The following is a 113,014-nucleotide window of genomic DNA, read 5'->3' as shown; positions in this document are numbered from 1 at the left end:
TGGGGCCATGCCCCACCTGTGAATTGGAGTGCAGTGGGACAAGACCCTTTGATTCAAAGCGTAGGGTGGGGCCATGCCCCACCTGTGAATTGGAGTGCAGTGGGACAAGACCCTTTGATTCAAAGCGTAGGGTGGGGCCATGCCCCACCAAAAAACTGCTAAGTAAGTACCCTCTCTCTCCCTCACCCGATTTCTCTTAAAATGCAACTTGTTATTCAGCTCAGTTGCTGACCTCTACTCAATTCTATTTCAACCCATTGGTCACTCCCCTTTCGACCCACACGCCTCTCATCTATCTGCACCTCAATGCGGGATATCACCCATCCCTTAAGTTATATGACCTTATATTTAAGCTGTAGGAAAAATCATCTCTATAACAATCAATCAATTACAAATGGCATGTTTCTTGAGCAGTGTAATAGCAGCTGAAGTAGTTCTCGTGACTGAAATCAGCATCTTAATCTAAGGAGAGATAACCCAGACAGATTACTTCTAAGTAGAAAAAAGTGACGCCAAGTTAACTCAATATGATGTAGAAAAAGCAGAGTGTAGATACGCTTGCGCACTTCCTCATACTCGGTACCTATACCCGTTACCCAAAATGTGATTTTTAAAATGACCCCGGTCATCCGCTTTGGCGTACGTGGTGAGTTTGCTTGATGGAAAATTTCAAACTGAGTGCTGACTTCAGATAACAAAATCACACCCAGGTAACAGGGGAATCTCTGAACAAGTCATTGATAGCCAATCTGCATGGCACAGGCTTAATCAGTGCTTTCTGATAGTAGAACAGTAGTAAGGAGAGAATAGTGGAATTATGTTTCGATCATCGCCTTCGTTCCAGGCAAGGTTTTAAACGCACTGCCCTGGTGATAGGTATGTTCATCTCCCTGGGGGCCCAAGCTGAGCAGCCTCTCGATGATGAGTCTGATGAAGAAGGGGTGCCTTCCATATCGGTTACCGCAACAAGATTCGAATCTGAAGTGCAAGACACTACAGCTGCCATCACTGTGATCGAAAAGGAGGAGCTGGATAGGATTAAATACACCGATGCCCGCGAAGAGTTGATGAAACGCATCCCCGGCTACAGTATGTCGCGCAACCTTCGAATCCCCATGGGTGGCAAAAACTACACTATCAATCTGATCGACGGACTCTCTATTGGATCAACTTTCGGTAGTGGCACTATCGGTTTTGGAGACAGTACCAACACCTTCGATATCGAACGCGTTGAAGTAATCAGAGGGCCAGCCTCAGCACTCTATGGTAGTAATGCCTTGGGTGGGGTTATCAACATCATCACTCGTGAACCGCCTCTTGAACCGGAATACCGGGTCTGGGCTGAGGGCGGGCAATACAACCGTCAGCGAGCTGGCGTTTCTGCGGCAGGAACTGCCAACTCTGTTGGTTATTTTTTGGATGCCAACAGCCTGAACTTCGAAGGCTCACAAGACCGCACCGAGAACGAGCGCAAACAGGTCAGTGGCAAACTCCTATTTGAAACCAGTGACTACTCGTTACTCACGATGCGGGCCGAATACCTTGACACTTACCTTGAGGATCCGAGCAATCTAACCCAAGCCCAATACGAAGAAGATTGGATGCAAGCGGCTGTCGAAGACGCCTATACCGATACACAGGCTAAATCTTTCTCCACCAAGTATGAGCACGATCTCAGTGAGCAATCAGGCGTCGAGATCTCCTATGGCGTTAGGAACACTGAGAGTGAAGGTCCTCCCTCATACAACGCGACCGGCGGTTTCTCCAGTAGCGATGTTACCAACCACAATGTAGTTGCTCTCTATCGCCATAGTCTTGAAACATTGGATTCTCTTTTCATTGTCGGTACTGACCTGGTACGTAGCTCATCGGACTCAGATACCTATACTGAGCGCACCACCTCCAGCAGCATTGCCCAGCACTGGGATGTGGTAGCCAACAATACCTCGCCATTTGCCCAGTACGAATTTACACCAATTGACAAAGTCCGCGTCTCCCTGGGCGCACGCTATGACCGTATCCGCTACTCAGCTGAGGGCTACACAATTTCACGTGGCACGACCACTGAGTATGACGAATCAACTACTTTCAGCAATACCAGCCCCAAAGCCGGCATTACTTACAAACTGGACAAAGAGAACAGTCTCTGGTTCGGTTATGGACAAGGTTTCGTTGCCCCAAGCCGCACCAATCTATTTGTCGGCAGCCGGGGTACAGCCCCCAATCCCGACCTTGATCCCGAGAAGGCGGAAAACTACGAGTTAGGCTTCCGAGGTCAATATCGTCCAGCAAAATTGAGTTACGATTTTGCCCTCTACCACACCAACATTAAAGATATGCTGGTGACAGAGGACGAACTCGAAATGTACGTCAATGCCGGTGAGGTACGTGTCCAAGGTTTGGAGACCATGCTCGGCTGGAAGCCATTCAAGAGCTTGCGCTTCGACGTGACCCATACCTATGCCGACAATGAGTATGTCGACTTCGTCGACGGCACCAATGACTATAGTGGCAACACTCTAGCCTACTCGCCCAAGCATCATATCGACTTACGCACTATCTGGATGCCAGTTCAGGGGCTCAAAGCCGAGTTGGAGTGGAATCGCACCTCCGACTACTACACCTCAACTGATAACAGCGATCCGCAAGGCAAGGCGTACCGCCCCAGTATTTTCAATCTTCGTGTTTCATACGAGCGTGGTTCCTGGTCCTATTGGGGACACGTATTGAACCTGGCTGATAAAAAATATGCAGAGCGGATCTCCTATAGCTCCCGTAGCGGTCGTAAGTATGAGTCCGGTAAACCAAGAACCCTCTATGCCGGTATCGCTTATAACTGGTAGGCAACATTTGGCAATCCTGAATCCACGGATTCAGGTTGAATCTGGACGCCGCAGTGAATTGCGGCGTCTTCCAGGAGAGCATCAATCATGAAGAGAAAGATCTGGCAAGGAACATTTTTCCTCCTGGCACTGTGTAGTCAGAGCATCCATGCAAACGTACCACTGTGGTTATCAGATGCTCCGCCAGATGAAGAGTCGGCAAGTCTTCAACGCCGATCTCATGGTGGGCCGATAGAGCGAGGGCCACGTGGTGTATCGCGAAAACGACTATGGATACGCAGCGGGGAGAGACTGGCTGAAGCTGCCTATGTTGCACCCGAAGGTAAACTGTCTGCGGAGTTGATCACGCCTGATAAAAAGCAAGGCAAACTGAAACAACCGGTAAAGGATCAACAGGCACAACTGCTCTTCAACATGCCTGATGAGGGCTTCTACAACGCCTACCTGACCCAACGCCTGGTAGAGAACAACCGATTAGAAATAACTACTGCAAAAGCAGAGGTACTCAAACACAGCTGTCGAGAAGGCCACGACCACGTCAAAGACTTGATGCCACCAAACCATCTATCTGTTATCCCGTTAGAGATCGTGCGCGAGCGTCTGCCAGATGAGAATTTTCATGGCCGGGTTGCCTATGGTGATCTCATCTCCTTGCTGGTGTTGGCCTACGGAGAACCCGTATCAGGTGCCGAGGTAACACTCCACACCGGCTCGGGCTGGCAGAACAGTTCAACCAGCGATGAGCAGGGACGGGTTAAATTCACCATTATTCGTGACTATTTCCCCAGTTGGGAGCTGTTCAAGTCGCGTCATCGGCAGGAGTTCCTGGCAGTCGCCAGACTGCAGAGCGATGAAACAGGTAGCTACCAGGGAGAGGATTACAAAGAGGTGAGTTATATAGCAACCCTGCCTGGCGCCTATTTCCCCTCCAGCCGCGACTATCAATCCTATGGCTACGGCTTAACGTTCGGTCTGTTCGGGCTTACTTTCAGCGGGCTCTCCATCTATCTCTATCGTCGTCGTCGGGTGCGGCCATACAAAGAGGTTCGGTTCGATGACTAAATGGAACCACAGGCTCAGCCATAGAGGGTTTAATCATGCTGGCTAACATTCGACAGCGTGTTTATAACGCTGATCTCAAGCGATTCCGTTTCTGGCTGCAGCTCGGCTTCTTCGTACTGTTTGTCTATGGTGGATATCTGGCGATCAACCTGGGTAACAGCCTGCCCACCTTCGCCTGCGGATTTAACGACCAGGGACGTGGTGGTGTCTGTTATCTGCTGCCCTTGCAGCATCAACTCAGTGGCTCCTGGGAACGACTCTTCAGCTGGGCCGGTATCGCGGTCTTGCAGGGCTTTCTCTATTTCACCCTCTGGTTCATTGTGCTCAACAAGGCCTGGTGTGGTTACGCCTGTCCTCTCGGCACCCTGCAGGATTGGCTCAGCAGCCTGCGCCGTGCCCTGGGTATACACTTCGCCCGCTATAGCGAACGCTCATTCCGCACTCTGACCTGGGTCAAATATGGATTGCTGGCGCTTACCATTCTGATCCCTTTGGCGATCGGTGGCGGTTTATTGCCTCACAGCATGGGCACACCTTTCTGCGACATCTGTCCAGGACGCATGATTATCCCTCTGTTCACCGGAGACTACTCACAGTTCACCATCGACTTCTCCAGCAAGACCAGCATGGTTCTGACCGGCCTTGGGATGTTGATCACTGGACTCTTTTTCGCAGGTGCCTTTATAAAAAAACGTTTCTTCTGCTTCTTCTGCCCGATGGCTGCACTCCACTATCTGGTAAGCAAGCCCGCGTTTCTGAAATTGAAAAAAGATGGCAGCAAGTGCACCCGCTGTGGCGACTGCTACCGGGTATGCGATATGGAGATCCCGGAAATTGCTGATCAGGTGGATGATCCACGCATCATGAAGGATGACTGCATCATGTGTCTGAAGTGTGTCGCTGCCTGCCCGGAAGAAGATGCACTCAAAGCCACCTTCGTTGGTATTCCGATCTTTAAAGCGACCGAAGAGGGATTCATCAAACGCATGAATAAAGGAGCAGATAGTGACCCGTCCTGAACAACCAGCCTTTCACCAGAGCCGACAGGCCAGAGAGGCGGAGAGTGTGATCGATCAGATCACCGATCGTTTCGATGATAACCCGCAAAGCATGGCATATTTCTATGACCTGTTCCGCTCTGTCTACTGTCGTGGTGAAGCGCTGCCACGAAAGGGCATGCAAATCGGCACCACCTGCATCCAGGCGCCGGAGGAGCTGATCTATGCGGTAGGTGCAACGCCGATACGACTCTGTAACGGCTCCTATCACTATGATCAAATCGGCGGTGACTTCATGCCCGCCAAATCCTGCTCTCTGGTCAAAGCGACCTTAGGCATGCTCAACAGTGAGAATCCAGTCCCCCGCATAGGAGAGCTCGACCTGGTGGTCAACCCAACCACCTGTGACCAGAAAAAGAAAGCGAGCGCGATGATCGAGGGAATGGGCTACCAGGTCCACGACCTGGAGCTGCCATCCGCCAAGGAGAGCGAGGAGTCGCGACTCTACTGGCAACGGACAGTACGGCGATTTGCAGTTCAGCTGAGTAAGGTCACCGGGAATAAGATGACCCGCAAAGCGCTCAAAGCAGCGATGGCGCGCACTGCCCGTGCTCAGGCGGCATTTCGCACCCTGCACAATCTGCGCAAGAGCAGTCCGACCCTATTCCTTGGAAAGGATGCTTTCCTGGTTACCAATGCTTTCTTCTTCGATGATATAGAGCGCTGGACAGAGGCGGTAGAGACACTCAATGCTGAACTTCAACAGCGCCAGCAGGAGGGCTTTCAAGCTGCTCAGCGCAAAGCACCCCGCATTCTCTTTACCGGTTCACCACCGATCTTTCCCAACCTCAAGCTACCGCTACTGATCGAGGAGTCAGGTGGTGTGGTGGTGGCTGACGAGACCTGTTCGGCCAACCGTATGCTGTATGACATGAGTGCAGTGGACGAATGGCGGCTGAATGATATGGTCGATGCCCTTGCGGATCGCTATCTCAAACCCTGTACCTGTCCCATCTTTACCCGTAATGACGATCGACAACGCCGCCTGCTCGAACTGGCGGAGGGCTTTGCCGCTGATGGCGTGGTCTATCAGGCCTTCTCGGGTTGCCAGGTCTACGAGATGGAGCAACGCAGTATCGCCGATGCACTCAGCGCCAAAAACATTCCCATGCTCTATGTGGAGACCGACTATAGCCCGGATGATATGGGCCAACTCTCCACCCGCATTGAAGCCTTTCTTGAATCGATCAAGACACGCAAGAGAAAAAAACGATCATGAACTATTTCGCAGGTATCGATATTGGATCAACCGCCATCAAGGTTGCTCTGGTGGACGAGAGTGGCACTATCGCAGGCGTCCAGGTCACTGCCTCTGGCAGTCTGTTCCACAAAAACGCTAAGGAGGCGCTGGCACGACTGCTCACCGAACAGGAGATACACCAGGATGATGTAAGCTACCTCATTGCAACCGGCTACGGCCGTAAGCTGTTCAAGGAGGCGGATGACTCGATCAGTGAGATCACGGCAAATGCCATCGGCGCACACGAGGCCGGTAAGGCATTCGGTGGCGTACGCACCATCATCAACATTGGCGGCCAGGACTCCAAAGCGATTCAGATTGATGACGACGGCCATGTGGCCAACTTCGCCATGAATGACAAATGCGCCGCCGGCACCGGACGCTTCCTAGACGTGGCTGCACGCAACCTGGAGATCGATCTGGAAGAGCTTGGTGACTACCACTTCAACAGCACAGCTGCGCCAATGACCATCAATAGCACCTGTACCGTATTTGCTGAGTCCGAGATCATCGGCCTGCTGGCGAATGGTCATCAAAAAGGGAGCATCATCGCCGGAATCCACTACTCCATTGCTAAACGCACTGTGCGCCTGGCGAAGCGGGTCGGTATTGAGGATCGGGTCTACTTCGATGGCGGTCCTGCCCTCAACAAAGGTCTGGTGGCCGCCATTGAAGATGAACTGCAACGGGAGTTGGTTGTCCCTGAACACCCCCAGACCACAACTGCTTTCGGTGCGGCCACTCTGGCCCGCAGTGAATACTATGCGGAGCAGGAGGGGTGATCCTGGGATGATTCCGATTGAACAAACACTGGTGACCTTCCCCATGGCTTTGGCGCTTGGTCTGGTATTCGGTATGGGTGCCTGCACCATCGCCTGTCTGCCCTACCTGGGGCCTGTATTCCTTGCAAGCGATGGTGGTATCCGCCGATCCTGGCGCATCCTGCTGCCTTTTTCAGTTGGGCGTTTGAGCGGTTACGCCAGCCTGGCTACTTTGGCAGGAATTGCCGGCCACTACCTTGAGGGAGCCATCACCGACGATACCCAGGTGCGCGCCATCGTGGGGGGGGCAACGATATTGATCGGTATCGCACTGTGGCTGCGTGGCCCAGGCGTCACAGCTTGCAGTAAAGATAGTAGATCATCGATTGCCACGGTTCCGGTTGAGCAGATTGGCACGCCTGCCTCTCAAGACAACGTACCCCGTCCGCTGCTCCCAGGTGGTCTTTTTCTGCTTGGTATAGGCATGACGCTAACCCCATGTGCACCACTCGGGGCGGTACTCTTCTCCGCTGCAGCCGTTGCCAGCCCCTGGCATGGTCTGATGCTCGGCCTGGGTTTCGGTGTCGGTGCCATTATCATCCCTTCTCTTATCTACGGCATTGGAGCTGCCTATCTCGGTAGCCGTCTGCGAGAGCAGCTTCAGCATAGACAGTTGATCATCATTCGACTGAGTGCCGGCCTTCTTATACTGAGTGGGATTGGTAATCTGTGGCGATAATCACTAATAGAGAGACCTGGCATGCAATAACTTTTGCATCCCTTCGAGGATAGTACTTCTTTCCACTTAACCAAAAAAATCAGACGAAGTGTTTTTTATGACATTTCGGCACACTTGGTGGGGCATGGCCCCACCCTACGATTACTCTAAAAGCCCCTCTCCCTTGACGGGAGAGGGGTTGGGGAGAGGGTGTACGCGAAGCGCTTCATGTGGTTAAAAGATAAAACCGCATTGATCGTTCATATTTTTCTTGCTAATTGTTGGGGAATATAGGGTGTTTATTCGCCCCCTCACCCGCAAGGGGAGAGGGGAGTTTCTTTAAGATAATGGTGCGGCAGGGCCGAACCCTTGATCAATTTATTTCGGAAGACATCTCGATTCAGTTTTGCTCACCCCGGCGAGTCACTTTCCTCGTTGAATGCGGCAACCCGTAGCCTGGATGAAGTGCAATGGAATCCGGGGGGAACAGTGCACCAATCATCCCGGATTCCGCTGCGCTCCATCCAGGCTACCTAGCTGAGATATTCATGAAACTGTGAAGGTTGTATGTGGTTTTTGGCATTTTCGGCAAGCTTTTGGTGGGGCATGGCCCCACCCTACGACTTTTTAAGGTGGGGAGAGGGGCTTTATTTGTTTCGAACTTCTGAATTACCTTGTTCTACCAACCACTGCCATGCTGGATCGAAGTCAGTAAATATTTCGACCTGGACTCGCCTGCGGGAGTCAACGCCATCTGTTATACGATTCATATTGATTTTCCCCCGTGTTTTGATTGGTGGCAATACAGCCCAATATCTCCATCCCGCAGCAATCGCGAGTGGCTCCCAGTAGACTACTGACCAGTCGTAATCTTCGGGGGGGAGAACCGAATTCAATCGATCATCAGAGAGCCATTTCTGAGCCCCATGTTTTTTCATCAGCTCTAATCCTGTCATGAGTACAGACTGGAATTCATGACTTGAGATAGGTTTCAAGAACTGATGGTGGATGATACCGGTCTCAGGGTAGTACCAAAGGTTGGCATACTCATTCTCTATTTGTGTGATTCTTTTTTTCATCGTCACCGTCAAACTTTTTGTCGAGTACTAACCAGAACTGAAGCTCTAAATTATATTACCTTTATATCTTTATGGTAGTCACTCCACTCCTTATAGTCATTTTATATTCCACTAATTATATCACTCCTCCTTTTGTTCCATCGCCAAGTGGGCGAGTTGCTCATAGAGTTGATAACGTGTCTTGATCTGTGACTGGGCCTGGCGCATAAATTTCTCGGAGGCCTCAGGCTGGGTTCTCTGCAATACACTGAATCGAGCTTCACTATTGGCGAAGTCTCTGTAGGAGATGGAGGGTTGCTTGGAGTCCATCTTCAATGGATTTTCACCTTTGTCGCTGCGACGGGGGTCGTAGCGAAATAGTGGCCAGTGTCCTGAATCGACGGCTAACTCCTGTTGACGGATGTTGTTCGAAAGATCAATGCCCTGGGCGATACAAGGTGAGTAGCAGATGATCAGTGAGGGGCCGTCATAAGATTCTGCTTCGAGAAAGGTGCGTAGAGTTTGAACATCCTTTGCGCCGAAGGCGACCTGGGCTACATAGACATTGCTATAGGACATGGCCATCAGCGCTATATCTTTTTTGGACGTTGCTTTGCCCCCTGCGGAGAATTTAGCCACTGCGCCTAATGGGGTGGCTTTGGAGGTTTGTCCACCTGTGTTTGAGTAGGTCTCGGTATCGAGTAGCAGGATGTTGACGTTACGACCTGAGGCCAAGACGTGATCGACACCGCCATAACCGATGTCATAGGCCCAGCCGTCGCCACCAACCAGCCAGACACTCTTGCGTGCCAGGGTGTCAGATAGGGAGATTAGAGTCTCTGCTTCAGGTGTGTGGATCTGATGGCACTTCTGTTTCAATGTCTCGATGCGTTGACGCTGTTCAAAGATAGCTGCTTCGCTATGTTGATCTGCATTTAACAGGGCATCCGTCAGCGCTTCGCCAATCTGATCACGCAGAGTGAGCAGCAGCTCTCTGGCATGTTCGTTCTGTTTGTCGATAGCGATACGCATGCCGAGGCCGAATTCTGCATTGTCTTCGAACAGTGAGTTGGACCAGGCTGGTCCCCGGCCTTCCGGGTTGGTGGTATAGGGGGTGGTGGGTAGATTGCCGCCGTAGATGGAGGAGCAGCCGGTCGCGTTGGCAATTAACATACGATCACCGAACAGTTGTGTTGCCAGCTTAATGTAAGGCGTTTCACCGCAGCCGACACAAGCACCGGAAAACTCGAACAGGGGTTGCATGATCATCGCCCCTTTGAGGGTGGTCTCTTTAAGATGGGTGCGGTCATACTCCGGCAGGCTTAGGAAGAAGTCCCAGTTGATGCGCTCCTGCTCATGGTAGGTTGGGTCATCAACCATGTTGAGTGCTTTTCGCTGTGGATTTTTCTTATCCCTGATTGGGCAGATCTCGACACAAAGACCACAACCGGTGCAGTCGTCAGGGGCAACCTGGTAGCTGATCTGGGTGCCAGGTTCGAAATCTTTTCCGCCTTTGACCTGAGTGTGCAGGAAGCTCTCTGGTGCATCTTCAGTCAGGGTTTGTGGAAAGAGCTTGGAGCGGATCGCAGCATGGGGACAGACCAATGGACATTTACCACAGTGGGTACAGAGATCCATCTCCCATTTTGGCAGTTGCAGTGCGATGTTGCGCTTCTCATAAGCGGTGGTACCAAGGGGCCAGGTACCATCTGCCGGCATCAGGCTGACCGGAATGGTATCGCCTTTGCCTGCGATGATGGGTGCCGTGACTTGCTGCACGAAGGTTGGAGCGTCAATGGCTACAGTCGGTTTGCGTGACTCCTTTGAATCGGCTTTGCCGGAGATGTCTACCTGGTGCAGGTTTGACAGCGCTGCATCGATGGCGTCGTAGTTGCGTTGCAGCAGTCTTGCACCTTTTTTTCCATAGCTCTTTTTTACTGCATCTTTGATGAGTTCGATTGCCTTACCTTGATCGAGCAGGCCGGAGATGGCGAAGAAGCAGGTCTGCATAATGGTATTGATGCGGCGCCCCATGCCGGTTTCAGCCGCGATTTTATATGCGTCGATGACATAGAAGCTCAAGCCCTTGTCGATTATCTGCCGCTGCATATGTGCTGGGAGACTTTGACAAGCCTGTTCGGGGCTGGCGGTGGTGTTGAGTAGAAAAACTGCGCCAGGGGCTGCTTTATCGAGCATGTCGTAACGGTCGAGAAAGAGGGGCTGATGGCAGGCTACAAAGCTGGCCTCATCATCATTGATCAGATAGGTGGCATTGATCGGCTGTGGTCCAAAACGCAAATGAGAGACGGTGATTGCGCCCGACTTCTTGGAGTCATATTGAAAATAGCCCTGGGCATAGTTGTCTGTCTGTTCACCAATGATCTTAATTGAGTTTTTGTTTGCTGAGACGGTGCCGTCGGCGCCCAGGCCATAAAAAATACAGGCAGTGACGCCCTTGCTCGCCATTGCACGAAATGTCGGCTCCCATTCAAGGCTGGTTTGACTGACATCGTCAATAATACCTACAGTGAAACCGTTTTTTGGTTGTTTCTTATTCAGTTCATCGAAGATCCCTTTGACCATTGCCGGGGTGAACTCTTTAGATGAGAGTCCATAGCGACCACCGACAATACGTGGCAGGGCGCTTCGGCGTCCATCGCTGTAAGCTTGGGCAAAGGCGCCCAGAACATCTTTGTAGAGTGGTTCTCCGTCGGCTCCCGGCTCTTTGGTTCGGTCGAGTACGGCTATCTTTTTAACGCTTTCGGGTATTGCCGCCAAGAGTTGTTCTGCGGCAAAGGGGCGATAGAGGCGGGCTTTGATCATGCCGATCCTCTCCCCCTGTTGGTTCAGGTGATCGACAGTTTCCTGGGCGGCGCCTATGCCTGAACCCATTAATATGATTACCCGTTCAGGTTGATCTGCGCCATGGTATTCAAACAGGGCGTAGTGGCGTCCAGTGAGTTGGCCAAAACGGGTCATCACAGCCTCTAATTTTTGAGGAACCTCACTGTAGAAGGGATTTACAGTCTCACGTCCCTGAAAGTAGACATCTGGATTTTGCGAAGTGCCGCGAATCACTGGATGATCCGGGGAAAGGGCACGTGCACGATGGGCATTCACCAGTTCATTGTCGATCATTGCCTGGACTGTCTCTGACTCTGGCAATGAGATCTTATTGACTTCGTGAGAGGTTCTGAATCCATCGAAAAAATGTAGAAACGGTATGCGTGTCTCCAGTGTTGCGGATTGGGCAATGAGTGCGAAGTCTGCGACTTCCTGAACGCTGGCAGAGCAGAGCATGGCATAACCGGTTGTGCGGCAGGCCATGACATCACTGTGATCGCCAAAAATTGATAGCGCCTGTGCTGCCAATGAGCGAGCTGAAACATGCAACACGGTGGGGGTCAATTCACCGGCAATCTTGAACATGTTTGGGATCATCAACAACAATCCCTGGGAAGCTGTAAAGGAGGTTGAAAGGGAACCTGCCTGAAGTGCACCGTGAATCGCACCTGCAGCGCCCGCTTCACTCTGCATTTCGATGACGTCGGGTACTGTTCCCCAGATGTTTTTTATCCCTTTTGCTGTCCATTCGTCTGACCATTCCCCCATTGGTGAGGCGGGGGTAATGGGGTAGATGGCAATAACCTCGTTGGTCATATGGGCGATGTGTGCGGCGGCCTCATTGCCGTCAATGGTAACCATCTTATCGGGCATATCCTTGGTTCCTGTGATGTTGTCTGATTATTAAGATGTTCTCACTACTGGCTGCCAGCTGCATTGATTAATGCCAGTATAATCTTGATCCGATGAATCAATGACCTTAGTAAAATAAAATATCATTTTTACCCATTGTCTCTTCAGTTTTATGCTAGTTTTTAAAGAGTGACATGACGTTTTTTTAGGGTTTTTCATAGGCTCCTAATCCATATTTCACCATTATCGAATTGTTTGCTCTATTTTGATGCATAGCCTTATCTCTCTTATGGATAAGTACAACGGAATTCGTTGATCAAAGTGATACATGAGTTGAGAGATTATTGAGCAGTGCAAACAGTAGCAGAGTGGTTGGATGTAATTCATGGTAGAGGGGCTGTTTCAATTTCTTTGTATTGAATAGTGCAATTTTTTTGCTTATTGATTTTTTATATATGAAAGGTTACAGGCAACGGAAATAACAACGTATGAGTGCGCTGTTATTCCTGTACCGCAACGGTGAGGCCGTGAAAGTGCAACAGAGCGTTAGCGTTAATCGACATCCCGGATTTCTGCCCCGTGCCAGACTGCAAGCGCTATTGGATGTGCTCCAGCAATCCGGTTATCAGATCCTTGGCCCTGCAGTTGAGGAGGGGGCTATACAGTTCAAGCAGATCGAGAATGCAGATCAGCTTGTTACAGGTTTGACCAATCTCCAGAAGCCGGGTCACTATCGCCTGCAACAGACTGAAAGTCAGCGGTTGTTTGATTGGAATCATGGGCCTCAGGGGCTCAAGCCCCTCTGTTTTGCCCCGAGAGAGGTTTTGTGGGTTGAACAGCAGGATCCTTTAGCTTTTAAAACCAGCCAGCCCGATGTGAGGCCGACTGCAGTGTTAGGTGTCAGGGCCTGTGACCTCTCTGCGCTGGCCATCCAGGATAGACATTTTCTTCATGCTGATGCACCTGACCCACACTATCGTCAACGCCGAGAGCAGTTGTTGTTGATCGGGATCGACTGTGCCCACTCTGCAGAGAGCTGTTTTTGTCACTCCACAGGGGATGGGCCTGCTGTGAAGCAGGGCTATGATATTGGGTTGTCTGAACTGGATGAGGGGTTTCTGCTATGGCATGGCAATGAGAAGGGCAAGGCTCTATTGGAGAAACTTTCATTAGAATCAGCGGAGGCGCGTCAGCTGCAAAGGATGACAGCTCAAACCGATCAGGCTGCAGGTGAGCAAACAAGGCATCTGGCAAAGCCTGAGGATCTGATGCGTCTCTATCAACGGCTGCAACACACCCATTGGAGTGATGTCGCTGAAAGATGTCTGGGTTGTGGCAACTGTACTGCAGTCTGTCCCACCTGTTTCTGTTATGACGTACATCATGAAGTGTCGCTGGATGGGAAATCGGCTCAGAATGTGCGCCAGTGGGACTCCTGCTTCAGTGCCAATCACAGCAGCATGGGTCATTTTAAAGTGCGAGGGGATATCCTCTCCAGATATCGGCAGTGGTTGACCCACAAATTGGCCGGTTGGCAGCAGCAACAGGGGCGCATCGGATGTACCGGTTGCGGTCGCTGCATCACCTGGTGCCCTGTCGGTATAGATCTGATTAAAGAAACTGACACGATTTTGTGGGAGGGGAGTCTAGATGAGTGAAACCCACATTCCGCGTAGTGCGATTATCGACCAGCGCATCCAGGAGTCTCCAACAATTTTCACCTTAAGGATGCAGTTTGAGGATGCGAGTGCCCAGGAGGTATTCGAGTTCTCGCCTGGCCAGTTCAATATGGTGACACTTTATGGGGCGGGAGAGATCCCTATCTCCATCGTCAATGATCCTGAGGATAGCCACTATTTTGACCATACGATCAGGGTGGTTGGCCGGGTCTCTGAGGCGATGTCTAAACTGCAGCCTGGGGATAGGGTGGGTATTCGCGGCCCCTTCGGCAGAGGTTGGCCCATAGCGGAAGCTGAGGGTCGAGATGTTCTGCTGGTAACAGGTGGCTTAGGGTGCGCCCCCCTGGTTTCTGTAATCCGATATCTGATAAAGCGACGTGATCAATTTGGCCATCTGAATATTCTACAAGGGGTCAAACACTCAAGCGACCTGATATGGCGGGAACAGTATGATGCCTGGGCGAGTGAACCGGATGTCAAAGTGTTACTTGCGGCCGATGTTGCAAGCCGTGAATGGCATGGCCAGCAAGGCATGGTCACTGAGTTGATCGAACAGCTCAATCTGCGTCAGGGACGTACCATCGCGATGCTCTGTGGCCCTGAATTGATGATGTTGGCAGCGATAGCCAATCTGCGTTCCATGGAGATCCCGGATCAACATATCTGGTTCAGCATGGAGAGAAATATGCAGTGTGGTATTGGTCAGTGCGGACACTGTCAAATCGGATCAAAATTTGTCTGTCGTGACGGCCCGGTTTTCTGTTATTCCGAATTGGCAGACTTTTTAGGAACCAAGGGCTTCTGAGAGTGCGCAATGTGAGTTCAATTGTTTGCATGCTCACAACAGTTAATTAGACCAGGATATCCATATGGCCACTCAAAAACCGAAACTAGCGGTGCATAAATTCAGCTCCTGTGATGGCTGTCAGCTGGCTCTGTTGAATCTGGGTGAACCCCTGCTGCAGTTGCCGGAACTGGTGGAGATTGTCCATTTTGCCGAAGCAGGCCCAAATGCACCTGATGAGCCAGTGGATATCTCTCTGGTTGAGGGCAGTGTATCGACACCAGAGGATATCAAGCGGATTCAGCAGGTCAGAGAGAACAGTAAATTACTGGTGACCATCGGCGCTTGTGCAACCAGTGGTGGCTTACAGGCACTGGCCAACTTCGCAGATCGGGATGGCTGGATGGGGTCTGTATATTCCCATCCAGAACATATCGATACCCTGACTACATCAGATCCAATTTCACAGCATATAAAAGTTGATTTTCAGATTCAGGGTTGTCCTGTTAATTCAACTCAAGTGCTTGGGGCGTTGCGTGATCTGTTGTCTGGGATCACTCCTAGACCTGAACAGCATTCGGTGTGTATGGAGTGTAAACGTAAGGGATTGATCTGCACCATGGTCAGCAAGGGAGAGGCTTGCATGGGAGCTGTCACTTTAGCAGGCTGTGGCGCGCTTTGCCCCGCGACAGGGCGGGGTTGTTATGGTTGTTATGGACCGGCGGAGCTGGTCAATGACCGTTCCATCACAAACAGATTTGAACAACTGGGTCTGGATGCAGAGGGGGTGCTTAGGCGCTTTCGTTTTATAGCCAATAGTGCACCACTATTTAAAGCTGCCAGCGAAGGAGTGAAAGGTGATACCGATGGCTGAGCATCGCGATATACATATCAATGTACCGGTATTGACCCGTGTAGAGGGTGAAGGCGCACTTGAACTCGATGTGGTAGGCGGAGAGATCGAGCGCATCAATTTACGTATTTTCGAGCCACCCAGACTGTTCGAAAAGTTTGTTGAGGGGTATGAGCGTAATCAAGTCATCGATATGGTGGCCAGGATCTGCGGGATATGTCCTGTCGCCTATCAGATGAGCGCGGTTCAGGCATTCGAGAGGTTGGCAGACTTCACCCCTGATCCCTGGGTGACAGAGATGCGTCGAGTGATGTATTGCGGAGAGTGGATACAGAGCCACGCCCTGCATGTCCATTTGTTGGCTGCGCCCGATTTTCTCGGTTTTGAATCAGCCATCGCCATGGCCGCTGATTATCCGGATGCCGTGCGGCGTGGGCTCGAGTTGCAAACCCTGGGCAACGACCTGATCGCCATGTTTGGTGGTCGCTCGGTTCACCCGGTTGGTGTCAGGGTGGGTGGATTCTATCGGGCTCCCGATCTCTCTGCAGTAGAGACCATGTTGCAACGTCTGCAATCTGCTTTACCTCATGCAGAGGCGTTAATCGAATGGACAGCAGGTTTGACCTTTGCTGATGATAATCAGTCTTTTATCAGTGTGGCGTTGAGTGATCAGGAAGAGTACGCCATGGGTAAGGGACGACTGATATCCGGTCAGGGATTGGATATCGATATCTGTTATTTCGATAGCCATTTTACAGAGATTCAATCACCCCACTCAACTGCACTGCATTGTGAATTGGAAGGCCGCCCCTATCTGACAGGCCCACTGGCACGATTGAATCTGAATTTCCATCAGCTGCCCAAGCCTGTTCGTCTGTTAATGGATGGCTGCGGCATCAGCTTTCCCAGCCATAATATGTTCCATAGCATTGTCGCCAGGGCGATAGAGCTCTATTTTGCAATCTTTGAGGCGATACGACTGCTGCAACAGTATCAGATTCCTGCCCAACCTTATCATGAAGTCGGATCTATTGAAGGGAATGCATTTGGCTGTACTGAAGCGCCAAGAGGTATCCTCTGGCATCGCTACGATGTGGATCAGGAGGGAATCGTTCGTTACGCGCGTATCGTGCCACCGACCAGCCAGAATCAGGGGCGCATTGAAGAGGATATTGCCTTATCGTTACAACAGCTGGGTCTTGATAATAGTGATGAGGTGATACGCCTTAGGGCCGAGCAGGTCATTCGTAATTACGACCCATGTATCTCTTGTGCAACCCATTTCCTCAAGTTGAAAGTCAATCGGAGATGACCAGGGTTATCGGTATAGGCTCTCCTTTTGGGGCAGATCAGTTGGGCTGGCTGGCGATCGATCATCTTCAGACCTGTCAATTGACAGCGTGTGAGCTGATTAAGCTGGATCGGCCAGGCAGTGGATTGTTGGACTATTTCAGGGGTGTTGATCATGTGGTGTTGATCGATGCCCTGGTCTCCTCTGGCAGAGTTGGTGAGGTGAAGTTGATAGGCCTGGATGAGTTGGAAGATTGTAGTGGTCTAACCTCATGCCATGGTTTTGGTGTGGCTGAGGCGCTGGGGTTGGCTGATAAATTAGATCTTCTACCTACTAGAGTCTCTTTGATTGGCATTCAAATTCAAGAAGATCTCTCCTATCTGCCAAGCTTGGATACCAGTGCCTTAGAGCGACAGGTTCAAGGTCTGATATAGATTCCTGGGTTGAGTTATTTTCGTATCTATTTAAAAACGGCAAGGTGCAAGGTCAACATCTCCATCAGTCCCATGTGTCATGATATATGTAACCTCAGTTAGTACGGGGCGCAGCGTTTAATCCTCTTTTACTTCGCAAGCAAACTGATCCGCGAAGTTTAAACCCAGTACCAAATAGATCATCTTGCTTGTGTGCCGTCTGAACTGACACTCACAATCGAGGTTTCCTTAGTTAATCGGTCATGTCCAAAAATATCACTTCACGATCATCACCACTAATGGAAGATGATGCGCTGGCATGGTTAGCTTCAATGTCTAGAGTGCTCATGCGTTACCCCTGAACAACCTGTAGCCAAAACAAGACAAATCGAGATATATAAATATTAATTTAGAAAATTAAACGAAGTTATATTCATGACATAACTCCCTATACACAGAGGCACAGGTCATTTAAACCTTTTCCATGGCCATATTGATGGTGATGTAATCGCATCTACTGCTGTACAGCCCCCTGCCAAGCAAGCTAGAGCTTCCTGGCACCACGTAGAGGTGGAGTAGTACCTGTTAAGCCATAGCTCGGTACGCCTGAAGCAGATGTGATCTTGAGTTAGCCGCAAACCCGGGATAGATAACCTCCACCGCGACAGGTTGATGATTGCTCCAATAGATTGGAGATGGTCTGTTGCAGCTTTTGTGCTGCTCTTCATGACCTGTACAAATGAAACAGGATTATCTCTTGGAGGCTGTATGTCTCCTGATGGCAACATACAGGGGACAGGTTGTATCGGCTTGATAGTAAGATCCAGGAGGTATCGTATCATTATCCAAGGTAGTGATTTCCTTTAGGAATTATATGTTTTCTTTATCTTACTGACTGCCTATCATCAATCTATCGGTATATTTTTCTTACTGATTCGCATTGGTTGGATGACCGCTGTTGTAAATTTTTACCTTCAAACCAATGCGATCAAGCTGTTAGGACGTCTGATTTATCACCCTAGCATGTGTTTGTGGATCAATACTTGCAGCATTTTTCAAGACATTGACTCAAAATAATTGTCAACTGAGAGATCTCTGACATGCCCAACAATCCAGTACGCTTAACTAGCCGCCCCCATATCAGCGACGAAGCTGACTTGGTTCGCAATGCTCTGATAGAACAGGGTCTGGAAACCCCGATGTTCGAGAATGGTTTGAGCCAGGATCAGAAGTACGACCGAATCAGGGAGCTGATGAGTGACATGATGCAGGTGCTAGGCCTCGATCTGTCGGACGACAGCCTCGCCGAAACGCCCCACAGAATAGCCAAGATGTATATCCAGGAGATCTTTTCCGGTCTCGACTACCGCCATTTCCCCAAGATCACCCTGATCGAGAACAAGATGGGCTCGGATGAGATGATTACAGTGCAGGATATAGATCTGACCAGCACTTGCGAACACCATTTCATCACCATCGACGGCAAAGCCAAGGTGGCCTATGTTCCCTCGGGTAGTCTGATCGGCCTGTCAAAGATTAATCGGATCGTGCGTTTTTTCGCTCAGCGACCGCAGGTACAGGAGCGGTTGACGCGACAGATACTGGTCGCTCTGCAAACACTGCTGGACACCGAGGATGTGGCTGTCTCTATCGAAGCCACCCACTATTGTGTCAAGGCCAGGGGAGTTATGGACAGTAGTTCGAATACCAGTACCAAAGCCCTCGGTGGCTGCTTCAAGCATGATGCCACCCTGCGGGCTGAATTCCATGCGGCGTAAAAATGCCTACCTTGGGTAATCCCTGGGGCTGCAGATGACTGTAATTGCTAGTATGACGCACCACACTAGGGCCTATTCGATTAGTGTTAACAGGCCCTAAATCAGCAAGCAATAGCTATTGATTTGATATCTTCCGAGGTCTGGAAGCGGTCAATCCAGGTGGGCAGAAAGCGGGTTGATTCAGTATCTCGGATCTACAACCCGTTGGGCGATTGGTCGAGTTCCTTGAACCTAAAAATCAGTTGACCGCCCATTCTAATAACAGGTTTCTGATTTTGAAGAACTCGACCAATAATCATCAGGCTGCAATTTTGTCTTCCTTTTGGTGGGGTTCATGAATCGAGCGACGGTTAATCAAATCAGAGAGGGTGATATCGCTGACATAATCAAAAAGTTGCCGGCTCAGGTTACTCCATAGGCTACGGCTGCTGAGTTGAGTTTCTATTTGTACACTATTCCTCTGAGTTGAATAGGTATAGTCAACCCATTCATCTGTTGCACAGATAATTTCAGCCACTGAGATATCCGTGGCATTTTTCGCCAGGGAGTAACCACCTCCGGGGCCTCTGACGCCCTTCACGAGTCCTTTTGATCTCAGGGCGGCGAACAGCTGTTCCAAGTAAGAGAGGGAAATCCCTTGATTTTCAGAGATTTCTGAGAGTGTCATGGGACCATTTTTGTGGTTTAAAGCCAAACTGAGCATGGCGGTAACTGCGTATCGGCTCTTGCTGGTTAGTCTCATCTACCTATCCTCATAAGTTGTTAATTTAAATTGAAAAACTCAAGCCTGTATGGTGCTTCAGCCTCGATATGAGCAGGCCTTGTATAACTATTGTGATTAAAAATATAGTATATTTGTACATAATGTACAATATTTTCTATTCTTTTTATCTTTTAGGAGATTAAGTGCTTTAAACCTTGGCCAGCTAAAAGGGTATCCAGTAAGAGAGCCTTTGCCGATCCATTACAATTTCCAGGTGTGAGTCGCATTCGCAGGATAGACAGATCAGGTGGGCTATGCTTGGTATCTCCAGGTAAAGGAGTGCGATCTGTCTCAGGTCTCGATCAGGGAAGTGATACCTCTCGTTCCGCGATATTGGTACTACTGGCTGAAAAGCCCCTTATATGTCAGATTGTTTGGAATAACAGCATTAAAATCAGGTAAGAAATCAGCCTAAGTGCCGTTAACATAGCCAGGGGTTCATTTGGGATGGGTGCATGAGGCTGAAAAAGATTGGGCGTTTTCAAGTCGGTAAAGAGCTGGGTTCTGGCAATCAGGGTACCGTGTATCTGTGTCAGGACGGCCAATTGGAACGTCAGGTCGCAATTAAGCTTCTTGATAAAGCGCTGAAGGATGCCTCGTTTAGAGACGAGGCGCGCACTATGAGTAAGCTGCAGCATCCAAACATTGTCTCTATCTACGAGGCGGGTGAGCATAATGGCACTCCATATCTGGTGTTCGAATATGCTCAGGGTAAATTGCTTTCTGACACTATTCAGGGTGAACCTCTCGAACTCTCCCTGGCACTACAGATCTTCGAGGGTCTGCTGAAGGGGATGAGTCAGGCTCATCAGTCCGGCATTGTTCACAGAGATCTGAAGCCATCTAATATCATTATCAGCCAGGATCAAAATCCAAAGATCATGGATTTTGGTATCGCACGACTGCTGTCAGAGGCAAAAGGTCCAGATAAGCAGTTGATTGGTACGCCGCGCTATCTGGCGCCTGAGTATATTCAGGCGGGTGAAGTGGGGCCTCAGGCGGATGTTTTTGCCTTGGGACTGATTTTAGATGAGATGCTAACCGGGATGCCGGTCTTCAGTGGCCATAATCAGCAGGTTGTGGTCAATGCAATTCTCAAGCTGGAGCCCAAGCCCCCGTCCCAGTTCAATAGTGAAGTGGATGAGAAACTCGACGGTTTTATTTTGAAATCTCTGGAGAAGGATCCAGCGTTGCGCTACAGCGATGCCACGGAGATGCTCGAAGCCTATAATGAGATCATGAAACCTGCGGGTGAAGCTGCAGTTTCGGAGGTGGAGGGTAGCGGTACCGTGGAGTTTTTACTGCGGCGCATGAAACGCAAAAGTGATTTTCCTGTACTCTCTCAATCCGTGCGCAGTATCAATGCAATGTCGGATGTCAGTGATCGAAGTGTTAATCAGATGGCGGGTGTCATTGTTAAAGATTTTGCTTTAACAAATAAAATTCTCAAGGTGGTCAATTCTGCCTATTACGGCCGTTTTTCAGGCCATATTGGTACTGTTTCCAGAGCTGTGGTTGTTCTTGGTACTCAAGCGATTCGCTCTCTTGCAGCGTCGTTGATTTTCTTTGAACATATCGAAAACAAGCAGCAGGCAGAGCATTTACGAGAGTTGGTTTCGTCAGCACTGTTTCGCGCAACATTGGCTCAGAATCTGGCCTCAGAGATCGATCAGCATGAGGCAGAAGAGTATTTCCTGACAGGTTTGTTGAACGACCTTGGTAAAGTCCTGGTGGCATTCTATCTTCCGGAAGAGTCACAAGAGATAGAGCGTTTAATTAAAGTCGAAGGCAGAGAGCCGATTACAGTTCAGCATAGTGTGTTAGGTGTCAGTTTTGAAACAATCGGTATTGAAATCGCCAAGCAGTGGAACTTTCCAAAACCGCTTACAGACAGTTTAAAATCCTGGCAAGGTGATCATGCCCCGGTTAACCGAACCGAGAAACGTCGTTTGGTTGCCCTGTTTGCTGAAGATGCAATGCAGCTGATTGTTGAGAATGGCGTGGATAATAAGGCTGCTTTGGAAAGTTTGAATAAGAAATACGCCAAGAGTTTGAAACTCGGCAGCAAAAAAGTGGCGAAGTTGACGCAGCAGTCGGTGGATGATTTTCAAGAATTAGCTGAAGCGATTGCCTCTGATGTGTCAGGAAGTTTTGTCAAAAAACTTAAGGATGGTCAGGATCAGACAAGCGCTGGCTCTTCAAAACAGAAAGCCCAATCAAGATCCATTTCAAAGGATGGATTGGATCAGACGCAGATTCTGGATGATGGCACTCAAACGGTTGATGACAAAACAGCAGAAATAGCTGTCCACAGTGATGAAGATACGGAAGCCTTATTGATGGATGGTCTACAGGAAGTGACCGGTATGTTAGTCGGTGATCACACTGTTTCTGAGATTTTTAATGTGGTATTGGAGACTATGTATCGCGCTGTTGGGTTCAAGCGGGTGGTGCTGGCACTGCTAAATCGTAAACAGGGGGAGATGGTTGGGAGACTTGGTTTTGGTGAATCTGCAGATGATTTTGTCAAAGCTTTTCATTTCTCTACAAAGTATAGTGTTGATGTCTTTCATGGCGCCATGAAAAATGCTGTGGATGTGTATATTGCCGATGCAACGGATAAGAAGATCCGGGGGGATATCCCCGATTGGTATAAAAAGGTTTCTAATGCTGGATCCTTTCTGATTTTTCCTATTGTGGTTAACAAACATGCGGTTGGTCTGATCTATGCCGATCACTCTCAACCTCATGGACTGGCAATTGATAAGAAGCGACTGAATCTGCTGAAGTCACTTAGGAATCAGATCGTGTTGGCTGTTAGATCATAATTTTGGATATGCATCATTATCAAAGCGGGCTGTTAGAAATTATTTGAGCGATATTTACGGTCAGCCTCTGTCGACTATGAATTGCTGAGTTTTTACAGTGGTGGACTTTCGAAAGTTATTTTTTAATCACTACTGCGTCTCGACCTTCCAATGATTTAGTTGGGTTTGACTGATTGATGTTGGTTGATGTGGGTCTTGAGCAGGAAGGAAGCTGTTTTATACTGCTTTGCTTCTATGGTGGGGCAGGGCCCCACCCTACCCAACTGCACCTCAAGAGCTTTACCGCACCCTTCGCCTCAAGATGCTACATCCACAGGTAGGGTGGGTCCATGCCCCACCATGAGGATTATGTCGGTGAGCAAATAGTTCACTTTCAGCTCTTCAACCTTATGCGCTGGCTCGCAGAGAGCAGCTCTTCCCGTGTCAATAGCCACGCTGAGCCCTGGATAAAAGTATTCTACTGTTTGAAGTTACTTAAATGGCACTTTTCAATGCCCAGAAATGAAGCATCGGACTACAAGAGAGTGTCTCGTAATCCGATGCAGGGTGCCAACCAATCGGTTGTTCGCGCAAGTCCCTTTGCGTTGGTCTTCTTACATAGTGTCTTTTGCTACGACGTTGGAGAGGTCACTTTCATTTCCAACTGTGTCGTAAGCGGTGATTGCGAAGTAGTAAGTACCGGTTTCCAGATTATCCATAACATGGTTGTTGGCTGTGCTGTCATCCAGATCAACTACTGGTGCGAGGTTGTTTGCAGTTGTACCCATGTAGAGTCTGTAGCCAGAGATATCACTCATGCTCAGTGAGCTACCGTCAGTCCTGGTGGAAGGTGCTACCCAGTTGAGAGTAACGGTTCCGACTGTTGGTGTGGTCTGAGTTGCTTCGACAACCAGTGTCATTGGGCTCAGTGAGGCAGTGTCGGTGCCATCTGATACGCTGATCACGATGTTGTTGTAGCTACCTTCATCAGCTTCCGCAGGTGTGCCGCTCAGGGTTCCGTTGCTGGTATTGAAGCTGGCCCAGCTTGGCAGGTTAGAGATGCTGAAGGTCAATGTGTCGTTGTCGGCATCGGATGCATTAGGTGTGAAGACATAACCGTCGCCTACCAATACACTCTGATCAGGATTGCCGGTGATCACTGGAGCAGTGTTTGCTGCTTCGATGTCATGGATAGTGACAACACTGACATTTGGTGCATTCAGAGTGTAACCACTACTTGGTGCATCAAGATGGACTTCAAAGGTCTCAGCAGGCTCATCAACTGAATCAGTAATGGTGTTGATGCGGATAGTCTTGGAAGATTCACCTTCAAGGAAGTTCAATGGTGTCCAGACGTAGCCTGTGTAGTCCTGAGAGTGTCTTGCTTCGACGCCGTAGGTGCCGTAATTGACAGTTGCGGTGCCAGAGCTGCTGCTGCGGGTAACAGTCAGAGTAACTGCGCTGCCTTCTTCTACATCATAACTGTTGCTTGCGAAGCGGAAGGTGCCGCCTTCTTCTGCAACATCGGCGACGTTGATACCGAAAGGTGCCAGACTGGCTTGGCTGCTGCCGTCAGATACGCTGATAACGATATTTGAGTAGACGCCTGAATCGTTGGAATCAGGTGTGCCGCTGAGTGCGCCGGTGTTGGCGTTGAAGCTTGCCCAGCTAGGTAGATTGCTGACGGAGAAGCTCAAGTCGTCACCATCTGGATCGTTAGCATTAGGCGTAAAGCTATAGGCACTGCCTTCCTGCAGACTGGTTGATGGTGTACCGCTGATGGTGGGCGCCTGGTTGGTATTGGACACTGTAATGCTGAATGCGCTCAGTGAAGCGGTAGCGGTACCGTCAGATACGCTGATGCGGATGTTGCTGGTGGTGCCAGCGTCATTCATGTCTGGTGTGCCACTGAGGGCGCCAGTAGTGTTGTTAAAGCTGGCCCAGGATGGGCGGTTAGCGATTGAGAAGGTGAGGTTGTCGCCGTCTGCATCGTTTGCACTTGGTGTGAATCTGTAGCTGCTGCCTTCTGCTACTGAAGAGGCAGGTGAACCACTGATGGTGGGCGCCCGGTTGGTATCGGAGACTGTAATGCTGAATGCACTCAGTGAAGCAGTGGCTGTACCGTCGGATACGCTGATACGAATGTTGCTGCTAGTGCCGGCATCATTTGCATCTGGTGTGCCGCTGAGGACGCCAGTTGAACTGTTAAGGCTGGCCCAGGATGGGCAGTTAGCAATTGAGAAGGTGAGGTTGTCGCCGTCTGCATCATTGGCGCTGGGTGCAAATCTGTATGCGCTGCCTTCAGCTACAGAAAGAGCAGGTGTGCCGCTGATGGTGGGGGCCTGATTTGTATTGGACACTGTAATGCTGAATGCGCTCAGTGAAGCAGTGGCTGTGCCATCGGATACGCTGATGCGAATGTTGCTGGTGGTGCCGGCATCATCCATCTCAGGGGTGCCGCTAAGCAGGCCGGTGGCGCTGTTGAAGCTTGCCCATGCGGGACGATTTACAATTGAGAAGGTCAGGTCGTCGTTATCAGCATCGTTGGCACTTGGACGGAAGCTGTAGCTTTGTCCCTCTGCAACCTGAGTGTTGGGAGATCCACTGATTACAGGTGCTGTATTCTCTGGTGTTGGCTCCTCAGGAGGATTATTGTCACCAATATTCTCATCTGTGGCGCAATTATCAGGGGCACGATAGACATTTCGTTGTGCTGCAGATGGACCTGACTCAACACGTACTGCACAAGGTATAAATTCAGGGTTGGTCAATTTCATGCGCCATGAGCCTCTGCTGCTGACAGTGGCTCTTGCGAATGGTGTAATTGTTCCAGCGAGATAGGCGTCAACGATTGCGCCAGGTACCCCCTGACCTTTGAATACCAACAGGTCTTTGCTGTCTCTCCATACAGCTCTATCGAAAGATAGTTCCGCAGCTTGAGCTAAGTTGATATCGGTTGAAAAAAGGGCGGGGAATAATACCAGTGGAATAAGTTTACGTGTTGCGTTCATGACCTTGTGACCTCAAAAATGAGTTTCTCCCTAAGATGTTGCTCACTATGGCGGTCGATGGGGGATTTTATGCATACACGAGGTCACAATTTAGGCGGACGGAATTCACACTATTTACGCTTCCTCTCTGCAGTGTGAATTGGCACTAAATTACACTTGATGGGCGTCACAATTTACCCCTCAAGTGGGTCAGGAGCGCTAAAGTTTTCTGGGCACTTTGTTGGTCAATTTGTGTGATACCTTAGTGATAAGCTATGTTTTATTATGTGAACGGTGATTAACAAAAATTGGGCTTTGTTAAGGCGCGGTTCTTTAACAATAAAACAGAAGATATTAGGAGCGGAATCATGGATTGCGACCAAAGAGTGGATGGAATGAAAAGAATTACTCATGTGATTTTGTTGGTTTTCACTGTTTTGATTTTTTCTACCCAAAATGGTTTGGCCTCTTCTTACGAGATCGACACCAAAGGTGGCCATGCTTTCATTCAGTTCAAAATCAGCCATCTGGGTTATAGCTGGTTAGTTGGACGATTCAATCGATTTTCCGGTGAATTTGAGTACGATTCAAAAAATCCCTCAGACTCATCCATCACTGTAGTGATTGAGACAGAGAGTATCGATTCAAATCATGCTGAGCGGGATAAGCATCTAAGGGATGAGGACTTTCTTGATGTGAATCGTTTTCCAGAAGCGCGTTTCGTCAGCCGTTCTTTTACTGAACGGGAGGATGGCTCAGCTCTGCTCGTGGGAGATTTGACCTTAAGAGGTGTCACCCGGTCGATTGAGATTGAAGTGGACCATGTCGGCTCAGGCAGTGACCCCTGGGGAGGGTATCGTCGTGGATTCTATGGCGAGACCAAGTTGATCCTGGCAGATTTCGGTATTACCAAGTATCTCGGCGATGCTTCCAAAGAGATGGAGCTGACACTTGGTATTGAGGGAATCCGCAAAAAATCGAACAAAGCATCCAGAAAGCCTGGAAAATAGCCTAATTAGGCAAAAACTCTCTAATCCATGGTTTACACAACCCATTCAGAGGAGCGTTCACCAACCCAGGTTATCTGATAGCGGATTTTTCGCCAGGGGTTGTCATCATCCAAAAGGCGTATGATCGTGGCTTCCAGTCGCTCACCCTGGTCGAGTAGTTGTGCCAGAGTTCGGTTTTCCCGCTTGGGTACATAGCCCAGATGTTCGTTTTTAAACCATACTGCTACGGCGTAGCGGTCATGTGGGTTGCTCGGTTCACGTTTCAGATGCAGAGACTCTCCGACCTGTAGAAATGGCCATATTGCAGCTGCACGGTGATATTGAAAGCCAGCCAAGGGTGATTGTTGCAGAACAATTTTGCGTCGGCTGGGTATAAAGGTTGTCTTATTATAGATTTGGCGGGCAAGGTGTCGGCCTGGAATCTTGAAGAGTGTGGTGAGTAGTTGGCTCTGTTTCATTCTGAGTGCTCCCGATTGATGAGATTTCCTGAACCCGATTATTCAAGATAGAGAAAATAACATTCTCAGTGGCTCATTTTGTGAGTCCGTAACAAGCAGGTGTTTCATGTTGGAGTACATTTTTTTTGATGAGCGTCCCTGGCAGGAGTTTATCGACTATTTAAGGCAACTGGGATTGGAGGTAAAGTCCGCTGTTGATGAGGATGGCTGGCTGGTCTATGTGTCTGAAGAGCTGGATGACGATATGGATGCGAAGATTGAGGCTCGCTACGATCTCCTGCTGGAGGAGAATGAGAGTCTGGTCGCTGAGCGAGAGGGAGAGGACCATGTACATACTGCCGGCATCAATGTGACATTGATGGATGGCCGGGTCGTACAGGCAGCTATAGATCCGAAGTTGATGAATCGCCTGCTGGAGGTGGTTTCCACAGATGAGCTGGGGGAGTTTGTCAACGCAATAGCTCAGGCGGTGGAAAATGGGGATGAAAGAACCTTGTGTCAGCGCAGAGACTGATTCTCTTGTAGGGCCTTGTCAGTACGCTCTTTGCCCTCCTTGAGCGCCTTTTCAACAGCAATTCTGGCTGCCTTCTTCTTTTCGACCAGCTCGATATACTCCTTAGGGGACTGATTCATGCTGGTTTGAGGTGGATTTTCGCTGACTTGCATGACATAGATCACACCGATGATCACAGCGATTAAAACAGCAAAAAAAGCGGGTCTGGACATGACTTCTCCTGTAACCCAGTAGGTTTCTGGCCTTCTGCAGTCTGATACAATAGATGTTTGGAGATGCTCCGTTCTATGGTCTTTACGGCCTGGCGTACCTCGCTATCCAAACCCTTGATCAGGTATCTGTCAGCCTGCATACCCATGGGTTGTTCGTTCTTCTCTAAGTATGGATCATCCACTATGTAAATGCATGATGGGCCAGTTCCTCTGTTTCGCAATTTCAGCGAGGGTCTGATCCGGATCCACTGCGACTGGATTCTCAACCTGCTCCAGTAGAGGGAGGTCATTATGTGAGTCGCTATAAAACCAGCTGCCATCCAGATTCTGACCAAACTCCTCCAGCCACTCATTCAAGCGACTTACCTTGCCCTCCCGAAAGCTCGGTACGCCAGCAACCTCTCCAGTGTATTGGCCGTCAAGGGTTTCCGGTTCAGTGGCAATCAGATGGTCGATGCCAAACTGTTTGGCGATTGGGGTGGTGACGAAAGAGTTGGTTGCTGTGATGATCAAAAGAGAATCACCAGCCTGGCGGTGCTTGTCTACCAGTTGTTGGGCATTTTCATTAATGATCGGAGAGATTTTCTCCTTCATGAACAGATCTCTCCACTGCCTGAGTTTTTCAGGAGAGTGTTTGCTCAGGGGGTTCAGGGAAAAACGCAAAAATTCATGAATATCCAGTTCACCTGCTTTGTAATCATCATAAAAGCGCTGGTTTTCACGTTCATATATCTCTCCGTCGACGATGCCCTGTTCTACCAGAAAACGACCCCAAAGGTAGTCGGAGTCACCTGCCAGCAAAGTATTGTCCAGATCGAAGATTGCCAATGCCATAGATACTGTCCTGCCTCAATTTACAGAATCTCAGGGTGAGTCAGGGCGTTGCTTGCTGCCAAAACGGAACTTATCCGGGCAGCGGATCGTTGCAACAACCGGTTATTTAAGTCAGGTCCATACCCAGAATCTGCCTATTTTGATTCTTAACCAGTCCGGTTCTGACCTGTTTCTGAGGTTCCCTAAAGAATTATGTGGTGTTTATCCTGGTATTTTACCCGGTTATAGAAAAAAGATGTTAACGGTTTATTTACAGATCATTACTGCTGCTACCGGGGTAGTGTTTATCGAATGTAAAAACGGTTTTATAGCGATTTGGCAGGATAGAGGGCAGAAATTGATGAGTTATCCTGTGCTGGCAATAGAGCAAAAGTCACGTCGGAATCTCCATAATTAGCAAAGGCTTATGTTTATCGCCTTGCTGCTCCAGAGGGATTATGGAAAAATCACACTAATTGAATTTGATATATTGTGGCGGATGAATTGATTGACTCAGACGGTTTTAGACCGAACGTCGGTATCATTTTGTGCAACGAAGATCGTCTCTTGTTCTGGGGGCGACGCGCTGGACAGGATGCCTGGCAGTTCCCCCAGGGGGGGATCAAGCAGGATGAGACTCCAGAGCAGGCTATGTACCGGGAACTGAATGAGGAGGTGGGTCTAAAAGCTGATCAGGTCTCGATAATCGGCGCTACCCGCAGTTGGCTGCGGTACCGTTTACCGGAGCGCTATATTCGCCGACACAGTGAGCCGATCTGTATTGGGCAGAAGCAGATCTGGTTTCTGCTGCGGGTAAACTGCGGAGAGGATGCCTTCTGCCTCGATCATACCGCATCCCCGGAATTCGAGGATTGGCGTTGGGTTAAATATTGGCATCCTGTGCGGGAAGTGATCTACTTCAAACGCAATGTCTATACCAAAGCGCTGGAGGAGTTGGCTCCTTTACTCTATCCAGAGGGCGTACCTGGACGCTCCCTTACCAACTATTTACGACAGAATCGTCGCTGACCCAGCCATAGTCCTTATCCAGGCAGATTAAGCTCTCCAGAGGGCGCCTAGGATCGGAGAATTTTCAAAATAGCGTAAGGATGCCGTTTCATAGCGGTAACATAGGATCATGCTTGATATTCTTCATCGTATCGTCAAAGAGGTTAATGCCGCTTCTGATTTAGAGCAGGCATTGAGCATAATCGTCTATCAGGTGAAGAGAGCCATCGATGCCGATGTCTGTTCCGTATATTTGACTGACTTTGAACGCCGTGATCATGTCTTAAAGGCCACCGAGGGACTATTACCTGATGCCGTGGGTAAGGTAAGACTTCCCTATCATCGTGGATTGATCGGACTGGTATGCGAACGTGCCGAACCCGTCAATCTCGCCGATGCACCAAGTCACAAACGCTATCTTTTTACCAACGAGACCGGTGAAACCTCATATAAGGGATTTCTCGGGGTGCCGATTATCCAGAACCGGCGGGTCTTGGGGGTTTTGGTTGTGCGGCAGATCGAACAGCGCAGCTTTGAAGACAATGAGGTCACTTTTCTATTTACCCTGGCTGCGCAGCTGGCTGGCGCAATAACCCATGCTGCGGCCAGTAGTAACCTGGTCACCCAGAGTGATCTAGCTCCCCCAAAACGATTTCTTCAGGGACGGCCAGGAGCCCCAGGTGTCTCACTCGGGACGGCTGTGGTGGTCTATCCTCCTGCTGATCTGGAGGCGGTGCCTGACAAGCCGGCCAAAGATATTGAGAATGAGGAGGAGGCTTTCAGAACTGCTGTGGCTGCAGTCGTGCAGGATCTGATGGCGATTGAGGATCGTTTTGAAGAGAGTCTGCCTGCCGAGGATCGGGCACTTTTCGATGCCTGGTTGATGATGCTGGGTAGCGATTCCCTGATTGGCAATACGATAAAACTTATCAACCAGGGAAATTGGGCTCCGGGCGCATTACGTGAAACGTTTCAAGAGCATGCCAAGTTATTCGAGAACATGGAGGATATCTATCTCCGTGAACGGGCTTCGGATGTGCTCGATTTGGGGCGGCGGATTCTGATGCATCTACAGCAGAAGGTAAACACGCTTGAGGAGTATCCTGAAAATACCATTTTGGTCGGGGAGGAGGTCAGCGCGATGCAACTTGCTGAGGTGCCCAGGGATCGACTGGCTGGGGTGGTATCTGCCAGAGGGGCAAGCTTTTCCCATTTGGCAATTCTGGCCAGAGCGATGGAAGTACCCGCTGTAATGGGGCTCAGTAACCTGCCGGTGAGCCGTATGGATGGACGTTTTCTGATCCTTGATGGATATCTGGGGCGGATCTATGTCTCTCCGGCCCCTTCGGTTATCGAAGAGTACCGTCGCTTAGCCATTGAGGACCAGGCGCTCTTCCAGGAACTGCAGGCAGACAAGGATCTGCCCTGTGAAACAACAGATGGCAGAAGAATTCCACTCCATCTCAATACCGGATTACTCTCCGAATTAAGCAGTCATGGTGCTGAAGAGTCGGAGGGGGTTGGACTCTATCGGACAGAGTTGCCATTCATGGTACGCGACAGTTTTCCAGGTGAGGGAGTGCAGGTGGTCAACTATCGCAAAGTGTTGAAGAGCTTTCATCCGCGACCGGTGACCATACGCACCCTGGATATCGGTGGTGATAAACCGCTACCCTACTTTCCAGTGGTGGAATCGAATCCCTTTCTGGGGTGGCGTGGAATCCGCATCTCTCTTGATCATCCGGAGATCTTTATTACTCAGGTCCGTGCCATCTTACGAGCCGCTATAGGCCTGAATAACCTGCGGCTGCTGTTGCCAATGATCAGTAACGTGCAGGAGGTCGATGACGCCATGCTGCTGATACAGCGAGCGCATGATGAGCTGCTTGAGGAGGGTTTTGAGGTGGAAATGCCTCAGGTTGGGGTGATGATCGAGGTGCCGGCGGCGGTCTACCAGGTAGAGACATTTGCACAGCGCATCGATTTTCTTTCAGTCGGTACCAATGACCTTACCCAGTATCTGCTCGCAGTTGATCGAAACAATAGCCATGTGGCGGATATCTACAATGATCTTCATCCTGCGGTGTTGCGAGCGCTGATACAGATAATTGATGGTGCCAGCAAATATGGCAAAGAGGTGAGTGTATGTGGTGAGCTGGCAGGGAATCCGGCTGGGGCAGTATTGCTTTTGGGGATGGGGGTGGACAGTCTGAGTATGAATGGCGGAAGTCTGTTAAGGGTTAAATGGGTGCTAAGATCTTTCTCCAGTTCCAGGGCAAGGGAGTTGCTGCAGACAGCGCTGCGTTGCGAACATGCGGGGGAGGTGACAAACTTGTTGGCAAATGCACTTGAGGAGATGGGCTTGGGCGGATTGATGCGTGCTGGCAGATAACAACGAATAATAGTGATCTGAGGAGAATTTCCGCAACCCTTGCAAGCAGGTAGTCATATACTTCTGACATTATGATTTTTAAAGAGAGGCCATCTCACTGCGACTGAACACGACATAGTTAGTCGCCGGGTTAATAAGATGAAACAGCGAATTGGATTGACCGGCCTGGAGTGGTTGAAGCAATTTTTACTCATCTTTCTGCCTTTTGCAGCAACCCTTGCAATTGCAGCCTATCTACACTACTACACCATTTCCGAAACAGATCGTGTGACGCTTAAGTCTAACGAGTTATTAAATGTGGGGCTTACCCGCAGTATCTTGAATCGCGATCTTTCCAATGTAATCTCTGATCTTATCTTTCTTGCCAGTTATATTGAACGTCAAAGCATTGATAGCTCCAGTCGTCTGCGGAAAAGGCAGGTCGAGCAACTCTTCTACACCTTTATTCGTGAGAAAAGACTCTATGATCAGGTGCGCTTTATCGACAATCAGGGCCTGGAGAAAGTACGGGTCAATTTTTCAAATGGAAATCCAATACTGGTTGCAGACGAGTCACTACAGGATAAGTCAGGACGTTACTATTTTTTAGATGCCATGGCACTTAGCCCAGGGGGTATCTATATCTCTCCTCTAGATCTGAATATTGAAGAGGGAGCTATTGAGCAGCCATTGAAGCCGGTGATGCGTTTTGCCGTGCCTATTTTTGTCGATAATGAGCAGATTCAGGGGATCCTTGTACTCAATTATCTGGGTGATCGCTTGTTGAGCGACTTCGCCAGAGCAGGCGCAAACATCGCTGACCACATCCATTTGCTGAATAAGGACGGATACTGGCTGAATAGCCCAAGAGCTAGTGATGAGTGGGGTTTTATGTTACCCCACAACAAAAACTTTTCGGACCTCTATCCGAGTACCTGGGCGCATGTCAGCAGTTCTGTATCAGGTCAGGTGGTGACCGATGAGGGGTTGATTACTTATGAAACTGTAACCCCGAGAACGGTAGCCTCTCAAATTATGCATGGCTCCGAGAGTCAACAGCTCAGCATGCCGTTGGATGAATTGCGCTGGAAGGTTGTCTCCAGGGTTCCCCTTAAGCGTTTTGCACCGGGCTTTTGGGGTTTTATCAAACAGCATATTCCCCTCTATTTTATAATTACTGTGGTGCTTCTGTTTGGTTCCTGGTTATTGGCCTCTGCCAATCTACGTCATCGGTATGCTCAGCGGCAGAGTGAATATGAGCGTCGCTTTCGGCGAACCCTGGAAGATATGCAACTGGCTGCAATAACCCTTGATAATGAGTATCGGCTTGTGTTCTGCAATGACTATTTTCTGAAAATGACCGGATGGTCACGACAGGATGTATTGCATGATGAGTGGATTGAACGTTTTGTAAGAGTTGAACACAGGCAGCGATTTCTTCAGACCCTGAAGCGTCTTCGGAGTGAGCAGACTGAACTTCGTGATATAGAAGTGGATGTGGTTATGAAGTATGGCGGCCATCGACGCATCGCCTGGCACCAAACCCCGTCAACCGATTCAGGAGGAAGGATTATCGGTGTTACAGCAATAGGAGAGGATGTAACAGAACGGCGTAAAGCAGAGGAGAAAGTACGCATGCTCTCCCATGCTGTGGAGCAGAGTCCAAGTATCGTGATGTTGACTGATCGTTATGGACAGATCGAGTATGTGAATCCCAAGTTTTCACAAGTTACCGGCTATTCTGCTGGTGAAGTTGTCGGCAAAAAGACCAATATACTCAAATCAGGTGAAACCGATGGGGATCAGTATCAGCAATTGTGGCAAACCGTATTGAACGGGAAAGAGTGGCGTGGAGAGTTTCATAATCGTAGAAAGAACGGCGAGCTCTATTGGGAGTCGGCTTCGATTTCATCATTAAAAAACTCCAAGGGAGAAATCACCAATTTTGTTGCGGTTAAAGAAGATATAACTGAACATAAGCGCCTCGAGCGTGAAGTCGAATTGCAGCATCAGGAGTTGGTTCGGACTCAGGCATTGACGGTTCTCGGACAGATGGCAAGTATGATTGCCCATGACTTAAGGAACCCATTGTCTTCGGTCAAGATGTGTATGCAGTTGCTTGGTAAGCAATCCTCCAATGATGAGAAGGAGTTGTCCACCATTGGTCTTGATCAGATCCGTTACATGGAGAATATCCTCACCGATATGTTGACCTTCGCCAGGCCTGAGGCAGTTAATGTTGAGTGGATAAACATTGAAAAGTTGGTGGATGCGACATTGATCAGTTTGCATAAACGTATTGAAGAGGCGCAAGCTACGATACAAGTGGATTATCAATCAGGTCTGCCCGCCCTGCCTGGAGATGCAAATAAGCTACGCCAACTCTTTTCCAACCTGATTGTTAACGCCTTACAGGCGAGTGAGAGCAGTGCCAATGGTTCCAGCGATATCCGTATCAAAGTGTTTCATGTGATGGGCGAAACGGGTAGCGCGATAGAGGTGTCGGTGTGTGACAACGGCATCGGCATACCCGCTCAAGATAGAGAGAAACTGTTTGAACCTTTTTATACAACGCGCACCAAGGGAACAGGTCTGGGCCTGGCTATAGTCAAACAGATCATTGAACAGCATCAAGGGGCAGTTGAATTGGTGCCTAGTGAGGTGAAAGGTAGCTGTGCCATTGTAACCCTTCCAACAACGCCCAGAGATGAAGAGCAGTTGCACTGAAACGGTCTTGTGTTGATGCCCGACTGAGCGGAATGCCGTACTGAATTGTCGGGACATCAAGGGGCACTTGGTCAGCGTCGTCGTTTTTGACTGCTCATTGGACAGTCATGGGCTGAATCCATTAGGCTACTATTAACCCGGCGACTAAGTATGTCGTCTTCAGGGTTTCAAGCCTGCCCTTGATCAAGGCGCGGCTCGCGCCCCGCAGGAAGTGCCCTTGGGGTGTAGGCAATGGTTGTACCCTTGTCAAGAGCCGTAACACCGAGCAAGGGCAGGCTTGAAACCCCTAACAATATGATTTTTAGAAGACAGGCCGAAGACAACATACTTAGTCGCCGGGTTAATAACATGATAGTTTTGACCGTTGTGCCAATAATGTCATTTGATGCAGGTTTAATTATTGCCGATTGACAGGTTTCCATCACCACTTGTGTGAATAACCGAGTAGATCATTTTTAATCATGACCAAAATTCTTCTCGTTGATGACGATATTGCGAGCTGTCGTACCTTGCAACTGCATCTCTCCGGACAAGGGCATGAGGTGGCTATGGCTCATAGTGTCAATGAGGGCCTGCAGCTATCAACGACATTCAAGCCTGATCTGGTAGTGCTTGATATACGCATGCCAGGAAAATCGGGTTTGGAAGGATTACCTGAGTTCAAGTCGGCTCTGCCCGGGGTTCGGGTGATCATGATTACAGCTTTTCATGATATGGAAAGCACAATCGAGGCAATGCAAAAAGGTGCTGATGACTACATCCATAAACCGATAGATATCGATGAGTTTGATGGTGCAGTCGAAAAGATGCTGAAAAGTGGTGAAGGGGAACTGGTTGACACAGACAACCACAACTTCTCTTCTCTCTCCATGGTTGGTCACTCCCGGGCGATGAAGGAGATCTTCAAAACCATCGGGATGGTGGCCAAAAGTCCAGCCACTGTCCTTATTACTGGAGAATCAGGCACTGGTAAGGAGTTGGTGGCCAGGGCAATACACCGCAGCAGCCAGAATCCTGATGGTCCGTTTGTGGTGGTGAACTGTGCGGCGATTGTGGAAACTCTACTTGAATCAGATATGTTCGGCCATGAGAAAGGGGCATTCACCGGTGCAGTTTCAAAGCAAGTCGGCAAATTCACCCTTGCAATGAATGGCACCATCTTTCTCGATGAAGTGGGGGAGCTGTCACCGATTATGCAGGCCAAGCTACTGAGGGTGATACAGCACAAAGAGTTCACACCACTGGGTGCTGAAGAGAGTAAAATTACTAACTCACGGATCATCGCTGCGACCAATGTCAATCTTGCTCAGCAGGTTTCTCATGGTGCGTTTCGAGAGGATCTATTCTATCGTCTGCAAGTAGTAAATATACACATTCCACCACTGCGGGAGAGAAAAGAGGATATTATGGGTCTGGTTCAGGCCTTGCTCGCACGCATCAATATCGAGCTAAACCGTAAGGTGGTTAGAATTAGATCCGATGCCCTGGATGCACTACAGAACTATCATTGGCCTGGTAATGTCCGGGAGTTAGAGAATGCTCTGATGAAGGCTGTCGCACTGTGTCCGGCAGATACGCTCACTCTTGATCTATTTCCGCTGGAGATCACAGGGGCTGATAACGGAATGGAAGAGGCGCATCACGATGCTGTTGCTCCGGTCAGTCTTCAAGCGATGGAAAAAGCTCATGTGCTTCGAGTTTTAGAGCTGGTCGGGTGGCACAAGGGACAGGCTTGCGAACTCCTGGAAATATCCCGGCCTCGTCTCAGGCGTATGATACAACAGTATGAATTAGAGCCGCCGCCCGGTTTTGTTTCTGATAAGGAGAATAGTGATTAGGTGCTGCTCTTTTGTAGAGCGCCAACGTACGCCGGGTCTGATCTCAATCTATCTTCAGCGGTAGCGCTAATTGAACAAAATCTGATTTTCCAGCAGTCCATATGCTGAGCGCATGGACTGCTGGAGGCGGGTGATATCTGTCTGGATGACGGCTTTAGAGGGTGCCCCAGGAGTTACGCCGCCGTTGAAATCTGAGGTGGGGAAGAATCAGACCGATAAGAATGCCTGCGATGATTACCCCAGCACCGATCAGAAACCATTCGCGGGTGGCTTCATTGCTCAGGTCGCGATTGTCCTGCTTCAGTTCTTCAACCTCACGGGTCAGTGAGGCGACCTGTTTGACCAACTCATTACGTTCATTGGAGATACGGATGGCATTCGATGCTGTTCGCTGGATACTTTGCAGCTCTTGTTCCTGCTTATCCTTTATTGTCTGCAGACTCTTGTGAGAAGAGAGCAGCTCACGATGCTTTTTCTGTAGGTTCACCAGTTTGCTTCGCAGTTCTCCTGGTGCAGCTTTGAGTTCGTCAATCTCTGTTCGCAGTGTAGAGAGCTGGGTGCGGGCACTGGGCTCTTTCATCAGCTGTCGGGTAAGAACGAACCCCTGAAGGGAGCCAGCACGAATTTTTGTATATCCGGATTCCTTGTTGGTGGAGATGACTTCCACAGCGGTGCCGCTTTTAAGGGTCTTCGTAATACGGTGTGAAATACTCTCCCCGGCACGCATATTGATCTTAAAAATATCTGTAACGTAGAGCGTCTTTGCCTGAGCTGAAATCGGCAACAGGAGTAGCAGTAGGAGCAGAGCTGAGAATTTCTTCATGACAGTATCTGAGTTCTCTTTGACGAAAAGAGGCCATTGTACAACTGAAACTTTCCATTGTTGCCAATTAGGCCACAGAATGTTGGGAAAATGTGGATCATGCACACCAGCGAGGCATCTGTAAACCGTTCATTCCAAATGGTGGACGCTAGCGTTTGAAGGATAATATAGCAGCTCCAGCGTTATCGTCCGAGAAGCAGGAACTCCATCAGGGCCTTTTGCGAGTGGAGGCGATTTTCAGCCTCGTCCCAAACGACGCACTCCGGGGTGTCGATAACGGAAGCGGTTACCTCTTCACCACGATGGGCCGGAAGGCAGTGGAAAAAGAGTGCATCACTGGCAGCTTGAGCCATTAGCTCATCGTTGACCTGGTATTTTGAGAAGGCCTTTTCCCGTAGCGCCTGCTCCTCTTCCTGCCCCATGCTGGCCCAGACGTCAGTTACCACTAGATCTGAGCCTGTCGCTGCCTCCAGGGGCTCACGAATGATTCTTGCCCTTTCACCAGCAGCCTGCAGAATTTCAGGATCCGGGTCATAGCCTTCCGGGCAAGCGATGTTCAGATTGAAATTGTACTGTCTGGCGGCATTGATATAGGAGTGGCACATATTGTTGCCATCGCCAATCCAGGTTACGGTCTTGCCTTCGATATCGCCACGATGTTCGGAATAGGTCTGCATATCGGCCAGTAGCTGGCAGGGGTGATAACGATCGGTTAAAGCATTGATTACAGGCACTTGGGAGTGAGCGGCAAAGCGCTCCAGTTTCTCCTGTTCGAAGGTGCGGATCATGATGATATCGAGCATTCGGGAGAGTACCTTGGCGCTGTCCTCAATCGGTTCACCGCGGCCAAGTTGGGTGTCGCGGGGTGAAAGAAAGAGGGCGTGACCGCCCAGTTGTGACATACCCACTTCGAAAGAGACTCGTGTGCGTGTAGATGACTTCTCAAATACCATGCCCAGGTTTTTGCCTTTCAGAGGCGTATGAATCTCTCCACGATGCTGCATACGCTTCAATTCGGTGGCGCGACGAATCAAGGCTCGAAGTTCGTCGCTGGTGAAATCGAGAAGGGAAAGAAAGTGCCTGGTCATACTCATCTGCCTTTAGGATTGGTTATCTGAGAAAATCAGCAACCAGGGTGCTGACTTTTTCGATAATCTCTTCACACTCTTCATCACTGATAATCAGTGGTGGTAGAAGACGAATTACATTGCCCGCGGTTACATTGATGAGCAGGCCCATGTTGAGGGCGCTACTGACCAGTTCGCCACAAGGGCGATCCAGTTCAATACCGATTATCAGGCCCTTGCTGCGGATGGTCACGACCCCGGACAAGTCGCCCAGTTCAGATTCAAATCCTCTCTGGAGATGCTGGCCTAATTGAGCCGCCCTCTCAGAGAGATTCTGTGATTCCATAACATCAAGTACTGACATTGCGACACGGCAGGCCAATGGATTACCGCCGAAAGTCGAACCGTGATTTCCAGGCGCTAAAACTTCGGCTGCTGCTCCCCTTGCCAGGCAGGCGCCGATTGGCATGCCATTGCCCAATCCTTTGGCCAGAGTCATCACATCGGGCAAACTATTCTCATGTTGGTGAGCAAATAGTTTTCCAGTGCGGCCAATGCCTGTCTGGATTTCGTCGAGCATCATCAGCCACTGGTGTTGATCGCAAATTTCACGAATACGTTTCAGGTAGTCAGGGGCTGGGATGTTGACGCCGCCTTCACCCTGGACAGGCTCAACGAGCACTGCAACAACATTGTTGTGGTGCTTGGCTATTTCAGTGATCGCTTCAATATCGTCGTAGGGTACCCTTACAAAGCCCTGAACCAGGGGTTCAAAACCAGCCTGAACCTTGCGACTGCCTGTGGCAGACAGGGTTGCCAGGGTTCGACCATGAAAACTCTGTTCCATGACGATAATTGCGGGATTTTTTATCTCTTTTTTGTTGCCGTATAGCCGAGCAATCTTAATTGCAGCCTCATTCGCCTCAGCTCCTGAATTCGCAAAGAAGGCTCGCTCCATGCTGGCGAGAGAACAGAGTCGAGCACCAAGTTTTTCCTGCAGTGGTATTCTGTAGAGATTGGATGTATGCAGAAGCGTGTTAGCCTGATCGCACAGCGCCTTTGCTATTTCGGGGTGGGCATGACCAAGACCGCAGACTGCAACGCCAGTAACCGCATCAAGGTATTTGTTTTCTTCGCTATCCCACAGCCAAGCGCCTTCGCCGCGCTCAAAAGCGACGGGCAAGCGTAGATAGGTTGTCATTAGAGAGTCGGCCATCCGCAACCCCATAAACAAAAAAGCATCCTAAAAAGGACGCTGGTCTGAAAAAAGCCCAATTTTTTCTAAAGAATAGGGCCGATAATTTTCGCCTGATTGACGGGCAATCAGCAAGTATACCTTGTAATGACGAATTTTCAAAGTACTGGGATTTTCTGCCAGTTCGGTTTTGATATAGGGTTGCCCTTAATTTTTTAATTATCCACCTCGGTTAACCCATATTCCTCAGTTGACCGCTGATATCTTGCGTAATGCTATGATATGCCATATCAGCCTGAAAAGTTTTTTTGTTCAGACTTATGTGTAGGTAGATGGAGTATCGCTAGATGTCAATTGCGCTGAGTTTACACTTACTGGGTGTCATTATCTGGGTTGGGGGGATGTTCTTTACCCATGTGGTATTACGTCCAGTTCTGAATAAAGAGTTGGAGCCTCATCACAGACTGCCTCTGTTGCTAAAGATTTTTGACAGTTTTTTTCCATGGGTCTGGGGGGTGGTGATCATAATTCTTGCCAGTGGCTACTGGATGCTGTTTACCCAATATGACGATGGTGCCAGTTTCTGGTTGAATAGCATGACCGTGATTGGCACAGTGATGGCAGCTATCTTTATCTTTATCTACTCCATTCCTTATCCTCAACTTGAAGCTGCTTTAAAGGGTGATGATATGCCCAGGGCGGTTGCGGCGATTTCTCTGATTCGACAATTGATATTGGTGAACCTGGTATTGGGAGTGTTGGTCACTCTGGCTGCTATGTTTGGTAAATATGGAGTGCTTTAAGGGCACAAGCAGTTAATAGAGGTGCCCTTAAGTCCGTGGTGATTTCTGGTTAGTATGCTACCCGTGACCAATTCATATTGGTTTATGGGGCTGCGATCTCTCTTTTATTGTCAGATAGAAGCTATCCACCCAATGCAGACATTGGGCGAATGATAGCGCTTGGAGCTTCAACAAAATGGTGCTTTAAAGGTTTTCTTGAAATTGCCTGGCGGATTGCCTGTTGAATCTCTTGATCTGAGGCGCCATTACGCATCATCGAACCCAGAGGCAGCTTCTCTTCCTGACCCAGGCATAGATGCAGGTCTCCATTCACAGATAGACGCACACGGTTACATGTATCGCAAAAATGTTGTGATTTTGGCGTAATAAAACCGACTACCAATGAGCTGTTATCGACTCGATAGTAGCGAGCTGGGCCACTGCCGTGGAGGGCGGTTGATTGTAAGTCGTAGCGCTTTTTCAGACGCGTTTCAATCTCAGAAAGTGGCATGTATTGTTCAGATGCAGTCCGGCCTGCGTCACCTACAGGCATGGTCTCAATAAAGCGTAAAGTTAAATCTTGTTCGATACAGTAGTCGATCATGGCTTCTACGTCATCATCATTGATGCCTCGCATGATTACCATGTTGACCTTGATGGGCGAGTAACCACAACTCCTGGCGCGTTCAATCCCCTCTAGCACGGGTCGTAGATGACTGCCTGTAATTTCGTGAAATTTATTTTTATTTATAGTGTCCAGACTGATGTTCAATCTAGAGACACCTGCCGCTTTCAAGGGTTTTGCAAACTGGGAGAGTCTTGAGGCATTGGTGCTCAGGGATAACTCATCGATACCGGAGATGTTTGAGATGCGTTGTGCGATTTCTACAACCTCCTTGCGCACCAGAGGTTCGCCGCCCGTTAGCCGAACATGTCTGACACCAAGCAGGGCGAACTGATTAACCAGTCGTTCAATCTCATCACAGTTTAGCCAATCGTTCGGAGTTTCGAATGCTCTGTGGCTGCGGGGAAGGCAATAAAAACAACGGAAATCGCAGCGATCAGTAACAGATAACCGCAGATATTCGATATGTCTTCCATATGAATCGCTTAACATGACTCTTTTCCGGTAGATGGTAGGTAGGGATTCATCCTAGTTTGATTGTGACATTCTGGCAGTTTTTTATCCTTCAACAACCCTCTGATGCTTGAACCACTAAAGGGTATCTTACTCATTAAACGAACACCAGTAACAAAAGATCCGGTGAGCGTTTTCAGGAAAGATAGCGAAAACTTATTCATAGGTTTCTGTTGGATCAAAGCCCTTAGGAAGTGCATGGGCAATACCCTTATGACAATCGATACAGGTTTGTTGAGGCTTCTTTCCATCAACCGCATCCCAGTAGTGTGGGTCGTGTTGATCGGCGCTTCGAGGCGTCTGTTTGTCTAAGTCCATGGAGATGAATTTGTGGCAGTTGCGGCACTCCCTTGAATCGGTTTTTTTCATGGAACGCCAAACATTCTGTGCCAGCTCCAGACGCTTGGCCTCAAATTTTTCTGGGGTATCTATAGTCCCCAGCATCTTATGATAAAGCTCATTGGATGCCTGAATTTTACGCACTATTTTATGCACCCACTCTTTGGGTACATGGCAATCGGGACAGGTGGCCCGTACACCGGTTCTGTTGGTAAAATGAACGGTCTCTTGTAATTCCTGATAAACCGTTTCCTCCATCTCGTGACATGAAATACAGAAGGCTTCGGTATTGGTCATCTCCATTGCGGTATTAAATCCACCCCAGAGCACGATACCGGCAACGATGCCAATGGCGACCAGGAACAAACCACCTTTTTTCTTACTTTCACTCATTATTGCACCAGATTATTTTCGATTACTGCTTAAGGACACCGCTAACCCCGACCTTGAGGATAAGGGTCTGCACTCCAGCTATTTATTACCTTGAAAGTTGTTCTGCACCAGAGGGTCGGCTCCAACCTGGGAGGCATGGCACTGAGTACAGAAATAACGCCGACTTGAAACACTCTTCAAGACTTTGCCATCACGACTCTGGTAGTGGCTGTCACCTACTTTCGGTGCCTTCTCTTTTTCATAGGTCGATTCACTGTGACACTTCATACAACCATTGTTTTTTAGGTTGATGACATACTTGTCTACTTCATGGGGCACCATGGGTGGCTGCAGTTTGTAGCTGCGCTCGATACCGCCTTTGACATTGATAATTTTCATATTGACTGGCTTTTTAGCCATAGCTTCCAGTTTATCGCCCCGTAGCGATTGAACCTCAGCGAATAGTGTTGTCGACAGGAACATCATTGCTATTGCCGCAATGGTTGGGAATGCGATCTTTTTCATACCTTTCTCCATCATCACTCTCATGAACAGAAATTATTTAGTGTGTCGGTCAGACCCGGACACCCCGATTGATTTGATTCACTCGCTTACTCGCGCGAATTTTTTTGACTCGACGACCGCCAAAACTGAAAACCTCTTTTGCACAGATATCGATGCAACGCCCGCAATTGGTACAATCAGAAGAGAGGATTACCGGGCTCAGATCCTTCTTCTCTCCTTTAAGTGCCGGTTTGATTACCTGGGGTTCCGGGCAGACCACATAACACTCCATGCAATCGTTACAAGCCTGTCGCTGAGCTGCGTTTATCTTCAGCAGGCTTCTACTCCCCAGCAAGTTGTAGAAAGCACCTACCGGACAGATGTGACCACACCAGCCATCCTTTGCCAGCAGCAGATCGAACAGAAAGATTCCACCGATCATTAGCCACGCAGCACCCATACCAAATACGATGCCCCGGAACATCATGGAGACCGGATTGACCAGTTCCCAGATGATGCCGCCAGCTGCAACCAGGGGTAGTACCAGGGTCATCCCCAGCATCCAGTAGCGGGTTGAGCGGGAGATCTGGGAGGTTGTTCGAATACCCATCTTGCGTCTCAGCCAAGCGGCCAGGTCAGTGACCATGTTGACCGGACAGACCCAGGAGCAGTAGACCCGGCCACCTACCAGCAGATAGAAGGCCAGTACAATGGCAACACCGATAATGGCAGCAGTCTCAGGCACTACGCCGGAGAGCATGGCTTGTAACAGCACATAGGGGTCGGTCAGGGGCAGGAGATCCAAGGTCAGGCTGGAAGCCAGATTCCCTTTGACGATCCAAATGCCAAGCCAGGGTCCGGTGAGGAACAGAGCCAGAATTCCGAGTTGGCTGAATCGCCGCAGGAGCAGATATTTGTGTGACTTCAGCCAGCCCTTGGCTGCAATAGCGTCATCACCCAATGTTGTCATATCGACCATACTATTTGTCCATAAAGCCGCTATTGAGTGTATCCAGAGGGTTGGAGGAGAATGGGGTCTCCTCAGCCTTCCCATCGATGATCAACCCCTCACCTTGCAGGTCATAACGCACCCCTTCGGGTAGGTTGTAGCGATGCTCGGTATCAGGGGTGACCAAAGCCTTGCCTGCCTCAGCTTTCTCCTGCCATCCCAGGCGGTAGTGCTCGCCTAATGCCCCTTTGGCCAGGTGTGTGGGAAAGATCTTGATTGCCGCTTCTTCCAGGATGCAGGCCCGCTCACAAAGCCCACAACCAGTACAGGCATTGGAGTGCACTACAGGAATGAACAGGGCGTGTTTGCCTGAACGGGTGTTGTGCTGCATATCCAGGCTGATGGCACGGCCGCGGATCGGGCAGACATTGAAGCAGACTTCGCAACGTAGACCATGGAAGGCAATACAGCTCTCCTGATCGATTACCACGGCAAGGCCCATACGAGACTCTTCTATATCTTTCAGCTCATGATCCAGGGCATTGGTCGGGCAGGCCACGACACAGGGGATCTCTTCACACATTTCACAGGGCCCTGTACGGGCGATGAAATAGGGTGTCCCCGTGGCGACTTCGTCACCAACTTCACCGAGAAACAGGATCTCATATGGACAGTCGCGAACACACAGACCGCAGCGGATACAGGCTCCGAGAAACTCCTCTTCCGGCAGGGCGCCAGGAGGGCGTAGGTAGTTCGCCGGCATGGATGAGGCGCGATGGGAGTAGGCTCCCAGCCCCAGTCCAACCAGTCCGACACTACAAGCAGTCTTGAGCATGTTGCCCAGAAACTGTCTGCGGTTGATTTCGTTTTTTGTCTCAGACTCTGACATAACTGCTTGATGGTTGTTGCTTCGTTTCCAGTTAACTGGCCGGCCCGTACTCGTGGGCCGGCCCGGTGGCACAGCTAGGCACGCGCAATCTTCACTGCACACTTCTTGTAGTCCGTCTCTTTCGAGAGTGGATCTGTTTGGTCCAGTGTCAGCTTGTTGATCAAACGACCGGCATCAAACCAGGGTACAAACACCAGTCCCTCCGGTGGTTTATTGCGACCCTTGGTGTCGACCTTGCAAACGATTTCGCCGCGACGAGAACTGATCTTGGCCAATGCGCCATTACGAAGCCGGCGCTTCTTGGCATCCTTCGGGTGCATATAGATCACAGCATCGGGTACAGCACGATAGAGCTCAGGAACACGACGTGTCATAGAGCCGGAGTGCCAATGCTCCAAAACGCGACCGGTGCAGAGCCACAGATCAAACTCTTTATCTGGCGGCTCGGCTGCTGGCTCATAAGGTGCGGTGATGATATTGGCCCGTCCGTCCGGCTTACCGTAGAACTTGACGCCTTCACCTTTGGCTACATGGGGATCGTAACCTTCACGGAAACGCCACAGGGTCTCTTTGCCGTTAATCACCGGCCAGCGTAGACCCCGTGCCTTGTGGTAGGCCCCGAACTCAGCCATTTCATGGCCCTTCTTTGGGATGCCTTCTGCTGAGTTAAACAGGCGGTACTCTTCGAACAGACCTTTCTGAACATAGAAACCAAAGTCACTGGATTCATGGTTGTTGTAGTTGTTGCCGCGACTATCGGTGACCTGTTCTGCAGGGAACTTATCGACCTGGCCATTGGTGTAGAGCACTTCGTAAAGGGTTTTGCCTGCATACTCAGGTTTTTTGGCAATCAGGTCGGCTGGCCAGACATCCTCGACCTTTATGTATTTGGCGAATTCCATCAGCTGCCATAGGTCGGATTTGGCCTCTCCTGGTGCCGATACCTGCTCACGCCAGAACTGGGTGCGTCGCTCGGCGTTACCATAAGCCCCCTCTTTTTCGATCCACATGGCAGTTGGCAGGATCAAATCTGCAGCCTGGGCCGAAACTGTTGGATAGGGGTCAGAGACGGTGATGAAGTTATCTGCATTGCGCCAGCCGGGAAGACTCTCGTCATTCATGTTGGCAGCAGCCTGCATATTGTTGTTACACATCACCCAGAAGGTATTCATCTTGCCGTCTTTCAGTGCACGATGCATAGCGACCGCATGGATCAGGGTCTTGCCCATGGGCTTGCCGCTGATGTCCGATTGATCAGCATCATCGGCCTTACCGTTAGCTCGCGGGATGGTGCCGGCGGGCAGCTTCCAGGTCTTCTCGGCAAACTTACAGTGTGCATCCTTTTTCACCACCAGGTCGGCGGGCAGACGGTGAGTGAAGGTACCAACTTCGCGTGCGGTACCGCAGGCAGAAGGTTGGCCGGTCAGTGAGAAGGGACTGTTGCCCGGTTCGGCGATCTTGCCCATCAGCAGATGAACGTTATAGCAGAGGCCATTGACCCAGACGCCGCGGGTATGTTGGTTGAAACCCATAGTCCAATAGGAGGCGACCTTCTTGTTGGGATCGGCATAGGCCTTGGCCAGTCTCAGAAGCTTATCTTCAGGCACCTTGGATAACTTGGAGGTATGCTCCAATGTGTAGGGTTCCACCGATTTGGCATACTCTTCAAAACTGATTTTGCTAAGCTTACCCTTGTTGCGGTTCTTGGCCGCTTTTTCACGGGGATCTGTGGCGCGTAAACCATAGCCGATATCGGTTGGGGTCTTGGTGAAGTTGACATGCTTGTCGATGAACTCCTTGTTATATGCCTTATTCTGGATGATGTAGTTGGCGATATAGTTAAGGATGGCCAAATCTGTTTGGGGTTCAAAAACCATACCGTTATCAGCCAATTCATAACAACGATGCTCGTAGGTTGATAGTACGTGGACTTCACAACCCGGCTTGGTCAGACGGGTATCAGTGAGACGCGACCAGAGGATTGGATGCATCTCTGCCATGTTGGCGCCCCAGAGTACAAATACATCAGCATGCTCCAGATCGTCATAGCAGCCCATCGGCTCATCGATGCCGAAACCCCGCATGAAAGCACCCACAGCGGATGCCATACAGTGACGGGCATTAGGTTCGAGACTGTTTGAACGGAAACCCGCTTTCAACAATTTTGAAGCTGCATAACCCTCCCACACCGTCCATTGTCCAGAACCAAACATGCCGATGCCTTTTGCACCTTTGGCCTTGCGAGCCGCAATCCATTTTTCGGCCATGGTCTTGAAGGCCTCATCCCAGGATACCGCTTCGAACTTGCCGTCCTTGTCATATTTACCGTTGGTTTTACGCAGCAGTGGTTTGGTCAGACGATCCTCTCCGTAGAGAATCTTGGGTAAAAAGTAACCTTTAATGCAGTTCAGGCCCTTGTTGACCGGCGCATCGGGATCACCTTGGCTGGCAACAACCTTGCCATCTTTAACCCCCATCAAAACGCTACAACCGGTACCACAATAGCGACAGGCTGCCTTGTCCCAGCGAATACCGTCGTCAGCATCAACTGCAGCAACAGCTTGGGTTACAGGTATGGTGACACCAGCCACGGAGGCTGCTGCGGCTGCTGCGTTACTTTTGATAAATTCTCTTCTAGTTAATTTCACGGTTCATTTCCTCCATCGACTCTTCACCGCCATAGTGGTAAATCAAAACTGTATTCACGACGCCTTCTACGTCGCGTAGTGCATTCATCTGGTCAGATACCGGAGAGACCGTTTCACCCTCGTCCTCTATAGTGACAATAAGTTTGTCTACTTCCATACCACCGTGGACTTCAACCCCAGGAAATCGATAGAGACGTTCCGAGACCTGCGCTCCCTGGGAGGGTTTTGTATGGATTATCAGGCTACATATATTCATGAATGATTCTTTCCTCACGTGGCTCTGTCAGGCCGCTTGTGGATGCGCTCCGGGCAGAATGGAAATAGATTGATTGGGACAAACTGAAATGCACTCCCCGCATCCGCTGCAAGATTGTCTGTTGAGTATCGGTGTGGCGCGCCCTTTGGTCTCAAGTTTGAAGCGGATTGCCGACTCTTCACAGATCTCTCCACAGCTTCTGCAGACCACCCCATTTTGTGAAAGACAGCCGTTATTGATGGTTACTTCCAGGTTCCAGGGCGATATGTTGGGATCGGTAGTGAAACTCAGGGCGTGGTGTTGGCATGCCTTTACGCAATCACCACAAAAGGTGCAGTGGTTTTGAGAAAAATCGATTTTTGGAAAGCCGCGAGATCCCTTGCTGATGATGAGACTCGGGCAGACATCCATGCAGTCATTGCAACGCTGACAAAGATCGGTAAATGATGCTTCAGGTTGTGACCAGGGGGGGCGGATCTCACGCTGGCGACCGCGCAGGTCACCGCGTAAAAACTGTGATCTGTCAATATTTCTTAGCAACTGTTGTAACCTCGAGCTAAAGCTAATGAGAGTGGCTTAATAGTGGCCGCTTAACTCTTCTCGAGAGTGTTTCACTTGCCCATGCCAAGCGCTTTGATTCTGATCAAATGAGAGGCTAAAAAATAGTAGAAAAATATAGATAAATCAATGCTTTACCAATTTATTGGTAACGACTGATACCTCAATGTGAGTAGTTGCTAATTCGTTATGGGTAAGCAGGCTTTGAGACCAGACGATTCACTCAGTTGTTGATCGCCTCTGTTTCAGCAAAGCTTGTTAAGTGCACAAGCAATTAATAGAGGTGCCCTTAACAGGCACTAGGGTTTCGGTTGGTTTAAAACCCAGACAGCAGCTTCAGTGCGGGAGTGTAGATGGAGCTTTTTCAATAAGTGCTTTACATGCACTTTGACTGTGCCTTCGGATATGGCAAGTTTGGTGGCGATCTGTTTGTTGCTTTGTCCCTGGGAGATATGTTGCAGGATCTCTCTCTCCCGGGTAGTAAGGTCTGGCATTGAGGGCTGATCATCCAGCCTACTGTCTTCTCTTAGAGCCTTTGCCAGTAATTGCGTTAAATGCTCACTGATGACGACAGTTCCTTCGACTGCTTTACTGATCGATTTGAGAATATCCTCAGGTTCCATATCTTTCAGAAGGTAACCATCTGCACCATTTCTCAATGCAGTCAAAACATCCTCTTCATTATCTGAAACAGTGAGCATGAGAATGCGTGAATCGAGCTGGAGACTCTTGATTGCTTTCAAAGTTTCAAGGCCGCTTACCCCCTTCATGTTGATATCCAGCAGAATCAGATCAGGATTAAATTGTTTGGCCAACAGGAGACCCTCTTCCCCATTTGCAGCCTCACCGATCAGTTCAAGAGTAGGGTCCATATCGATCAAATCGGAGACGCCTTTTCTGAATAGCGGATGGTCGTCGATTGAGATGAGGGTATATTTTTCTTGGTCAAGCATCATTCAATTGCTCACTGAAAAAGCGATTAGACTCCCGCTTCGAGACATCTGTGATGCTGAATACGAGATTGATCTGAGTTCCGCCGATGGTCGATTCATTGATATGCAACTGGCCTCCCAAACGTTCAGCACGTTCCTTCATTATAGGTAGACCGTAGTGCTGCATCATATCACTATCTTCATTGATACCGATGCCGTCGTCTTCAATGTTGACTATAACCACTCCTTGCTGGTTGCACTGCATACTCACTCTGGCCTGAGTGGCATTCGCGTGACGAACTACATTTGATAGTGCTTCACGGATAATCTGGATGATGTGAATCTCTGTATTAGGTGTAAATTGGCAGTTCCCCATGTCATTTAAGAATTCGATCGGGATGCCGGAACGGCTGGAAAACTCATCTACTGTTTGTTCAATGATATTGCCCAGGTTTAAATCGCTGACTCTGAGACGGAATGTGGTGAGCAGTTCTCTCAGTTGGCGATAGGCGCCATTGAGTGCAGATCTTAAGACTGAGCTGATCAATAGCACATCATCTTTGCTCTGCTCATCATGAATTGCCTTCTCTAATCGGGCGACCTGTATTTTTAAGTATGATAGTGACTGTGCGATAGAGTCATGCAACTCTCGAGCAATAGCACTACGCTCTTCCATTAACGATAATTTTCGATTCTGCATATCTTTATAAGCGACATTGATAGCCAGTGCGATATGGCTGGCTACAGTTTCAAGCAAACGGGCTTGCCACTCTTCCAGTACTTCAGTGTCAGTCTGTTCAACCATCAGTACCCCGTAGTGCTGTGTTTTGTCTCGTACAGGAGTTGAAAATATATTGATTTTTTTGTTGCTCTCAAAATCAAAAAATTGAAAGCTGTGAGTCTCACCTTCACCCAAACAGGCAGCGCACTGGTTTTGATCGTGATCTCGAAAGAGGATGTCGCTCTTTCTGGTTGATGCATATCGGTAGGCCTGTCTGTCCCCAGGCTGACCCAGGCAGATTGTGCCGTTGTTAACACCAAGTAGTGCCTCGATATCATGTATTACTGCAATCAGTACCTGCTCATTCAGTGACGAATCGCTGAGACGCTTGGTTGTGGAATAGAGTAGCTCCAGAGTGCGGTTACTCTGCTCCAGGTCTCTGGTTTTTTCCTCTACACGGGATTCCAGATCTCTGTATATCAAAGATAGGTTGTCAGCCATCAAGTTGAATGACTGGCCGAGTTGTCCAAGTTCATCTTCACTGAGAAACTTGCTTCTGACAGAAAAATCTCCATGACGGGCAGCCTTGGCACAAGAGAGAAGGTTGCGTAGAGGATTTAAAACGTAAATCTTGGTTAGGTAGAGACTTACCAGCGCCACCAGGAAGGTCAGTGTCAGCAAGATGATCTGAATCAGCCTCAGTTGCTGGTTTTTCTGTTCGGCTTCAACTTCCAGTGCTTCCACGAAAAGGTGGATGTCATCTACAAACTTGTCCACCTCAGTGAGATAGGTTTGACGGCTGGTGTTGATATCTGCAGATTCAGAGACTGAATTTTGTGGCATAGTGGCAAGGTTCAGGTAGTCGATCAGATTTGGCAGCATTAGCTCACGCCAGAGGGATTCAACCCTGAGGTAGCTCTCTCTAACCTCTCTACCTGTGCCTTTGGCCAGTACGTCCTGAATTCGTGGGCTGTTCAGACGTTGGTTGTACTCATCCACCAAAAGCCTGGATTTGTCGCTGGAATGATTGAGGTTGGTGGATTTGTCGTCTGCCAGGCTGCTGGCAATCCGATAGGATTGCATGCGAAGCGTTCCCGCCTGGTTGATGGCAGCGGCGTATCCTTCAGCTGTTTCGGCAATGATCATCGAACTGATCATGCTGGATACTGCCAAAATGAACAGTATGGTGATGACGGTACCGAACCGGAGTAGCAATGAGCGTTTCACTTCATGGTCTCCTGATTGGTCTTAGGCAAATAGCCATTACTATTTTATTGTCTGACTATGGCTTCTATAGCTCAAGGAGTTTGTAATTACGATTATCCTGGAAGATTCTACCCGGTGCGTTACGCTACTTAATGGTGAGTTTAAGTGGCTGCATCTCTTTGTACATGATGATCATGGGTTTTTGAGTTGAGAAGGTAAGTATTCGGGTCTTTGAAGGGTAGATCAGGTGGCTGCAGAGGAACATATGCACCTCCTTACCCTCCAGCAGAAACTTTTTGAATTTCAATATATTCTTCATATCGACTTCATCTTGCAGTGAATAGTCGAAAGCATTGAAAGCTACAGAATGGTTGGAGAGTTGCAGATTGGGGAGTATTTGATGGTGCCCCAGTAGCTCATGCTGGGCTTTTTTGAGCAGTCTTGGTGACAAGATTAAACCGACACGATCTTCACCATACAGCCAACTTATATCACGCTCATCGCCATACTCGGCAGAGTGTTCGCCAAATGCCAGGCACCAGCCCTTGTAGTAAGCGTTATAACGTTTGATGACCCGGGTTTCTGTCATTGACTGGTTGGTTTGTGCTATTTAGTTGAGTATTAGAACTTACGGCTTTGACAGTTTTGAGTCTATCACTTTTGATGGTTGGTTATTGATTTGATCCCCATCAATCCCAATTGAATAGTGAAAAAATAAATATGCTAACCAGCGGGTGAATAGTACTTAAATTCCTGTTGCGCTACAAACTTCCTCGGTTTTGTTGAAATTCATGAAGTCGATACGAGACTAAAAGATCAGGTTCATTACCAGCATCATTACAACTAGAAAAAGCACAGTCATGATGCCGCCGGCACGCATGAAGTCAGCGACACGGTAGCCCGCTGGCCCCATGATCAGAGCATTAACCTGGTGTGTGGGGATAAGGAAGGAGTTGGAGGTTGCAATAGCAACGGTGAGAGCAAACACAGCTGGGTTGGCTCCAGCACCGATCGCGATATTAACCGCTAATGGAACCAGCAGCACTGTAGCGCCTACGTTAGACATCACCAGTGTGAAGAAAGTCGCCAACACTGCGACGGCAAGCTGTATGACCCAGATAGGCATATCACCAACCACAAACAGCACCTGTTCAGCGATCCACTTTGCAGTACCTGTGGTTTCGACCGCTAAACCGAGTGGAATCAGTGACGCCAAGAGGAATACTGTTTTCCAGCTGACTGATTCATAAGCCTCTTCGATATTAAGTACACCGGAGATCACCATACCCATGGCGCCTGTCAACAGAGCAACGGATAGACGAATATCTGAAAACAGAACCATCGATAGAGCGACTGCAAAGAAGAACATTGCCCAACCAATCTTATGTGGACGCAGCTCTTCATGGGGATATTCGGTGGTGACGACGACGAAGTTTTTATCTTTTTCAATTCTCGGCAGGACATCCCACGGGGTGTGAACCACCAGCGTATCACCCGCCATGAATGGCATGTTACGAATGTCTTCGCCCTCGCGCATGGTTTCGCCATTGCGGTGCAGACCGATCATGGCAAGCCCGTAGGTTTTACGCATCCACACATCACGAGCACTTTTTCCTATCAATGAGGAACCAGGTGGAATAACCACTTCAGCAATACCTGCACGATTGGCAGAGAGGTCGTTGGAGAAGGTGCGTAGGGTTTTACGCGTTTTTAGATTAAATGTTGATCTGAAGTTCTCCAGGGAGTCGGGATCGGAGACTACACCAAGCACCATCCCAGCTTGAATGGCGACATCTCGGGCCAAAGCTCCGGGGCCGATGCGGTTGGCCTCTCCAGAGATTTTAGTGGCAATGATGCGTACCCGGAAACGGGTCTCAACATCATCCAGCTCTTTACCGATCAGTTCACTGCCATCTGTGACCACCATTTCGGAGAGATGGTATGAAAGGCCGTAGACGTCCTGAAAGTACTGCATTGGATCTGTTCCGCTGGTGCTGCTTTCACTCTTGGTCTTTGGTAAGACAAAGCGGCCGGCTATAACGAAGTAGAGGATGCCGGTGAGGATCAGGGCAACCCCGATCGGAGTGACGGAGAAGAGGCCCCATGTCTCCATCTGCTGCTCGGCAGGAAGCGCTTTATTAGATGTCAGAATCAGGTCATTCAGCAGGATTAGTGGGCTTGAACCAACCATGGTCATGGTGCCGCCGAGTATTGCGGTGAAGCCCATAGGCATCAGCAGGCGTGACATGGGTAGACCGGAACGAGCGGAGATGCGTGATACCACGGGTAGAAACAGCGCCGCAGCACCGACGTTCTGCATGAAGGAAGATATGAAACCAACGGTTGCGGAAATAATGGGAATAATCCGGCCTTCTGTCGTACCGCCAACCTTCAGAATGAAGGCGGCAACACTACCCATAATGCCGGTTTTGTCGAGACCGGCACCGATGATCATTACCGCAATGATTGAGATCACGGCGTTGGATGAGAAGCCGTCAAATAGATGCTGGTTGTCTACCAAGCCCTGTTCAAGACCCATAAATGGCGCTAACAGACTTGAGAGACCGAGTAGTACCATGATACTCGCGGCAGCCACATCCACGGCAACCACTTCGAAGGCAAACAGGTAGATGGTCAACATCAGGATCACACTGACCCAGGCAATTTCGATAGTTGGTACCAAGTTCGCAAGGAACAGCGCAACCACTAGAAATAGTGCTCCGGCGATCAGCTGCTTGTTAGATAAACGGCTCCTTTCTGGCGTTATCTGTGGTGTACTCGGTACTGCATTCACTCGTCATTCTCCATGAGGTTGCTCTGATGTGTCGGGCTGGAAAAGGCATAAAACAAACCGCTTGCTGTCGTATTGCAAGGGGTCTGATCATTCCTGCTTGGAAATGAAGCTGCACCACATTGAAATTTAGAGGCAGGCCTGTTCGCAATTACAGCCAGCGAAAGACGGCGCATATTGCCTTGTTTCGGCCTTATGTTCAAATAAATAAAAATGTACTAATATTCCTATATGGAATATAGAAGCCTGCCTGACATGAACAGTCTTGCAACCCTCAAAGAGGTGGTTGAGCGTGGTGGTGTCTCACCCGCGGCTCAGGTGCTTAATGTCGGACAGCCCGCTGTAACTAAACGGTTGCGTAGTTTGGATACTTGTTACGGGGTGACATTGATGCAACGGGAGGGTCGACATCTCGAGCTTACCGACGCAGGAAAAAGGGTCTATGCCTATGCTTGTCTGGTGCTCGATCACCAGGCTTCATTGGTAGATGATCTCGATTCCCTCTCTTTCGGGCGGAACAGGCTTCGTCTCGAAGTTAACTTTTCCATTGGTGAACACATTCTGCCCGATCTGCTCATCAGTTTTGCTGAGCAATATCCTCAATTCACTATCCAGAGCCGAATGGGATATTCCAGGCGTATTCAGCGACGTCTGGCTACTGGGTTGTCTGATCTTGCACTACTTGAGCAAGCGCCGGATCACCCGGAGATACTGGTTCAGAAATGGCTGGATGATGAATTGGTCCTGGTGTGCGGCCCTGGGCATCCTCTATGGGATTGTGGTTTGTTGCCTGTAACCGAACTGGAAAAACAGCAATATGTGCTTAGAGAGGCTCGCTCTTCGATGCGAATAACCCTGGATAAAGCACTTATGGATATCGGTGTCGGTTCACTGGCTGTGAAGATGGAGGTCGGTTCAACTGATACGATCGTAGAGATGCTACAGCATGGACGATATGTCAGTTTTCTTCCCAGGTTTGCTGTAGATGATGGCCTTGGAGATGGATCTCTCTACCACATAAAGATCCAGGGATTGCGACTTAAACGGACGTTGTGGATCGCTCGAACTCGTTCTAATCTGAATAATGACGCAGCAGAGGCTTTTATCTCATTGTTACGTGCAAGATGAGCCGATATTCATCTGCTGGTGCCTTTCTTTATAACTGCTCTCTTGATGTCAGATAGTCAGTTGGGGTCGATGCTGTTTTTATCGTTATTTGATATCGCCAAACGGTAGTGGAAGAGCTAAAACCAGTAGCTTCTTCTCACATCAGTCTGCTCCTCATGGCTTCTTCAAAAAACCTCCATAATCGTGACATTTTGTCATTCAGATAGGCTTTATGGTTACTATTTGTCACTATTTTTCTTCACAAGTGACGCGCAAAACAAGTGCTCTGAAAATATTTGTAGAATAAAATTTTCCCTACTAGTCTTGGCTTTACACCTGCCTGAAAATGTAGAGAAAAACATCATTACCCAATCAGCAGTGTGTGAGCATTTTTTTATTTCAATACCAATTCGAGACAGTGTGCATGCAAGAGATTTGTGGGCCGCTGTAATTAACACCAATCGGCAAGATAATCGGTGGCTGTTTGTCTTGCAATAAAGATTCAACCTGAAATGTTATGCCTGCTGCAGTCAGGTATCTCATGAGGGAAGGAGAATAAAAGCATGCAGAGATCCCTGCTAATTGACGCGGATAAATGCACAGGGTGTGTTCAATGTGAGATGGCCTGTTCCTACGAAAATGAGGGGATATTCAATCCCTCAAAATCGAGAATACGCGTCTTTACCTTTCATCATGAAGGGCGTTTTGTACCCTATACCTGCACTCAATGTGCTGAGGCCTGGTGTATGCAGGCTTGTCCGGTCGATGCAATCACCCTGGATATAAACACCGGCGCTAAAGTCGTAAGTGACTCGCTATGTGTCGGTTGCAAAGTCTGCACCATTTCCTGTCCTTTCGGTACGGTCAACTACAGCGCCACTACGGGTAAAGTCATCAAATGTGATCTTTGCGGTGGTGATCCGGCGTGCGCCAAAGCGTGTCCTACAGCCGCAATTACCTATGTGGATGCGGATCAGACCGGATTTGAAAAAATGCGTCAATGGGCAGGCAAAACTGATGCTGGCAATTCAGCTACAGCGTAACCGAGGGGGTTAGTTATATGGCATGGTCAGGCAAAATATTACGGGTTAACCTCACGCAAGGCAGCTGTGTTGTGGAAGCGCTCAACATGGAATGGGCTCAGGAATATTTGGGTCAGCGCGGATTGGCGAGCAAATACCTGGTAGAAGAGATCGACCCGAAAGTTGATCCGCTCAGTCCGGAAAACAAGATGATTATGACGACGGGCCCTCTAACCGGAACCATGGCCGCCACCGGAGGCAGATACTCGGTGGTTACCAAGGGTCCGCTTACGAACTGTATCGCCTGTTCCAACTCAGGTGGTTTCATTGGCGCCGAACTGCACAATGCCGGATGGGATATGATTATCTTTGAAGGTCGTTCCCCGAAACCGGTCTATCTCTATCTGGTTAACGACAAGGCGCAACTGCTTCCTGCTGATGAGATTTGGGGAACCAGTGTTTGGGAAACTGATGAGTGGTTGCATACACACCACCAAGACCCGATGCTGCGCATTGCAGCTGTCGGTCGCTCAGCTGAAGCGGGTTGTCTCTACGCAGCGGTGGTGAACGATATGCATCGTGCTGCTGGCCGTTCCGGGGTTGGTACGGTGATGGCGTCCAAGAATCTTAAAGCGGTTGCAGTACGCGGTACGCTTGGTGTGGGCAATATCAAAGATCCCGCAAAGTTCATGCAGGCGGTTGGCGCCGGCAAGCAGGTTCTTGCTGAAAATGCGGTTACCGGGCAGGGTCTTCCCACTTACGGTACCCAGGTGCTGATGAATGTAATCAATGAGATGGGTGCTCTGCCAACCCGGAATATGAGTGAGGTTCAATTCGAGGGTGCACAAAATGTATCGGGTGAAGCGATGCATGAGAAACGAGCCAGTGATGGTAAGCCCAATCTCACCACTAATGCGGGCTGTTTCGGATGTACCATAGCCTGCGGGCGGATCTCAACCATCGATAAAGGTCACTTCTCGGTGGAGAATAAGCCGCAATATTGGGGTAATTCAGGTGGCTTGGAGTATGAGGCGGCCTGGGCGCTGGGACCAGATACTGGTGTCGATGATCTGGATGCCCTGACATACGTTAATTTTCTCTGTAACGAAGATGGCTTTGATCCAATCTCCTTCGGCTCAACCCTTGCTGCTGCAATGGAGCTTTTCAAGATAGGCGCAATAACCACTGCCGAAACCGGCGGCCATGAACTTAAGTTTGGTTCTGCTGAGAGTCTGGTTTGGGCGGTTGAGGCATTGGTCAGTGGAGAGGGCTTTGGTAAGGATCTTGGTTTGGGATCGAAGCGTATGTGCGAGAAGTATGGACATCCGGATCTCTCCATGACGGTTAAGGGGCAGGAGTTCCCAGCCTACGATCCTCGGGGTATCCAGGGTATGGGACTTGCCTATGCCACCTCCAATCGCGGGGCATGTCATCTTCGGGGTTACACCGTAGCTTCTGAGGTGTTGGGTATCCCTGAGAAGACTGATCCTCTGGCAACAGAAGGCAAAGCAGGTCTGGTGAAGGCCTTTCAGGACGCGACAGCTGCAGTTGACTCAAGCGGACTCTGTCTGTTTACCACCTTTGCCTGGTCACTTGAGGATATTGCTCCGCAAGTGGATGGTGCCTGTGAAGGCGATTGGACAGCGGAACGCATGTTGGAGTTGGGTGAACGTGTCTGGAATATGGAGCGTGAATTCAACCTCAAGGCTGGTCTCACGGCTGCAGACGATACGCTTCCCAAGCGGCTATTGAAGGAAGCAGCGAATGTTGGGCCGGCAAAAGGCCGAGTCAACGATCTGGATCAGATGCTGCCTGAATACTATGAGCTGCGGGGGTGGAGTGCTGAGGGTGTACCAACCGATGCAACACGAAAGCGTCTTGGTCTGGGAAGTATCTGATCATTCTGCTGATAGGTTCTGCCCCACTGTGGGCAGAGCCATTTGGAGGTAGTGATAATGCACTATGTGGTAGTCGGCGCGGGGCCGGCAGGTGTTACAGCCTGTGATACATTGCGCGAACAAGATCCCCTGGGTCGCATAACGTTGATTGGGGGTGAACATGAACCCCCCTATTCACGCATGGCGATTCCCTATCTGCTGGTTGAAAAAATCAAAGAACATGGCACCTATTTACGCCAAAGCGATAGCCATTACGCTGAACGAAAGATTGATCTGGTGGAAGGCCCTGTTACCCAGGTTGATGCAAACAACAAACGTATAACGTTGGCCGATGGTTCAAGCCTCGATTATGACAGATTGTTGATTGCCACCGGAGCAACACCATTCAAGCCACCGATACCGGGTATAGATCTGCCCGGGGTACACAACTGCTGGACCATGGCGGATGCCAGGGCCATTGTCGAAGGCGCCAAACCAGATACGTCAGTGGTACTGGTCGGAGCCGGGTTTATTGGTTGTATTATCCTTGAAGCACTGGTGATGAGGCGGGTGCGTCTGACTGTGGTTGAGAAGGCGCCGCGAATGGTGGCCAGGATGATGGATGAAGTTGCCAGCGACCTGTTGAGAAGTTGGTGTGAAGATAAAGGTGTCGAGGTGATTACAGGCACTGGGGTAACCGAAATAGAGAAACAGGATGATCAGCTGCTCGTGGATCTGGAAAATGGAGAAAAAATCACAGCAGGATTAGTGATTACCGCGATGGGGGTACGCGCCAATACAGATTTTCTGGAAGGGTCTGGTGTAGAGACGAAGCAGGGTATCGTGGTCAATTCACACTTCCAAACCAACCATCCTGATATCTATGCTGCCGGGGATGTGGCCCAAGGCCTGGATTTCTCCAGTGGATTGGATGAGGTACAGGCAATTCAACCCACTTCAGTGGAGCATGGGCGGCTCGCTGCGATTAACATGACCGCTACAACAGCTGTTGAGCACCATGGCAGCCTGAATATGAATGTACTCGATACCTTGGGCTTGATCTCCTCCTCATTCGGTCAATGGATGGGGGTCGATAACGGTGAACAGGCAGTAGTGTTGGATCGATCCAGCTACCGCTATCTACGCCTTGAATTTGATGGTGAATATCTGGTTGGCGCCAGCAGTCTGGGTCATACGCAGCATATCGGTGTATTACGTGGATTGATTCGTAGCCGGGTACCCTTGGGAATATGGAAGCAACGTTTGATGATAGATCCCTCCAGGTTGATGGAAGCCTATATCGGTTGTGTGGTATCACCTTGATAGAAGTGGAGTTTAAGTTGTTCGCCAGTTTGATGAGCTTCCTGCCGGCAGGCGCCAAGGATCACAGTGTGTTGGTCAGGATGCCTGCGGGAGCAACGGTCTACGATCTGATGGACAAGTATCAGGTGCCTAGAGAGCAGGCCCACCTGGTGGTATGCAATGGTGTCTTCGTGCCACCCTCACAGCGTACAACAAAAGCCCTGAATGACGGGGACAGTATTGCGCTTTGGCCACCAGTAGCTGGCGGATAAGAGGGACTGTGCAAAAGTTGCAGGAGTCCCGCCTGATGTCGATTACCCACCGTGAATTTTCACGCAGTTTAGCCCCACTGAAACGCCACTATATGCTGCAGGAAGAAGAGCAGGGAAGAGCGATTTTTCTACACTCAGAATCCTTCTCTGTGGAGATACGTCTGGGGAGTGAAAACGCTTTCAGTATAGGTGCGCTTTCAATGCCAAGAACTCAAGTCGACTTTATCTTTCACGCTGCCTCGGTTGAGGAAAAAGCACTGTTTCTGAAACGATTTGAGCTCTGTTTTAGACGGGGAGGTGGCTGAGCAAGTGTTAAAAATGGTGTTGTTGGTTCGATTTTTCAGAACCATTTTTGTTTATACTCTGTAGTCATTCGCCACTACGGCTCTGTCGGCTTAGCAATTCAAGGGAACACTCGATCAATATTGTAATCGAAGCCTCTATTCATGAAGAAATGTCGCTAGGAGAGTTATCACTTCGGTGAAGTGACAGGGAAGAGCCGTTATCAATTGGGGTCTGCAGATGATTAGACAGAACACTACAGCAGCGCTGCTGTGCCTGGTTTTCTTTATCCTGTTGCTGGGTCCCGGCCTGGCTTTTGCCGATAAAGAATTCGACCGGGTCGTGGTTTTTGGTGACAGTTTGTCAGATCCGGGCAATGCCTTCTCTCTTAGCGGTGTCAGTATTAAACCGCCCTACAGTAGTTTGGATGAGTTTCTTATACCCGGAGCCCCCTATGCGCGAGGTGGACACCATTTCAGTAATGGTGAGACTTGGGTGGAGCGATTTGCTGCGAAACTTGATTTAAAAGAGAGTGCTGGGCCGGCATTTGATGGGCAGAATAGAGGTAAGTTGAAGAAGACCAACTATGCAGTTGGTGGTGCCAGAGCCAGGGATTATGGGCAGAATATTAATTTGGCAACTCAACTTGCTGCATTTTTTTCAGATGCACAAGGGCAGGCTTCTGAGCAATCGCTCTATGTTGTGGCGCTTGGTGGGAATGACCTGAGGGATGCGGTGGCTGCACTCTCTCTGGATAGCAGCGGACTGATCAGTGCAGAGATTGTTGCTACTGCACTCAGTGCAATTTCAGATGCTGTTATTGCACTCCACAGCGCTGGTGCAAAGAGAGTGATGGTTGCAAATGTACCTGATCTCTCATTGACTCCGGCAATCCGAAGGCTGGATCTGGTTTCACCTGGTACTGCGATGGGTGCATCTATTCTCTCAGCGCAATTCAACTCCGAACTAGATGGCCTTTTGGATACATTGGGGCAGAGTTCACCTGGTCTTGAAATCATAACCATGGACCTTTATGAAATTACCAGGGAGATAATAACCACTCCTGAGGAGTATGGTTTTCTGAATGTTCACGATTCCTGTGTCATGCCTGATAAGGAACCTGCTGCTTGTAAAAAACCAAACACCTATTTTTTCTGGGATGGTATTCATCCCTCCAAGAGAACCCATCGAGTTTTTGCCAGGAAAGCACACAAGGCATATAAAAGATTCAAAAGTGAGTCGGAAGCAGTCTGCCTGCCATCAAGAAAACCATTGAAAGCTGGGTGTAGTAGCGCGCTCTGGTTATAGAGGGTGTCTGGTTATTGAACTGCTTTTTTTAGAACCACTTTTAGAGCTGCTTCAGTTTTTTCCATTCAATATCTATTTGGTTGTGGGGTTTAACAGTAAGCTTGTTGCACCTTATGCTGGGACAGGGCCCCGGCGAGGATACAAGTTCTGCATTGACCGGTTTAGCTCGACTGTTTGCAGGCTGTTTCTAAACGGCTAGTCAATATCAGTGGTGTGAGTCACAATGGTCGGATTGACAAAAAAACAAGGATATTGCCATGTCCACCCTTGCCATTCGTAAAACCAAGATTGTTGCCACCATCGGGCCAGCGTCAGATTCCGTGGAGATCTTGGAACAGATGATCCGCGCAGGTATGAGTGTCGCGAGGCTGAACCTCTCACATGGCAGCTATCAAGAGCATAAAATGCGTATCTCTCGCATCAGGCAGGCTTCTGAAAATCTCAACATTCCAGTTGCCATCATGATAGATACCCGGGGTGTTGAGATACGTACCGGGGGGATTCAACAGGGTTTTGTTGAATTAAAGTCGGGGGCCAGTTTTTCTCTCTACACAGATCAGCGAGTGGGTGATGAACAGGGTGTTTCCATTACCTACCAGAGACTGACTCAAGAGGTTGCTGCAGGGGAGGTGGTGTTACTGGACGACGGTGCTATGGAGTTGAAGGTGGTATCTGTGATGGATACAGAGATTCAATGCGAGGTCGTGCTTGGAGGGATTCTGAAAGAGAATAAAGGCGTCAATCTGCCCAATACCCAGCTCTCAATGACCGCAGTGGAGACAGAGCAGCGTGATGATATTCTCCAGGAGCTCTCTTTCGCTGCAGAGAATGATGTGGACTATATCGCGGCATCATTCATTCAAGAGGCATCTGAAATCGAGCGAATGCGAGAGATTTTGTCAGACAAGGGGAGTGATATACCGATCATTGCCAAGATTGAAAATCGCGCCGGCATTGATAATCTCGAATCGATTGTGTTGTCTGCTGACGGCATTATGGTTGCTCGGGGGGATATGGGGGTTGAGTTGCCTTTGGCCGATGTGCCGAGTATGCAGAAAAAGATCATTCGTATTACAGTGAGTAATGGTAAGCCAGTTATTACCGCGACTCAGATGCTTGCCTCGATGGAGAAAAATCCCAAGCCTACCCGGGCTGAAGCCAGTGATGTGGCGAATGCAATTTTGGATGGCTCCTCTGCAATCATGCTCTCTGGAGAGACTGCAATGGGGGAGTATCCTGTGGAATCAGTAAGAACCATGGAGATGCTGGCGATACGTACAGAGGCATCACTGCGTGAGTATGGATATCTACAACATATCCTGCCCCATACCTCCAATGTGGTTACTGAAGCGGTCAGCCACTCAGCGGTCAGTATGGCGGATCAACTGCATGCTGCGGCAATTATCAGTCTGACCGAAAGTGGTTTTACTTCACGACTGATCTCAAAACATAGACCGGAGTGCCCGATTCTTGCTGTGACCCATTCCGCGAGAGTGACTCGTCGGTTGTGTATGAATTGGGGCGTGATTCCAATTGTTGATCCGCTGGGTCGTGCAGATGAGGATAAGATCGTATTCTGTATAGAGCAGGCTAAAAAGCGCGGGCTTTTATATGTTGGGGATATCGCTATTGCTACCAGCGGGTCGACGCAAACCGAGGGTGGCACCAATTTGATCAAAGTGATGGAAGTAGATTGAGATAGACAACCTCATCCTTGAGGTTGTGTTGTTTTGCAAAGCGCGTTTACAAGCCTTTGCAATTGGCGTAGAAAGTGACTGTAGCAGGCCAGTCAGAGAAGATTCCCTTAATGCCTACGTCTTGTGCGAGTACATCCAGCAACTCCAACATATCGCCATCATTGTTGGTTACATCTGTGATGCTTTGATAGTACCAGCCACCACCATTGGCCAACAGGCCTGAACGTTCCAGAGTCCAGGTGATCAGATCGATGCCGTTAGCCTTAGCGGCGATCGCATACTCAGAAGGTACGATTTCGCCCTGTGCTTCGGTTACCAATGCCCACATTGCAGGTGCCAGATATTGAACACCTTGTGCGGCAAGGTCAGGCATCATATCGATAGTGGCTGTCGCCTCTTGAGGATTGTCGCTGCCATCCAGATAAACAGCCTGTTTACCAAAGCGAGGCTCATTCTCGATCCAGTAGAGTATGTCATCCAGATTGAAGGATTGAGCAAAAACACTCTTCGGTTTTACGCCGGCAGCCTTATATTCATTAATCATCTGTTGTGCATAATCCTGCTGGGTATAGTCACCCTCGAACGGCATCTCAACACTTGGAGACTTCAATTCTGGAGTCATTTTTGTGCCTAATTGTTGGAATAGTTCGATACTTTCAGCGTGGGTCATCAGGGTGCCGACAGCGGTGTAGAGATCTGTACGCCAGCTGGGTGTGGCATCTAGATACTCTTCTACTGTTGTGGCAGCTGAGTTGCCTGCATCCATTTTGCCTTTCAGGGTCTTGAACTCAGCCAGTGTAATATCACTGGTGCAGCAGCGGGCAGAGGCTGGTGTGATGACTTCACCGGTGGTGGGGTCTATCACTGCAGGCACGAATGGTTCTGAACACTTCGCCGCCAAAGGTGTGGCTAGGATATTGGTTGTTGTGTGCAGATCACATTGAGAGTGACGGCAAACCAGTTCACGATCTTTGGTGAAAGTTACATCGCATTCGACAATGCCGGCACCCATACGAGCTGCGGCGACATAAGATTCCATTGTATGTTCAGGGAACTGCATTGCAGCACCACGGTGTCCAATGGAGAAGTCACTCTTTTTAAATTTTTTCTTATTGCATTCCTGAAGTTCTTGTTTCAGCGGGCTCTCATCCATATTGTCGACCAGATAGAATGGACGGGGGCCTAGCTCAATGTTCATTCTAACCTTTTCATATCGATTATCATCATCGTTCTGGTCTCTGTAATTACCGCCAAAACAACTACTAACGGTTAACATTGCTATGGTGATGAATAGCACTGCCTGGAATTTTTTATTAAGTCGCATACTCGATTCCTCAGATTATTCTTACACTTTTATTTCGGAAACTCAGAGTTCCGATGTGCAACAATAGAAGGAACCTATTTCGTGTTGATGCCATTCAGATGACACTTTTAAGAAATGAGCTGTGTTGAATATGGATTGGATTTAGTTCGAGAGGATATAGACTACGGCTGAGTAACGGAATTGCGATATCACGAAAACACGGCTCCGAGAATTGGTGCGAGAGATGAATGCATAAGTACTGCTACCTAATCCCAGCACCACCATCATCCCGGCATGCGCCGGGATGATGGTGTCTGTACTCCAGGATTCCTGGCATGAGCCGGGAGTGGAGAATTTAGCTCATATTGCTTGCAACGAAATCCCAATTGACTACTTTCCAGAAGGCCTCTAAATAGGCAGGACGTGCGTTACGATAGTCAATGTAGTAAGCGTGCTCCCAAACGTCTGCTGTCAGCAGCGCCTTTTTACCGGAGGTCATTGGAGAGCCGGCATTGGAAGTATTGAAGATCTCCAGAGAGCCATCTTCGTTCTGTACCAGCCAGGTCCAGCCAGAACCGAAATTGGTTGCGCCTGAAGTTGCGAACTGTTTTTTGAACTCGTCAAAGGAGCCAAAGGTGCTGTTGATGGCATCTGCCAGAGCACCACTTGGCGCTTTGTCATCACTTGGGCTGCTGAGGCAGTTCCAGTAGAAGGTGTGATTCCAAATCTGAGCAGCGTTGTTGAATACACCACCTGAAGACTTCATGATGATATCTTCCAGGCTGGCACTCTCGAATTCCGTACCAGGAATCAGGTTGTTTAAATTGGTGACATAGGTGTTGTGATGTTTGCCATGGTGATATTCCAGTGTCTCTTTAGAGATCACGGGTTCCAAGGCATCAATTGCATAGGGCAGTGCAGGTAGTTCATGAGCCATGAGTTAATACTCCTTTGTTGTTACTTTATCGAATTCTGTACTATCCCCGGGAATCTGGGTGGGGAGCCTATAAAAACCAAGTAGAATGGTCGGCTATTCTATCCATGCTATGGCGGGGATGCAACTGGGTTCGTTGTGAGGGAGAATGATACCACTTTCGATTGACTGATTGATGAATCCATGGATCCGATAGAACTGAGCATATTTTCCTCACGCCTGGAGGCCGTTTGCGACGAAATGGGAGCGGTGCTGCGTAATGCAGCTTTTTCCCCGAATATTCGCGATCGACTCGACTTCTCCTGTGCAGTGTTCGACGCGGCAGGTGAACTCTGTGCTCAGGCAGCACATATTCCTGTCCACCTTGGCAGCATGGCTTTTGCCATGGCGGATATAGTCTCTCGAATTGATTGGCATGAAGGGGATATGGTGGTGCTCAACGACCCCTTTATGGGGGGCACCCATCTGCCGGATGTTACCCTTATCGCTCCGCTCTATTGTGATAATCAATTGACCGCTTTCGTTGTTAACCGGGCTCACCATGCGGATATTGGCTCCGATTCTCCGGGATCTATGCCGATCTCGAACTCTCTCGAACAAGAGGGGAGAATTATTCCACCCGGCAAACTGTTCAAGCTGGGTGAACTGGATGAACACTACTTAAATCAGATTACCTCAGATAATCGTAATCCTGTTGAGTCGAGAGGGGACTTTGCTGCTCAGATCAGTGCGAATCGGAGTGGTTTGAAGCGCTTGGATGGGCTGGTTAAAGCGTGGCGACGTGAGGGGTTTCTGCAAGGTCTGGTAGCACTTAATGGCTATGCTGAACGTTTGGCTGGTGAAGCTTTGAAACGTATACCCTTGGGTGAGTACTGTTTTGAGGATCTGATGGACGATGATGGTCAGGGTAACCGTGATATCCCGATCCGGGTCAGGTTGGTTGTCGAACAGCAGAGACTGCTGGTTGATTTTACAGGTTCTGCGATGCAGGTAGAGGGGAATATAAACGCTCCGATGTCGGTGGCAGCAGCTGCAGTCTATTACGCTTTTCGTTGTCTGATGCCTGCCCAGACGCCAGCATGTGCTGGGAGTTTCAGGCGAATTGAGTTGATTGTGCCGGAAGGTTCTCTTCTCAATGCCCGACGGCCGGCAGCGGTTGCCGCAGGAAATGTTGAGACCAGCAGCCGCATTGTGGATGCGGTGCTAGGGGCACTGGCACAGGTTATGCCGGATGATATACCTGCAGCGAGTCAAGGCAGTATGAACAATCTTGCTATGGGCAGTGATGATGAGGCTCTTCGCTGGGACTACTATGAGACCATTGGTGGCGGTATGGGAGCTGGCAGACAGGGGGGTGGCATAGATGGGGTGCAGACCCATATGACCAATACACTCAACACCCCTATCGAAGTTATAGAGAGCCGTTTTCCACTACGTATCGAACGCTATGCGTTACGTAAAAATTCGGGAGGTGAGGGCATCCGCAAAGGTGGTGAAGGCTTGATTCGCAGCTTTAGATTTTTAGCACCGACCCAGATAACGCTACTGACCGAGCGTCGCAGTCACGCTCCTTGGGGTATATCCGGTGGCGGTTCAGGAGGCCGTGGCGTGAACAGGCACAATGAATCAGTTATTGGTGGCAAGGTGAGTCTGATAGCAGATACCGGTGATCTACTGACTATTGAAACCCCTGGTGGTGGGGGGTGGGGAAAATCTACAACGCAGTAGGGTTGTACCTGGTTGCAGTCAAGGCAGCCAAATTGAAAAACATCCACCACTCAGATGCTGGTTATTGGAAAGTTTGACGAATCCCTCTTTTTCATTATTCTTGTGTATACCCGCAACCATCGAAGCAAAATAGATCCCCAGCTGTGTCTGGCCTTCACTCATTTTTTTATTATTGAATGCTGTTTGGGCGTCGATCATGCTTTGTGGAAATCCATCGCCATCATCATCGATACTCAGAACAAGATACTCCTCAACCATTTCGGCGTGGATAACGATTTGACTTTGAGTGTAACGCAAGCCATTTCCAATCAGGCTGTTAATAACGCCACGAATTAACCATTCGTCGAAATAGCCAACCAAGCCATCCTCAGATTCAAAGTTTATCGTCACACCTTTGGTGTTTGCGATGGTTTGATTGTCTACAGTGATCTCGTGCAGAAACTCCTCAATATCTATCTCTTCTATATTTGCAGAGAGTTGTCCATTATCTATTTTGTAGAGTGAGAGTAAGGCAATCAGGTTGTTGTTGAGTCGCTTTGATTCGTGTTGCAGGGTGAGGAATTTTGGGTTTTCATGATTCTTCTCCTCTTCAGCAAGCTCATCCAGTGTGTTGATCACCATGCCCAGTGAGTTTTTCATATCGTGTATGAGTGATGCCAGTATGTCCGAAAAATTCATGTCATATCTCTTGTGTTTGCCGCAGGCTGATAACTAATTTGGTGCTTTAGTCATCGAAGTTTTAAGCCTGTTATAGAGTTTTTGTAGTGTAGGATTGTCAGAGTCGCTCCTTGCAACCCTTGCAAGGTAACTCTTAATATCATCTATCCTTTCACTGCTTGATCCATGTCGCTCCATACTCATCAGCAACACCAGTGCGATATTTAGATTGACCGTCTTGTTGGATGGCATTCGGGTTGAGGTCTCTTTTAATAATTCTGCGGCTTCCTCCAGTTGGCCATTTCTGGCCAATTCAACACCTTTGCTGTTCAGGGAGGCTACCTCTTTACGTATGGTTTCAACAGAGTCCAATGTCTGTTCATCCATGTTAAGAGAAGCCATGGTCAGCTTGACTTCATCCACCAGGGTCTGATTTGTATGGTCGTTGAGAACTGTGTCCTTTAACAGTTCGATACTCTTATCCTCCATACCAAAATGGCTATAGGTCTTTGCCAGTTCAATGGCGCAGTCTGTGGAGTTACTTTGATCAAGGGTTTCGTGGATAGCAATGGCTTCCTCCAGGGAGGCCTTTGCAAGTTCATCATTCCCCATGGCCTGATGCACAAGGCTCTCAGTAGAGGCTCTATAGAGATCGGCCTTGGCGTCCTTCTTGAAGTCACGTTTCATCTGTTTGATGACGTCCAGACCAGCAGCAGCCCCAGTTTGAGTTTTGCTAGCCACCTTAGCCAGGTTGGCATAGTTAGATGGGTTTTTATAGACTGAGTGCCGGCCATGTTTTACGGCATTCGAGAAAGCCGACTCTGCTGTCTGATCATCCTGGTTCAGTAGCGCAATCTCACCCAGCATCTGTTGTCTGAGAACTGCTTTAGGAGAGATTTTCACCGCGCTTTTGAGAACTTCCTGAGCTTCAGAATATTGCTTCAGGCTTTTATGGCACTTGGCCAGCCAATCGTATGCAGGCGTGAAATTCGGGTTTTGTGATATGAGTTGTTGAAACTGTGTCAGGGAAATGTCATATTTTTGAGCCTGATAGAGACACTTTCCCAGGCCAAGACGTGCCCAGGCCAGGTCTCGGATTGCCAGAACTTCTTCGTAAACCTCTTGAGCCTGGCGTATCTTTCCGCTGTTGAGTAGAACCTCTCCTTTGATTTTTCTCAGTTCATTGATATTGGAAGGTTTGGTGTCGATTTTTTCATCCAGGATACGTAGAGCCAGGGATAAGTCACGTTTCTCCATTGCCTTTTCCACTGGCAATAGGTTCTCTCTTCTGGCAATAAGTTTTTCCAGTCTTGTCTTGAGGAGATCTTTGTTGAAGGGCTTGGTCAAATAGGAGTCAGGTTCGTACTCCACAGCACCCATCACCATCTCCCGAGTATTTTCCGCGGTGACCATAACGAAGACGCACCCTAGACCAAACAGCTGTCGATGTTTGGCCTCTTCAAGAACTTGCTGGCCATCTCTGCCTGGCCCCAGGTTATAGTCACACAGCACTACATCGAAACGTTTCTCTTCCATCTGTTCGATGGCTTCGGCGCCATTTCTGGCGAGGGTGATTTCTCTGACCCCACAAGCCATCAGCATGTTTTTCATCATGCTGCGCATGTCGCCGAAGTCATCGACTACCAAGTAGAGTCTGTTTTCAAGAAGTCCCGGTTTGAAAAACAAAGAAACGCCCTATATCTGTTTGAATTGCAGAAAAGAGAGAGCCGTGATTTATTAATATAGCACTCCAATAGTAAAGCACGTCTGGATGATGGTGTTTACATTGAACAGAACGGCAGAAAGCAGCGAAACTGTAACCCGAAGTTTGGAGAACCTCTGTTTGGTAGATAGTGCGGAGAAATGCGCTAACAGTCAGAGTTCTGTAATCGCGCTAAAGCAAGGCGCACGTAGCCGGGAGTGGCGTACCCTTCTCAAGCATCACAACGCAGCAGATGCATGCTTCAGGTCGCGCTCTACGGGTCGTAAAACCAGAGGGCACAAGCAGTTAATAGAGGTGCCCTTAAGCCTGCATACGCTTTGCTGGCGCAAGAATCAGACCCATGGTCTCTTCACTCTTGGCAACCATCTCTTCTACCAGGGAGGCAACCGTATCTGCGCTGAGGCCTGTGGTCTCCCAGGCTGTGGGGGCAATGGCCCAGAGCATCTCATCCACCGAGAGTCCAACCATATGGCCGTTGGCAACTGCTTTTGCAATATGGATGAGTGAGACCTCTATAGGGTTTTCAACTGCGTTTTCAGGTGCATTGTGATATCCCGCTACTTCAATGAAACTCTCTGGGAGTTGCCAGGAGCGCATCAATTCCGCACCGACATCAAGGTGGGTGAAGCCAAGTATCTCTTGTTCAGTCTGCGGCAGAATCCAGTTATCTCCACCGGTGATATGAAGAATATCCCTTGACTCATTCGGTAGTGACAAGTAGATCACCAGTCGGCCGATGTCATGCAACACACCCATCACAAGGAGTCTTTCGCTGTGCAGAACATTACAACGTTCAGCCAGGATTTTCGCCATTACCCCGGTGGTTACCGAGTGGCTCCAGAAATCCGCCATATTGACCATCTCTTCAGGGATGCCAACGAAGGTACTTTGGGCAGCAGTAGCCAACACCAGATTGCGCAGCTCATCTGCACCCATCAGCGTCACTGCTCGCGATAATGTTTCTATCTTTGAGCGTTGACCAAATGCAGGGCTATTGACCAGGCGGAGAATACGCGCAGATATGTCGGTATCCTGAATGACTATATCTGCCACTTCGGGGGCCGAATAGTCTCCTGTTCCCAATAATTGATTTACCTTGATACAGACATCTGGCAAAGAGACAAGGTGGTCTAAATTGTTTACAAGGCTTTTGGGATCCATGGTGTTTCCAAGTCGATTTGTTGTATGTCTGTCGCTGACTGTAATCGATTCAAATATTTAGTGTCATTGAATCTGAAAAAATGAGAACTGGTTTGGTTTTTTGGGATACTAAATCGCACATTTTAGAATGGATCTAAGTAATTGTTTTAGCAACTGTTCTGTAAAGAAAGCACTGAGCAGGGTATGGACTTAAAATTTGTCGCCAACCCCGTTAATGGTCTTCACCATAGCTGGCTAATAGATGCATTTCCTCTCTTTAACTGAGCAGAATGAGTTACTCAGGGGTTGCTATAGATGCTTCAACATTCAATGCGGCTTGTATACAGCGAAGCAAACCATAATCATATACTCCCTCAAGTGCTTCGTAGACCGGTTTCAATTTACCATCATCAGCAAATTGTTCAAAGGCGAAACGTATTGCCTTTAGTTGCTCACTGGAGAGGGTTGATACCTGCGCCAGTGGCAAACCACGGCTTTCAATTGCTGTTGCCAAATGATTATAGACTGTTGTCAGCGTCAGGCTACGCTGATCGGCAATGGCTTCTATGGCCTCTCCTTTTTTCAGTAGCATTACAGTTTCTGATACTGTATCGAATCCACTGTCAGTCGATAGCTCGTCGAAGTTGTTCAGGCAGCTGAGAAACTGATCGCCATAGGCTTCCAGTTTGCGCTCACCAACACCTGAGATCTGGGCAAGCTGCTGCAAAGTCCGTGGGTGCTTTTCCAGCATCTCCATCAGCGTGGCATCATGAAAAATCATATAGGCGGGCACCCCTTGATCTTCTGCCAGGGATTTGCGCAGTGTGCGCAAGGATTCCCAAAGGTTCTGGTTTGCTTTTACACGGGCACTATCTTTTGAGGTTTTGCGCCCACTGCGTTTTTCTGGTTTCCGCAATTTGCGCAAAAAGAGCTTGCTTTCACCACGCAGCACAGGTCGGCTTTTTTCTGTGAGATGAAGTCCGCCATGACCTTCCAGGTCGACAGTGAGTAGTCCATGAGCAATTAATTGACGGTAGATAGCCCGCCACTCACCAGCACTGAATTCGGCACCGATGCCGTAGGTGCTGACCTGATTGTGATTGAAGCGTCTGATGCGGTCATTATCTTTACCCAATAGAACATCGATTAAGTAGTTGACCCCAAATCTCTGTCCCGTTCTATGCACGCATGAGAGTGCTTTCTGGGCGGCTTCAGTTGCATCCCAGGTTTGGGGGGGTTGTAGGCAGGTATCACAGTTGCCGCAGGCAGACTCCAGTGTGTCAGAAAAATAGTCCAACAGTGCCTGGCGGCGACAGCTGGTGATTTCGCACAAGGCCAGCATTGCATCCAGTTTATGTCTTTCCACACGCTTATGGGATTCGTCAGCATCAGAACCTGCCTGCATCTGGCGTAGGGTAATGACATCTTGAAGCCCATAGATCATCCAGGCATCGGCAGGTAAGCCGTCGCGACCGGCGCGACCGGTCTCCTGGTAATAGGCTTCGATACTTTTGGGCAGGTTGAGATGAGCGACGAATCGTACATCCGGTTTGTCTATGCCCATTCCAAAAGCGATGGTCGCAACAATGACAACACCGTCTTCACGTAGAAAGCGGTTTTGATGTGCTTGTCGTGTCTGGTTGTCCAAGCCCGCATGGTAGGGCAGGGCATCAATGCCTTCAGTCCGCAGCCAGCTTGAGATTTCGTCTACACGCTTGCGTGACAGACAGTAGATTATGCCTGCATCTCCTGGATGCTCCAGCTGGATGAAACTCAATAATCGCTGTCGACTATTACCATCGTTCTCCATGATCTGGTAGCGAATATTGGGTCGATCGAATCCAACGACGAACTGATTTGCACTGCCGAGAGAGAGGCGTTGAGCTATCTCTTGTCGAGTGGCCAGATCGGCAGTTGCTGTCAGGGCAACCCTGGGGACTTGCGGAAATTGTTCTGCCAGTTGGCTGAGCTGAATATATTCCGGACGAAAGTCATGACCCCATTGGGAGACGCAGTGGGCCTCATCGATGGCAAACAGAGCCAGTCGACTCTGGTGCAGCAGATCCAGCATGCGCGGTATGAGGAGCCTCTCTGGTGCGACGTAGAGCAGATCGATCTCTGCAGCCAGCAGTTGCTGCTCTATCCGGCTGCTCTCTTCAGCTGTCAGGGTTGAGTTGAGATAGGCGGCTCGAATGCCCAATTGGGTCAATCCATCGACCTGATCCTTCATTAGGGCAATAAGTGGTGATACCACTATCCCAACCCCCGATCTGATCATTGATGGAATCTGGTAGCAGAGAGATTTACCACCACCGGTCGGCATGATCACTAGGGCGTCCCCATCTGTCAGCAGATGGTGAATGATCTGGTCCTGGGGTGGACGGAAATCGTGATAGCCGAAGCTATGCTGCAGAATTGCTCTGGCTTGGTCTAACTCAGTGGAACTGTTTTCTCTATCTGTCATCCTTGACATTATCCTGTCCTTTTGTCGTCTTGTCAGGAGGAATGATACCTTAAACAGGCCCTAACAACTGTATGGCTACCTGGCTGGGGGATATTAAGCCGATGTTGAAGTCATTTACGCATGGGACTAAGGTGCCCGATAACACGACTCCGGTTCGAGCGTGCTCAGGTGGCCATGCCTTATGAGATAGCACCATCGGCTCAGGTCGAGTGCTACGATATGGTGTATGGGAAAACCCGAGGGTGAGTTCACAGACTACCAGTCGTCATCGGGCACCTTGCCAGGGCAATCTCTTGAATCAATCGATAACAGGATAATTGGGAAAAATAATGTGTGGATTATGTGGTGAATTACGGTTTGATGGCGCCCCTGCTGATCTGGGAGCAATCGACCGAATGAACCAGCAGATCCGGCGGCGTGGGCCGGATCATGGGGGCAGTTTTAGTGATGGATCCTTGGCAATGGGGCATCGCAGGCTATCCATTATCGATCTCTCAGTGCATGCCAACCAGCCGATGGTGGATCAAAAGCTCAATCTGACCCTTGTTTTTAATGGCAGCATATACAACTACAAGGAGTTGCGTGAAACCCTGATTGGTATGGGTTACCAGTTCTTCTCCAATGGTGACACAGAGGTCATTCTCAAGGCATATCACGCCTGGGGTGAGGATTGTGTTGGTCGTCTCTCTGGTATGTTCGCCTTTGCAATCTGGGATGCTCAGCGACAACGCCTGTTCATGGCTAGGGACAGGTTTGGTATCAAACCACTCTACTATAGCCAGAGCGGTAACTGTTTTCGTTTTGCCTCCAATACCCAGGCGCTGCTTGCAGCAGGCGATGTGGATACCTCCCTGGATCAGGTGGCACTGCACTACCAGTTTACCCTGCATGGTGTTGTACCTGCGCCGCATACGATTTTTAAAGGGATTAGAAAGCTCTCCCCTGGCCACAGCATGATGATCGAGGCCAATGGCAAACAGCATATCCGTCGCTATTGGCACTACAGCGCTATCCGCCCCGCTCAGCCGATGTCCGATGGGGAGTGGCTCGAGGCTATCCATGATGAACTGCGCGAAGCTGTACGCAGACGTAATGAAATTGCTGATGTTCCGGTTGGTGTATTGCTTTCCGGCGGGCTTGATTCGAGTCTGTTGGTAGCCCTGCTGGCTGAGGCCGGTGTAGATGATTTGCGCACCTTTTCTGTTGGATTTGAGGATCAGCCGGAAGAGAAGGGCAATGAGTTTGAATACTCAGATCCCGTTGCTGAAATGTATCAGACACAGCACCACAAGTTTCTGGTGCCGAATGGGGATGTGTTGAAGCGACTGCCCGAGGCGGTCGACAATATGTCGGAACCGATGTTTGGACAGGATGCGGTGGCTTTCTTCCTTTTGGGTGAGCAGGTTTCACAACAGATCAAGGTAGTGCAGTCCGGACAGGGTGCAGATGAGGTGTTTGGGGGCTATTTCTGGTACTCACGCATCATGGAGGAGAGGGAAGGTGAAGCTGTAGATCGTTTTGCAAAGCACTACTTTGATCGTGATCATGACGAGTATCTACGTATGGTTACTGATCAATACGGGGCTGGTGATTACACTCGGGAACTGATTGCCAGTAAGTTACGGGAGAGCAATGGCGAGACATTGATCGACGCAGTAATGCATACCGATCAAACCATGCTGATTGTCGATGATCCCGTTAAACGTGTGGATAACATGACCATGGCTTGGGGTTTGGAAGCCAGGGTGCCCTTTCTTGATCATCATCTGGTTGAGCTGGCTGCCCGATGCCCACCGGAGCTTAAGTTGCGGGACGGTGGGAAGTATCCACTGAAAGCCATGGCCAGAGGTATCCTCCCCGATTCAGTGATTGATCGCCCAAAGGGCTACTTTCCTATGCCGGCCCTGAAATATGTGCGAGGAGAATTTCTGGAGTTCATGAGTGATATTCTGAACTCCCAGGCAGCACGGGAACGTGGGGTTTTTCAGCAGAAATATATTGATATGTTGATGGCTTCTCCGGAGATGCACCACACACGGATTCGCGGTAGTAAGCTCTGGCATATCGCGTTGTTTGAATTTTGGTTACAAAAGCATTTACTGGCCGCAACCTAGATATAACGATAGTCAGGGCGACAACAATGGCTCATCCCTCATCAAACGGCAGCGCCGAGCAGAGGGTTTGCCTAGGGCTTCTGTGAACAGACCTCTAGTAGCACATCGACAGCCTCTGGACAGAATTGGCTGCCGCTCTCCTGAGTAATAATCTCCAAGGCTTTATCAATCTCAATTTGTCGCCGGTAGCTGCGTGTCGTGGTCATCGCATCGTAGGCATCCACTACTGAGATAATGCGTGAAATGATAGGGGTCTGCTCCCCTTTCAGCCGTTCAGGGTATCCTTTTCCGTCCCACTGCTCATGATGGTGCAACACACAGACCGCAACTTCATCGAGAATTGGATTACCCAGGCAGCGGAGCATGTTTGAGGCAATGATCGGGTGTTGCTTAATGCCATCATACTCTTCCCCAGAGAGCTTACCTGGCTTCAGTAGGATATGATCTGGAATACCGATCTTACCGATGTCGTGGAAACCGGCAGCTAAAGAGAGTATGTCCATCTGATGATCGCTCAGGCCTAGTTGGCGACCGATACACTCTGCCATTGAGACCACGCGCTCTGAGTGGGCGAGCGTGTAGCTGTCCCTGGCTTGTAGCGCATGTTTGAGGATGGTCTCCAGCTTGAAGCCAATATGGCTTTCGAGAAGCGAGACGCAACGCGTCAAATCGGGGTTTTGGTCTTCGGTCACTGGGAGGTTACAACCCGTTTCGATGTTGGATAAACCAGAGAAGAATCCGGCTATTAGATATTGAACGCAATATAGAAAGTTCGATGATATCGATTTTTAACTTCTTGGCAGCAAGTTTGTCAAATCTATTTAGGCGTTAATGACCATACCCCAAGCCATGAAATCTGTTATCAACTATGCAATCAGTGATCCGCTTCCTGGCTGCTCAGTAGTAGAGTCTGTCATGCTTCGTGACAATGAGGTAACCGTTTACCCTGTGCTTCTAAGGGTTTTAAGCTATGCTGCAGGAATAAGTAGTGAGTAAGCACTCTCTATCAGAGGTTTTTTCTTAGTTGCCAAAGCGTTAGAATTTCCCTAAATAATCCGTGCTTGAAAAGTGTCAGATAAGACTCCAGTTAAGTACGACAAACGACTATTTCGAGGTGCAAAGATGGACGTAATGGATCGAATCAAAGATCAGGTCGAGAGCAATCCGGTTGTGATCTACATGAAGGGAACGCCACAATTTCCAATGTGTGGTTTCTCCTCCAGGGCTGCTGCCGCACTACAGGATTGCGGAGTGCCTTTTGCTTATGTGAATGTACTGGCCGATCCTGAGATTTTTGAGAATCTGCCTCGTTTTGCAGATTGGCCAACCTTTCCCCAGGTCTATATTGACGGAGAGTTGGTGGGTGGCTGCGATATCACCCTTGAGATGCACCAGAATGGTGAACTGAAGAGCATGATGGAAGAGGCTGCGGCTAAGGTTGCCTCTGCTGGGGAAAGTCAGGCCGAATGACGAAGTGGGATACGAGATTTCTTGGACTGGCTTCCTACATATCTGCTTGGAGTAAAGACCCCTCATCGCAGGTTGGCGCTGTGATTACTGACGGCAACCGCATCATCTCACTCGGTTACAACGGATTTGCTGCTGGTGTGGAGGATAAGCAGGAGCGTCTGGGGGATCGCGCATGCAAGCTCAATCTGACCATTCATGCCGAAGAGAATGCGATGATTTTTGCAAAAAGGGATTTGAGTGGTTGCACCGTCTACGTCACCCATCCGCCCTGTCCCCGATGTGCCTCCAAGCTGATCCAGGAGGAGGTGGGGCGTATCGTCTATGTGACCCCTAGCGAGGATTTTCTCTCCCGCTGGTCAGATGATATCAAGTTGTCCGCTGAGATGTATCGGGAGGCTGGGGTAGAGATAACCCAGTACGATCTGCACGAAATCAATCATCAAAATGCCTCCATTACCATTGCTCCAGGAGGCTTGTTCAAGAACGTTATGAATCTGTTTCTGCAGGATTAGTTCTATCTCCAGCTACCATTTACTGCCGCCGAAATCTCCTCCACTGCGAGGGGATTCAAAAGCCAGCATATGTCAGCTTTCGAGATATGAGAATTGATGAATTACCAATAGCCGAAAACTGAAATCAGTACTATGAACTCTCTTTAACAAAATTGTAGTGACTGGATTATGAGGGTATGCATAACCTGGTGTGGTGCCAATCAAGGCATCGACAGTTCATTGAGTACCATTCGGTAGGTTTTCCCCCCTTGGACACGTTCAATTTTGATCGGAAGGTAGCCAAGCTCAGGGGCGAACCATATGGTGTAGTCAGACTCTTTTGAAGCCTTACTGCGCTCAACCCTCAGGCACTGATAGGTGCCATAGTCAGTTTCAACCCTCTCTTCCCCTACGACTTCAAAGTGATAATGTTTCAACTTGCCGCCATCTGCTACCTGGTAACTGATCTGCCGTTGACCCTGAGCCAAATGAATCCTTACTTGCAGTTGCTGACTGAGTTTATCCTGGGTGTCGCTTGTAATGGCCTGGGACCAGGTTATGCCATGGCTGGTGGTTGCGGCGCTCTGTTCGGGCCAATGGAACTCTACGATACTACTCTCGGAATTCTCATCCCCATCTTTGTAGGTGTAGTGATCGGGAATGATCTGCCCTTGCTGGATGCTGCCACTGCTCTCTTCGATCACTTCATGTCTGCTGAATATTCCGGCCAACATACCGGGTTGAGTGTGTGCACTATAGGTGTATGCCGTACCACTCTGATCCAGGTTGAATTTCAGAGTTAAACGTCCCAGGGGGATGATGTTACGTTTTACTTTGAATGCTGCTGAAAAGGGCTCCAGCACTTCACTCGCAGCTACAGTAAGCGATAGAGATGAGATAAAAAACAGTCCCAACAGCCAATTTACAAGGAGTGGGCGGCGGCTCATAGGCTTACCTGATAGGGTCCTGAGGCGTGAATACCACCGGTTGTTGCAGAATCCTGTTGTCCAGAATGACCTCTCCATTTTCATTCAGTTTAAGTCGCTCCTCAGCAAACCAGCGCAGCGCCAATGGGTAGAGCTGGTGCTCTTTCTCCAGTACCCGTTTTGCCAGGCTATCCGCATTATCCTGTGCTAGAACAGTTACCTGGGCTTGAGCAATGAGTGGGCCACCATCCAGCTTTTCAGTCACAAAGTGTATGCTGGCACCATGCAGTTTATCCCCGGCTGCGAGCGCCTGGCTATGGGTGCGCAGACCGGTATATTTAGGCAGCAGGGATGGATGGATGTTCAACATTCGTCCAGCATAGTGGCCTACAAACTCGTTGGTTAAAATGCGCATAAACCCGGCTAATACAAGCAGGTCGGGATTGTATCCGTCGATCAGAGTCATCAATGCCTGGTCATAGCTTGAACGATCCTGATATTCATTGTGGTCGAGTATTGCAGTTTCGATTCCAGCTGATGATGCCCTTTCCAGACCAAATGCCCCAGCTCGGTTGCTGATGACTGCGGTAATCTGGATAGGCAGGTCCGCCTGGGCTGCATCGATGATCGCTTGCAGATTACTGCCTTTGCCTGATATCAATACCACGACCCGGAGTCGCTGCAATGGGGTCATGCCAGGGATCCGGTTACCACTACAGCTTTGTCATGCTCAGAAGCAGACTCGATTTTACCCAGCTCCCACGCTGTTTCGCCCAGATCGTTGAGTAGTTTCAGGGTGGATTGGGCATCCTCTTCAGAGACACATACCACCATACCAACGCCACTATTAAAGGTTCTCAACATTTCGTCAGACGCCAGATTACCCTGTTGACGAAGCCAGTTGAAGATTGGAGAGAGGGTCCAGCTGTCACTATCGATCACTGCACAGCAATCTGCTGGCAATACCCGGGGCAGGTTTTCAAGTAATCCACCACCTGTTATGTGGGCAAGGGCATGAATCTCGACCTTTTGCATCAGTGCCAGCAAGGATTTGACATAAATTCGGGTTGGCGCCAACAGGGCTTGGCCGAGGTTGGTTTCACCTATCGGCTGGTTCAGGTCTGCCTCGCTCACTTCAAGAATCTTACGAATCAGCGAGTAACCGTTGGAGTGTGGGCCTGATGATGCGAGGCCGATCAAGGTATCTCCAGCTTTGACACGATCCGCTTGTATCAGTTGACTCTTTTCTGCGATACCGACACAAAAGCCAGCAAGGTCATAGTCACCAGAGTCGTAGATACCAGGCATTTCCGCCGTTTCACCCCCGGTCAGAGCGGCGCCAGCCAGTTCACACCCTTTTGCGATACCCCGTACTACGTCCGTTGCTACTTCGATGTCCAGCTTACCTGTGGCGTAGTAGTCGAGGAAGAACAGGGGCTCTGCACCGGCCACTACGATGTCATTGACACACATGGCAACTAGATCGATGCCGATGGTATCGTGCTTGTTCAACTCCAGGGCAAGTTTCAGTTTCGTGCCTACACCATCAGTTCCGGAAACCAGTACAGGTTCCCGGTAACGATCCAAAGGCAGCTCGAAGAGGGCTCCGAAACCACCTAAGCCGGCAAGTACACCCGGACGAAAGGTCTGTTTGACAATCGGTTTGATACGTTCGACCAGTTCATTGCCTGCATCTATATCTACTCCGGCATCCCGGTAACTTAACGAAGCAGGTTGGTTTGGATTGGACTCATGGGCCACGAGGCAGTTCTCCAGATTGTCATAAAATTCAGAACGGAATTCTAACAGAAGATCATAGCCCAGGTAGGTTTGTGAGCCATGAATTTTCATCTTTTTTCCAAGCGCGTTAAGATGGCCGATTCGATTAGTTAACAGGCCCTAGGAGTATGTGATCTGAAATGAATCAATTTCCAGTGCAGCTATTTTTCAAACTGTTGTCTCTATCCCTGTTGTTGGCGCTCTGCTCCTCAGCATATGCCGAGTCGGTGACTAATTTGTATGAAGCCGAAGTGCCGGTCTCGGGACAGAGTGCTGAAGCGCGTACCAAAGGCATTCGTGATGCATTTGCCGGGGTATTGGTGAAAGTCAGTGGAGATAGTAGTCTGCGTGACAATTCCGATTTGGCTCAACTACTCAAAAGAGCGTCTGGATTAGTCCAGCAATATAGGTATAAATCGCTGGACTCAGGTAGTGAGGCCGTTGCTGCAAATGCACCCGACCGATTGTTATGGGCTCGCTTTGATGAGAGGGCAGTCAATCGACTGCTACGTGAGAGTGGTATTCCTGTCTGGGGGGAGACTCGCCCCTCCATGCTGGTCTGGTTGGGAGAGGAGAAGGGAACCCGCAGAGTTCTTATCTCTCCAGAGCGGGAAGCGGGGCTGAAACGACAGCTGACTGGTGTTGCCGACTTCAGGGGAATGCCTCTGGTCTGGCCGTTGATGGATATCGAAGACCAGAACGCCTTGCAGGTCAGTGACTTGTGGGGTGGGTTCGAAGAAAATATCCGACGAGCATCCGACCGTTATCTGCCTGATGTGATACTTGTGGGAAGGCTCTCCCATCGTGGACGCAGCAGTTGGCGGGGAGAGTGGATGCTCTACCTGCCCGATAAGATCATTCGATGGCAGGCACATGCCAACAGCAAACAGGCCTTAGCCCGTGAGGGCATTGAGCAGGCGGTGGATGCACTTGCTCTACGCTTTGCACCACAACAAGTGAGTCAAGGTGTTGCCAACCTGAGATTAAGGGTGCATGGGCTACCCCATCTTGCAGATTATGTATTGGTACAGGATTATCTTCGCTCCTTAGCGATGATCGAAAATGTGGATCTGCTCTCTGCTGGTGAAGAGAAGGTGAGTTTCCTATTACGGGTGCATGGAGGCCGTGACGCACTGGTGCGGGGTATTCAGTTGGGCTCCGTGCTTGAGCCGGTGGTGTTACAGGAGAGTCCGGATCCTGATCAGCCAGACAATATCAGCGATGAGATGGTGGATGGAGAAGGGTTGGATTACCGTCTGCGCTGATCTCTATTGGCAGTGAGGTAGGGCCTGTTAACACTAATCGAATCGACTCTGTTACCCTGAAAAAGCGCCAATGAAGGCGCGAGGAGAGAGGTTTGGTCACTCCAAATGAACGACGAACAACGCCGAGAGGCGCTTTTTCAGGGGTAACCCGAGGGGCTGAGGCTATTTTTCCGCCCAGCGTCGTTATCATTCGCTCATGTAGAATGACTACACTTCGCTTATTCTGCCTTGCTGGACAAAAAAATAGTCTCAGCAGGGCCGATTCGATTAGTGTTAACAGGCCCTAGGAAGAGATGCAGCTTAGTGACATTCCGAATCTGATCAGCATTTTAAGAATCCTGCTGACCCTGCCTATTGTCTGGTTGCTGTTTGAGCAGCAGTTTTCCCATGCATTGATTCTGTTTGCCGTAGCCGGGTTTTCAGACGGATTGGATGGCTATCTGGCGAAACGCTTTGGTTGGCAGAGTTACTTGGGAGGGTTGCTGGATCCCCTGGCTGACAAAGCACTGCTGATGAGTTCATTTCTGGTGCTGGGTGGCCAGGGCCTAATTCCTATCTGGTTGGTGATTCTGGTGATTTTTCGTGATCTGACTATTGTGGGTGGGGCGCTCTACTATAACTTCAGTGTTGAAGAGGTTGATGCAAATCCGAGTCTGGTCAGTAAATTGAATACTTTACTGCAGATCATGCTGGTACTTTTGGTGGTTACCGATGCGGGCCCCTTTCCCTTGCCATATCCGCTGCTTGAATGGCTGACCTGGACAACAGGGCTGACAACATTGATAAGCGGTGTTGCTTATGTTTGGGTGTGGAGTAATAAGGCGCGTAGGAAAGGGTGGCACATCTGAATCCGGGGTAGGATAGGGTAAGCGGATTTTATTTCCTCTATTTATTAACCTACTGAATAGATAGGTTTTTTCAGGGCTTCTGCATGCAACTGATCGAGGTGTGGCTCGCTGAAAGGAGCGATTACATTGCCAGGCTCATTTTTTAGTTGTCTTAACTATTTGATATATAAATGATAATCTACAGTATGCCCGGGTTTGGACTGGACTATCAAAAACTTGCGAAGGCGTAGTGCTGCGGCATATTGATAGGTTAATGTTGGTTGGCAAACAGTGGCTGGGTGAGAAACATACAATCCGACCGAATTCGCAGTTTTGCGGGCATGGCGCTTGTGATGCCAAGCAGCTAGACTATAGTTGGAAAAAATAAGTGTCTATGTGACTTACGGAGAAAAGTTAATGAGAGTTACCACTTCTATTGTTGGCATTGGCCTGCTGTTGTCTTCCGCTGTTTCTCAAGCGGAAATATTTGCCGATGGCTCAGGTATTGAGGGAAACAACTACTTTGGGGTAATAGTTGCCTCACCTCAATATAAAGAGGATGACAGCAATACTGATTTCAGGGGAACAGGTCTGATCGCCCGCGGTGGGCGGGAATTTTTCAAATATATAGCCGTGGAAGGCCATTTTGGGATTTTCAGTGGTGACACAGTCGATGACAACAATTATCAGATAGATTACATGGCCAGCCTTTTTGCCAGAGGTAACCTCTACCTTTTTGATGATCGCGCCAGAGCCTATTTAATGGCCGGTGTGACCTATTTTGCGGGGGATGTGCCCAGATTCAAGGGAGATGATGATGTCGCTCCGGCATTTGGCTTGGGTCTTGAGCTCTACGGCAATGAGCGTAACGCCTTAACCTTCGAAGTAATGCGCTATGCCGATGGTGACCTCCACAATGTCGATTACAAGATCGACTCAATCAATCTGGGTTATCTGCACCGCTTCTGATATCAGACAGCTTACGGCAGTGGCGGATCGCTCCCCCACTGCCTATTTAAAAGGGTAGCTCAAGCTGAGCTCATGCTATCCATTCCATTGAGGTCTCAGCTGAAAACTGTTGACGCTTCGAAAACCGGTCCGTCTACACACACCCGCTTCATTGCCGGACCTTCATTTGTCTCTACCTCAACCACACATCCAGCACAGCCGCCGATGGCGCAAGCCATAAACTCTTCAAGTGAAACCTGGCAGGGAACATTCCATTCTCTGGCCATAGCAGCCACTGCCTGCAACATTGGGTGGGGGCCGCAAGCGAAGATCTCAATCTGTCCACGGGTCTCCCTGTCGAGGCTCCTGAACCAGCTTTGAGCCAATTCGGTCACATAACCCTGGAAGCAGCCGCTGTATCCCTGAAGGCTGGCAAGACGGGAACCCACACCCCAATCATCAAGCAGTGGCATTCCGGCGATGACGCCATCCGGCATGCCTGGGATGAGGATTTTTGAAGGTGTTGGCTGAAAGGGAAAGGGGACTTCCGAGCCGAGAATAATAAATGGTTGTTTATCTTTTTCCCCGCGCATGCTCTCAGCAAGAAATACCATCGGAGGCATGCCAACACCACCACCTATTAACAGGGGTCTGGAGCGCTCAGGTGAGGGTTTAAAGGGGTTGCCAATCGGTCCCATGACGCTGATATGTTCACCCTGTTTGCGTTGTGCCAGCAGACTGGTGCCTTTTCCAACCCGTTTGTAGAGCAGATCGATCCAGCCCTCTTTGTAAGAGCTGCGCATGATCGAGATGGGGCGTCTCATCGGAAGCTGGGGGTCGCAAGTTATATGGACAAAGCTACCAGGCTTGGCTTTGGCCGCACAGTGAGGCGTCAGTAAGCGCATCACGAATTGATCGCCTTCGAACGCTTCGTGGCTGATGATTTCAGCCTCTTCAACAAATACAGAGTTATGGTGTGGTTTGCTCATTTAGTTTCTTCACAGAAGACCAATCGGCCTTTTAAAAATGTGTGTGTGACCTGGCCAGGCATCTCCCAGCCGGTAAAGGGTGTGTTTTTGCCTGCACTTTGAAGCCGATCTGTGGAGACATGCCAGTGCTGTTGCGGATCGTAGATACAGATATCTGCTGAGAGTCCTGGGGAGAGTCTGCCCAAGGGAAGACCGAGGATATCCGCAGGTCCACAGGTGAGGCGTGCGATTGCACTGCTCAAGTCCATCACCCCTTGTTCCACAAGTTTCAGGGTTAGAGGCAGTAGGGTGTCAATCCCCGATATGCCTGGCTCCGTATCAGGAAATGGGGCGGATTTCGCATCCGCCTCATGGGGTTGATGATCAGAGCAGATGGCCTGTATGACATTCTCAGCCACCGCTTTTCTCAGTCCATCCCGGTCGCTGTCTGTGCGCAGAGGTGGTCTGACATGATGATTGCTGTCGAAACCCTCCATATCCAGCTCCGTCAGATGTAGCTGATGGATTGCAACATCAGCGCTGACTCTGCGACCTTCACGTTTTGCCCAAGCCATGGTGCGTGCAGCACTGGCGCTTGAGAGGGCATGAAAGTGGATCACAGCGCCGGTGGTCTCCGCCAGGGCAAGATCTCTAGCCACTGCCACAGTTTCAGCGGCTTCCGGTATGCCAGGCAGACCCAGGCGGTCGGCTACTTTGCCTTCGTGGGCGCAGCCATTGTTACAGAGGTGCTGGTCTTCAGGGCGGATGATGGTCAACAGATTGAAAGTGGAGGCATACTCCATCGCGCGTCGTTGTACCAGGGTATTCTTTAAGGGGGTGTAGTTGTTGGTTACCGCAATACAACCGGCGGCTTTGAGTGCCGCCATTTCACTCAATCGTTCACCATCGAGGTTTTTTGTCAGCGCACCTTGGGGAAGTAGTCTGCAATAACCGGCCTTTCGGGCTTTGTGTCGTATTTGTCCGACCACCGCCGGGGTGTCGATGACCGGTATGGTATCTGGGGGACAGCATAGGGTTGTAATACCGCTGCGGGCGGCGCTGGCTGTTTCACTGGCAATGGTAGCTTTGTGCTCCTCTCCCGGTTCCCTGAGGCTGACACTCAGGTCGATCAGACCGGGACAGACAATCTGGCCAGTGGCATCGAATTTACGACTTGCCTGGAAATCATCCGGTGCAGTGCCCAGGCAGAGAATTTTACCGCCAGAGATGTGGAGGTCAGTAATTTCATCAATACCGTTGGCTGGGTCGATAACCCGTCCGTTGAGGATAGTGAAATCTTTTTTCTTCTTTTTCATACAGCGACCTCCTGAGTACGCAGATTTTGCGTACCGATCACCATCGAGATGATCGCCATACGAATGGCTATACCGTAGCTGACCTGCTGCAGTATCACTGACTTTGATCCATCGGCGACTTGAGAATCCATCTCCACTCCCCGGTTGATTGGTCCGGGATGCATCACAATGGCATCCGGATTCGCCAGTGCCAAACGTCTTTCTGTGAGGCCATAGAGCTTAAAATACTCGTGTTCAGAGGGGAGCAGTGCACCCTGCATTCGCTCTTTTTGCAAACGTAGCATAATGATCACGTCAACGTCTCTGACGCCCTCATCGAAGTCGTGATAGACATGAACACCAAGGCTGCGGGCATCGGAGGGTAGCAGGGTTCGTGGCGCCACGACCCGCACTTCAGAGACCCCTAAGGTATTGAGTGCCAGAATCTGGGAACGAGCTACGCGAGAGTGAAGAATGTCTCCCACGATCGCTACCCGCAGGCCAACAAACTCGCCTTTGTGTCGACGGATAGTAAACATGTCGAGCATGGCCTGAGTCGGATGAGCATGGCGCCCGTCCCCGGCATTGATCACCCCCACGCCACGGTCGGCATGTTGAGCGATGAAATGGGCAGCGCCACTGGTCGAATGACGCACAATGAACATATCCACGTGCATCGCTTCCAGATTTCTTAAGGTATCCAGCAGGGTCTCACCCTTTGAAGTGGCAGATGCACTGATATTGAGATTGAGCACATCTGCAGAGAGTCGCTTTGCTGCGAGTTCGAAGGTGGTTCTGGTGCGGGTGCTGTTTTCGAAAAACAGATTGGCAACCACCTTGCCCCGACAGAGGGGTACTTTTTTGATGGTACGTTCAGATACTCCGGTGAATCCTTCTGCAGTATCGAGTATTTCAGTGAGTATCGACTGATTGAGTCCGTCGATTGTGAGGAAATGGAGCAGTCGCTGCTCCTCATCCAGCTGTAGGGCCTTGTTGCTCAGACTCATCTATCCTTTCCTTGTTCATCGCCTCTGGAAGTCCGGTTTGTTTTGCCGCCAATAATCAGTCCCAAGGGGTCGGGTCCGATCAAGGTGATGTGTTGATCCGTCTCGAGACTGGGGTGAAGTCCGGTGACATCCGGCTGTATCGGTAACTCCCGACCGCTTCTGTCGACCAGGGTGGCGAGAATGATGGAAGCGGGCCTGCCATAATCGAAAATCTCATTCAGAGCGGCTCTGATAGTGCGGCCAGTCTGCAGTACATCATCGACCAGTATGATGTGTCGGTCATCCACAGGAACCGGCAGGTCTGAAGGGTGAACTTCCGGGTTCATGCCGATGCGTGTGAAATCATCCCGGTAAAATGAGATGTCCAGGGTGCCGAGTGGATCTTTCAATCCCAGCTCCTGGTGCAGTCTTTCAGCCAGCCATACACCACCAGTTCGAATGCCAACCATCAGCGGGGCGGTGATATCCCTCTCATGCAGTAGTGTCCAGATCTTGCCTGCCATGACATCGACAAGGGATTCCACGCCATCGGCGTGCATGAAAGTTTTGTTATCGCTCATTGAACCAGGTTTCCAATATCAGTTTGGCGGCTACCGCGTCATAATCTTCGAGCCGTTTGGCCCGATGTCCCAACCTGTCCCTGGCCTCGAAGGAGGTAAATCGTTCATCTGCCAGATGGACGGTCAAGTGGAAACGGCCTTCGAGCTGTCGTGAAAAGCGTAATGCGGGTTGTGTTGCATCGGTTTCACTATCATCCACATCAAGCGGCAGGCCAACCACCAGGGCCTGAGGCTGCCACTCATCAATCAACTGTTTAATCCGCTCCCAATCAGGCTTGTGGTTAACCAATTCGAGGGTTTCCAGCGGGGTTGCTGTTCCCGTCAGGCTCTGTCCCACAGCAACGCCTATCTTACGGGTACCAAAATCAAATCCCAACAGGGTATCTGTTTGTGCCACCTTGTTATGCGTGTCCTGCATCACCGCTCAGCAGGTTAAGATCAATTCCCAACAAGTCTGCAGCAGCCTGCCAACGCTCCTTGCTGGCCCGTTTGAAGATGATATTGTTTTCAGCTGGCCCACTCAGCCAGACGTTTTGCGCTATCTCATTTTCCAGCTGCCCGGCTCCCCAACTTGCATATCCCAGGGCAACCAGGTTTCGCTCAGGGCCCTTACCGGCGGCAATTGCCTCGAGAATATCCAACGAAGTGGTAACACTGATATCAGTAGTAACCTTCAGTGTCGAGGACCAATCCGAGTCGCTATCATGCAGCACAAAGCCACGATCACTTTGTACCGGGCCACCAGTGTATACTGGTTGTTCCGCGATTTTTTCGGTGCTTACCGGAATCTTCAGCTGCTCGAAAATATCTGCAAGATGGAGCTCCATCGGGCGATTGATCACTATTCCCATGGCGCCATCATTGGAGTGTTCACAAATATAAGTCACCGTATGGAAGAAATTCGGATCCTCGAGTTGCGGCATCGCGATGAGAAAGTGGTTGGTCAGGTTGGTATTGGGGCTCATAGTTTATAGTATCCAATCGCTGGCAGGTGGCTGCAATAGTTATTCTGCGTTGAGTTTGCCGCTACGCAAAAATTGCCAGGTACGTGTGATGTCAAGAATGTCCGTCTCTTTACGTATTTCATTTGGGAAGGGAGAGAAGGGAGCCGCGAGTCGAACGATGCGTACAGCGGCATCGTCAAGAATCTTGTGACCAGACGAATGGAGTACGCGTATCTGCTCAACACTGCCATCTGTCTTTACAGCAACATGCAGTACCAGATTGCCGTAGAGACTGTCTCTTTTGGCTTGATCCGGATAATTCAGGTTACCAATCCGCTCTACCTTACGTCGCCAGGCATCAAGATAGGAGGCATATTTATACTCTTTGGTGCTGGCGCTGATCGCTTTACGTTTGGGTAGTTTGGCATAGGCCTCGGTTTTTCGCTCCAATTCTGCGGTCAGTCTGGCAATTTCCATATTCTTGCTGGCCAGCAATTGTCTGGCTGAGGGGAGGGGCTGCAACTGAGGCAGAGTGGTATCCGGAGAGGTCTTTATATCTGAGATCTCTGTCGTTAGCGGATCCTGTTTGGGTTGCAGTGTCTGTTGAGCTTCTGGAGGCCGGGCGATTTGTGGCACTGCTGAGGGTAGGGGAGTCTCAGCTATTTGCGGTTTCTCCTTCTCACTCTGCTCTCCGCCACCGGTCTGGGAGGTTTGGGCCAGATAATCCGCTTCCTCCTCCTCTTTTGGCTGTTCACTGGGTCGTCTGACCACCATCACTTCAAGGCTCTGTTGCCGAAACTCAGGCTTGTTGGGTTCAAAGGGCTTGAAGGTAATGCCAAGAATTACAAAGGCATGCAAGGCCGTGGCAGCGAACAGACCGATACCAAGAATGTCAGATTGGTTTTGGGTTGAAATCATAAATTGAGTTTAGCTGCTATCGAGTCCATCAGGTCGCCGGCTATGTCCAAATCAAACAGGCGGTCAAGCTCCCTAATACATGTGGGGCTGGTGACGTTGATTTCAGTTAAATAGTCACCGATCACATCGAGGCCGGCGAACAGAATACCACGGGATTTCAGCTCCGGGCCTACTTGTTGCGCGATCCATAGGTCTCTCTCTGACAGGGGTACCCCTTCGCCTCTGCCACCAGCGGCCAGATTGCCCCGAGTCTCACCTTCAGCAGGTATTCTGGCGAGCGCATAAGGGACAGGTTCACCATCTATCATCAGGATACGTTTATCACCTTTGTCGATCTCCGCAATAAAGCGTTGCGCCATCGTATATTGACTCCCGTGTTGAGTCAGTGTTTCGATGATTACGCCGATATTCGGGTCCTTTTGGGTTATGCGGAAGATTGAGGCACCCCCCATACCACCTAGTGGTTTGAGAATAATGTCACCATGAATGCCATGAAATTCACGAATCTCTTCACTATTTCGGGTAACAAGGGTAGGTGGCGTGCATTGGGGAAAGAGGGCTGTGAACAGTTTCTCGTTGGCATCCCTTAAACTATTGGGCCGATTGACAATCAGACACCCCTCAGACTCAGCCTGTTGAAGCAGATAGGTTGTATATATGTACTCCATGTCAAAAGGCGGGTCTTTACGCATCAGTACCACGTCCAGCTGATGCAGAGGCATTCGCTGAGACTGACCAAATTCGAACCAATTGTCAGCATCATCCTTAACTTTTAGATTCCGGCTCTCTGCCCAGCAGGCGCCATCCTTTAGGGAGAGATCCTGCTGCTCAAGGTAGTGGATTCCCCAGCCTCTTGACTGGGCCGCCAGCAACATCGCGAATGTGCTGTCTTTATGTACCTTGATGGAGTCAATTGGATCCATCACTACGCCGAGTTGGATAGTCATAAGATATTTGCGGCCCTGGATATAGTTGGGGTGGTATTACTTGCTTGGATAATAAATTTTTAAAAAAATTAGTGGTCAATCTTCAGCAAGCCATAATAATGCCTCTTTGGGCTGCTTTGAAATGGCCAAATCACGTAAACAGGAATTTTTTCATCCTGGGCTTGATGCTACGAATTTATAGAAGATGAGGCGTTATGGCTTGGCAGCCAATCCCCGTCTGTCTTGTGGTCTGGCACCAAACCAGAATCGCCTTAAGTTTTTCAATGGCTTGCCGCTAGTATGTGCTACATGTTGTTAGGAGTAACTGAATTTATCCCCCTAAGTTAATGAATTGGGAAGTATATTCTTGATGCGGGCTGGTTGTCTTGCTATTTTGTTGGGGTAAATTCGAGGTTATGGACTTGACCGAAAGGGAGGAGAGCCACTGCACATAAGATTTCAGTCAAAAACTAGCGCAGTGTTGTCATTTATTGCTTAAAAATAGAGAGGTGTGTTGCTATGGCGGCACAAACCACCAGTTTTAGAATGATGAGATGCGTCAGTTTTAAGCGGCCTGCAATCGCCTTGTGTTTGGTTGGTTCTCTGTCTCAGGTCTCTATCGCAGATGAGGATGACTATCTGTCGGAGATTTCGATTGAGGCAAAAAAGGTCGATTCCGAACTGCCGACAAAGGGAGAATCGACTCAGAATAGTGAAGTTGGCTCGGTCGAGAATGCAGCTCGAATAGCATTTGAAGAGGATCTGAAGTCTCGTTACATGGGGAGCTACACTTTTTATCAGAAGTTACCCAGACGAGCCCGGGAAGAAGTTTATGAGGAATATATTGGTGGCGCTTCAATTGATGAGATCAGAAAAAAAATTATGAATCGTTTTCTAAATCAGTAGAGAAGTATTAGCTCGGAAATGTTGTCAAGGATTGTTTTATTTATCCCGATGCCAGATCAACTTAAACCTGAAAGGTATAGTGATGAATTGCTGTATTAACTTGATATTTCGAGTCTCCTTGCTGCTTTTGCCGCTGATCGCAGTTGCTGAAGAAGCAACCGACGGGAAAGATCTCGAGGTTAAGCTATCATCTGAAAAGCCATTTACCCATGTCATACATGAAGGCCGTGCAGTCAAAGTGCAACGGATTCAGGATCCCGATTACCAACTTAAGGGTTACTACGCCAAGACAGCGCGAAAATGTCCACCATTCTGTTTACAGCCAATGCAGGTCGATCCTCAGGTGGCGACCATTGGTGAGATTGAGCTTTTTGATTTCATGGAAGGGAAGTTACGAGATAAAACCGGTCTGTTAATTGATGCGAGGACGGCTGAGTGGTTTAATCGTGGCACTATTCCTGGTTCCATCAACATTCCATTTATAGGCTTGAGTAAGCCTGGAACTCCGGAAATGGAACAGGCGCTGTTGCTTTTTGGGGTCAGACCCAGGGGCAGTGTTGGCGCGATCTCCCTTAAGCTTGAGCAGATGGGAATATTGGGAAATGAGGAAATGACTGAAAAATGGGATTTCAGCAACGCAAAAGATCTTGTGCTTTGGTGTAATGGCCCGGAGTGTGGCCAGTCGCCTCGTGCAATCAAAGGATTATTGAAAGTGGGCTACCCAGCCAACAAAATTTTCTATTACCGTGGTGGCATGCAGTTGTGGCAATTATGGGGCCTTACAACTGTAGTGCCGGGCGAGTAACCGATTTTTATGAATATGTCCGTGACATGAGGATTTCAACGTGAGTGGTGATGAAACTGAAAAGGACATCTCTGGTGTCAAAGTCATGGTCATCGATGACAGTAAAACCATTCGGCGCACAGCCGAAAGTCTGCTGAAAAAAGCGGGCTGTGATGTATCAACGGCTACAGATGGTTTTGAGGCATTGGCTATGATCGCTGACCACCATCCTGACGTGATTTTTGTCGATATTATGATGCCTCGTCTTGATGGTTATCAGACCTGTGCACTGATCAAACACAACGATGTGTACAAAAATATACCGGTCATCATGCTATCCAGTAAGGATGGTCTGTTCGATCGGGCACGGGGCAGGATTGTAGGTTCAGAACAATACTTGACCAAACCATTTACCAAGGATGAGCTTTTAGGCGCAATCCGGCGCTATGTTAGTAGTGCTGCATAAGTAGTAACAGTTGCGATTTGGTTTGAGATGGCTGCTATCCAACAGGATGAAAGCTGGATTTAAAGACATTCTTGGATCAGCCGATAAGGACTAGAACCAATGGGCAGAGAGATTCGATGATCAAAAATATATTTCGCAGGGGTCGCGAAGAGTCAGTAGAGAGCAATATCCCATCTACTGGTGAGACCAAGGGTAGGATTCTCGTGGTCGATGATTCGCCCACTGAGGTTGTCGTTTTCAAAAAAATCCTTGCTAAGCATGGTTACGAGATACTCGTGGCAACCGATGGGCAGGAAGGGGTGGACATTGCCAAGCAGGAGTTGCCCGACCTCATACTTATGGATGTGGTGATGCCGGTCCTCAACGGATTTCAGGCGACACGTCAGCTGAAGAATAACGAAGCAACCGCGAAGATTCCGGTGATCATGGTAACCACTAAGGACCAGCAGACCGATATCAATTGGGGGATGCGCCAAGGGGCTACTGAATATATGGTAAAACCTGTCTCACCTGCAGAACTGCTGCACAAGATTAAGGCGTTGATCAATGCCTGATGACGCTATGCAACAGAGCGTTATAGAGACACCGCAAGCGGTGGTTCAACTATTGGCAAACCTGGAGCAACGCAGCCGGGACAGTGCCAAAGGACTCCCTCAGCAAGAACTTATCCAGAGTTATTGGGAAGGGGTGATGTTCTACGTTGGCGAGAGTCGTTTTATCGCGCCACTCAGTAGTGTCAAAGAGATTCTTAATTATCCAACTGCTCTGACTCCGGTTCCAGGCTCGAAGCCTTGGATGATGGGGGTTGCCAATGTACGCGGCACCCTGATCCCGGTAATCGATCTTCAGCTGTTTCTTATCGGTAGAAAGACCCGTCGTACTCGCAGAAGCCGGGTTCTCGTGTTCACTATGGGAAGTGGCTTAAGTGGTGTGCTGGTAGGAGAGATGGTAGGTATGCGCCACTTTACCAGGGAGTCTGCTAAAGAGATGCAGTCGGTTAAAGAAAAATTTTCAAAATATGTTCAGTTTGAATTCGACCAGGACGGGATGGCTTGGCCGGTGTTTAGTCTGCAGGCATTAGCAGACGATCCGGCGTTTCAGATCGCCGCAACCTGACACCATGAGAATAACTGGATTTAGGATTTGGGCTTAAGCTTTCGGGAGAAAGAAGAATGAAAGGCAAACGCGTGGGTGGAACTCTGCCCTCAAATAAGGTCATCACCACATTGGCTATTCTGGTGCTGGTGTGTCTTATCCTGGCACTGGTGACCTTCTTGCATACAACCCAGCGGGAGTCCTACGACGAACAGTATTTGATTCGCGCAGCTGAACAGCAGGTGTTGTCTCAGCGGATTGCTAAATACGCCCTTTCTGCGGCCCGAGGTGAGCTCGAATCATTTAAACCGTTGCAGAAAAGTCGCGACCGATTCGAAAATATCATGTGGGAACTTAAGAATGGTGGAGGCGCTGCCAGTGATCTCCCCGGTTCTCCAGATGAAGTAAAAACCGAATTGGCTGAGCTTGAGAATAAATGGCTGGCACTACGCAGCAACATTGATGAAATCCTCAAAGCACAGGAAAATATTCTGGCGATTGATGAATTCTCTGCAATTATTTCGGAATTCGTACCTCAACTTCAGGAGCTTTCGGAAGAGTTGGCCGAGGTTCTAATCAACAGTAACGCACCGAGACGTCAGGTCTACATCGCTACTGAGCAGGAGATGTTGATTCAGAGAATCAATTCGAATGTTAATCAGGTACTGGCCGGTGGACAGAAAACAGCTGCTGCCATTGATCAGTTCAGCCGTGACGCAGATCTCTTTGGACGAATTCTCGAAGGTCTGCGAACTGGTGATAAGGAGATGAGCATAGCCCAGGTTAAAGACAAGATCGCTCTACAGCGTCTTGATGATGTGGCAACCCTGTTCGCAACCATCCAAGACAATGCGGCAGAGATTATTCAGAATATCCCGGATGTATTACCAGCTCTTGAAGCTGCATCAGTGGTTAGTGGTTCTTCAGACCAGGTCAGTTCCGCTGCGGAGACTATGATTGCCGCATATGGCCAATCTCCAGGACGGTTTTCCTTACTCGGAATCAAAGCAGGCCCAGGTATGATCGCTGTATTCGGTGGTGCTGCCGCAATCTTCCTGGTAATGCTTGGTATGCAGTTGGTCGTTGATGCTCAGCGTCGTGAGCAGGCGAGTAAACAGCAGAACGAAAACAACCAGAAGGCCATTTTGCAGCTGCTCGACGAAATGGGTGACCTGGCTGATGGTGACCTGACCGTTACCGCCAGTGTGACCGAAGATATTACAGGCGCTATTGCTGACTCCATCAACTACGCGATCGAAGCGCTGCGTGAACTGGTTACCACTATCAATCAGACTTCAGAGCAGGTCTCCGGTGCAACCCAGGAGAGTCGTGCCACCGCGATGCATCTTGCTGAGGCGAGTGAGCATCAGGCTGAACAGATCACACAAGCCAATGGTTCCATTGGTGAAATGACCGATGCGATTGATCAGATGTCACAAGACGCGACTGAATCGGCGGAAGTTGCCAAGCGCTCTGTGGAAATCGCCAGCACGGGTGCTGATACGGTACGTAATACCATCACAGGCATGGATAACATTCGTGAACAGATCCAGGAGACCTCTAAACGTATCAAACGTTTGGGTGAAAGCTCCCAGGAGATTGGTGACATCGTTGAGTTGATCGATGATATTGCCGACCAAACCAATATTCTGGCGTTGAATGCTGCGATGCAGGCCGCGATGGCCGGTGAAGCAGGTCGAGGCTTCGCGGTTGTTGCCGACGAGGTACAAAGATTGGCTGAGCGTTCTATCAACGCTACCAAACAGATTGAAGCACTGGTTAAGACCATTCAGGCAGACACCAATGAAGCGGTGACTTCGATGGAAGCCAGTACCTCTGGTGTAGTTAAAGGGGCAACCCTCGCGGAAGACGCTGGTGAAGCTCTGAAAGAGATCGAAAGTGTTTCGCAATATATTGCTGACTTGACGGGCAAAATCGCTACCTCCGCACAGACTCAGTCGGATCAGGCGGTGAACGTTAAAGATACAATGAGCGTCATTCAGGAGATCACCAATCAGACATCGGAAGGTACACACCAGACCGCGAATTCCATTGGTGCTCTGGCCGACCTCTCTGATCAGCTGCAAAAGTCGGTTGCCGGATTCCGTCTGCCAGCCTGATCAAATTGAAGCCAACCCACTGGGTGGATGTATAAGCATGGTCAATAGTCGCACTGGTTTCTCGACGGGAGTGCATCACAAATGAGTAATGCGCAAGATTTTGGCGCCCTGAATTGGGTAAAGGACGAATTGGATGTATCCATTCGTCATGCTCGCCAAGCGTTGGAAGCCTATGTGGAGACGCCAGGTGACACTGCGTCTCTGGCAACCTGCGGCGACCACCTGCATCAGATTGCCCGGGTTCTGCAGATGGTGCAGGTCTACGGTCCCAGCATGCTCGCTGAAGAGATGGAACTGGTGGTGCGTGACATGTCCGATGGCAATGTCAGGCAAGAAGAGGATGCTGCCGAGGCGTTGATGCTGGCCCTTATTCAGCTTCCGGACTATCTGGAGAAGCTTCAAGGTGGTGATGCGGATGTACCGCTTATCATTCTGCCATTGCTGAATGATCTGAGAGCTGTTCGTGACGCGCCATTGCTTTCAGAGGCAGCTCTGTTCAAGCCGGAAATCGAAACCGAATCTGATGGGGATAAGATCAACGAAGATCTGCCGACACTGGTCAAGCAGGTCAGACAAAAGTTTCACCTGGGGCTGCTGAGTTGGTATCGCAAGCGGGACACTGTCCATGGCTGGCCACTGTTGAGGGATGTGTTTGCCACAATCCGTAATAGTGCTGGAACTGAGACGGTCCAACACCTTTTCTGGGTCGCTGAGGGCCTGATGCATGGGTTGATTGAAAACACCATAGCACCGGGGATTGCAGTCAAACAGTTGTTCAGTCGCCTTGACCGGAAGATGAAGGTCATTATCGATGGTGGTGAGCATTTGCTGGTGGAAGATCCACCTGCGGCACTGCTGAAGAATCTGCTTTACTATATCGCCCGAGCGAACTCGCAACATCCTGAAATCGTTAAGATAAAAGAAGCATATAACCTCGATGCAGTAATGCCGAGCGAGGATCAGCTCAATGAGGGCAGACTCGGATTGACCGGGTCAAATGCCGAGTTGGCTGAATCGATCAAGGATGCGGTGAGCAGCGAGTTAACCCGTATTAAAGATATCCTCGATCTTTTCATGCGTGATGAAAAGGCAGATATGGAGATGCTTGGTCATCTTGAAGCGCCAACACGCAAATTGGCTGATACTCTGGGAATGGTTGGACAAGGTGCATTACGCTCCCGTCTAAATCGTCAGGCAGACAAAGTTAAAACCTTTGTTGAACAGGGTGTGTTGCCGGAAGAGTTCGAGTTGATGGAGATGGCAGGAGATATTCTCTATGTGGAATCCTCCCTCAGTACTCTCCACACCTTTCAGCCTGGTGCTGCTCAAAACCTTGATGAAGGTTCTTTGGGAGACAGTCTGCCAGAGGGTGAGTATCAGAATCTGATCCGTCAAACCGTACGCGAAGCGAAGGTTGAGATTGCTCGGGCAAAAGAGACGATTATCAGCTTTACAGAGGCAACAGACGATACCTCTGTTCTTGATTCTGTACACCAGGGTTTTCGGCGTGTAGAGGGCGCTCTGCAGATGCTCAACCTGAGAGATGCGGCTGAATTGATGTCGCAAACAGGGGGTGTCATCAAGAGTGATTTCATGGATGCCAACGTGCCGCCGAGCAGGCAGCAGTTGAACTCCCTTGCTGATGTTGTCAGTAGTATCGAATACTACCTGGAGACTCTGGTTGACGGTGCTGGAGACCGGGGAGAAATTCTCGCCATAGCACGAGCCTCTTTGAATGACCTGCTGAGTGATGGCAAGAGCGAGGTGACAGAGTACGTTACGCCGTCAGAGCCCATCGATCTCTCGGAATCTGCTGATCATGCAGAAGGCTATGAGCTTGAAGAGGAAGAGGTTTCCGATCTCGAGTTTGGTGCCAGTAGCCTGCAAATTGAACCACCACAGCCAGAAGTGGAAATTCTTTCAACAGAGAATGAACCGGCAGCTGTTGAAAAAGCAGAAGATAAGCCACAGTTCGAGGAGATTGCATCTGCCGACAAGCCGATGTTGGAAGATATCGACCCTGAAATTCTGGAGATCTTTATTGAAGAGGCCCGGGAAGAGCTGGAGAGTATCCAGGAGCACTTGCCTCGCTGGCAGCATAACCAAGCTGACAGAGAAGCTCTTGCCATTTTCCGGCGCTCATTCCACACATTAAAAGGCAGTGGTCGCTTGGTTGGAGCGATGGTGATAGGTGAACTCGCCTGGTCTGTGGAGAATATGCTCAATCGCATGATCGATGAGACCATCAAGGTATCACCTGAGATGATGGATCTGCTCAATCATGTCACTGAAGCCTTACCTGTACTGATCGACTGTCAGGAAAAAGGCACCAGTCCCGATGTAAATGTTGAACTCTTACAAAACCGTGCCCACGCTATATCTGAAGGTAAGCCTCTCGAAGAGATAGCTGAACCAGAGATAGACACTACAGAGCTACCTGCATCATCAGAAGAGATTGAGATTGAAGCGATATCACTTGATGATGATGTTGCCGAAGTGGAGTCTGCTGAAGAAGAGGCGCTGTTACCTGAAGATGGAGAATCCTCAGAGGTTGAACCGTACAGCTTGGAAAACCTCGAACTCGATGATGAACTCGTGGATCAAGTCGAGGCTTCAGAGGAGACGGAACAGTCTGAATTGCAGGAAGCAATTCTCGAAGGTATATCGGAAGATATTGAGCAGGACGATTTCACCGATTCAGATCTTGAGATAGAGATCGATACCGAGTTGCTGGAAGTGTTTGCTGAAGAGTCAGAGGAGCACCTGCAGGAGATCGAGGTATTCCTCAAACAGGCTGCGAATACCTCCCCCGCCATGCTGGTACCCGAAGAGGTCGTGAGGGCATGCCACACACTACATGGTAGTGCTCACATGGCTGGGATTACACCCATCGCAATGCTCAGCGAAGCCATGGAAGACTATGTCAGAGCAGTACACGAACATCAGTTGCCTGCTGAACCTCAAGTGGTTGATCTGATTGACGGTAGCGTTGGATATATTCGTCAACTGTTAAGTTGGTTACCTGAAGATTCTCTACCCGAGCCACATGTCGATACCTATCTTGCCGGATTGAATGGAGCCTTGCAGGCAATACAGGCTTCAGTTGAAGAGAAGAGTGAAACTCTGGAAGAAGCATTTCACTTAGATGAACTCTCCTTAGAAGATGTTTCGACTCTCGATGAGGTCGAAAGCTTAGAAGAAGATATCCAAATCGAAGCTACGGATGATAGTGAGTCCGAAGAGTTCGAGGTGGATATTGCATCCGATCTGCTGCTACAGGATTTCGGGAGCCTTGAAACTGATTCAGAGGAGTCAGAGCTGCCACTATCGGAAGATTCAGGTTTTCATGAAGTAGTGAGTTACCTGCAGTCTGATGATTTCTTCGAGGTGGAAGGCGACGAGGAGTTGCTTGAAATCTTCATCGAAGAGGGACGAGAGTTGTTGGAAGCCCTTGAACATGGCTATACCGGCTGGCAGCACTCTCCGAATGATGAAAAAGTGGTCGATGACATCAAGCGGACACTACACACACTGAAAGGTAGTTCCAGGCTTGCCGGGATTAATCCCATTGGTGATCTGAGTCATGCGCTGGAGAGTTTATACGAACGCCTTCTGCGAAATGAACTGAAGCCGGATCAAAGAGTTCAGGATTTAGTACGCCAAGCTTTCGATTTCCTTGCCACTCAAGTTGAGGATGCTGCAACCACTGGCAAAGTACATCTGTCGACCCAACTACTCGTCGATCTAGAGCAGCCAGCTGCTCCAGAAACTGAGTCTGAAGATCTATCAGATGATGCCATCCTGGAAGAAGTTCTCGAAGATGATCTGCAATTGGCAGATGAGGCATTCCCCGATTCAGAGCCTGTAGAGGATGAGCAGCCTGACCAGGAAGAGCTTGTGCGTCTTCAAAAAATGGAGCTGCAGAAGGCATTGGACGAGGCCGAGGAGAGCAGCACCTTATCTGAGTCAGATGAGCAAGTTGATTCGAGTTCTTATTACGAAGAACCAATGAGCTTTCTACATGAGGGAGATCTGTTTGAGGTCACTGAAGACCGTGAATTGGTTGATATCTTCGTAGAAGAGTCAAAAGAGCTGCTCGAAGTCCTGGAAGAACAACATCAGAAATGGCGTGAAAACCCATCAGACCATCAATATCTGGATGGTATTCTACGAGCGCTTCACACCATGAAAGGCAGTTCTCGTCTAGCTGGTGTAGAGCCGGTAGGCGACCTCAGTCATGCGATGGAGTCGTTGCTGAATTGCGTCATGAGGGGGCATATACCTGCTGATAGCGCAGTGATGAGCAGTCTCACCCGTACAACCCTCGACATGCTGGCTACACAGACTGATGATGCCGAGTCCTCTAATGAAGTCCATAGAGCGGATAACCTGATAGACGAAATTCAGGTGCTTATCGATAAGGGTACCGAGCGCGAAGAGATCGTTGAAGATCTTATTGATCCCGATCTTCAGGATGAGCTTGGGAGTGTGGTGCAATCCTCCACTGAGGATGAAGAGCTGGAAATTGTTCAGGATGAGCTCGATTCTCTGCTGCAACCCTCTTCTGAAGATGAAGCTCTGGCGGAGTTGGAAATTGTCGAGGATGAGCCCGAGCCAGAGGCACAATTAACTTCTGAGGATGAAGTCCTGCCCGAAGTGGAATCTGTCCAGGATGGGTTGGACTCTGATGAGATAGAAATAGTCGCTTCCGAGTTGGACATTACGCCTGAAGAGGTTCAGGAAGAGAGCCTCAGTCAAGCCGATGAGTCTTTCCTGGTAATGCATGACGAAGTGTTGCTGGATGTGGGTGAAGATGAAGAGCTGATACAGATCTTCGTTGAAGAAGCCAAAGAGTTCATGGATCAGATCGAAAATCGATTTCTGCAATGGCTCGATGATCTCAGCGACCAAGCTGCAACCGAAGGTATGCAACGTAATCTGCACACGCTAAAAGGCAGTGCTCGTCTCGCGGGTATTATGCCTGTCGGCGACTTGAGTCACGCTGTCGAATCAGTGATGACAGCTGTGGCTGAAGAGGAAATCGATCCCATCGAAACAGTTACAGATACTCTTCGCCACGCGATCGATCACCTGGCTTTCCAAATTGATACCATTGCCAAGACCGGTAAGGTTCCTGCATCAGATGTTCAAGTTGAACAGCTGCATAATCTCCTGGGTGGAGAACTCACACCTGTCCATGCCGGGATGGTTGAAACCATTCAGGAAGTTGCAGAGAGTGAGTTAGTTGAAGAGAAGGAAGAGGAGTCGCCGACTGCCAAGGTACTGCCCTTCAATGAAGAGATTGCCAAGCTGCTCAATCCGGAAAGTGAAGAGGATAAGAAAGCCAGCTTCAAACCCAACAAGGAGCAGGTTCGAGTCAATGCGGATTTGATGGATCGACTGGTTAACCATGCCGGTGAGGTTAGTATCTATCGCTCGCGCCTGGAGCAACAAAACAGTGTCCTGGGCTTCAACCTCGCGGAGCTTGAACAGACAGTCTCCCGTCTCTTTACTCAGTTGCGTGGTCTTGAGATTGAAACTGAGGCACAGATTCTCTATCGCTGGGAACGGGATAACGAAAAACTAGAGCAGGAAAAGACTGAATTTGATCCACTGGAACTGGATCGATTTTCCACCATGCAGCAGTTGTCGAGAGCGCTGGTAGAAACTGTTAATGACCTGGGTAACATCAATGAGTCGTTACGCGATCTGCAACGTGAGACGGATACCTTACTGCTTCAACAGTCACGCATCTCAACCGATCTGCAGGATGGATTGCTACGAACTCGAATGGTGCCATTCGCAACCTTGGTACCAAGGATGCAGCGCCTTGTCAGGCAGACAGCAGCTCAATTGAGTAAAAAAGCCAATCTGGAATGCTTTGGAATAGAGGGCGAGCTTGATCGCAGTATTCTGAATCGTATGGTTCCAGTGCTTGAGCATCTGCTTCGTAATTCAGTCTCTCATGGCATTGAGCTTCCAGGGAATCGGCTCTCTGCGGGTAAGCAGGAGACAGGTCGTATCTCCCTCTATCTTGATCGGGAAGCGACAGATGTAATGATCACCCTGTCAGATGATGGCAAAGGTCTTGATATCGAAGCGATTCGTAAACGGGCATTGGAACAGGGCATGATCAATGCCAATGCTGAAATAAGCGATGATGACCTGATCCAATGTGTGTTGTTGCCTGGCTTCAGTACAGCGAAAGAGGTAACCCAGATTTCAGGTCGAGGCGTTGGCTTGGATGTGGTGACCAGTGAGGTGAAACAACTCGGTGGCTCACTGGAGATCGATTCTCAGCCAGGACGCGGTACCAGTTTCATTATTCGTTTACCCCTCACTCTGGCTATTACCGATGCCCTGCTGATTCGGGTGGGCGAAGAGATCTATGCTGTTCCTCACGGTAGTATCAGCGGTGTTGTGCGGATACGACGCGATGAGATTCAGAAATGCTATTCAGGCGAACAGGAGAGTTTCGATTACGGTGGTAAGCACTATAAGGTGAACTACCTCGGGCGTATGATGGGAACTGGGCAGCATGAGATTCATGAAGGTATGCGTTGGTTGCCACTGTTGCTGTTACAGACCGGCGAACATCAGGTAGCGCTACAGATTGATGAGCTATTGGGTAGTCGTCAGGTCGTGGTGAAGACATTAGGTAAGCAGGTCGGCAGTGTGCGTTGGATTACCGGCGGCACTATTCTCGCCGATGGTCGTGTAGCCTTGATCCTCGATCTTGCTTCTCTGGTTCGTATGGACGCAACCCATGCCGCACCGCTCATGCAACCGGATAGCGATCAGCAACAGAAGAAGCTGGAAGAGCGTCTACGCGTCATGGTGGTGGATGATTCGATCACTGTGCGTAAGGTCACCAGTCGCTTACTGGAACGCCATGATATGGATGTTGTGACTGCGAAAGATGGTGTTGAAGCAGTGGCACTGTTACAAGAACAGGTGCCGGATATTATGCTGCTTGATATTGAAATGCCGAGGATGGACGGTTTTGAGTTGGCTCGACATATCAATAACTCCGTAGATTATTATGGATTGCCGATCATCATGATCTCTTCCAGAGTTGGGGATAAGCATCGTCAACGTGCAATGGATCTTGGGGTTAAGCGCTGTCTTGGTAAGCCCTATCAGGAGAGTGACTTGCTGGATAATATCAACGAAGTCCTGGCGGAAAACAGACAATGAGCCAAGCGGTAGTCAAAGAGGTCAGAAGCGTAATAATCCCTCTGCACGAACGCCAGCTTCTGCTGCCTAACGCATCGGTAGCCGAAGTCATGAGCTATCAACAACCTGAATATGCGGGTGATGAGCTACCCGAGTGGTTCCTGGGGCATCTTGCCTGGCGTGGTGTGATGATTCCTGTCATCTCCTATGAAGGGATGTTGGGTGAAACGGTGGTTGCTCCAGGTTACCGAGGTAGGATTCTTATCTTGAATGCTCTTGGTGATCATGAACGGCTTTCTCATATCGGCATGGCAGTGCATGCAATTCCCTCTCTTGTCAGAGTCAGTGCTGATAATGTTGTGCCTGTGAATTCTGACGATGAAGAACCACAACCTCTGATCAAACAAAAAGTCGAGCTGGATTTGAGTCCGGCTATAGTCCCGGATATGGATGAGATAGAGCGCCAGGTTCTGGATTTGATTAAGGGTCTGTAAAAAATACCCACACTTTGAAACAAGCCATAGTGTAGATTTATCAGGTGTAGTCCAAAGGGTTGAAATTATTTTTAACATGGCACCTTGATATTTATGCTGTAGTGTTATTCGGATAAGTAACTATCAGGCCCAAGGGGTTATTCTCTCTCTTGTCTCTACTCCAATACTATCAACAGCAGCTGCAGATAAACGGTTTCGATCGGGATGCCTATCAGGAGCGTATTCTGTTTGCCTTCGATCGACTGGCTGATCAACTTACTCAACCAAGAAAAACTTCAGGTTGGCTGTGGAAAAAGAGTGTTCCAGCTGTCCAGGGACTCTATATCTGGGGTGGCGTTGGTAGAGGCAAGACCTGGCTGATGGATCTGTTTCATCAACAACATGAAACACTGGGCATCGAACGACACCATTTTCACAGTTTTATGCGGCTTATTCATCAGCGATTGAAAGAGCATGAGGGGGATAAGGAACCTATGATGCTGATCGCTCAAGAGATGGAAAACCGCATGCGGGTACTCTGTCTTGATGAGTTCAATGTCATAGACATTGGTGATGCGATGCTGATGCGGACTCTTTTAGAGAGCTTGCAGAAGGTGGGTATCACTTTAGTCACGACTTCCAATCAACCTCCCGATAGTCTCTATATGAACGGCCTCCAGAGAGAACGGTTTTTACCCGCTATCGCACTGCTAAAAAGTGGCAACGAAGTGCTGGAACTGGAAGGTGACCAGGACTATCGCCTGCAACTCTTCGAAACTTCCTCTGTCTACCATACCCCACTCAGTGATGACGCTATGGTCAAACTGAGCGGTGAATTCGATCGTCTGGCGAGTGGTTCGGTTGAAGAGATGGGACGATTCGAGGTGCCAGGTCGTGCGGTGCGATTCGTCAAAAGAGCCAGTGGTGTGATCTGGAGTGATTTCAATGCGCTATGCGGGCCGCCACGCTGGCAGAACGACTATATTGAACTGGCTCGATGCCATCACACGGTGTTTATTTCAGATATACCCCGACTTGATGGGACATGGGATGACAGAACCCGGCGTTTCATCAACCTGGTCGATGTCTTCTACGACCAGAAAGTTAAAGTGGTTATCAGTGCTGATGCTGAACCCGATCGGCTCTACAGTGGAACCCGGCTCGCATTTGAGTTTAAGAGAACTGCGAGCAGGTTGAAGGAGATGCAGTCGGCCAAATATCTGGAGACACCACATAAAGGCTGAGTCTGTTGTCGGGAATGAAGAAGCTATGACGAATCGTAGGGTGCGGCCCTGCCGCACCATGCCCAACTAAAAACCAAACCACCTGACAAGACGGTGTTGAGACGCTGCTGGTAATGAACCAAAGTATCTGCTTTTTTGGGAATTCTCACCCTGATGGTGCGGCAGGGCCGCACCCTACGATTCATCATAGCTTATCGTGTGGCATGCCCCACCCACAACAAAACCATCAACCTCGAACAGTAGCCTGATGACTTCCCGAAATAAATCCACACGTAGGGTGCGGCCCTGCCGCACCATAAGGTCAGGGTTACCTCGGGTCTTATGGTTAATTACAGCTGCGATTCTAGAGGGAGGTGGAATTTGTCTCTAAACCTGCTGATCAGGTAGTTTAAATTTAAGCCAGCCATGGTGCGGCAGGGCCGGCACCCTACATCAGTTGAATTTTTCTGGACTGTAGAGTGCATGAGCCTGGGTGTTTGGATCTGACAAGTCTGCCTACAACTCTTTTTGAGGCTCTGTTATTTAGTATTCAGATTAGAAATATTTCACTTTATTTTATCTACTTGATGGTTCGTGATTCACACATTGACATGCCAGCCGTCATCATCGATTGCGCCGGGAAATTTGCCATGCATTGCCACTCCATGCTGGTACCATCCATAACCAATTTTGGTGCTAATACCACTCTCTTGTCATTACCGAAGCTATTGCTCAACGTTGCAACGATTGCGCCGCCATCACCAAACAGGACCTCCTTGATATCTGCACTTTTCAGGTTGTCCGGGTTATAGCCCATATCCTGAGGTTTCTCAGGCCAAGCGCCATTCATCATATAGTATTGCTGCATTTCAAATTTGATCGGAGTCAGCAAACTGATGACGTTGACGAGCCTGGATTGAAATTGCATTTTTCCAGTGGTTGCAGGCTCTTCTCCCTGGGGGATATATTCAGATTCGCCCATTAGTTTTGAGCCCAGTTGAGAGCGCTGTTCAGGTGCAGTAAAAACGCTGACGGTCTCCTGGCTGATATCAGAATCGCAGGCCACCTGCTGATAGACAAGCTCACCCTCGGCATTGGTGCACTTGTAGAATTTCTTAGCCACCACCTGGCTGCTTGGAGCGAGAAAGAGCAGGGCCAGGAGGATAATCCGGAAAAGTTCTGTTTGATGTTGCATCATTCTGTCTTGCTGGTTGGTGATCTCCTTATCCTAGCAAGAAATTGAGAAATTGGCACAGTCATCACTGAGTGGGTTAAGAACTGTACACTTGTGGTGACCGGTAGGTGAGTGACACCACCACAAGCGTACATTGTGCACGGTTAAGATTGTATATAATTAACGCTCACATCTACGATGACGTCGCTCAGGTTTACGATCACTGCACTCTTCAGGCTTATTCTCTTGGGTAAGGTTGGAAGCAAATACGACAACACGGTTTGTCATTCCTTGCGCCTCCTCTTCATCATTGGCGCGGATTATGCCATAGAGCACGCCTTCTTCAGAATGATCCCAGGCAATACCCTGACCGCGGATATTCAAAGATATGGTCTCAGCAACTTCCAGCACAGATCCGGCCTCAGGAAAACGGATTTGATAGGTTTCTGCCAGATCGTGGCCTGTGATGTAAAGTTTTCCATCCGGTCCCCAGGAGCCGCCGGAGTTACTCATCAGTTCAAATTTCTCCATCAATTCGGTTGGAAAAATCCAGCCTTCCAACACCTGCCAATCCTCGTTGAACTTAACCAATGTAGTATTGATATTGCCACCGGTATGGATTGCATAAGGTACGCCGGCTTTAGTGCCGTCTGGTAGTTTGCCTTCCTTGTTATAGTTGGCGAAGGTACCCCACCAGTAGCCATCATGTTTGTCCAGCCAGGTTAAAGAGCCAAGGCGGATACCGATACTGTGGCTTTCAATGTGCTTCATGGTTTCTGCATCCCAGACCTCAATCGAGCTGGTCATCGGGAAGTAGCGGTAGTTGGAGTGTGAACAGTAGATTTTGCCATCAACTACAGCGGCACTGTCCAGGTGTTTAACCTGACCATCGTCTTCGCCAATCCAGGCATCTACATATTCACCATCCTTGGTGTACTTGGCGATTGTATGATTGTCTACCGCATAGAAATGCTCCTCATCAACACCAATGCCCTGATTGGCTTCGGGTATATCGAATTCAGCAATCTGCCAAATGGTGGTTTCGGCTACGGAGACGGTTGAGACAAGACAGAAAAGTGCTGCAGATAGTGATGATCGTAACAAGCTGGCATTCATTGGTTATTCTCCCAATTCTTATAGGTGTCCTGATTCCAGGAAGATTGACGCAAGCGCACTCTATAGTTATTGAATGACAGTCTTATGGAGGTCAATTGATCGCTTTGTGACTATTCGTCACAACTAATTTGTATTCAGCCAGAGTCGGGTTTTTTTACAAAACTTTGAAGTCACCCCAAAGGGTCTGGATAGCTGCAATGGCGGCCAGAGGTGCAGTCTCGGTACACAGAATTCTCGGACCTAAGCGAAGACCTGGAAACTCTTGTTGAAGGGCGTGATCCCGCTCGCCATCGCTCAGTCCGCCCTCCGGTTCGATCAGGATTGAAACTGAAGATTTCGGGGGGGAATATCAGTTATGGGTTGTTTGCCACCTGGGTCGAGTACCAAGGCGAGGTCAGAATTTTGTTGAGAAATTGCAATAATGTAGCCTGGATGAAGTGTAACGGAATCCGGGAGAGCAGTGCACAAATCTTCCCGGATTCCGTTGCACTTCATCCAAGCTACGGACTGAAAAAGCGCCACTCGTCGTTCATTTGGAGTGACCAAACCTCTCTCCTAGCGCCCGTAAGGGAGTGCCCTTGGGTGCGCCTTGATTAGCTCTTTTTCAGGGGCAACAGGGTCGATTCGATTAGTGTTAACAGGCCCTAAAACTTAAAGTCACCCCAGAGGGTTTGGATAGCGGCAATGGCAGCCAGTGGTGCTGTCTCGGTGCGCAGGATTCTGGGGCCCAGACGCAGGCCAAGAAAACCCTGCTGAATGGCTTGGTCACGCTCGTTATCGCTCAGTCCGCCCTCTGGTCCGATCAGGATTGATACTGATGATTTCGGTGGAGGGATTTTAGATATGGGCTGAATGGCAGCAGGGTCGAGTACCAGGGCGAGTTCAGAATTATGTTGAGAAATTGCAGTTGATAGCTCAACTGGTTCATCAAGCATAGGTAAACGGCATCGGCCTGACTGTTCGCAAGCGCTGACGATTACGCGCTGCCAGTGAGCCATTCGGTTGATGCGTTTTTTATCATCAAGTTTTACCACGCACCGTTGTGTAAAACTTGGGGTGATATGGGTAACACCAAGCTCAGTGGCTTTCTGTAGCACCAGATCCATACGCTCTCCCCGCGAGATACCAATGATCAGATGAATAGCGAGCTGTGTCTCTGTCTCATGTCGAATCTGCTCTCCAACCAGAGCAGAAACCCCTTGCCTGGATACCTGGTCGAGGTGAGCCTGAAACTCATCACCGCTGTTGTCAAACAGTATGATCTGGTTGCCGGTGCGCATTCTCAGAACATGGCGCAAGTGATGAGCCAGCTCCTCTTCAAGGCTGATCGGTTGATGCGGTGTCAGGGGTTGAGTGGTATAGCACCGGGGAATTCTCATCGCTTATGTCCGAGGTTGAATCTGTGCTGCACCGCAGACTATCCAGTGACTCCTGTGGCCTCTTCGGTATAGCTGGTTCTAGCCAACTGTCGTTCAGCGAGACGTTTATCAATCAGATTTTTCACCATGATCAGCAAGCCGAGCCCGATGAAAGCACCCGGAGGAAGAATGGCGATCAACATGCCGGGGAAGTCCTCGATTTTAAGGGTCAACCCTTGAGCAACTTCGCCAAACATCAGATGAGCCTGATCAAACAGGGTGCCCTGACCAACCAGTTCACGCATGCCTCCCAGCACAATGAGTACCAGTGTAAAGCCGATTCCGACACTCAGGCCGTCAACCAGTGAACGCCAGAGGTTGTTCTTCGACGCAAAGGCTTCTGCCCGGCCTATGATGGTGCAGTTGGTAACGATGAGCGGGATAAAGATGCCCAGTATTTTATGCAGTTCATGGAAGTAGGCGTTCATGCCTAACTCAATCGCAGTTACAAAAGAGGCGATTACCATCACAAACACCGGCAGGCGTACTTCAGGTCGTACAAAGTTCCGGATTAAAGAGACGGTGCTGTTGGAAGCGACCAAAACCGCTGTGGTCGCCAATCCAAGCCCCAGTCCATTGATGGCGGTATTACTTACTGCGAGCAGTGGACAGAGCCCGAGCAGGGCTACCAGCGCTTGATTGTTGTGCCAGAGGCCATCAGTGATGAGTTGTCGGATGCTATTGTCAGACATGGTGTTTTGTCTCTATTCCTTTGTCGCTGGCTCAGTTGTCTGCCGGTCATAAAGGGCATCTTTGTTGTCGCGTACATAGAGCAGTGTGTTTTTCACTGCAGTGACGATGGATCTGGGTGTGATGGTGGCGCCGGTAAACTGGTCGAAATAGCCACCATCCCGCTTCACGCTCCATTTTGCCAATGATGGATTGTCCAGGGATTTATCGTTAAAACTGTAGATCCAATCCGATCGGTTCTCCTCAACCTTATCTCCCAGACCGGGAGTCTCTCTATGGCTGATTACACGAACACCGCCCAGGGTACCGTCGTAGCGAACCGCTACCAGCAGCTTTATCGGGCCGCTATAGCCGTCAGGTACCACCGAGGTGAGTACCGTGGCTACAGGCTGCTGTAGCTTTCGACCACGGTAGACACTGGTCTGTTCACTCCCCAGCAGGTCAACTGACTCTACCTCTATCACATCGGCTACCATATCGTTGTCGACACTCTCCGGTGGCACCAGTGCGTGAAGAGATTGCAGCAGGGTTTCCCGCTCATTTTGCAAAATGCGATCCTTGGTGGCGACATGGGTGAAAGAAACCAGTGAGGTGCCTGCCACGGCGAAGGAGGCAAGAATGCCAGCTGCTATGAGGATTGAAACACGATTATTCATGTTTTATCTCACCATGCCCATAGGTCCGTGGACGGGTGTAGTAGTCGATGGTAGGTGCTGCCATATTCATCAGCAGTACCGCAAAAGCGACCGCGTCCGGATAGCCACCCCAGGTGCGAATGAGGTAGACAAGTACCCCTATGGTTGCACCATAGATCAACTGCCCGGCTCGGGTTGTAGAGGCTGTAACCGGATCGGTGGCAATAAAGAAAGCCCCCAGAATGGCGCCTCCACTGAAGAGATGAAACAGCGGAAAAGGGAAACTCTCAGAGTCGAAGATCCAGAATATTGTCGCCATACCCACCAGACCGGTGATGAAAGCGAGAGGGATCTGCCAGGTGATGGTGCGCTTGTAGACCATCCAGATACCCCCCATAAGGAACCAGTTGCCGGCCCACTCCCAGCCCAATCCGCCGAAATCACCCCACAACGGGCTGGTACGGATTTCACTGATCATCATGTTGAGGTCAAGATTGGTGCGCATGACATCAAGGGGGGTTGCCATGGTGATCGCGTCCAGTTCCAGGCCATCAGGCAGTAGACCGGCAAACTTGAAGGCGATTATCTGCTGAAAAGTCAGTTGATGGTCATTCAGGAGTGTCGGAGGCAACCAGGAGGTCATCTCCACCGGATAGGAGATCAACAGCAGAACATAGGCGGCCATGGCAGGATTAAAGGGGTTGTAACCAAGCCCCCCATACATCTGCTTGACCATGATAATGCCAAAGGCCATGCCCAGTACGACCATCCACCAGGGGAGCAGGGGGGGGATTGCCACAGCAAACAAGATGGCTGTAACAACTGCGCTAAGATCAAAAATAACCGGGGTTACCGGCCGCTTGCGCAGTTTGATTACCAGGGCCTCAAAAGCGACAGCTGAGGTAATGGCCAGTAGCAGGTTAAGTAATACCCCCCAGCCAAAATAGAAAATCAGTGCAGCGGTGCCTGGGAGCAAAGCCAGCACAACCTGGAGCATCACTTTTTCGACCCGGTTCGGACGACCGGTATGGGGTGAGCTGTGTGTTGGAAATTCCATCAGGCGGGGGGCTCCGATTGATTCTGTTGCTCAGTGGTCCCGGATTTTCGGCGTTGATCCACCTCGTCGATTTTTGCCTGCTGGGCTGAAGTCAGGTTATCCGTGTTTTTAGGGGCAAGCTGCTGTTTGGCCTTCTTCTCGGCAGCACGTTTCATTGCGGCCTGGATGGCAGCCTGTTTGGCATCCTTCTCATCCAGTTCAGGCTCAGCACTTTTCTTCTTTGGTGCCGGTTTCTTGGCTAAAGTCTCTTTCTTCTTGCGTAGTCTTGCCTTGCGCTCCGCCTCCAGTCGTTCCAGTCGGGCGATCCGAAAGTCATGCCGCTGCTTGGCATGGTCAGATTCACGTCGCTCCTGCTCCATGGCCCAACTCTCGGTCTTCGCATATCTGAAGTATTGTACCAGCGGAATATGGGAGGGGCAGACATGAGAACAGCAACCACACTCTATACAGTCGAACAGGTTGTAGTCCTGGACCTTATCCAGGTCTTTGGCACGGCTATGCCAATACAACTGCTGTGGCAGCAGCTTTGCAGGGCAGACATCGGCACAGCGGCCGCAACGGATGCAGGCCTGAGCTACTTCGGGTCTGGGGGCCTCCTCCGCAGTCGGGCAAAGGATGCAGTTGGCGCCCTTGGTGATGGGGACCTGATCTGTAGAGAGATCAAAACCCATCATAGGCCCACCTAGAATCAATTGTTGTGGATTGTTCTGATAACCACCAGCCTGTTCAATCAGATCACTCGCCAACATTCCGATCGGAACTTCATAGTTTCCAGGTCCTTTTACACCCTCACCAGTGAGGGTCACCAGGCGGGAAATCAACGGACGTCCTTCCAGTACAGCGTCGGCAACTGCGGCCGTGGTGGCGACGTTATGGCAGATCGCGCCAATCTGAGCAGGCAGTCCGGAGGTGGGCACTTCCCGACCGGTAAGGATCTGTATCAGCTGCTTTTCGCCCCCACTCGGATAGAGGGTGGGTATGCGGACTACTTCGATATTCTCATCCTCTCGAAGCTCCTGGAACATAGCAAGGATTGCCTCGGACTTGTTGTCTTCAATGGCAATCAGACAGACTTCACTTTGCAGTAGATGTTGCAGGATTCGCGCACCGTCCATCACCTTGGCGGCTCTATCCCGCATCAGACGATCATCACAGGTGATATAGGGCTCACACTCAGCGCCATTGATGATCAAAGTCTTGATTGGCTGTCCGGGGTTGAGTTTGACAGCCGAAGGGAAGGTCGCGCCACCCATGCCGACGATACCCGATTCCCGGATGCGCTGACGCAAGGTCTGGGCATCCACATTCCGGTAATCCTTGATCGGCTCTGGCAGTTCACCCCAGCTATCTTTTCCATCCGGTTGGATAACGATGCAGGGACCGGAGAGTCCTGAAGGATGTGGGATAAGATGTTCATCGATCTCCACCACAGTGCCCGATGTCGGCGCGTGCAATGGTGCAGTTACCGGTGCTGTTGAATCGGCAATCAACTCACCCTTCAAAACTGTATCACCGGGTTTCACCCTGGCTTGTGCCATCATCCCGATATGCTGCTGCAGGGGGATAATCAATCGATCAGGCAGCACTACAGATCCCAAAGGTCGCTGCAAGGAGATATCCTTATGGTCGGGCAGATGGAGTCCACCATGAAAGCGCCATAGCTCTCGGGTTTTACCTTTTTTAGATTCAACATACATGACTAATCTGCCTGCCGGGCAATCTCTTCTGTGCCACTTTGAGGAAAGGGCCAACGCCAACTATCAGCCTTTTGAGGGATCGGCTCCATTACAATACAGTCCACAGGGCAGGGGGGGAGGCAACGCTCGCAGCCAGTACATTCATCAGTGATGACCACATGCATCTGTTTCGCTGCGCCAATAATCGCATCCACCGGACAGGCCTGCAGACAGAGGGTGCAGCCAATACACTCCTGCTCTTTGATGATCGCAATCGCCTTCGGTTTCTCCTCCGCTGTCTCTGCATCCAGAGGAACAGGATCGCGCCCCAGCAGATCCGCCAGAGCGATCATGGTGCCTTCGCCTCCAGGGGGGCAGAGGTTGATCTCAACCTCTCCATTGGCAATGGCCTCCGCATAGGGTCGACACCCAGCGAAACCACATTGGCCACATTGGGTTTGAGGCAGCACCTTTTCGATCTGATCGGTGATTGGATCCCCTTCCACATGAAAGCGGATACTGGCATAGCCAAGCAACAGACCGAATAGGGTTGCCAGTCCGGTAATGGTGATGATAGCGAGCAGCATCAGATAAACACCTTACACAGAGACCAGGCCGGCAAAACCCATAAAGGCCAGAGACATCAGGCCGGCAGTGATCATAGCAATCGCGTTACCCTGCAGAGGTTCAGGAACATCAGCTACGGTTACCCGCTCACGAATGCCTGCAAACAGCACCAGAACCAGAGAGAAGCCTGCAGCGGCGCCAAAGCCGTACAAGGCAGACTCAATAAAGCCGTGCTGCTCCTGGGTATTCAACAGGGCAACACCGAGCACCGCGCAGTTAGTGGTGATCAGAGGTAAAAAGATGCCAAGTACCTGATAGAGCATGGGGCTGGTTTTGTGCATCACCATCTCGGTGAACTGCACCACCACTGCAATCACCAGGATGAAAGCGATGGTGCGCAAAAACTCCAGCCCCAGGGGGATCAACAGATATTCGTTGATCAGATAGGAGCAGATTGCCGACAGGGTCAGCACGAAGGTGGTGGCCAGGCCCATACCTGTGGCAGTCTCCAGCTTCCGGGAGACACCCATAAAGGGGCAGAGGCCGAGAAACTTCACCAAAACGAAGTTATTTACCAGCACAGTGCTAATCAGGATGAGGGCGTATTCTTGCATGGAAAAACCGAAAATCAATTAATGGCGTAAGGATAAGCGGCCAACCGGATGGTTACAACTTGTCTCTACTGTGTATTTGCCGGCTACTATGCTGATTTTATCTGGTTAAATCATTGATAAGCCGCAAACAATACTGGTCTGGGATGGATAAATCCATAACAATAGGGTTGTCTGAGAAAAATTGATAAAAAAATGCGTCAAACGCCACTGATCATTGTGGGATAAGACGACCAGTGGTGATTTCGGTGGCTCTATGCTGACCCTTATAGTCTAAGCAATCGGAAAATCACCACTAGATCTGGTGCTCATAACGCACCACTTTGCCCGAGAAATATAAACAACAGCAGTCAATGTTGCCGGGTTAACAACAATGAGGATGAGAAGAGCATATGAAACTAGAATCCCTTGCTTTGCACGCCGGATACGATTCCGAGCCAACAACCAAATCTGCGGCGGTGCCAATCTACCAAACCACCTCCTATACCTTTGATGACACCCAGCATGGCGCTGATCTGTTCGATCTTAAAGTAGCCGGCAATATCTATACCCGTATCATGAATCCAACCAACGCCGTGCTGGAGCAGCGTATGACCGAGATGGAGGGCGGCGTTGGTGCTCTGGCGCTCGCTTCCGGAATGGCGGCGATCACCTATGC

At 49.6% G+C, this 113,014-nt stretch carries 95 protein-coding genes and 1 pseudogene; 45 read left to right on the top strand and 51 right to left on the bottom strand.

The features are described 5' to 3' along the window. Positions 1–809 precede the first annotated feature (809 nt). From AC4IFB_RS04125 to AC4IFB_RS04100, 6 genes are all read left to right on the top strand, one after another. Positions 810–2,843 (top strand): TonB-dependent receptor, encoded by a 2,034-nt coding sequence (locus tag AC4IFB_RS04125; RefSeq protein ID WP_490779463.1) that lies wholly within the window; start codon positions 810–812, stop codon positions 2,841–2,843. An 87-nt stretch (positions 2,844–2,930) separates the two neighbouring features. Next, positions 2,931–3,905, top strand: coding sequence for a hypothetical protein (locus tag AC4IFB_RS04120; protein ID WP_490779462.1), 975 nt, complete (start codon positions 2,931–2,933; stop codon positions 3,903–3,905). Positions 3,906–3,940: 35 nt separating this feature from the next. Beyond that, positions 3,941–4,924, top strand: a complete 984-nt coding sequence (locus tag AC4IFB_RS04115; RefSeq protein WP_490777992.1) for a 4Fe-4S binding protein — start codon at positions 3,941–3,943, stop codon at positions 4,922–4,924. Further along, positions 4,911–6,182, top strand: a complete 1,272-nt coding sequence (locus tag AC4IFB_RS04110) for a double-cubane-cluster-containing anaerobic reductase (protein WP_490779461.1) — start codon at positions 4,911–4,913, stop codon at positions 6,180–6,182. The genes AC4IFB_RS04115 and AC4IFB_RS04110 overlap by 14 nt, the downstream gene beginning before the upstream one ends. Further along, entirely contained in the window at positions 6,179–6,985 is an 807-nt protein-coding gene (locus AC4IFB_RS04105) for an acyl-CoA dehydratase activase (protein WP_490777990.1), read from the top strand. The genes AC4IFB_RS04110 and AC4IFB_RS04105 overlap by 4 nt, the downstream gene beginning before the upstream one ends. 7 nt (positions 6,986–6,992) lie before the next feature. Continuing rightward, positions 6,993–7,703, top strand: coding sequence for a sulfite exporter TauE/SafE family protein (locus AC4IFB_RS04100; RefSeq protein ID WP_490777989.1), 711 nt, complete (start codon positions 6,993–6,995; stop codon positions 7,701–7,703). A 626-nt stretch (positions 7,704–8,329) separates the two neighbouring features. Here AC4IFB_RS04100 and AC4IFB_RS04095 read toward each other — a convergent pair. Together AC4IFB_RS04095 and nifJ are read right to left on the bottom strand one after the other, a co-directional pair. Beyond that, positions 8,330–8,761, bottom strand: a complete 432-nt coding sequence (locus AC4IFB_RS04095) for a hypothetical protein (protein WP_490779460.1) — start codon at positions 8,759–8,761, stop codon at positions 8,330–8,332. A gap of 120 nt (positions 8,762–8,881) precedes the next feature. Next, positions 8,882–12,457 (bottom strand): pyruvate:ferredoxin (flavodoxin) oxidoreductase, encoded by a 3,576-nt coding sequence (nifJ, locus tag AC4IFB_RS04090; protein ID WP_490779459.1) that lies wholly within the window; start codon positions 12,455–12,457, stop codon positions 8,882–8,884. Positions 12,458–12,924: 467 nt separating this feature from the next. On the opposite strand from nifJ, the gene AC4IFB_RS04085 reads away from it, so the two are divergent. The 6 genes from AC4IFB_RS04085 (at position 12,925) to folE (ending at position 19,234) form a co-directional block, all read left to right on the top strand. Next, on the top strand, positions 12,925–14,094 hold the full coding sequence (locus tag AC4IFB_RS04085) for a 4Fe-4S dicluster domain-containing protein (protein WP_490779458.1): 1,170 nt from the start codon (positions 12,925–12,927) through the stop codon (positions 14,092–14,094). After that, the gene (locus AC4IFB_RS04080) at positions 14,087–14,920 is read left to right on the top strand and encodes an FAD/NAD(P)-binding protein (protein WP_490779457.1); all 834 of its coding nucleotides are present in this window, start codon (positions 14,087–14,089) and stop codon (positions 14,918–14,920) included. The genes AC4IFB_RS04085 and AC4IFB_RS04080 overlap by 8 nt, the downstream gene beginning before the upstream one ends. 64 nt (positions 14,921–14,984) lie before the next feature. Next, positions 14,985–15,773 (top strand): NADH-quinone oxidoreductase subunit B family protein, encoded by a 789-nt coding sequence (locus AC4IFB_RS04075; RefSeq protein ID WP_490775228.1) that lies wholly within the window; start codon positions 14,985–14,987, stop codon positions 15,771–15,773. Then, positions 15,766–17,064 carry a Ni/Fe hydrogenase subunit alpha gene (locus tag AC4IFB_RS04070; protein ID WP_490775229.1) on the top strand — a complete coding sequence of 433 codons (1,299 nt, stop codon included), beginning with the start codon at positions 15,766–15,768 and terminating at the stop codon, positions 17,062–17,064. The genes AC4IFB_RS04075 and AC4IFB_RS04070 overlap by 8 nt, the downstream gene beginning before the upstream one ends. Continuing rightward, complete coding sequence (locus AC4IFB_RS04065; RefSeq protein ID WP_490775230.1) at positions 17,061–17,477, top strand: hydrogenase maturation protease; 417 nt, start codon at positions 17,061–17,063, stop codon at positions 17,475–17,477. Before AC4IFB_RS04070 ends, AC4IFB_RS04065 begins: the two co-directional genes overlap by 4 nt. A 1,079-nt stretch (positions 17,478–18,556) precedes the next feature. Then, positions 18,557–19,234 carry a GTP cyclohydrolase I FolE gene (gene folE / locus AC4IFB_RS04060; RefSeq protein WP_490775231.1) on the top strand — a complete coding sequence of 226 codons (678 nt, stop codon included), beginning with the start codon at positions 18,557–18,559 and terminating at the stop codon, positions 19,232–19,234. Between the two features lie 298 nt (positions 19,235–19,532). Here the strand turns inward: folE and AC4IFB_RS04055 are convergent, their stop codons facing one another. Next, positions 19,533–19,976, bottom strand: a complete 444-nt coding sequence (locus AC4IFB_RS04055; protein WP_490779456.1) for an Rrf2 family transcriptional regulator — start codon at positions 19,974–19,976, stop codon at positions 19,533–19,535. A gap of 476 nt (positions 19,977–20,452) precedes the next feature. Here AC4IFB_RS04055 and AC4IFB_RS04050 point away from each other — a divergent pair, with 476 nt between their 5' ends. Beyond that, the gene (locus tag AC4IFB_RS04050; RefSeq protein WP_490775233.1) at positions 20,453–22,825 is read left to right on the top strand and encodes a protein kinase domain-containing protein; all 2,373 of its coding nucleotides are present in this window, start codon (positions 20,453–20,455) and stop codon (positions 22,823–22,825) included. A 593-nt stretch (positions 22,826–23,418) separates the two neighbouring features. Here the strand turns inward: AC4IFB_RS04050 and AC4IFB_RS04045 are convergent. Then, the gene (locus tag AC4IFB_RS04045; protein ID WP_490779455.1) at positions 23,419–25,815 is read right to left on the bottom strand and encodes a putative Ig domain-containing protein; all 2,397 of its coding nucleotides are present in this window, start codon (positions 25,813–25,815) and stop codon (positions 23,419–23,421) included. 347 nt (positions 25,816–26,162) lie between these two features. Here AC4IFB_RS04045 and AC4IFB_RS04040 point away from each other — a divergent pair, with 347 nt between their 5' ends. After that, positions 26,163–26,804 carry a YceI family protein gene (locus AC4IFB_RS04040; RefSeq protein WP_490775235.1) on the top strand — a complete coding sequence of 214 codons (642 nt, stop codon included), beginning with the start codon at positions 26,163–26,165 and terminating at the stop codon, positions 26,802–26,804. 32 nt (positions 26,805–26,836) lie between these two features. Here AC4IFB_RS04040 and AC4IFB_RS04035 read toward each other — a convergent pair whose 3' ends face one another. After that, positions 26,837–27,262 carry an HIRAN domain-containing protein gene (locus AC4IFB_RS04035; protein ID WP_490775236.1) on the bottom strand — a complete coding sequence of 142 codons (426 nt, stop codon included), beginning with the start codon at positions 27,260–27,262 and terminating at the stop codon, positions 26,837–26,839. A 106-nt stretch (positions 27,263–27,368) separates the two neighbouring features. On the opposite strand from AC4IFB_RS04035, the gene AC4IFB_RS04030 reads away from it, so the two are divergent. After that, complete coding sequence (locus tag AC4IFB_RS04030; protein WP_490779454.1) at positions 27,369–27,776, top strand: hypothetical protein; 408 nt, start codon at positions 27,369–27,371, stop codon at positions 27,774–27,776. On the opposite strand, the gene AC4IFB_RS04025 is transcribed toward AC4IFB_RS04030, so the two are convergent. The 3 genes from AC4IFB_RS04025 to AC4IFB_RS04015 are packed head-to-tail and all read right to left on the bottom strand — an operon-like array spanning position 27,761 to position 28,822. Beyond that, a complete protein-coding gene (locus AC4IFB_RS04025) occupies positions 27,761–27,988 on the bottom strand; it encodes an aldehyde dehydrogenase (RefSeq protein WP_490775238.1) in 228 nt (75 codons plus the stop codon). The two genes, AC4IFB_RS04030 and AC4IFB_RS04025, sit on opposite strands and share 16 nt — an antisense overlap. Beyond that, a complete protein-coding gene (locus tag AC4IFB_RS04020; RefSeq protein ID WP_490775239.1) occupies positions 27,958–28,170 on the bottom strand; it encodes a hypothetical protein in 213 nt (70 codons plus the stop codon). Before AC4IFB_RS04020 ends, AC4IFB_RS04025 begins: the two co-directional genes overlap by 31 nt. Next, positions 28,163–28,822: a histidinol-phosphatase gene (locus AC4IFB_RS04015; RefSeq protein WP_490779453.1), complete on the bottom strand. Its 660-nt coding sequence runs from the start codon at positions 28,820–28,822 to the stop codon at positions 28,163–28,165. The genes AC4IFB_RS04020 and AC4IFB_RS04015 overlap by 8 nt, the downstream gene beginning before the upstream one ends. A gap of 483 nt (positions 28,823–29,305) precedes the next feature. Between AC4IFB_RS04015 and AC4IFB_RS04010 the strand changes: the two genes are divergently transcribed. The 4 genes from AC4IFB_RS04010 (at position 29,306) to AC4IFB_RS03995 (ending at position 36,745) form a co-directional block, all read left to right on the top strand. Further along, positions 29,306–29,830: an RNA pyrophosphohydrolase gene (locus tag AC4IFB_RS04010; RefSeq protein WP_490775241.1), complete on the top strand. Its 525-nt coding sequence runs from the start codon at positions 29,306–29,308 to the stop codon at positions 29,828–29,830. A 109-nt stretch (positions 29,831–29,939) separates the two neighbouring features. Next, positions 29,940–32,201: a phosphoenolpyruvate--protein phosphotransferase gene (gene ptsP / locus AC4IFB_RS04005; RefSeq protein ID WP_490779452.1), complete on the top strand. Its 2,262-nt coding sequence runs from the start codon at positions 29,940–29,942 to the stop codon at positions 32,199–32,201. 138 nt (positions 32,202–32,339) lie between these two features. Further along, on the top strand, positions 32,340–34,907 hold the full coding sequence (locus AC4IFB_RS04000) for a PAS domain S-box protein (protein ID WP_490775243.1): 2,568 nt from the start codon (positions 32,340–32,342) through the stop codon (positions 34,905–34,907). A gap of 461 nt (positions 34,908–35,368) precedes the next feature. After that, the gene (locus AC4IFB_RS03995; protein ID WP_490775244.1) at positions 35,369–36,745 is read left to right on the top strand and encodes a sigma-54-dependent transcriptional regulator; all 1,377 of its coding nucleotides are present in this window, start codon (positions 35,369–35,371) and stop codon (positions 36,743–36,745) included. A 154-nt stretch (positions 36,746–36,899) separates the two neighbouring features. Here the strand turns inward: AC4IFB_RS03995 and AC4IFB_RS03990 are convergent, their stop codons facing one another. The 3 genes from AC4IFB_RS03990 to AC4IFB_RS03980 all read right to left on the bottom strand — a co-directional run bounded on the left by AC4IFB_RS03990 (position 36,900) and on the right by AC4IFB_RS03980 (position 39,851). Beyond that, positions 36,900–37,568: a TIGR04211 family SH3 domain-containing protein gene (locus AC4IFB_RS03990; protein ID WP_490775245.1), complete on the bottom strand. Its 669-nt coding sequence runs from the start codon at positions 37,566–37,568 to the stop codon at positions 36,900–36,902. A gap of 182 nt (positions 37,569–37,750) precedes the next feature. Beyond that, entirely contained in the window at positions 37,751–38,656 is a 906-nt protein-coding gene (argF, locus tag AC4IFB_RS03985) for an ornithine carbamoyltransferase (protein WP_490775246.1), read from the bottom strand. A gap of 22 nt (positions 38,657–38,678) precedes the next feature. Next, positions 38,679–39,851, bottom strand: a complete 1,173-nt coding sequence (locus AC4IFB_RS03980; RefSeq protein WP_490775247.1) for an aspartate aminotransferase family protein — start codon at positions 39,849–39,851, stop codon at positions 38,679–38,681. Positions 39,852–40,177: 326 nt separating this feature from the next. Here AC4IFB_RS03980 and AC4IFB_RS03975 point away from each other — a divergent pair, with 326 nt between their 5' ends. Further along, a complete protein-coding gene (locus AC4IFB_RS03975; protein WP_490775248.1) occupies positions 40,178–40,633 on the top strand; it encodes a DUF4149 domain-containing protein in 456 nt (151 codons plus the stop codon). A gap of 121 nt (positions 40,634–40,754) precedes the next feature. On the opposite strand, the gene moaA is transcribed toward AC4IFB_RS03975, so the two are convergent. From moaA to AC4IFB_RS03915, 12 genes are all read right to left on the bottom strand, one after another. Then, positions 40,755–41,729: a GTP 3',8-cyclase MoaA gene (gene moaA, locus AC4IFB_RS03970; RefSeq protein WP_490779451.1), complete on the bottom strand. Its 975-nt coding sequence runs from the start codon at positions 41,727–41,729 to the stop codon at positions 40,755–40,757. A 177-nt stretch (positions 41,730–41,906) separates the two neighbouring features. After that, positions 41,907–42,482 carry a NapC/NirT family cytochrome c gene (locus AC4IFB_RS03965; RefSeq protein ID WP_490775250.1) on the bottom strand — a complete coding sequence of 192 codons (576 nt, stop codon included), beginning with the start codon at positions 42,480–42,482 and terminating at the stop codon, positions 41,907–41,909. A gap of 78 nt (positions 42,483–42,560) precedes the next feature. Beyond that, positions 42,561–42,986 (bottom strand): nitrate reductase cytochrome c-type subunit, encoded by a 426-nt coding sequence (locus tag AC4IFB_RS03960; RefSeq protein ID WP_490775251.1) that lies wholly within the window; start codon positions 42,984–42,986, stop codon positions 42,561–42,563. Positions 42,987–43,035: 49 nt separating this feature from the next. Further along, complete coding sequence (gene napH, locus AC4IFB_RS03955) at positions 43,036–43,944, bottom strand: quinol dehydrogenase ferredoxin subunit NapH (protein WP_490779450.1); 909 nt, start codon at positions 43,942–43,944, stop codon at positions 43,036–43,038. Position 43,945: 1 nt separating this feature from the next. Then, positions 43,946–44,803 (bottom strand): ferredoxin-type protein NapG, encoded by an 858-nt coding sequence (gene napG / locus AC4IFB_RS03950; RefSeq protein WP_490775253.1) that lies wholly within the window; start codon positions 44,801–44,803, stop codon positions 43,946–43,948. A gap of 74 nt (positions 44,804–44,877) precedes the next feature. Next, the gene (napA, locus tag AC4IFB_RS03945) at positions 44,878–47,451 is read right to left on the bottom strand and encodes a nitrate reductase catalytic subunit NapA (protein WP_490779449.1); all 2,574 of its coding nucleotides are present in this window, start codon (positions 47,449–47,451) and stop codon (positions 44,878–44,880) included. Further along, on the bottom strand, positions 47,438–47,707 hold the full coding sequence (locus AC4IFB_RS03940; protein ID WP_490775255.1) for a chaperone NapD: 270 nt from the start codon (positions 47,705–47,707) through the stop codon (positions 47,438–47,440). The genes napA and AC4IFB_RS03940 overlap by 14 nt, the downstream gene beginning before the upstream one ends. A 27-nt stretch (positions 47,708–47,734) precedes the next feature. After that, positions 47,735–48,247 carry a ferredoxin-type protein NapF gene (gene napF, locus AC4IFB_RS03935; RefSeq protein ID WP_490775256.1) on the bottom strand — a complete coding sequence of 171 codons (513 nt, stop codon included), beginning with the start codon at positions 48,245–48,247 and terminating at the stop codon, positions 47,735–47,737. Positions 48,248–48,564: 317 nt separating this feature from the next. Beyond that, positions 48,565–49,221 carry a two-component system response regulator NarL gene (gene narL / locus AC4IFB_RS03930; protein ID WP_490779448.1) on the bottom strand — a complete coding sequence of 219 codons (657 nt, stop codon included), beginning with the start codon at positions 49,219–49,221 and terminating at the stop codon, positions 48,565–48,567. Then, on the bottom strand, positions 49,211–51,145 hold the full coding sequence (locus AC4IFB_RS03925; RefSeq protein ID WP_490779447.1) for a type IV pili methyl-accepting chemotaxis transducer N-terminal domain-containing protein: 1,935 nt from the start codon (positions 51,143–51,145) through the stop codon (positions 49,211–49,213). The genes narL and AC4IFB_RS03925 overlap by 11 nt, the downstream gene beginning before the upstream one ends. 124 nt (positions 51,146–51,269) lie before the next feature. Then, positions 51,270–51,713, bottom strand: coding sequence for a hypothetical protein (locus tag AC4IFB_RS03920; protein ID WP_490775259.1), 444 nt, complete (start codon positions 51,711–51,713; stop codon positions 51,270–51,272). A 219-nt stretch (positions 51,714–51,932) separates the two neighbouring features. Then, positions 51,933–53,765 carry an SLC13 family permease gene (locus tag AC4IFB_RS03915; protein WP_490775309.1) on the bottom strand — a complete coding sequence of 611 codons (1,833 nt, stop codon included), beginning with the start codon at positions 53,763–53,765 and terminating at the stop codon, positions 51,933–51,935. Between the two features lie 405 nt (positions 53,766–54,170). Between AC4IFB_RS03915 and AC4IFB_RS03910 the strand changes: the two genes are divergently transcribed. The 8 genes from AC4IFB_RS03910 (at position 54,171) to pyk (ending at position 62,782) form a co-directional block, all read left to right on the top strand. After that, positions 54,171–55,043 (top strand): LysR family transcriptional regulator, encoded by an 873-nt coding sequence (locus AC4IFB_RS03910; protein WP_490779446.1) that lies wholly within the window; start codon positions 54,171–54,173, stop codon positions 55,041–55,043. A 542-nt stretch (positions 55,044–55,585) separates the two neighbouring features. After that, positions 55,586–56,065, top strand: coding sequence for a 4Fe-4S dicluster domain-containing protein (locus tag AC4IFB_RS03905; protein WP_490775261.1), 480 nt, complete (start codon positions 55,586–55,588; stop codon positions 56,063–56,065). A gap of 17 nt (positions 56,066–56,082) precedes the next feature. Continuing rightward, positions 56,083–57,942: an aldehyde ferredoxin oxidoreductase family protein gene (locus AC4IFB_RS03900; protein ID WP_490779445.1), complete on the top strand. Its 1,860-nt coding sequence runs from the start codon at positions 56,083–56,085 to the stop codon at positions 57,940–57,942. Between the two features lie 57 nt (positions 57,943–57,999). Continuing rightward, entirely contained in the window at positions 58,000–59,244 is a 1,245-nt protein-coding gene (locus tag AC4IFB_RS03895; RefSeq protein WP_490779444.1) for an NAD(P)/FAD-dependent oxidoreductase, read from the top strand. Continuing rightward, positions 59,172–59,495: a sulfur carrier protein ThiS gene (gene thiS / locus AC4IFB_RS03890; RefSeq protein ID WP_490775264.1), complete on the top strand. Its 324-nt coding sequence runs from the start codon at positions 59,172–59,174 to the stop codon at positions 59,493–59,495. The genes AC4IFB_RS03895 and thiS overlap by 73 nt, the downstream gene beginning before the upstream one ends. Positions 59,496–59,503: 8 nt before the next feature. Further along, positions 59,504–59,800 carry a hypothetical protein gene (locus AC4IFB_RS03885; protein WP_490779443.1) on the top strand — a complete coding sequence of 99 codons (297 nt, stop codon included), beginning with the start codon at positions 59,504–59,506 and terminating at the stop codon, positions 59,798–59,800. A 217-nt stretch (positions 59,801–60,017) separates the two neighbouring features. Beyond that, a complete protein-coding gene (locus AC4IFB_RS03880) occupies positions 60,018–61,085 on the top strand; it encodes an SGNH/GDSL hydrolase family protein (RefSeq protein ID WP_490775266.1) in 1,068 nt (355 codons plus the stop codon). Positions 61,086–61,342: 257 nt separating this feature from the next. Then, a complete protein-coding gene (gene pyk, locus AC4IFB_RS03875) occupies positions 61,343–62,782 on the top strand; it encodes a pyruvate kinase (protein ID WP_490775267.1) in 1,440 nt (479 codons plus the stop codon). Positions 62,783–62,828: 46 nt separating this feature from the next. On the opposite strand, the gene AC4IFB_RS03870 is transcribed toward pyk, so the two are convergent. Both AC4IFB_RS03870 and AC4IFB_RS03865 read right to left on the bottom strand, forming a co-directional pair. Continuing rightward, a complete protein-coding gene (locus tag AC4IFB_RS03870) occupies positions 62,829–64,106 on the bottom strand; it encodes a glycerophosphodiester phosphodiesterase family protein (protein WP_490779442.1) in 1,278 nt (425 codons plus the stop codon). Between the two features lie 334 nt (positions 64,107–64,440). Next, the gene (locus AC4IFB_RS03865; protein WP_490775269.1) at positions 64,441–65,022 is read right to left on the bottom strand and encodes a superoxide dismutase; all 582 of its coding nucleotides are present in this window, start codon (positions 65,020–65,022) and stop codon (positions 64,441–64,443) included. A 180-nt stretch (positions 65,023–65,202) separates the two neighbouring features. Between AC4IFB_RS03865 and AC4IFB_RS03860 the strand changes: the two genes are divergently transcribed. Further along, positions 65,203–66,747 (top strand): hydantoinase B/oxoprolinase family protein, encoded by a 1,545-nt coding sequence (locus tag AC4IFB_RS03860; protein WP_490779441.1) that lies wholly within the window; start codon positions 65,203–65,205, stop codon positions 66,745–66,747. An 18-nt stretch (positions 66,748–66,765) separates the two neighbouring features. Here the strand turns inward: AC4IFB_RS03860 and AC4IFB_RS03855 are convergent, their stop codons facing one another. The 4 genes from AC4IFB_RS03855 to recQ all read right to left on the bottom strand — a co-directional run bounded on the left by AC4IFB_RS03855 (position 66,766) and on the right by recQ (position 72,731). Next, a complete protein-coding gene (locus AC4IFB_RS03855) occupies positions 66,766–67,425 on the bottom strand; it encodes a sensor histidine kinase (protein ID WP_490775271.1) in 660 nt (219 codons plus the stop codon). Positions 67,426–67,458: 33 nt separating this feature from the next. Continuing rightward, entirely contained in the window at positions 67,459–69,090 is a 1,632-nt protein-coding gene (locus AC4IFB_RS03850; protein ID WP_490775272.1) for a response regulator, read from the bottom strand. 337 nt (positions 69,091–69,427) lie between these two features. Beyond that, positions 69,428–70,288, bottom strand: coding sequence for an HDOD domain-containing protein (locus AC4IFB_RS03845; RefSeq protein ID WP_490775273.1), 861 nt, complete (start codon positions 70,286–70,288; stop codon positions 69,428–69,430). Between the two features lie 274 nt (positions 70,289–70,562). Continuing rightward, positions 70,563–72,731, bottom strand: a complete 2,169-nt coding sequence (gene recQ / locus AC4IFB_RS03840) for a DNA helicase RecQ (protein WP_490779464.1) — start codon at positions 72,729–72,731, stop codon at positions 70,563–70,565. Between the two features lie 329 nt (positions 72,732–73,060). Between recQ and AC4IFB_RS03835 the strand changes: the two genes are divergently transcribed. Beyond that, complete coding sequence (locus AC4IFB_RS03835; RefSeq protein ID WP_490775274.1) at positions 73,061–74,845, top strand: N-acetylglutaminylglutamine amidotransferase; 1,785 nt, start codon at positions 73,061–73,063, stop codon at positions 74,843–74,845. 71 nt (positions 74,846–74,916) lie between these two features. On the opposite strand, the gene AC4IFB_RS03830 is transcribed toward AC4IFB_RS03835, so the two are convergent. Next, positions 74,917–75,537, bottom strand: coding sequence for an HD-GYP domain-containing protein (locus tag AC4IFB_RS03830; protein ID WP_490779440.1), 621 nt, complete (start codon positions 75,535–75,537; stop codon positions 74,917–74,919). A gap of 430 nt (positions 75,538–75,967) precedes the next feature. Between AC4IFB_RS03830 and grxD the strand changes: the two genes are divergently transcribed. Both grxD and AC4IFB_RS03820 read left to right on the top strand, forming a co-directional pair. Continuing rightward, positions 75,968–76,315: a Grx4 family monothiol glutaredoxin gene (gene grxD / locus AC4IFB_RS03825; protein WP_490775311.1), complete on the top strand. Its 348-nt coding sequence runs from the start codon at positions 75,968–75,970 to the stop codon at positions 76,313–76,315. Beyond that, positions 76,312–76,827: a dCMP deaminase family protein gene (locus AC4IFB_RS03820; protein ID WP_490775276.1), complete on the top strand. Its 516-nt coding sequence runs from the start codon at positions 76,312–76,314 to the stop codon at positions 76,825–76,827. The genes grxD and AC4IFB_RS03820 overlap by 4 nt, the downstream gene beginning before the upstream one ends. A gap of 200 nt (positions 76,828–77,027) precedes the next feature. Here the strand turns inward: AC4IFB_RS03820 and AC4IFB_RS03815 are convergent, their stop codons facing one another. From AC4IFB_RS03815 to purM, 3 genes are read right to left on the bottom strand one after another with little or no spacing between them, the layout of a single operon-like run. Then, positions 77,028–77,753, bottom strand: a complete 726-nt coding sequence (locus tag AC4IFB_RS03815; RefSeq protein WP_490779439.1) for a DUF3108 domain-containing protein — start codon at positions 77,751–77,753, stop codon at positions 77,028–77,030. A 4-nt stretch (positions 77,754–77,757) separates the two neighbouring features. Beyond that, on the bottom strand, positions 77,758–78,426 hold the full coding sequence (gene purN, locus AC4IFB_RS03810) for a phosphoribosylglycinamide formyltransferase (protein WP_490779438.1): 669 nt from the start codon (positions 78,424–78,426) through the stop codon (positions 77,758–77,760). Then, positions 78,423–79,493, bottom strand: coding sequence for a phosphoribosylformylglycinamidine cyclo-ligase (gene purM, locus AC4IFB_RS03805; RefSeq protein ID WP_490775312.1), 1,071 nt, complete (start codon positions 79,491–79,493; stop codon positions 78,423–78,425). Before purM ends, purN begins: the two co-directional genes overlap by 4 nt. Positions 79,494–79,651: 158 nt before the next feature. Here purM and AC4IFB_RS03800 point away from each other — a divergent pair, with 158 nt between their 5' ends. The 3 genes from AC4IFB_RS03800 (at position 79,652) to AC4IFB_RS03790 (ending at position 82,572) form a co-directional block, all read left to right on the top strand. Beyond that, entirely contained in the window at positions 79,652–80,776 is a 1,125-nt protein-coding gene (locus AC4IFB_RS03800; protein ID WP_490779437.1) for a DUF2066 domain-containing protein, read from the top strand. 293 nt (positions 80,777–81,069) lie between these two features. Then, positions 81,070–81,624, top strand: a complete 555-nt coding sequence (locus tag AC4IFB_RS03795; RefSeq protein WP_490775280.1) for a CDP-alcohol phosphatidyltransferase family protein — start codon at positions 81,070–81,072, stop codon at positions 81,622–81,624. A gap of 396 nt (positions 81,625–82,020) precedes the next feature. Further along, a complete protein-coding gene (locus AC4IFB_RS03790; RefSeq protein ID WP_490775281.1) occupies positions 82,021–82,572 on the top strand; it encodes a hypothetical protein in 552 nt (183 codons plus the stop codon). 95 nt (positions 82,573–82,667) lie between these two features. Here the strand turns inward: AC4IFB_RS03790 and AC4IFB_RS03785 are convergent, their stop codons facing one another. Genes AC4IFB_RS03785 through gshB form a run of 8 tightly spaced genes read right to left on the bottom strand, consistent with a single transcriptional unit; the run spans position 82,668 to position 89,190 of the window. Then, positions 82,668–83,540 (bottom strand): dihydroorotate dehydrogenase electron transfer subunit, encoded by an 873-nt coding sequence (locus AC4IFB_RS03785; protein WP_490775282.1) that lies wholly within the window; start codon positions 83,538–83,540, stop codon positions 82,668–82,670. Then, positions 83,537–84,835, bottom strand: coding sequence for a dihydroorotase (locus AC4IFB_RS03780; protein ID WP_490775283.1), 1,299 nt, complete (start codon positions 84,833–84,835; stop codon positions 83,537–83,539). The genes AC4IFB_RS03785 and AC4IFB_RS03780 overlap by 4 nt, the downstream gene beginning before the upstream one ends. Next, positions 84,832–85,821 (bottom strand): aspartate carbamoyltransferase catalytic subunit, encoded by a 990-nt coding sequence (locus tag AC4IFB_RS03775; protein ID WP_490775284.1) that lies wholly within the window; start codon positions 85,819–85,821, stop codon positions 84,832–84,834. The genes AC4IFB_RS03780 and AC4IFB_RS03775 overlap by 4 nt, the downstream gene beginning before the upstream one ends. Beyond that, the gene (pyrR, locus tag AC4IFB_RS03770) at positions 85,818–86,381 is read right to left on the bottom strand and encodes a bifunctional pyr operon transcriptional regulator/uracil phosphoribosyltransferase PyrR (RefSeq protein WP_490775285.1); all 564 of its coding nucleotides are present in this window, start codon (positions 86,379–86,381) and stop codon (positions 85,818–85,820) included. The genes AC4IFB_RS03775 and pyrR overlap by 4 nt, the downstream gene beginning before the upstream one ends. Further along, a complete protein-coding gene (gene ruvX / locus AC4IFB_RS03765) occupies positions 86,371–86,799 on the bottom strand; it encodes a Holliday junction resolvase RuvX (RefSeq protein ID WP_490775286.1) in 429 nt (142 codons plus the stop codon). Before ruvX ends, pyrR begins: the two co-directional genes overlap by 11 nt. Next, the gene (locus AC4IFB_RS03760; protein WP_490775287.1) at positions 86,783–87,346 is read right to left on the bottom strand and encodes a YqgE/AlgH family protein; all 564 of its coding nucleotides are present in this window, start codon (positions 87,344–87,346) and stop codon (positions 86,783–86,785) included. Before AC4IFB_RS03760 ends, ruvX begins: the two co-directional genes overlap by 17 nt. A gap of 39 nt (positions 87,347–87,385) precedes the next feature. Next, positions 87,386–88,243 carry an energy transducer TonB gene (locus AC4IFB_RS03755; protein WP_490779436.1) on the bottom strand — a complete coding sequence of 286 codons (858 nt, stop codon included), beginning with the start codon at positions 88,241–88,243 and terminating at the stop codon, positions 87,386–87,388. Continuing rightward, positions 88,240–89,190 carry a glutathione synthase gene (gene gshB, locus AC4IFB_RS03750; protein WP_490775289.1) on the bottom strand — a complete coding sequence of 317 codons (951 nt, stop codon included), beginning with the start codon at positions 89,188–89,190 and terminating at the stop codon, positions 88,240–88,242. The genes AC4IFB_RS03755 and gshB overlap by 4 nt, the downstream gene beginning before the upstream one ends. 498 nt (positions 89,191–89,688) lie before the next feature. Here gshB and AC4IFB_RS03745 point away from each other — a divergent pair, with 498 nt between their 5' ends. The 9 genes from AC4IFB_RS03745 (at position 89,689) to zapE (ending at position 103,433) form a co-directional block, all read left to right on the top strand. Further along, positions 89,689–90,075 carry a hypothetical protein gene (locus tag AC4IFB_RS03745; protein WP_490775290.1) on the top strand — a complete coding sequence of 129 codons (387 nt, stop codon included), beginning with the start codon at positions 89,689–89,691 and terminating at the stop codon, positions 90,073–90,075. An 82-nt stretch (positions 90,076–90,157) separates the two neighbouring features. Next, positions 90,158–90,880, top strand: coding sequence for a rhodanese-like domain-containing protein (locus AC4IFB_RS03740; protein ID WP_490779435.1), 723 nt, complete (start codon positions 90,158–90,160; stop codon positions 90,878–90,880). 85 nt (positions 90,881–90,965) lie between these two features. Further along, positions 90,966–91,325: a twitching motility response regulator PilG gene (pilG, locus tag AC4IFB_RS03735; RefSeq protein ID WP_490775313.1), complete on the top strand. Its 360-nt coding sequence runs from the start codon at positions 90,966–90,968 to the stop codon at positions 91,323–91,325. 116 nt (positions 91,326–91,441) lie between these two features. Continuing rightward, complete coding sequence (locus tag AC4IFB_RS03730) at positions 91,442–91,879, top strand: response regulator (protein WP_490775292.1); 438 nt, start codon at positions 91,442–91,444, stop codon at positions 91,877–91,879. Further along, positions 91,872–92,441, top strand: coding sequence for a chemotaxis protein CheW (locus AC4IFB_RS03725; RefSeq protein ID WP_490775293.1), 570 nt, complete (start codon positions 91,872–91,874; stop codon positions 92,439–92,441). Before AC4IFB_RS03730 ends, AC4IFB_RS03725 begins: the two co-directional genes overlap by 8 nt. Positions 92,442–92,497: 56 nt before the next feature. Then, positions 92,498–94,540, top strand: a complete 2,043-nt coding sequence (locus AC4IFB_RS03720) for a methyl-accepting chemotaxis protein (RefSeq protein WP_490775294.1) — start codon at positions 92,498–92,500, stop codon at positions 94,538–94,540. A gap of 81 nt (positions 94,541–94,621) precedes the next feature. After that, positions 94,622–101,737, top strand: coding sequence for a hybrid sensor histidine kinase/response regulator (locus AC4IFB_RS03715; RefSeq protein ID WP_490779434.1), 7,116 nt, complete (start codon positions 94,622–94,624; stop codon positions 101,735–101,737). Beyond that, on the top strand, positions 101,734–102,210 hold the full coding sequence (locus tag AC4IFB_RS03710) for a chemotaxis protein CheW (RefSeq protein WP_490775296.1): 477 nt from the start codon (positions 101,734–101,736) through the stop codon (positions 102,208–102,210). Before AC4IFB_RS03715 ends, AC4IFB_RS03710 begins: the two co-directional genes overlap by 4 nt. Before the next feature lie 149 nt (positions 102,211–102,359). Beyond that, positions 102,360–103,433, top strand: coding sequence for a cell division protein ZapE (zapE, locus tag AC4IFB_RS03705; protein WP_490775297.1), 1,074 nt, complete (start codon positions 102,360–102,362; stop codon positions 103,431–103,433). A 559-nt stretch (positions 103,434–103,992) separates the two neighbouring features. On the opposite strand, the gene AC4IFB_RS03700 is transcribed toward zapE, so the two are convergent. The 10 genes and pseudogenes from AC4IFB_RS03700 to rsxA all read right to left on the bottom strand — a co-directional run bounded on the left by AC4IFB_RS03700 (position 103,993) and on the right by rsxA (position 112,359). Beyond that, positions 103,993–104,610 (bottom strand): pilin, encoded by a 618-nt coding sequence (locus AC4IFB_RS03700; RefSeq protein ID WP_490775298.1) that lies wholly within the window; start codon positions 104,608–104,610, stop codon positions 103,993–103,995. A 156-nt stretch (positions 104,611–104,766) separates the two neighbouring features. After that, on the bottom strand, positions 104,767–105,702 hold the full coding sequence (locus tag AC4IFB_RS03695; protein WP_490779433.1) for a hypothetical protein: 936 nt from the start codon (positions 105,700–105,702) through the stop codon (positions 104,767–104,769). Between the two features lie 154 nt (positions 105,703–105,856). After that, positions 105,857–106,027 (bottom strand): annotated as a pseudogene (locus AC4IFB_RS03690) (RsmE family RNA methyltransferase); the annotation flags it as partial. Positions 106,028–106,346: 319 nt separating this feature from the next. Then, positions 106,347–107,081: a 16S rRNA (uracil(1498)-N(3))-methyltransferase gene (locus tag AC4IFB_RS03685; protein WP_490779432.1), complete on the bottom strand. Its 735-nt coding sequence runs from the start codon at positions 107,079–107,081 to the stop codon at positions 106,347–106,349. A gap of 38 nt (positions 107,082–107,119) precedes the next feature. Further along, entirely contained in the window at positions 107,120–107,812 is a 693-nt protein-coding gene (locus tag AC4IFB_RS03680; RefSeq protein ID WP_490779431.1) for an electron transport complex subunit E, read from the bottom strand. A gap of 12 nt (positions 107,813–107,824) precedes the next feature. Continuing rightward, a complete protein-coding gene (gene rsxG / locus AC4IFB_RS03675; protein WP_490779430.1) occupies positions 107,825–108,466 on the bottom strand; it encodes an electron transport complex subunit RsxG in 642 nt (213 codons plus the stop codon). Continuing rightward, the gene (gene rsxD, locus AC4IFB_RS03670) at positions 108,459–109,502 is read right to left on the bottom strand and encodes an electron transport complex subunit RsxD (protein WP_490775304.1); all 1,044 of its coding nucleotides are present in this window, start codon (positions 109,500–109,502) and stop codon (positions 108,459–108,461) included. Before rsxD ends, rsxG begins: the two co-directional genes overlap by 8 nt. After that, complete coding sequence (gene rsxC, locus AC4IFB_RS03665; RefSeq protein ID WP_490779429.1) at positions 109,502–111,199, bottom strand: electron transport complex subunit RsxC; 1,698 nt, start codon at positions 111,197–111,199, stop codon at positions 109,502–109,504. The genes rsxD and rsxC overlap by 1 nt, the downstream gene beginning before the upstream one ends. 2 nt (positions 111,200–111,201) lie before the next feature. After that, positions 111,202–111,765, bottom strand: a complete 564-nt coding sequence (rsxB, locus tag AC4IFB_RS03660) for an electron transport complex subunit RsxB (protein WP_490779428.1) — start codon at positions 111,763–111,765, stop codon at positions 111,202–111,204. A 12-nt stretch (positions 111,766–111,777) separates the two neighbouring features. Further along, positions 111,778–112,359, bottom strand: coding sequence for an electron transport complex subunit RsxA (rsxA, locus tag AC4IFB_RS03655; protein ID WP_069003984.1), 582 nt, complete (start codon positions 112,357–112,359; stop codon positions 111,778–111,780). A gap of 389 nt (positions 112,360–112,748) precedes the next feature. On the opposite strand from rsxA, the gene AC4IFB_RS03650 reads away from it, so the two are divergent. After that, positions 112,749–113,014, top strand: a 266-nt coding sequence (locus tag AC4IFB_RS03650) for a PLP-dependent transferase (RefSeq protein ID WP_490779427.1), incomplete at its 3' end; no start/stop codon positions are given.

This window comes from Candidatus Thiodiazotropha sp. AKIB8 (assembly GCF_058244675.1).
The sequence above is the reverse complement of the archived record's forward strand: the minus strand, read 5'-3'. Positions and strand labels throughout refer to the sequence as shown.

Coding starts and splice junctions, on each gene's coding strand:
- AC4IFB_RS04015 (WP_490779453.1), bottom strand. CDS start 28,822: ATGGCATTGGCAATCTTCGATCTGGACAATACTTTGCTGGCAGGTGAC.
- folE (WP_490775231.1), top strand. CDS start 18,557: ATGCCCAACAATCCAGTACGCTTAACTAGCCGCCCCCATATCAGCGAC.
- AC4IFB_RS04095 (WP_490779460.1), bottom strand. CDS start 8,761: ATGAAAAAAAGAATCACACAAATAGAGAATGAGTATGCCAACCTTTGG.
- AC4IFB_RS03960 (WP_490775251.1), bottom strand. CDS start 42,986: ATGAAAAAGATCGCATTCCCAACCATTGCGGCAATAGCAATGATGTTC.
- AC4IFB_RS03995 (WP_490775244.1), top strand. CDS start 35,369: ATGACCAAAATTCTTCTCGTTGATGACGATATTGCGAGCTGTCGTACC.
- purN (WP_490779438.1), bottom strand. CDS start 78,426: ATGACCCCATTGCAGCGACTCCGGGTCGTGGTATTGATATCAGGCAAA.
- AC4IFB_RS03815 (WP_490779439.1), bottom strand. CDS start 77,753: ATGAGCCGCCGCCCACTCCTTGTAAATTGGCTGTTGGGACTGTTTTTT.
- rsxB (WP_490779428.1), bottom strand. CDS start 111,765: ATGCTGCTCGCTATCATCACCATTACCGGACTGGCAACCCTATTCGGT.
- rsxG (WP_490779430.1), bottom strand. CDS start 108,466: ATGAATAATCGTGTTTCAATCCTCATAGCAGCTGGCATTCTTGCCTCC.
- AC4IFB_RS04035 (WP_490775236.1), bottom strand. CDS start 27,262: ATGAAACAGAGCCAACTACTCACCACACTCTTCAAGATTCCAGGCCGA.
- AC4IFB_RS03680 (WP_490779431.1), bottom strand. CDS start 107,812: ATGTCTGACAATAGCATCCGACAACTCATCACTGATGGCCTCTGGCAC.
- rsxD (WP_490775304.1), bottom strand. CDS start 109,502: ATGGAATTTCCAACACACAGCTCACCCCATACCGGTCGTCCGAACCGG.
- rsxC (WP_490779429.1), bottom strand. CDS start 111,199: ATGTATGTTGAATCTAAAAAAGGTAAAACCCGAGAGCTATGGCGCTTT.
- AC4IFB_RS04040 (WP_490775235.1), top strand. CDS start 26,163: ATGGATTGCGACCAAAGAGTGGATGGAATGAAAAGAATTACTCATGTG.
- AC4IFB_RS03720 (WP_490775294.1), top strand. CDS start 92,498: ATGAAAGGCAAACGCGTGGGTGGAACTCTGCCCTCAAATAAGGTCATC.
- napG (WP_490775253.1), bottom strand. CDS start 44,803: ATGTCAGAGTCTGAGACAAAAAACGAAATCAACCGCAGACAGTTTCTG.
- AC4IFB_RS03790 (WP_490775281.1), top strand. CDS start 82,021: ATGAGAGTTACCACTTCTATTGTTGGCATTGGCCTGCTGTTGTCTTCC.
- AC4IFB_RS03900 (WP_490779445.1), top strand. CDS start 56,083: ATGGCATGGTCAGGCAAAATATTACGGGTTAACCTCACGCAAGGCAGC.
- AC4IFB_RS03965 (WP_490775250.1), bottom strand. CDS start 42,482: ATGAGTGAAAGTAAGAAAAAAGGTGGTTTGTTCCTGGTCGCCATTGGC.
- AC4IFB_RS03695 (WP_490779433.1), bottom strand. CDS start 105,702: ATGAATGCCAGCTTGTTACGATCATCACTATCTGCAGCACTTTTCTGT.
- AC4IFB_RS04070 (WP_490775229.1), top strand. CDS start 15,766: ATGGCTGAGCATCGCGATATACATATCAATGTACCGGTATTGACCCGT.
- AC4IFB_RS03990 (WP_490775245.1), bottom strand. CDS start 37,568: ATGAAGAAATTCTCAGCTCTGCTCCTACTGCTACTCCTGTTGCCGATT.
- AC4IFB_RS03855 (WP_490775271.1), bottom strand. CDS start 67,425: ATGAATTTTTCGGACATACTGGCATCACTCATACACGATATGAAAAAC.
- AC4IFB_RS03685 (WP_490779432.1), bottom strand. CDS start 107,081: ATGAGAATTCCCCGGTGCTATACCACTCAACCCCTGACACCGCATCAA.
- AC4IFB_RS03820 (WP_490775276.1), top strand. CDS start 76,312: ATGACGAAGTGGGATACGAGATTTCTTGGACTGGCTTCCTACATATCT.
- pilG (WP_490775313.1), top strand. CDS start 90,966: ATGGTCATCGATGACAGTAAAACCATTCGGCGCACAGCCGAAAGTCTG.
- AC4IFB_RS04065 (WP_490775230.1), top strand. CDS start 17,061: ATGACCAGGGTTATCGGTATAGGCTCTCCTTTTGGGGCAGATCAGTTG.
- napH (WP_490779450.1), bottom strand. CDS start 43,944: ATGGTCGATATGACAACATTGGGTGATGACGCTATTGCAGCCAAGGGC.
- AC4IFB_RS03710 (WP_490775296.1), top strand. CDS start 101,734: ATGAGCCAAGCGGTAGTCAAAGAGGTCAGAAGCGTAATAATCCCTCTG.
- AC4IFB_RS04030 (WP_490779454.1), top strand. CDS start 27,369: ATGTTGGAGTACATTTTTTTTGATGAGCGTCCCTGGCAGGAGTTTATC.
- AC4IFB_RS03880 (WP_490775266.1), top strand. CDS start 60,018: ATGATTAGACAGAACACTACAGCAGCGCTGCTGTGCCTGGTTTTCTTT.
- AC4IFB_RS03860 (WP_490779441.1), top strand. CDS start 65,203: ATGGATCCGATAGAACTGAGCATATTTTCCTCACGCCTGGAGGCCGTT.
- nifJ (WP_490779459.1), bottom strand. CDS start 12,457: ATGCCCGATAAGATGGTTACCATTGACGGCAATGAGGCCGCCGCACAC.
- AC4IFB_RS03920 (WP_490775259.1), bottom strand. CDS start 51,713: ATGACAGAAACCCGGGTCATCAAACGTTATAACGCTTACTACAAGGGC.
- AC4IFB_RS03865 (WP_490775269.1), bottom strand. CDS start 65,022: ATGGCTCATGAACTACCTGCACTGCCCTATGCAATTGATGCCTTGGAA.
- AC4IFB_RS03745 (WP_490775290.1), top strand. CDS start 89,689: ATGGCGGCACAAACCACCAGTTTTAGAATGATGAGATGCGTCAGTTTT.
- AC4IFB_RS03785 (WP_490775282.1), bottom strand. CDS start 83,540: ATGAGCAAACCACACCATAACTCTGTATTTGTTGAAGAGGCTGAAATC.
- AC4IFB_RS03905 (WP_490775261.1), top strand. CDS start 55,586: ATGCAGAGATCCCTGCTAATTGACGCGGATAAATGCACAGGGTGTGTT.
- pyk (WP_490775267.1), top strand. CDS start 61,343: ATGTCCACCCTTGCCATTCGTAAAACCAAGATTGTTGCCACCATCGGG.
- AC4IFB_RS03980 (WP_490775247.1), bottom strand. CDS start 39,851: ATGGCCGACTCTCTAATGACAACCTATCTACGCTTGCCCGTCGCTTTT.
- AC4IFB_RS04085 (WP_490779458.1), top strand. CDS start 12,925: ATGAGTGCGCTGTTATTCCTGTACCGCAACGGTGAGGCCGTGAAAGTG.
- AC4IFB_RS04045 (WP_490779455.1), bottom strand. CDS start 25,815: ATGAACGCAACACGTAAACTTATTCCACTGGTATTATTCCCCGCCCTT.
- AC4IFB_RS03800 (WP_490779437.1), top strand. CDS start 79,652: ATGAATCAATTTCCAGTGCAGCTATTTTTCAAACTGTTGTCTCTATCC.
- AC4IFB_RS04075 (WP_490775228.1), top strand. CDS start 14,985: ATGGCCACTCAAAAACCGAAACTAGCGGTGCATAAATTCAGCTCCTGT.
- AC4IFB_RS03725 (WP_490775293.1), top strand. CDS start 91,872: ATGCCTGATGACGCTATGCAACAGAGCGTTATAGAGACACCGCAAGCG.
- AC4IFB_RS04050 (WP_490775233.1), top strand. CDS start 20,453: ATGAGGCTGAAAAAGATTGGGCGTTTTCAAGTCGGTAAAGAGCTGGGT.
- AC4IFB_RS04055 (WP_490779456.1), bottom strand. CDS start 19,976: ATGAGACTAACCAGCAAGAGCCGATACGCAGTTACCGCCATGCTCAGT.
- narL (WP_490779448.1), bottom strand. CDS start 49,221: ATGATGCTTGACCAAGAAAAATATACCCTCATCTCAATCGACGACCAT.
- AC4IFB_RS03775 (WP_490775284.1), bottom strand. CDS start 85,821: ATGAGTCTGAGCAACAAGGCCCTACAGCTGGATGAGGAGCAGCGACTG.
- AC4IFB_RS03780 (WP_490775283.1), bottom strand. CDS start 84,835: ATGAAAAAGAAGAAAAAAGATTTCACTATCCTCAACGGACGGGTTATC.
- AC4IFB_RS03700 (WP_490775298.1), bottom strand. CDS start 104,610: ATGATGCAACATCAAACAGAACTTTTCCGGATTATCCTCCTGGCCCTG.
- AC4IFB_RS04000 (WP_490775243.1), top strand. CDS start 32,340: ATGAAACAGCGAATTGGATTGACCGGCCTGGAGTGGTTGAAGCAATTT.
- moaA (WP_490779451.1), bottom strand. CDS start 41,729: ATGTTAAGCGATTCATATGGAAGACATATCGAATATCTGCGGTTATCT.
- gshB (WP_490775289.1), bottom strand. CDS start 89,190: ATGACTATCCAACTCGGCGTAGTGATGGATCCAATTGACTCCATCAAG.
- argF (WP_490775246.1), bottom strand. CDS start 38,656: ATGACCAGGCACTTTCTTTCCCTTCTCGATTTCACCAGCGACGAACTT.
- AC4IFB_RS03740 (WP_490779435.1), top strand. CDS start 90,158: ATGAATTGCTGTATTAACTTGATATTTCGAGTCTCCTTGCTGCTTTTG.
- AC4IFB_RS04080 (WP_490779457.1), top strand. CDS start 14,087: ATGAGTGAAACCCACATTCCGCGTAGTGCGATTATCGACCAGCGCATC.
- AC4IFB_RS04115 (WP_490777992.1), top strand. CDS start 3,941: ATGCTGGCTAACATTCGACAGCGTGTTTATAACGCTGATCTCAAGCGA.
- AC4IFB_RS03795 (WP_490775280.1), top strand. CDS start 81,070: ATGCAGCTTAGTGACATTCCGAATCTGATCAGCATTTTAAGAATCCTG.
- AC4IFB_RS03715 (WP_490779434.1), top strand. CDS start 94,622: ATGAGTAATGCGCAAGATTTTGGCGCCCTGAATTGGGTAAAGGACGAA.
- AC4IFB_RS04120 (WP_490779462.1), top strand. CDS start 2,931: ATGAAGAGAAAGATCTGGCAAGGAACATTTTTCCTCCTGGCACTGTGT.
- thiS (WP_490775264.1), top strand. CDS start 59,172: ATGGAAGCAACGTTTGATGATAGATCCCTCCAGGTTGATGGAAGCCTA.
- AC4IFB_RS03915 (WP_490775309.1), bottom strand. CDS start 53,765: ATGTTGACCATCTACCTGTTTGCCTTCGAAGTGGTTGCCGTGGATGTG.
- grxD (WP_490775311.1), top strand. CDS start 75,968: ATGGACGTAATGGATCGAATCAAAGATCAGGTCGAGAGCAATCCGGTT.
- recQ (WP_490779464.1), bottom strand. CDS start 72,731: ATGACAGATAGAGAAAACAGTTCCACTGAGTTAGACCAAGCCAGAGCA.
- AC4IFB_RS04025 (WP_490775238.1), bottom strand. CDS start 27,988: ATGTCCAGACCCGCTTTTTTTGCTGTTTTAATCGCTGTGATCATCGGT.
- AC4IFB_RS03730 (WP_490775292.1), top strand. CDS start 91,442: ATGATCAAAAATATATTTCGCAGGGGTCGCGAAGAGTCAGTAGAGAGC.
- AC4IFB_RS03870 (WP_490779442.1), bottom strand. CDS start 64,106: ATGCGACTTAATAAAAAATTCCAGGCAGTGCTATTCATCACCATAGCA.
- AC4IFB_RS03845 (WP_490775273.1), bottom strand. CDS start 70,288: ATGGATCCCAAAAGCCTTGTAAACAATTTAGACCACCTTGTCTCTTTG.
- AC4IFB_RS03755 (WP_490779436.1), bottom strand. CDS start 88,243: ATGATTTCAACCCAAAACCAATCTGACATTCTTGGTATCGGTCTGTTC.
- ruvX (WP_490775286.1), bottom strand. CDS start 86,799: ATGCAGGACACGCATAACAAGGTGGCACAAACAGATACCCTGTTGGGA.
- AC4IFB_RS03940 (WP_490775255.1), bottom strand. CDS start 47,707: ATGAATATATGTAGCCTGATAATCCATACAAAACCCTCCCAGGGAGCG.
- AC4IFB_RS03910 (WP_490779446.1), top strand. CDS start 54,171: ATGAACAGTCTTGCAACCCTCAAAGAGGTGGTTGAGCGTGGTGGTGTC.
- AC4IFB_RS03760 (WP_490775287.1), bottom strand. CDS start 87,346: ATGAGCCCCAATACCAACCTGACCAACCACTTTCTCATCGCGATGCCG.
- pyrR (WP_490775285.1), bottom strand. CDS start 86,381: ATGAGCGATAACAAAACTTTCATGCACGCCGATGGCGTGGAATCCCTT.
- AC4IFB_RS03975 (WP_490775248.1), top strand. CDS start 40,178: ATGTCAATTGCGCTGAGTTTACACTTACTGGGTGTCATTATCTGGGTT.
- AC4IFB_RS03835 (WP_490775274.1), top strand. CDS start 73,061: ATGTGTGGATTATGTGGTGAATTACGGTTTGATGGCGCCCCTGCTGAT.
- AC4IFB_RS04100 (WP_490777989.1), top strand. CDS start 6,993: ATGATTCCGATTGAACAAACACTGGTGACCTTCCCCATGGCTTTGGCG.
- AC4IFB_RS04105 (WP_490777990.1), top strand. CDS start 6,179: ATGAACTATTTCGCAGGTATCGATATTGGATCAACCGCCATCAAGGTT.
- AC4IFB_RS03895 (WP_490779444.1), top strand. CDS start 58,000: ATGCACTATGTGGTAGTCGGCGCGGGGCCGGCAGGTGTTACAGCCTGT.
- rsxA (WP_069003984.1), bottom strand. CDS start 112,359: ATGCAAGAATACGCCCTCATCCTGATTAGCACTGTGCTGGTAAATAAC.
- ptsP (WP_490779452.1), top strand. CDS start 29,940: ATGCTTGATATTCTTCATCGTATCGTCAAAGAGGTTAATGCCGCTTCT.